97 protein-coding genes, 1 tRNA gene and 8 pseudogenes (1 of these 106 only partly in view) are annotated in these 105050 nt (G+C 68.8%); 38 read left to right on the top strand and 68 right to left on the bottom strand.

The window, feature by feature from the left end; genetic code table 11:
• Positions 1–53: 53 nt before the first annotated feature.
• From ASD47_RS27860 to rpsL, 7 genes and pseudogenes are all read right to left on the bottom strand, one after another.
• Positions 54–461 (bottom strand): annotated as a pseudogene (locus ASD47_RS27860) (EF-Tu/IF-2/RF-3 family GTPase); the annotation flags it as partial.
• Between the two features lies 1 nt (position 462).
• Positions 463–1026 (bottom strand): annotated as a pseudogene (locus ASD47_RS27855) (EF-Tu/IF-2/RF-3 family GTPase); the annotation flags it as partial.
• A 1-nt stretch (position 1027) separates the two neighbouring features.
• A pseudogene (locus ASD47_RS25235) lies at positions 1028–1338 on the bottom strand (GTP-binding protein); the annotation flags it as partial.
• 1 nt (position 1339) lies between these two features.
• Positions 1340–1564: GTP-binding protein (locus tag ASD47_RS26410; protein ID WP_235526218.1), on the bottom strand; the 225-nt coding region annotated here is incomplete at its 3' end.
• A 60-nt stretch (positions 1565–1624) separates the two neighbouring features.
• Complete coding sequence (fusA, locus tag ASD47_RS25230; RefSeq protein WP_056762625.1) at positions 1625–3703, bottom strand: elongation factor G; 2079 nt, start codon at positions 3701–3703, stop codon at positions 1625–1627.
• Between the two features lie 113 nt (positions 3704–3816).
• Positions 3817–4290, bottom strand: coding sequence for a 30S ribosomal protein S7 (gene rpsG / locus ASD47_RS25225; RefSeq protein ID WP_007661568.1), 474 nt, complete (start codon positions 4288–4290; stop codon positions 3817–3819).
• A 12-nt stretch (positions 4291–4302) separates the two neighbouring features.
• The gene (gene rpsL, locus ASD47_RS25220; RefSeq protein WP_007661566.1) at positions 4303–4674 is read right to left on the bottom strand and encodes a 30S ribosomal protein S12; all 372 of its coding nucleotides are present in this window, start codon (positions 4672–4674) and stop codon (positions 4303–4305) included.
• Between the two features lie 415 nt (positions 4675–5089).
• Between rpsL and ASD47_RS25215 the strand changes: the two genes are divergently transcribed.
• Positions 5090–5872 (top strand): hypothetical protein, encoded by a 783-nt coding sequence (locus ASD47_RS25215; protein WP_056762645.1) that lies wholly within the window; start codon positions 5090–5092, stop codon positions 5870–5872.
• Here ASD47_RS25215 and ASD47_RS25210 read toward each other — a convergent pair.
• The gene (locus ASD47_RS25210; protein ID WP_056762623.1) at positions 5799–7640 is read right to left on the bottom strand and encodes a methyl-accepting chemotaxis protein; all 1842 of its coding nucleotides are present in this window, start codon (positions 7638–7640) and stop codon (positions 5799–5801) included. The two genes, ASD47_RS25215 and ASD47_RS25210, sit on opposite strands and share 74 nt — an antisense overlap.
• Positions 7641–7784: 144 nt before the next feature.
• Positions 7785–8399, bottom strand: coding sequence for a glutathione S-transferase family protein (locus tag ASD47_RS25205; protein ID WP_056762622.1), 615 nt, complete (start codon positions 8397–8399; stop codon positions 7785–7787).
• A gap of 91 nt (positions 8400–8490) precedes the next feature.
• Between ASD47_RS25205 and ASD47_RS25200 the strand changes: the two genes are divergently transcribed.
• The gene (locus ASD47_RS25200; RefSeq protein WP_056762613.1) at positions 8491–9390 is read left to right on the top strand and encodes a LysR family transcriptional regulator; all 900 of its coding nucleotides are present in this window, start codon (positions 8491–8493) and stop codon (positions 9388–9390) included.
• Between the two features lie 117 nt (positions 9391–9507).
• Here the strand turns inward: ASD47_RS25200 and rpoC are convergent, their stop codons facing one another.
• The 8 genes and pseudogenes from rpoC to rplJ form a co-directional block, all read right to left on the bottom strand.
• Positions 9508–13692, bottom strand: a complete 4185-nt coding sequence (gene rpoC, locus ASD47_RS25195) for a DNA-directed RNA polymerase subunit beta' (RefSeq protein WP_056762612.1) — start codon at positions 13690–13692, stop codon at positions 9508–9510.
• A 33-nt stretch (positions 13693–13725) separates the two neighbouring features.
• Positions 13726–13820: pseudogene (locus tag ASD47_RS27850) on the bottom strand (hypothetical protein); the annotation flags it as partial.
• Between the two features lie 15 nt (positions 13821–13835).
• Positions 13836–17918: a DNA-directed RNA polymerase subunit beta gene (rpoB, locus tag ASD47_RS25190; protein WP_056762610.1), complete on the bottom strand. Its 4083-nt coding sequence runs from the start codon at positions 17916–17918 to the stop codon at positions 13836–13838.
• A gap of 368 nt (positions 17919–18286) precedes the next feature.
• Complete coding sequence (locus ASD47_RS25185; protein ID WP_056762608.1) at positions 18287–20659, bottom strand: glycoside hydrolase family 31 protein; 2373 nt, start codon at positions 20657–20659, stop codon at positions 18287–18289.
• A gap of 93 nt (positions 20660–20752) precedes the next feature.
• On the bottom strand, positions 20753–20911 hold the full coding sequence (locus tag ASD47_RS27180; RefSeq protein ID WP_164468877.1) for a hypothetical protein: 159 nt from the start codon (positions 20909–20911) through the stop codon (positions 20753–20755).
• 43 nt (positions 20912–20954) lie between these two features.
• Complete coding sequence (locus ASD47_RS25180; protein ID WP_056762607.1) at positions 20955–21332, bottom strand: hypothetical protein; 378 nt, start codon at positions 21330–21332, stop codon at positions 20955–20957.
• 173 nt (positions 21333–21505) lie between these two features.
• Positions 21506–21889, bottom strand: coding sequence for a 50S ribosomal protein L7/L12 (gene rplL, locus ASD47_RS25175; RefSeq protein ID WP_056762605.1), 384 nt, complete (start codon positions 21887–21889; stop codon positions 21506–21508).
• Positions 21890–21933: 44 nt separating this feature from the next.
• Positions 21934–22452, bottom strand: coding sequence for a 50S ribosomal protein L10 (rplJ, locus tag ASD47_RS25170; protein WP_056762603.1), 519 nt, complete (start codon positions 22450–22452; stop codon positions 21934–21936).
• A 476-nt stretch (positions 22453–22928) separates the two neighbouring features.
• On the opposite strand from rplJ, the gene ASD47_RS25165 reads away from it, so the two are divergent.
• Positions 22929–24290: an HIT family protein gene (locus tag ASD47_RS25165; RefSeq protein ID WP_056762601.1), complete on the top strand. Its 1362-nt coding sequence runs from the start codon at positions 22929–22931 to the stop codon at positions 24288–24290.
• Positions 24291–24383: 93 nt separating this feature from the next.
• On the opposite strand, the gene ASD47_RS25160 is transcribed toward ASD47_RS25165, so the two are convergent.
• From ASD47_RS25160 to ASD47_RS25120, 9 genes and pseudogenes are all read right to left on the bottom strand, one after another.
• Positions 24384–25595: a TIGR03862 family flavoprotein gene (locus ASD47_RS25160; RefSeq protein ID WP_056762599.1), complete on the bottom strand. Its 1212-nt coding sequence runs from the start codon at positions 25593–25595 to the stop codon at positions 24384–24386.
• On the bottom strand, positions 25595–25990 hold the full coding sequence (locus tag ASD47_RS25155) for a type II toxin-antitoxin system VapC family toxin (protein WP_056762597.1): 396 nt from the start codon (positions 25988–25990) through the stop codon (positions 25595–25597). The genes ASD47_RS25160 and ASD47_RS25155 overlap by 1 nt, the downstream gene beginning before the upstream one ends.
• Positions 25990–26229: a type II toxin-antitoxin system VapB family antitoxin gene (locus tag ASD47_RS25150; protein WP_056762596.1), complete on the bottom strand. Its 240-nt coding sequence runs from the start codon at positions 26227–26229 to the stop codon at positions 25990–25992. Before ASD47_RS25150 ends, ASD47_RS25155 begins: the two co-directional genes overlap by 1 nt.
• 121 nt (positions 26230–26350) lie before the next feature.
• On the bottom strand, positions 26351–27040 hold the full coding sequence (gene rplA, locus ASD47_RS25145) for a 50S ribosomal protein L1 (RefSeq protein ID WP_028038093.1): 690 nt from the start codon (positions 27038–27040) through the stop codon (positions 26351–26353).
• A gap of 4 nt (positions 27041–27044) precedes the next feature.
• Positions 27045–27476, bottom strand: a complete 432-nt coding sequence (rplK, locus tag ASD47_RS25140) for a 50S ribosomal protein L11 (RefSeq protein WP_007661528.1) — start codon at positions 27474–27476, stop codon at positions 27045–27047.
• 174 nt (positions 27477–27650) lie between these two features.
• Positions 27651–28671: pseudogene (locus tag ASD47_RS28400) on the bottom strand (calcium-binding protein); the annotation flags it as partial.
• A gap of 1 nt (position 28672) precedes the next feature.
• Positions 28673–28910, bottom strand: a pseudogene (locus tag ASD47_RS28395) (calcium-binding protein); the annotation flags it as partial.
• Between the two features lies 1 nt (position 28911).
• On the bottom strand, positions 28912–31354 hold a 2443-nt coding region (locus ASD47_RS28390), incomplete at its 3' end, for a calcium-binding protein (RefSeq protein ID WP_369800352.1).
• A gap of 352 nt (positions 31355–31706) precedes the next feature.
• Complete coding sequence (locus ASD47_RS25120) at positions 31707–32462, bottom strand: MauE/DoxX family redox-associated membrane protein (RefSeq protein ID WP_056762589.1); 756 nt, start codon at positions 32460–32462, stop codon at positions 31707–31709.
• Positions 32463–32546: 84 nt separating this feature from the next.
• Between ASD47_RS25120 and ASD47_RS25115 the strand changes: the two genes are divergently transcribed.
• Positions 32547–32954 carry a MerR family DNA-binding protein gene (locus ASD47_RS25115; RefSeq protein ID WP_056762588.1) on the top strand — a complete coding sequence of 136 codons (408 nt, stop codon included), beginning with the start codon at positions 32547–32549 and terminating at the stop codon, positions 32952–32954.
• Here ASD47_RS25115 and ASD47_RS26945 read toward each other — a convergent pair.
• The 5 genes from ASD47_RS26945 to ASD47_RS25095 form a co-directional block, all read right to left on the bottom strand.
• Positions 32951–33103, bottom strand: coding sequence for a hypothetical protein (locus tag ASD47_RS26945; protein ID WP_156402429.1), 153 nt, complete (start codon positions 33101–33103; stop codon positions 32951–32953). The genes ASD47_RS25115 and ASD47_RS26945 overlap by 4 nt on opposite strands.
• 75 nt (positions 33104–33178) lie before the next feature.
• On the bottom strand, positions 33179–36286 hold the full coding sequence (locus ASD47_RS25110) for a calcium-binding protein (protein WP_056762586.1): 3108 nt from the start codon (positions 36284–36286) through the stop codon (positions 33179–33181).
• A 170-nt stretch (positions 36287–36456) separates the two neighbouring features.
• Positions 36457–37014 (bottom strand): transcription termination/antitermination protein NusG, encoded by a 558-nt coding sequence (gene nusG / locus ASD47_RS25105; protein ID WP_028038086.1) that lies wholly within the window; start codon positions 37012–37014, stop codon positions 36457–36459.
• Between the two features lie 8 nt (positions 37015–37022).
• Positions 37023–37349, bottom strand: a complete 327-nt coding sequence (gene secE, locus ASD47_RS25100) for a preprotein translocase subunit SecE (RefSeq protein ID WP_056762585.1) — start codon at positions 37347–37349, stop codon at positions 37023–37025.
• Positions 37350–37412: 63 nt separating this feature from the next.
• Positions 37413–37488: transfer RNA gene (locus tag ASD47_RS25095), tRNA-Trp, on the bottom strand.
• Positions 37489–37757: 269 nt separating this feature from the next.
• On the opposite strand from ASD47_RS25095, the gene ASD47_RS25090 reads away from it, so the two are divergent.
• A complete protein-coding gene (locus ASD47_RS25090; protein ID WP_056762584.1) occupies positions 37758–37952 on the top strand; it encodes a hypothetical protein in 195 nt (64 codons plus the stop codon).
• 4 nt (positions 37953–37956) lie between these two features.
• On the opposite strand, the gene ASD47_RS25085 is transcribed toward ASD47_RS25090, so the two are convergent.
• A complete protein-coding gene (locus ASD47_RS25085; protein ID WP_235526217.1) occupies positions 37957–38451 on the bottom strand; it encodes a hypothetical protein in 495 nt (164 codons plus the stop codon).
• Between the two features lie 178 nt (positions 38452–38629).
• On the opposite strand from ASD47_RS25085, the gene ASD47_RS25080 reads away from it, so the two are divergent.
• From ASD47_RS25080 to ASD47_RS25060, 5 genes are all read left to right on the top strand, one after another.
• Complete coding sequence (locus tag ASD47_RS25080) at positions 38630–39460, top strand: ferredoxin--NADP reductase (RefSeq protein WP_056762578.1); 831 nt, start codon at positions 38630–38632, stop codon at positions 39458–39460.
• An 85-nt stretch (positions 39461–39545) separates the two neighbouring features.
• Positions 39546–40793 carry a gephyrin-like molybdotransferase Glp gene (gene glp, locus ASD47_RS25075; protein ID WP_255355550.1) on the top strand — a complete coding sequence of 416 codons (1248 nt, stop codon included), beginning with the start codon at positions 39546–39548 and terminating at the stop codon, positions 40791–40793.
• 86 nt (positions 40794–40879) lie between these two features.
• Entirely contained in the window at positions 40880–42817 is a 1938-nt protein-coding gene (locus ASD47_RS25070; RefSeq protein ID WP_235526216.1) for an SDR family NAD(P)-dependent oxidoreductase, read from the top strand.
• A 132-nt stretch (positions 42818–42949) separates the two neighbouring features.
• Entirely contained in the window at positions 42950–44761 is a 1812-nt protein-coding gene (locus ASD47_RS25065) for a response regulator (RefSeq protein ID WP_056762576.1), read from the top strand.
• Between the two features lie 223 nt (positions 44762–44984).
• A complete protein-coding gene (locus ASD47_RS25060) occupies positions 44985–46529 on the top strand; it encodes a dienelactone hydrolase family protein (protein ID WP_056762574.1) in 1545 nt (514 codons plus the stop codon).
• 74 nt (positions 46530–46603) lie between these two features.
• On the opposite strand, the gene ASD47_RS25055 is transcribed toward ASD47_RS25060, so the two are convergent.
• From ASD47_RS25055 to ASD47_RS25040, 4 genes are all read right to left on the bottom strand, one after another.
• On the bottom strand, positions 46604–49876 hold the full coding sequence (locus tag ASD47_RS25055) for an error-prone DNA polymerase (RefSeq protein WP_056762572.1): 3273 nt from the start codon (positions 49874–49876) through the stop codon (positions 46604–46606).
• Between the two features lie 120 nt (positions 49877–49996).
• Entirely contained in the window at positions 49997–51676 is a 1680-nt protein-coding gene (locus tag ASD47_RS25050; protein WP_369800350.1) for a DNA polymerase Y family protein, read from the bottom strand.
• Positions 51597–52370, bottom strand: a complete 774-nt coding sequence (locus tag ASD47_RS25045) for an ImuA family protein (protein WP_056762569.1) — start codon at positions 52368–52370, stop codon at positions 51597–51599. Before ASD47_RS25045 ends, ASD47_RS25050 begins: the two co-directional genes overlap by 80 nt.
• 122 nt (positions 52371–52492) lie before the next feature.
• Entirely contained in the window at positions 52493–52858 is a 366-nt protein-coding gene (locus ASD47_RS25040) for a VanZ family protein (protein WP_056762568.1), read from the bottom strand.
• A gap of 101 nt (positions 52859–52959) precedes the next feature.
• Here ASD47_RS25040 and ASD47_RS26940 point away from each other — a divergent pair, with 101 nt between their 5' ends.
• A complete protein-coding gene (locus tag ASD47_RS26940; protein WP_156402432.1) occupies positions 52960–53175 on the top strand; it encodes a hypothetical protein in 216 nt (71 codons plus the stop codon).
• On the opposite strand, the gene serA is transcribed toward ASD47_RS26940, so the two are convergent.
• From serA to ASD47_RS25020, 5 genes and pseudogenes are all read right to left on the bottom strand, one after another.
• Entirely contained in the window at positions 53147–54727 is a 1581-nt protein-coding gene (gene serA, locus ASD47_RS25035) for a phosphoglycerate dehydrogenase (protein ID WP_056762566.1), read from the bottom strand. The genes ASD47_RS26940 and serA overlap by 29 nt on opposite strands.
• Before the next feature lie 30 nt (positions 54728–54757).
• Positions 54758–54847, bottom strand: a pseudogene (locus tag ASD47_RS27845) (hypothetical protein); the annotation flags it as partial.
• A gap of 23 nt (positions 54848–54870) precedes the next feature.
• Entirely contained in the window at positions 54871–56043 is a 1173-nt protein-coding gene (locus tag ASD47_RS25030; RefSeq protein WP_056762559.1) for a phosphoserine transaminase, read from the bottom strand.
• Between the two features lie 149 nt (positions 56044–56192).
• Complete coding sequence (locus ASD47_RS25025; RefSeq protein WP_235526215.1) at positions 56193–56528, bottom strand: hypothetical protein; 336 nt, start codon at positions 56526–56528, stop codon at positions 56193–56195.
• 151 nt (positions 56529–56679) lie between these two features.
• Positions 56680–57009, bottom strand: coding sequence for a hypothetical protein (locus ASD47_RS25020; protein ID WP_056762555.1), 330 nt, complete (start codon positions 57007–57009; stop codon positions 56680–56682).
• Positions 57010–57176: 167 nt separating this feature from the next.
• Here ASD47_RS25020 and ASD47_RS25015 point away from each other — a divergent pair, with 167 nt between their 5' ends.
• The gene (locus ASD47_RS25015; RefSeq protein ID WP_056762554.1) at positions 57177–59063 is read left to right on the top strand and encodes an ATP-binding protein; all 1887 of its coding nucleotides are present in this window, start codon (positions 57177–57179) and stop codon (positions 59061–59063) included.
• Between the two features lie 263 nt (positions 59064–59326).
• A complete protein-coding gene (locus ASD47_RS25010) occupies positions 59327–59710 on the top strand; it encodes a hypothetical protein (protein ID WP_056762552.1) in 384 nt (127 codons plus the stop codon).
• A 2-nt stretch (positions 59711–59712) separates the two neighbouring features.
• Here ASD47_RS25010 and ASD47_RS25005 read toward each other — a convergent pair whose 3' ends face one another.
• From ASD47_RS25005 to thiD, 3 genes are all read right to left on the bottom strand, one after another.
• Entirely contained in the window at positions 59713–60558 is an 846-nt protein-coding gene (locus tag ASD47_RS25005) for a PhzF family phenazine biosynthesis protein (RefSeq protein ID WP_056762550.1), read from the bottom strand.
• 255 nt (positions 60559–60813) lie between these two features.
• A complete protein-coding gene (locus tag ASD47_RS25000; RefSeq protein WP_056762548.1) occupies positions 60814–61398 on the bottom strand; it encodes a nucleotidyltransferase family protein in 585 nt (194 codons plus the stop codon).
• A complete protein-coding gene (thiD, locus tag ASD47_RS24995; protein WP_056762547.1) occupies positions 61395–62231 on the bottom strand; it encodes a bifunctional hydroxymethylpyrimidine kinase/phosphomethylpyrimidine kinase in 837 nt (278 codons plus the stop codon). The genes ASD47_RS25000 and thiD overlap by 4 nt, the downstream gene beginning before the upstream one ends.
• Positions 62232–62391: 160 nt before the next feature.
• Here thiD and ASD47_RS24990 point away from each other — a divergent pair, with 160 nt between their 5' ends.
• The 3 genes from ASD47_RS24990 (at position 62392) to ASD47_RS24980 (ending at position 63921) form a co-directional block, all read left to right on the top strand.
• Entirely contained in the window at positions 62392–62958 is a 567-nt protein-coding gene (locus tag ASD47_RS24990) for a hypothetical protein (RefSeq protein WP_056762638.1), read from the top strand.
• Positions 62948–63316 carry a hypothetical protein gene (locus ASD47_RS24985; protein WP_056762545.1) on the top strand — a complete coding sequence of 123 codons (369 nt, stop codon included), beginning with the start codon at positions 62948–62950 and terminating at the stop codon, positions 63314–63316. The genes ASD47_RS24990 and ASD47_RS24985 overlap by 11 nt, the downstream gene beginning before the upstream one ends.
• A 248-nt stretch (positions 63317–63564) precedes the next feature.
• On the top strand, positions 63565–63921 hold the full coding sequence (locus ASD47_RS24980) for a hypothetical protein (RefSeq protein WP_056762543.1): 357 nt from the start codon (positions 63565–63567) through the stop codon (positions 63919–63921).
• Positions 63922–63924: 3 nt separating this feature from the next.
• On the opposite strand, the gene ASD47_RS24975 is transcribed toward ASD47_RS24980, so the two are convergent.
• Positions 63925–64233 (bottom strand): metalloregulator ArsR/SmtB family transcription factor, encoded by a 309-nt coding sequence (locus ASD47_RS24975; protein WP_035071509.1) that lies wholly within the window; start codon positions 64231–64233, stop codon positions 63925–63927.
• Between the two features lie 83 nt (positions 64234–64316).
• Between ASD47_RS24975 and ASD47_RS24970 the strand changes: the two genes are divergently transcribed.
• The 5 genes from ASD47_RS24970 to ASD47_RS24955 all read left to right on the top strand — a co-directional run bounded on the left by ASD47_RS24970 (position 64317) and on the right by ASD47_RS24955 (position 68084).
• The gene (locus tag ASD47_RS24970; protein WP_156402428.1) at positions 64317–64814 is read left to right on the top strand and encodes a hypothetical protein; all 498 of its coding nucleotides are present in this window, start codon (positions 64317–64319) and stop codon (positions 64812–64814) included.
• Positions 64811–65398 carry a demethoxyubiquinone hydroxylase family protein gene (locus tag ASD47_RS24965; RefSeq protein WP_056762539.1) on the top strand — a complete coding sequence of 196 codons (588 nt, stop codon included), beginning with the start codon at positions 64811–64813 and terminating at the stop codon, positions 65396–65398. Before ASD47_RS24970 ends, ASD47_RS24965 begins: the two co-directional genes overlap by 4 nt.
• Positions 65395–66303, top strand: a complete 909-nt coding sequence (locus ASD47_RS24960) for an acyl-CoA desaturase (RefSeq protein ID WP_056762538.1) — start codon at positions 65395–65397, stop codon at positions 66301–66303. Before ASD47_RS24965 ends, ASD47_RS24960 begins: the two co-directional genes overlap by 4 nt.
• A gap of 278 nt (positions 66304–66581) precedes the next feature.
• Positions 66582–67028 carry an STM3941 family protein gene (locus ASD47_RS26935; protein ID WP_156402427.1) on the top strand — a complete coding sequence of 149 codons (447 nt, stop codon included), beginning with the start codon at positions 66582–66584 and terminating at the stop codon, positions 67026–67028.
• 513 nt (positions 67029–67541) lie between these two features.
• On the top strand, positions 67542–68084 hold the full coding sequence (locus tag ASD47_RS24955; RefSeq protein ID WP_156402426.1) for a hypothetical protein: 543 nt from the start codon (positions 67542–67544) through the stop codon (positions 68082–68084).
• Positions 68085–68125: 41 nt separating this feature from the next.
• Here the strand turns inward: ASD47_RS24955 and folP are convergent, their stop codons facing one another.
• From folP to tilS, 4 genes are all read right to left on the bottom strand, one after another.
• On the bottom strand, positions 68126–68941 hold the full coding sequence (gene folP, locus ASD47_RS24950) for a dihydropteroate synthase (RefSeq protein ID WP_056762534.1): 816 nt from the start codon (positions 68939–68941) through the stop codon (positions 68126–68128).
• A 179-nt stretch (positions 68942–69120) separates the two neighbouring features.
• A complete protein-coding gene (locus ASD47_RS24945; RefSeq protein WP_056762532.1) occupies positions 69121–69591 on the bottom strand; it encodes a YbjN domain-containing protein in 471 nt (156 codons plus the stop codon).
• A 284-nt stretch (positions 69592–69875) separates the two neighbouring features.
• Complete coding sequence (ftsH, locus tag ASD47_RS24940; RefSeq protein ID WP_056762530.1) at positions 69876–71750, bottom strand: ATP-dependent zinc metalloprotease FtsH; 1875 nt, start codon at positions 71748–71750, stop codon at positions 69876–69878.
• 76 nt (positions 71751–71826) lie between these two features.
• A complete protein-coding gene (gene tilS / locus ASD47_RS24935) occupies positions 71827–73200 on the bottom strand; it encodes a tRNA lysidine(34) synthetase TilS (protein WP_056762528.1) in 1374 nt (457 codons plus the stop codon).
• Between the two features lie 38 nt (positions 73201–73238).
• On the opposite strand from tilS, the pseudogene ASD47_RS27840 reads away from it, so the two are divergent.
• Positions 73239–73384: pseudogene (locus ASD47_RS27840) on the top strand (hypothetical protein); the annotation flags it as partial.
• A gap of 30 nt (positions 73385–73414) precedes the next feature.
• On the opposite strand, the gene ybgF reads toward ASD47_RS27840, so the two are convergent.
• The 7 genes from ybgF to ASD47_RS24900 all read right to left on the bottom strand — a co-directional run bounded on the left by ybgF (position 73415) and on the right by ASD47_RS24900 (position 79593).
• Positions 73415–74272: a tol-pal system protein YbgF gene (gene ybgF / locus ASD47_RS24930; RefSeq protein WP_056762526.1), complete on the bottom strand. Its 858-nt coding sequence runs from the start codon at positions 74270–74272 to the stop codon at positions 73415–73417.
• A 145-nt stretch (positions 74273–74417) separates the two neighbouring features.
• Positions 74418–74975 carry a peptidoglycan-associated lipoprotein Pal gene (gene pal / locus ASD47_RS24925; protein WP_056762525.1) on the bottom strand — a complete coding sequence of 186 codons (558 nt, stop codon included), beginning with the start codon at positions 74973–74975 and terminating at the stop codon, positions 74418–74420.
• Between the two features lie 387 nt (positions 74976–75362).
• Positions 75363–76688, bottom strand: coding sequence for a Tol-Pal system beta propeller repeat protein TolB (tolB, locus tag ASD47_RS24920; RefSeq protein ID WP_056762523.1), 1326 nt, complete (start codon positions 76686–76688; stop codon positions 75363–75365).
• A 14-nt stretch (positions 76689–76702) separates the two neighbouring features.
• Positions 76703–77524 carry a hypothetical protein gene (locus ASD47_RS24915; protein WP_056762522.1) on the bottom strand — a complete coding sequence of 274 codons (822 nt, stop codon included), beginning with the start codon at positions 77522–77524 and terminating at the stop codon, positions 76703–76705.
• A gap of 170 nt (positions 77525–77694) precedes the next feature.
• A complete protein-coding gene (locus tag ASD47_RS24910; protein ID WP_056762520.1) occupies positions 77695–78216 on the bottom strand; it encodes a biopolymer transporter ExbD in 522 nt (173 codons plus the stop codon).
• A 4-nt stretch (positions 78217–78220) separates the two neighbouring features.
• The gene (gene tolQ / locus ASD47_RS24905) at positions 78221–78919 is read right to left on the bottom strand and encodes a protein TolQ (RefSeq protein ID WP_056762518.1); all 699 of its coding nucleotides are present in this window, start codon (positions 78917–78919) and stop codon (positions 78221–78223) included.
• Positions 78920–79158: 239 nt separating this feature from the next.
• Complete coding sequence (locus tag ASD47_RS24900; protein ID WP_056762517.1) at positions 79159–79593, bottom strand: YbgC/FadM family acyl-CoA thioesterase; 435 nt, start codon at positions 79591–79593, stop codon at positions 79159–79161.
• Between the two features lie 61 nt (positions 79594–79654).
• Here ASD47_RS24900 and ASD47_RS24895 point away from each other — a divergent pair, with 61 nt between their 5' ends.
• A complete protein-coding gene (locus ASD47_RS24895; RefSeq protein WP_056762515.1) occupies positions 79655–79831 on the top strand; it encodes a hypothetical protein in 177 nt (58 codons plus the stop codon).
• A gap of 3 nt (positions 79832–79834) precedes the next feature.
• Positions 79835–80107, top strand: coding sequence for a type II toxin-antitoxin system RelE/ParE family toxin (locus ASD47_RS24890; RefSeq protein ID WP_056762514.1), 273 nt, complete (start codon positions 79835–79837; stop codon positions 80105–80107).
• Between the two features lies 1 nt (position 80108).
• On the opposite strand, the gene ruvB is transcribed toward ASD47_RS24890, so the two are convergent.
• The 3 genes from ruvB to ruvC form a co-directional block, all read right to left on the bottom strand.
• Entirely contained in the window at positions 80109–81155 is a 1047-nt protein-coding gene (gene ruvB / locus ASD47_RS24885) for a Holliday junction branch migration DNA helicase RuvB (protein WP_056762512.1), read from the bottom strand.
• Positions 81156–81276: 121 nt separating this feature from the next.
• The gene (gene ruvA, locus ASD47_RS24880; RefSeq protein WP_056762511.1) at positions 81277–81891 is read right to left on the bottom strand and encodes a Holliday junction branch migration protein RuvA; all 615 of its coding nucleotides are present in this window, start codon (positions 81889–81891) and stop codon (positions 81277–81279) included.
• 13 nt (positions 81892–81904) lie between these two features.
• A complete protein-coding gene (gene ruvC / locus ASD47_RS24875; RefSeq protein WP_200945305.1) occupies positions 81905–82426 on the bottom strand; it encodes a crossover junction endodeoxyribonuclease RuvC in 522 nt (173 codons plus the stop codon).
• Positions 82427–82576: 150 nt separating this feature from the next.
• Between ruvC and ASD47_RS24870 the strand changes: the two genes are divergently transcribed.
• A complete protein-coding gene (locus tag ASD47_RS24870; RefSeq protein ID WP_056762509.1) occupies positions 82577–83089 on the top strand; it encodes a hypothetical protein in 513 nt (170 codons plus the stop codon).
• Between the two features lie 4 nt (positions 83090–83093).
• On the opposite strand, the gene ASD47_RS24865 is transcribed toward ASD47_RS24870, so the two are convergent.
• The 5 genes from ASD47_RS24865 to ASD47_RS24845 form a co-directional block, all read right to left on the bottom strand.
• Positions 83094–84029 carry a nucleoside hydrolase gene (locus ASD47_RS24865; RefSeq protein WP_056762507.1) on the bottom strand — a complete coding sequence of 312 codons (936 nt, stop codon included), beginning with the start codon at positions 84027–84029 and terminating at the stop codon, positions 83094–83096.
• 71 nt (positions 84030–84100) lie between these two features.
• Complete coding sequence (locus tag ASD47_RS24860; protein WP_056762505.1) at positions 84101–84730, bottom strand: hypothetical protein; 630 nt, start codon at positions 84728–84730, stop codon at positions 84101–84103.
• Between the two features lie 114 nt (positions 84731–84844).
• Positions 84845–85534: an MgtC/SapB family protein gene (locus ASD47_RS24855; RefSeq protein WP_056762504.1), complete on the bottom strand. Its 690-nt coding sequence runs from the start codon at positions 85532–85534 to the stop codon at positions 84845–84847.
• Positions 85535–85595: 61 nt separating this feature from the next.
• Positions 85596–86351 carry a YebC/PmpR family DNA-binding transcriptional regulator gene (locus tag ASD47_RS24850; RefSeq protein ID WP_056762502.1) on the bottom strand — a complete coding sequence of 252 codons (756 nt, stop codon included), beginning with the start codon at positions 86349–86351 and terminating at the stop codon, positions 85596–85598.
• A gap of 420 nt (positions 86352–86771) precedes the next feature.
• Positions 86772–87185: an organic hydroperoxide resistance protein gene (locus tag ASD47_RS24845; RefSeq protein ID WP_056762500.1), complete on the bottom strand. Its 414-nt coding sequence runs from the start codon at positions 87183–87185 to the stop codon at positions 86772–86774.
• A 172-nt stretch (positions 87186–87357) separates the two neighbouring features.
• Between ASD47_RS24845 and ASD47_RS24840 the strand changes: the two genes are divergently transcribed.
• Entirely contained in the window at positions 87358–89046 is a 1689-nt protein-coding gene (locus ASD47_RS24840) for a hypothetical protein (protein WP_056762499.1), read from the top strand.
• 15 nt (positions 89047–89061) lie between these two features.
• Here ASD47_RS24840 and ASD47_RS24835 read toward each other — a convergent pair whose 3' ends face one another.
• Genes ASD47_RS24835 through ASD47_RS24825 form a run of 3 tightly spaced genes read right to left on the bottom strand, consistent with a single transcriptional unit; the run spans position 89062 to position 91071 of the window.
• Positions 89062–89883, bottom strand: a complete 822-nt coding sequence (locus ASD47_RS24835) for a TIGR00282 family metallophosphoesterase (protein WP_056762497.1) — start codon at positions 89881–89883, stop codon at positions 89062–89064.
• Between the two features lie 5 nt (positions 89884–89888).
• Positions 89889–90503, bottom strand: a complete 615-nt coding sequence (locus ASD47_RS24830) for a 5-formyltetrahydrofolate cyclo-ligase (protein ID WP_056762495.1) — start codon at positions 90501–90503, stop codon at positions 89889–89891.
• 7 nt (positions 90504–90510) lie between these two features.
• On the bottom strand, positions 90511–91071 hold the full coding sequence (locus ASD47_RS24825) for a hypothetical protein (RefSeq protein ID WP_056762493.1): 561 nt from the start codon (positions 91069–91071) through the stop codon (positions 90511–90513).
• On the opposite strand from ASD47_RS24825, the gene ASD47_RS26930 reads away from it, so the two are divergent.
• Positions 91061–91372 carry a hypothetical protein gene (locus ASD47_RS26930; protein ID WP_156402425.1) on the top strand — a complete coding sequence of 104 codons (312 nt, stop codon included), beginning with the start codon at positions 91061–91063 and terminating at the stop codon, positions 91370–91372. The genes ASD47_RS24825 and ASD47_RS26930 overlap by 11 nt on opposite strands.
• Positions 91373–91692: 320 nt before the next feature.
• The gene (locus tag ASD47_RS24820; RefSeq protein ID WP_056762492.1) at positions 91693–93033 is read left to right on the top strand and encodes a chloride channel protein; all 1341 of its coding nucleotides are present in this window, start codon (positions 91693–91695) and stop codon (positions 93031–93033) included.
• Here ASD47_RS24820 and ASD47_RS24815 read toward each other — a convergent pair.
• Positions 93030–93470 carry a MarR family winged helix-turn-helix transcriptional regulator gene (locus ASD47_RS24815; protein ID WP_056762490.1) on the bottom strand — a complete coding sequence of 147 codons (441 nt, stop codon included), beginning with the start codon at positions 93468–93470 and terminating at the stop codon, positions 93030–93032. The genes ASD47_RS24820 and ASD47_RS24815 overlap by 4 nt on opposite strands.
• A 72-nt stretch (positions 93471–93542) precedes the next feature.
• Between ASD47_RS24815 and ASD47_RS24810 the strand changes: the two genes are divergently transcribed.
• The 10 genes from ASD47_RS24810 to greA form a co-directional block, all read left to right on the top strand.
• Positions 93543–94667 (top strand): PLP-dependent aminotransferase family protein, encoded by a 1125-nt coding sequence (locus ASD47_RS24810; protein WP_056762489.1) that lies wholly within the window; start codon positions 93543–93545, stop codon positions 94665–94667.
• A gap of 163 nt (positions 94668–94830) precedes the next feature.
• Positions 94831–98124, top strand: coding sequence for a carbamoyl-phosphate synthase large subunit (carB, locus tag ASD47_RS24805; protein ID WP_056762487.1), 3294 nt, complete (start codon positions 94831–94833; stop codon positions 98122–98124).
• 427 nt (positions 98125–98551) lie between these two features.
• Positions 98552–99520 carry a transferrin-binding protein-like solute binding protein gene (locus tag ASD47_RS27105; protein WP_056762485.1) on the top strand — a complete coding sequence of 323 codons (969 nt, stop codon included), beginning with the start codon at positions 98552–98554 and terminating at the stop codon, positions 99518–99520.
• Positions 99520–100848 (top strand): surface lipoprotein assembly modifier, encoded by a 1329-nt coding sequence (locus ASD47_RS24795; protein WP_056762484.1) that lies wholly within the window; start codon positions 99520–99522, stop codon positions 100846–100848. Before ASD47_RS27105 ends, ASD47_RS24795 begins: the two co-directional genes overlap by 1 nt.
• Positions 100849–100929: 81 nt before the next feature.
• Positions 100930–101394: a hypothetical protein gene (locus ASD47_RS24790; RefSeq protein ID WP_056762482.1), complete on the top strand. Its 465-nt coding sequence runs from the start codon at positions 100930–100932 to the stop codon at positions 101392–101394.
• Complete coding sequence (locus ASD47_RS24785; protein ID WP_056762480.1) at positions 101391–101681, top strand: DUF1294 domain-containing protein; 291 nt, start codon at positions 101391–101393, stop codon at positions 101679–101681. Before ASD47_RS24790 ends, ASD47_RS24785 begins: the two co-directional genes overlap by 4 nt.
• Before the next feature lie 72 nt (positions 101682–101753).
• Positions 101754–103475 (top strand): ubiquinone-dependent pyruvate dehydrogenase, encoded by a 1722-nt coding sequence (gene poxB / locus ASD47_RS24780; protein WP_056762478.1) that lies wholly within the window; start codon positions 101754–101756, stop codon positions 103473–103475.
• Positions 103476–103536: 61 nt separating this feature from the next.
• A complete protein-coding gene (locus ASD47_RS24775; RefSeq protein WP_056762477.1) occupies positions 103537–104199 on the top strand; it encodes a glutathione S-transferase family protein in 663 nt (220 codons plus the stop codon).
• Positions 104200–104284: 85 nt separating this feature from the next.
• Positions 104285–104833: a hypothetical protein gene (locus tag ASD47_RS24770; protein ID WP_156402423.1), complete on the top strand. Its 549-nt coding sequence runs from the start codon at positions 104285–104287 to the stop codon at positions 104831–104833.
• A gap of 193 nt (positions 104834–105026) precedes the next feature.
• On the top strand, positions 105027–105050 hold the 5' portion of the coding sequence (gene greA / locus ASD47_RS24765; protein ID WP_056762473.1) for a transcription elongation factor GreA. The gene runs 450 nt beyond the window's last position; 24 of the gene's 474 nt are visible here — the first part of the coding sequence; its start codon is at positions 105027–105029; its stop codon lies off the right edge, out of view.

Below are 105050 nucleotides of genomic sequence, written 5' to 3'. Positions count from 1 at the left end.
GGCGCGCCAGAAACGCATGCGTTTCTGGCCACTAAGCATGGTCGAGAAAATCGTTATTCAACGATTTTCGCGACGACGCCGGCGCCGACGGTGCGGCCGCCTTCACGGATGGCGAAGCGCAGCTTCTCTTCCATGGCGATCGGGGTGATCAGCTCGACGTCCAGCTCGGCGTTGTCGCCCGGCATGATCATTTCCACGCCTTCGCGCAGCTTGATGATCCCGGTGACGTCCGTGGTGCGGAAGTAGAAYTGCGGACGGTAGTTGGTGAARAACGGGGTGTGACGRCCGCCTTCTTCCTTGGTCAGGATGTAGGCTTCGGCCACGAACTTGGTGTGCGGGGTGATCGAACCCGGCTTGCACAGCACCTGGCCGCGCTCGACGTCTTCGCGCTTGGTGCCGCGCAGCAGCACGCCGACGTTGTCGCCCGCCTGACCTTGGTCCAGCAGCTTGCGGAACATTTCNGCACCTGGCCGCGCTCGACGTCTTCGCGCTTGGTGCCGCGCAGCAGCACGCCGACGTTGTCGCCCGCCTGACCTTGGTCCAGCAGCTTGCGGAACATTTCSACGCCCGTGCAGGTSGTCTTCTGGACCGGACGGATGCCGACGATCTCGACTTCCTCGCCGACCTTGACGATGCCGCGCTCGACGCGACCGGTGACCACGGTGCCGCGRCCCGAGATCGAGAACACGTCTTCGACCGGCATCAGGAAGGGCAGGTCGACCGGACGGTCAGGCTGCGGGATGTAGGTGTCGACCGTGGTCATCAGTTCCAGGATCGACTGCTCGCCGATGACCGGGTCGCCGCCGTCGATGGCGACCTTGGCCGAGCCCTTGGTGATCGGGATGTCGTCGCCCGGGAAGTCGTACGACGAAAGCAGCTCGCGCACTTCCATCTCGACCAGCTCGAGCAGTTCGGCGTCGTCGACCAGGTCGACCTTGTTCATGTAGACCACCAGGGCCGGCACGCCGACCTGACGGGCCAGCAGGATGTGCTCGCGGGTCTGGGGCATCGGGCCGTCGGCGGCCGNTCGGCGTCGTCGACCAGGTCGACCTTGTTCATGTAGACCACCAGGGCCGGCACGCCGACCTGACGGGCCAGCAGGATGTGCTCGCGGGTCTGGGGCATCGGGCCGTCGGCGGCCGACACGACCAGGATCGCGCCGTCCATCTGGGCCGCGCCGGTGATCATGTTCTTCACATAGTCGGCGTGGCCGGGGCAGTCGACGTGGGCGTAGTGACGGTTGGCCGTCTCATATTCCACGTGCGCGGTGTTGATGGTGATGCCGCGGGCCTTTTCTTCCGGCGCGGCGTCGATGTCGGCGTAGTTCTTCGCCGTCGCNACGGTTGGCCGTCTCATATTCCACGTGCGCGGTGTTGATGGTGATGCCGCGGGCCTTTTCTTCCGGCGCGGCGTCGATGTCGGCGTAGTTCTTCGCCGTCGCACCACCGGTCTTGGCCAGAATGATGGTGATCGCAGCCGTCAACGTCGTCTTGCCGTGGTCAACGTGACCAATGGTGCCGATGTTGCAGTGCGGCTTATTACGTTCGAACTTTTCCTTGGCCATTTTTCTCTAGCTCCGGACCCCAGAGGGGCCTGCAATTAAAAGGGGATTTCTGGGGTTAGCTTAGGCGTACTTCTTGATCACTTCGTCGGCGACGTGTTGCGGCACCGGCTCGTAGTGGTCGTATTGCATGGTGAACTGGGCGCGGCCCTGGGACATGCCGCGCAGGGTGTTCACATAGCCGAACATGTTGGCCAGCGGCACGAAGGCGTTCACCACCGTGGCGTTGCCGCGCATGTCCTGGCCCTGGATCATCCCGCGACGGGCGTTCAGGTCGCCGATGACCGAACCCAGGTACTCTTCCGGGGTCACGACCTCGACGGCCATGATCGGCTCGAGCAGCTTGGGAGCGCCCTTTTCACGCAGTTCCTTGAAGGCGGCGCGCGACGCGATTTCGAACGCCAGCACGCTGGAGTCGACGTCGTGGTACTTGCCGTCCGTCAGGGTGGCCTTGAAGTCGATCAGCGGGAAGCCGGCCAGCAGGCCGTTGTCCTTGACGGACTCCAGACCCTTCTGGACGCCGGGGATGTATTCCTTCGGCACCGCGCCGCCGACGATCGAGTTCTCGAACACGAAGCCCGAACCGGGTTCACCGGGTTCGAAAGTGATCATGACGCGAGCGAACTGGCCCGTACCGCCGGTCTGCTTCTTGTGGGTGTAGTCGATCTCGGCCTTGCGACCCAGGCTTTCACGATAGGCGACCTGCGGCGCGCCGATGTTGGCTTCGACCTTGTAGGTGCGCTTGAGGATGTCGATCTTGATGTCCAGGTGCAGTTCGCCCATGCCCTTCAGGATCGTCTGGCCGCTTTCGAAGTCGGTCGAGACGGTGAAGGACGGATCCTCGGCGGCCAGCTTGGCCAGGGCGACGCCCAGCTTTTCCTGGTCGGCCTTGGACTTGGGCTCGACGGCGATCTCGATGACCGGGGCCGGGAATTCCATGCGCTCCAGGATGACCGGCGACTTCAGGGGATCGCACAGGGTGTCGCCGGTGCGGGTTTCCTTGAGGCCGGCCAAGGCGACGATGTCGCCGGCGAAGGCTTCCTTGATGTCTTCGCGGTTGTTGGAGTGCATGAGCAGCATGCGGCCGACGCGCTCGCGCTTGTCGCGCGTGGCGTTCAGCAGGCTCATGCCGGTTTCCAGCTTGCCCGAATAGATCCGGCAGAAGGTCAGCGAACCAACGAAGGGGTCGTCCATGATCTTGAACGCCAGGACCGACAGCGGCTCGTCGTCCGAGGCGCGACGCACGACTTCTTCTTCGGTCTTGAAGTCGATGCCCTTGGTCGGCGGGATGTCCACCGGCGAGGGCAGGTAGTCGACGACGGCGTCCAGGAGCGTCTGCACGCCCTTGTTCTTGAAGGCCGAGCCGCAGAGGATCGGATAGAAGGCGCCGGTCAGCACGGCCTTGCGGATGCACTTCTTCAGCACGGCTTCCGAGGGCTCTTCGCCGCCCAGATAGGCTTCCATGGCTTCGTCGTCGAGCTCGACGGCGGCCTCAACCAGGTAAGCGTGAGCTTCCTTGGCCTTGTCCAGCAGGTCGGCGGGAATCTCTTCGTCACGGAAGTTGGCGCCCAGGGCGTCGTTGTCCCAGATCACGGCCTTCATGCGGACCAGGTCGACCAGGCCGCTCAGCGAGGATTCCGAACCGATCGGGAACTGGATCGGAACGGCCTTGGCGCCCAGACGGTCGCGGATCGACTCGACCGACTTGTCGAAGTCGGCGCCGATCTTGTCCATCTTGTTGACGAAGACGATCCGCGGAACCTTGTACTTGTCGGCCTGACGCCAGACGGTTTCCGTCTGCGGCTCGACGCCGGCGTTGCCGTCCAGCACCGTCACGGCGCCGTCGAGGACGCGCAGCGAACGCTCGACTTCGATCGTGAAGTCGACGTGTCCGGGGGTGTCGATGATGTTGAGGCGCTTGTCTTTCCAGAAAGCGGTCGTCGCGGCCGACGTGATGGTGATGCCGCGCTCTTGTTCCTGGTCCATCCAGTCCATGGTCGCGGCGCCGTCGTGGACTTCGCCGATCTTGTGCGACTTACCCGTGTAATACAGGATCCGCTCGGTCGTCGTCGTCTTCCCGGCGTCGATGTGCGCCATGATGCCGAAGTTGCGGTAGTCTTCGATTTTATGCTGGCGGGCCATGGTCTAGCTCTGCGTGACTGCCCGACCCCAAGCTGGGGCGGGGACATTTAAACGTGCGGCGCGGGCGGTTTATCTCAAACCGCCCGCGCCTGAAAGAGTGCTGGTAAGAAAGGTTACCAGCGGTAGTGCGAGAACGCCCGGTTGGCTTCGGCCATCTTGTGGGTGTCTTCGCGCTTCTTCACCGCGGTGCCGCGGTTGTTCGAAGCGTCGAGCAGCTCACCGGCCAGCTTTTCGGTCATGGTGTTTTCGCCACGCTTGCGGGCGGCGGTCACCAGCCAGCGGATGGCCAGGGCGCGACGACGGTCCGGACGGACTTCCACCGGCACCTGATAGGTGGCGCCGCCGACGCGGCGCGACCGGACTTCGATCGCCGGGGCGACGTTGTCCAGGGCGGAGTGGAAGGTCTCAAGCGGACCTTGGTCCTTGCGCTTGTTTTCCAGGATGTCGAAAGCACCATAGATGATGTTTTCGGCGACGGCTTTTTTGCCCTCGTACATCACGTAGTTCATGAACTTCGTGACGATCAGATCTCCAAACTTGGGATCCGGCAGGACTTGGCGTTTCTCGGCGCGACGGCGGCGGGACATACTTCTTCTTCCTTACTTCGGACGCTTGGCGCCGTAGAGCGAACGACGCTGCTTACGATCCTTGACACCTTGGGTGTCGAGGACGCCGCGCAGGATGTGATAGCGGACGCCGGGCAAGTCCTTGACGCGGCCGCCGCGGATGAGCACCACCGAGTGCTCCTGCAGGTTGTGGCCTTCGCCCGGGATGTAGCAAACGGCTTCGATGCCGGTGGTCAGACGGACCTTGGCGACCTTACGCAGAGCCGAGTTCGGCTTCTTCGGGGTCGTCGTGTAGACGCGCGTGCAAACGCCGCGGCGTTGGGGGCAGCCCTTCAGGGCGGGCACCTTGTTCCGGACCGGCTTAGGCTGGCGCGGTTTGCGGATGAGCTGGTTGACGGTAGGCATTAAGTCTCTGCTCTGATGGAAGCGTGTGCCTTTCGGCCGAGGCGCTTCAGGGTCCTTGTCGTTTTTATTCCGGCTTGTCTCGGCCTCGGATGAGGACCTGATAAACACGAAACTCGCCGGGACGCGGGCAGCGTTCCGGCGGGCTGGTCCGTCGGGGTAAGGGACGGGCGCTCATCAGGACGGACAGGGTCCGCCTCGAAAAGAGCGCGGAAACTACTCGCGAACGCATCCGACGTCAATGCCGAGTCAATTCACGGGTTTGCGCCCGCTCATGACCCCTTCACGGCCACGCTTTCGCGCCTTCCAAACCCGACTAGCGAAGGCGATCGGTCACCCCATCTAACGTTCAGCCGCCATGCTTTCGCCACTCGAGGTGGCAAGCCTCGCCGCTCCCCTGTTCCTGTCGAGCTTGTTCTTGTCCCCGGCCACGGCGCGCAAAACCCGGTTGAGAAACGGCGCCGTCCTTGGCGGGTCGCTGGCCCTGCACGCCGTGATCCTGGCCGTCCTGGGCTGGCCGATGGCGGCGCGCTTCCAGGACCGGTCGGACGACGAGGACGCCATCCGCGTCACCCTGGAGCGCGAGCTCACCCCCCGTCGCCCCACGGCGGAGACCGTGGCCAGCGTCGAGCGGGCCGCCGCGGCCTCGCCGATCCAGCCGCGCGCGCCGCGCCGGGTCGCGCCGTCCTGGATCCAGCCGCTGGGCGTCGCGCCCGTTCCCGGTCCGCCCGCCCCGAGCAACCGCGCGACCGGCGTCCATCCCGCCCCCCTGCCCGAAGGCCCGCGCGGCGACCTGCGCACCGCCCTGCGCGGAAGCAGCCCCGGTTGCGCCAACGCCCAGGCGGTCGGCCTCAACCGGCGTGAGCAGGAACATTGCGACGAGGCGTTTGGCGCCAAGGCCCGCAACGCGCCAGTCTATGACGCGCCGATGGACGCGGCCAAGCGGCGGGGCTTCGACGCCCAGGCCCTCAAGCAGCAGGCCGACCGCGCCTATCGCGACGCGCCGATGGGCGTCGGGGTGGATCACCGCAATCGCGACGATCCGGGCAAGGGCAAGGACATCCCCTGGGTGCTGGGCGCCGAGCAGGACGGCCTGGGCCGCTCGCGCTCGGCCGAGCAGCAGGCCCTCAAGCGGCTGGACGATGCGCGGAAGGCCGACGAGCGTCGGAAGACGGCCGCGCGCCAGAACGAGCAGCGCTAGCCGCGCCGACCTTGAAGTGGTCGACCAGGGCGGCCAGGCCCTCGACCTCGCGCACCAGGGTCAGGCTGTCGGCGGCCGAGCGGTTGACCATGGCGGCGTTCTTCTGGGTGGCCTGGTCCATGTGGCTGACGGCGGTGTTGACCTCCGACAGGCCCGAGGCCTGCTCGGCGGCCGAGGCGGCGATCTGGCCGATGACGCCGTCGATGGCCCCGACCTGGCCGGCGATCTTCTGTAGAGCCTCGCCGGTGCGGCCCACCAGCACGACTCCGGCCTCGACCTGGCGGGCCGAGTCGGCGATGTGGACCTTGATCTCCTTGGCCGCGTCGGCCGAGCGCTGGGCCAGGGCCCGGACTTCCTGCGCCACGACCGCGAAGCCGCGGCCGGCGTCGCCGGCCCGGGCCGCCTCGACCCCGGCGTTCAGGGCCAGCAGGTTGGTCTGGAAGGCGATCTCGTCGATCACGCCGACGATCTGGGCCACCTGGTGCGAGGAGGCCTCGATGCCGCCGATCGCCTGGATGGTCTCGTCGACGACGGCGCGCGAGCGGCCGGCCTCGGCCTGGGCCTGGCTGACGGCTTCGCGGGCTCCGCGCGCGCCGTCGGCGGCCACACGGACGGCGTTGGTGATCTCGGTAAGCGCGGCGGCGGCCTCTTCCAGGCTGGCGGCCTGCTGCTCGCTGCGGGTCGACAGGTCGCCCGCCGCGCCAGCGATGCCGTTGGCCCCGGCGGTTAACCCGCCCACGGCCGAGATCACCGCGCCCATGGCCTGCTCCAGGCGCTCGACCGCCTGGTTGAAGTCGGCGCGCAGGCGCTCGTAGTCGGGAGCGAAGGCCTCGGTCAGGCGAACGGTCAGGTCGCCGGCCGACAGCCGGTCCAGACCGTGGGCCAGGCGCGAGACGACCAGGGCCTGCTGCTCGGCCTGGTGGCTGTCGCGATCGGCCGACAGGCGGCGCTCGGCCTCGGCGGCTTGGCGATGGGTCTCGGCCTGGGCTTCGATCCGGCCCTTCTCGCGAGCCTCGTCGCGGAAGGCGTGGACCGCGTCGGCCATCAGGCCGATGTCGTCGCGGCGCCCTGCGAACGGCAGGGCGACGGTCAGGTCGCCGCCCATCACCCGCTTCATGGCCTCGCGCAGGTCGCGCAGTGGCGACAGTTGGCGGCGAACCACGGTCACCGAGGCTGCGACGCCCAGGGCCGCCAGCACCGCGCCGGCCACGGCCAGCCAGATCAGCTGGCGATAGACGGGCTGGAAGTAGTCGGCCTTGGCCACGCCGACATAGAGGATGCCGATCACCTGGCCCGAGGCGTCCTTGATCGGGTCGTAGGCCGCGAAATAGGGCTTGCCCAGCACCTTGGCCTCGCCGCGATAGGACTCGCCCCGGTCCAGCACCGCATCATGAACCGGCCCCTTGGCCAGGGTGGTGCCCAGGCCGCGGCTGCCGTCCGGCTTCTGGACGTTGGTGGCGATGCGGGTGTCGCCCAGGAAGATGGTCATGGTGCCGCCGACCAGGTCCTTGACGTGGTCGACCGTGGCGATGTCGCCGTTCAGGACCTTGCCGCCGACCGTCAGCTTGTCGCCGTCACGTGCGAAGACCGCGCCCTGGCCGCCGACCGCGTCCCAGGCCACACGCATGCTGGCCTCCTGCTGGCTGACCGCCTGCGACTTGGCGAAGTCCAGCGAGTTCTTGCCGACGATGGCCAGCAGGGCCAGCAGCAGGGTCATGAAGGCCGCGACGACGGTCAGGCTGACCTTGGTGGAGATGTCGGAACGCATGGGGGCGCCAATGTCTGGAGAATCCTGCCTCCGGTTTGCACCGCAACATCTCAAGCAAGGCTTAACCTTCCGGTCGATTGATCCGCCGAATGAAATCGCGACGTTGCGCCGCACCGGGTAAACGACCCAAGGCCGGCGCTCCCCTCACGCCGCCGCGAAGTCGGGCATGGGCTTGAACCAGGGCTGGGCCTCGACCCGGGCCAGCCACGCGCGCACGGCCGGATAGGGCTCCAGCGCCACCCCGCCTTCGGGGGCGTGGGCCACATACGAGTAGCAGGCCAGGTCGGCGATCGTGACGTGGTCGGCGGCGAGATAGGCGCGGTCCGCCAGGTGGCTGTCCATGAAGGCCAGCACCCGGGCGGCGATGCGAGCGGCGCGGGCCGGATCGTCGGGGAGGTCGAACAGGGCGATCATCCGGGCGATGGCCGGGCCGTGCATGACCTCGCCGGCGGCGATCGACAGCCAGCGCTGGACCCGGGCGGCGGCGACCGGCTCCAGCGGCAGCCAGTCGGCGTCAGGCGCATAGCGACGCGCCAGATAGACCAGGATGGCGTTGCTGTCGGCCAGGACCAGGCCGCCGTCCTGCAGCACCGGGATCTGACCGAGCGGGTTGAGGGCCAGGAAGGCCGGCGAGGCGCGAACGTCCTTGGGCGCGGAGACGAAGCGGTAGGCCAGGCCCAGGGCGTTCAGCATCAGGCCTACCCGGTGGGTATGGCCCGAGAGCGGCGTGCCGTGCAGGACGATGGCGGTGTCGGACATCGATGCTTTCCCTTGATGCGGAGGCATCTTCGCCATTGCGCCGTTCGAAATGAATTGAGCAAATAGGCAAGACATAATTGCGGATTATGGAATGGATCGCCTGGACGAACTGGCCCTGCTGCTGGCGGTGATCGACAGCGGGTCCCTGGCCGCCGCCGGCCGCAGGCTGCGGCGCTCGCCCGCCGCCATGACCCGGACCCTGGCGGCGCTGGAAGAGCGGATGGGCGTGCGGCTGATCGAGCGCACCACCCGCCGCCTGGCGCCGACCGAGGCCGGCCGCGACCTGGCCGAGCGGGCCCGGCGGCTGCTGGTCGACTACGAGACCGCCCTCCAGGCCCCCGCCTCTGACGCGGTGCGCGGCACGCTGCGGATCACCGGCCCGACCGTGTTCGGCGGCCGCTGCCTGACGCCGGTCGTGGCCGACTTCCTGGCCGAGCACCCCGGCGTCCAGGCCGACCTGACCCTGCACGACCGAAACCTGGACCTGATCGAGGGCGAGTTGCACGTGGCCCTGCGGATCGGGCCGCTGGCCGATTCCAGCCTGATAGTCCGCAAGCTAGGCCAAGTGCGCCGGCTGCTGGTGGCCGCGCCCGATTACCTGGCGCGACGCGGGACGCCGTTGGAGCCGGGCGACCTGGCCGGGCACGAGGTCATCCTGACCACCGTGGTCTCGGCCTCGCCGGAATGGCGGTTCGAGCATCGCGGCAAGCCGCGGGCGGTGCGGCTGGAGCCCCGGCTGCGGGTCAACAATGTCGAGGCGGCCCTGGCGGCCATGGTCGCCGGACGCGGCGTCGGCCGGGCGCTGTCCTATCAGGTCGCCGAGGACCTGGCGGCCGGGCGGCTGGTGCGCCTGCTGCCCGACTTCGAGCCCCCGCCCCTGCCCGTGCAACTGGTCACGGTGGGCGGCCGGTTCATGCCGCCGCTGGTGCGGGCGTTCCTGGATTTCGCGGCGCCGAGGCTGGAGCGGCTGGCGGTGTTGCGGGGATCGTAGAACGGAGGACGCCCCCTCCGTCCGCTTCACCGACACCTCCTCCTGAGGGAGAAGAGCCAAAAAAGAAACGGCCCGGGATTGCTCCCGGGCCGTTCCGTTTCAGTCCTCGAAGGAGGCTTAGGCTTCTTCGGCGATGACCGCGGGCAGCGGCTCCATCGACTCTTCGCGCTGCTGGGCCAGCTGCTCGTCGCGCTTGGCGGCGATGCGTTGCAGGCTGCGCAGGTAGGAACCCGTGCCAGCGGGGATCAGGCGACCCACGATGACGTTTTCCTTCAGGCCTTCCAGGGTGTCGGTCTTGCCGTGCACCGAGGCTTCGGTCAGGACGCGGGTCGTTTCTTGGAACGACGCGGCCGAGATGAAGCTCTTGGTCTGCAGCGAGGCCTTGGTGATGCCCAGCAGCACAGGCTGCGTCGTGGCCGGACGGCCGCCGCGGGCGACAGCCTTGTCCTGCTCGACGTAGAACTCGGGCTTGTCGAGGTGATCGCCCTTGATCAGGCCCGTGTCGCCCGGCTCGACGATCTCGACCTTCTGCAGCATCTGACGAACGATCGTCTCGATGTGCTTGTCGTTGATCGGCACGCCCTGCAGTCGGTAGACCTCCTGGATCTCGTCGACCAGGAAGTTGGCCAGGGCCTCGACGCCCAGAATGCGCAGGATGTCGTGCGGATCCGGGTTGCCGTCGATGATGTACTCGCCGCGCGTGATGTAGTCGCCATCATGCACCGCGATGTGCTTGCCCTTCGGGATCAGGAACTCGACCGCTTCAGGCTGGTTGCCGTCGGCGTCGATGTCCGGAGTGATCTTGATCCGGCGCTTGTTCTTGTAATCCTTGCCGAATTCGACACGGCCGTCCATTTCCGCGATGACCGCGCAGTCCTTGGGACGGCGGGCTTCGAAGAGTTCGGCGACGCGCGGCAGACCACCGGTGATGTCCCGGGTCTTGGCGCCTTCGGTCGGGATCCGCGCGATGACCTCGCCCGGCTTGACCATGTCCCCGTCAGCGACGGAGAGAATGGCGCCGACCGACATCAGGTAGCGAGCCTCGCCGCCGTTGGCCAGACGGACATAGGCGCCGTCTTCACCCAGCACGCCCATGGCCGGACGCAGGTCCGACGCGCGGGCCGAGGTCCGCCAGTCGGCGATCACGCGCTGCGCGATGCCGGTGGCTTCGTCGGTTTCCTCGCGAACGGAGAAGCCGTCCACCAGGTCTTCGGCGCGGATGCGACCGGCCACTTCGGTGATGATCGGGGTGGTGTAGGGGTCCCAATCGGCCAGGCGCTGGCCGCGCTTGACCTTGTCGCCGTCCTTGACCTTCAGGCGCGCGCCGTACGGCGGCTTGTAGTTCTCGCGCTCCTTGCCGTCGACCAGGACGCTCACGGCCGTGTTGCGGCTCATGACCACCAGGGCGCCGTCCGAACCCACCACGGTGGCGCCGGTCACGCGGACCACGCCGTCGTTGCTGCTTTCGAAGAACGACTGCTCGGCCACCTGGGCGGTGCCGCCGATGTGGAAGGTCCGCATCGTCAGCTGGGTGCCGGGCTCGCCGATCGACTGGGCGGCGATGACGCCCACCGCTTCACCGATGTTCACCGGCGTGCCGCGGGCCAGGTCGCGGCCGTAGCAGGCGCCGCAGACGCCGATCTTGGCCTCGCAGGTCAGGACCGAGCGCACCTTCACCGACTGCACCGCAGCGGCTTCGATGGCGTCTGCCATGTTCTCGTCGAGATAGGTGTCGGCCGGAACCACGATCTCGCCGGTCGCCGGGTCCTTGATGTCCTCGGCCGAGAAACGGCCCAGGACACGGGTGCCCAGCGAGACCAGCACGTCGCCGCCTTCGACCACGGCCCGCAGGGTGATGCCCTTGGTGGTGCCGCAGTCTTCCTCGACGATGATGCAGTCCTGCGCGACGTCGACCAGACGACGGGTCAGGTAGCCGGAGTTGGCGGTCTTCAGCGCGGTGTCCGCCAGGCCCTTACGGGCGCCGTGGGTCGAGTTGAAGTACTCCTGAACGGTCAGGCCTTCCTTGAAGTTCGAGACGATCGGGGTCTCGATGATCTCGCCGGAGGGCTTGGCCATCAGGCCGCGCATGCCGCCCAGCTGCTTCATCTGGGCTTGCGAACCACGGGCGCCGGAGTGGGCCATCATGTAGATGGCGTTGATTTCCTTCTCGCGGCCGTTCTCGTCCTTATGCTTCATCTGAAGCTCGGCCATCATCTCGTCAGCGACCCGGTCGGTGGCCTTGGCCCAGGCGTCGACGACCTTGTTGTACTTCTCGCCCTTGGTGATCAGGCCGTCGGCGTACTGTTGCTCGTACTCCTCGGCCAGGGTGCGGGTTTCGGCGACGATCGCCTCCTTCCGCTTGGGGATGATGATGTCGTCCTTGCCGAAGGAGATGCCGGCCTTGGCCGCTTCCTTGAAGCCCAGGCCCATGACCTGGTCGGCGAAGATCACCGTCGCCTTCTGGCCGCAGTGGCGATAGACCACGTCGATCAGGTTGCCGATTTCCTTCTTGGTCAGGGCCTTCTCGATCAGTCGGTGACCGATCGCCGGGTGACGCGGAAGCAGGGCGGCGATCTTCATGCGGCCGGGGGTGGTGTCGATCACGCGGCGACGCGCCACGCCGTCGGCGTCCACTTCGGTGAAGCGCGACTTGATCTTGGCGTGCAGCGACACGACGCCGGCGTCCATGGCGGCTTCGATCTCGCCCAGGTCGGCGAAGATCTTGCCTTCACCCGGCTCGCCGTCGCGGGCGACCGACAGGTAGTACAGGCCCAGGACGATGTCCTGCGACGGCACGATGATCGGGCGACCGTTGGCGGGCGACAGGATGTTGTTGGTCGACATCATCAGGACGCGCGCTTCCAGCTGGGCCTCGAGGCTCAGCGGGACGTGCACGGCCATCTGGTCGCCGTCGAAGTCGGCGTTGAACGCGGCGCAGACCAGCGGGTGCAGCTGGATGGCCTTGCCCTCGATCAGCTTGGGCTCGAACGCCTGGATGCCCAGGCGGTGAAGCGTCGGCGCGCGATTCAGCAGCACGGGGTGTTCGCGGATCACCTCTTCGAGGATGTCCCACACCTGCGGCTGTTCGCGCTCGACCATGCGCTTGGACTGCTTGACGGTGCCCGACAGGCCCTTGGCGTCCAGGCGCGCATAGATGAACGGCTTGAACAGCTCCAGCGCCATCTTCTTGGGCAGGCCGCACTCGTGCAGCTTCAGGTCCGGACCCACGACGATGACCGAACGGCCCGAATAGTCGACGCGCTTGCCCAGCAGGTTCTGGCGGAAGCGGCCCTGCTTGCCCTTCAGCATGTCGGCCAGCGACTTCAGCGGACGCTTGTTGGCGCCCGTGATCACGCGACCGCGGCGGCCGTTGTCGAACAGGGCGTCCACCGACTCCTGCAGCATCCGCTTTTCGTTGCGGATGATGATGTCGGGGGCGCGCAGTTCGATCAGGCGCTTGAGGCGGTTGTTACGGTTGATGACCCGGCGGTACAGGTCGTTCAGGTCCGAGGTCGCGAAGCGGCCGCCGTCCAGCGGCACCAGCGGGCGCAGTTCCGGCGGGATCACCGGCACGACCGTCAGCACCATCCACTCCGGACGGTTGCCCGACTCCTGGAAGGCTTCCAGGATCTTCAGGCGCTTGGAGAATTTCTTCTGCTTCATGTCCGACGGGTTGCCCGCCAGCTCTTCGCGCAGCTTCTCGGCTTCCTTCTCCAGGTCGATCGCCTTGAGCAGGTTCTGGACGGCCTCGGCGCCAATTTCGGCGGTGAAGCTGTCGTCGCCGTATTCGTCCTGGGCGCGCATGAAGTCGTCCTCGCTGAGCAGCTGGTGCTGCTTCAGCGGGGTCAGGCCCGGCTCGGTGACGATGTAGTATTCGAAGTACAGGACCCGCTCGATGTCCTTCAGCGGCATGTCCAGCATCATGGCGATGCGCGAGGGCAGCGACTTCAGGAACCAGATGTGGGCGACCGGCGAGGCCAGCTCGATGTGGCCCATGCGCTCGCGACGGACGCGGGCCAGGGTGACCTCGACGCCGCACTTCTCGCAGATGATGCCCTTGTACTTCATGCGCTTGTACTTGCCGCACAGGCATTCGTAGTCCTTGGTTGGGCCAAAGATACGGGCGCAGAACAGGCCGTCACGCTCGGGCTTGAACGTGCGGTAGTTGATGGTCTCGGGCTTCTTGATCTCACCGAACGACCACGAGCGGATCTTTTCCGGCGAAGCCAGCGAGATGCGGATCTGGTCGAAGGTCGGAGCGGCCTGGACCGGATTAAAGATGTTCAGGACTTCCTGGTTCATCTTGGTTCCTTCTGCGGGACTACCCGCGAAAATTCTGAGGTGCCGCCCTCGTCCTTCGACAAGCTCAGGATGAGGGCTACTGCGTCGCTGGTGAAACCCTCATCCTGAGCTTGTCGAAGGACGAGGATTTCACCGCACGGCGCTTAAGAGTTCTCGAGTTCCACGTTCAGGCCGAGCGAGCGCATTTCCTTGACCAGCACGTTGAAGCTTTCCGGGATACCGGCTTCGAACGTGTCGTCGCCACGGACGATCGACTCGTAGACCTTGGTCCGGCCGGCCACGTCGTCGGACTTCACCGTCAGCATTTCCTGCAGGGTGTAGGCCGCGCCGTAGGCTTCCAGAGCCCACACTTCCATTTCCCCGAAGCGCTGACCGCCGAACTGGGCCTTGCCGCCCAGCGGCTGCTGGGTGACCAGCGAGTACGGACCGATCGAACGGGCGTGGATCTTGTCGTCGACCAGGTGGTGCAGCTTCAGCATGTAGATGTAGCCGACCGTGACCGGACGCTTGAACTGGTCGCCCGTCTGGCCGTCGAACAGGATCGACTGGCCCGACGGATCGACGCCCGCCATGGTCAGGTGCTCTTCGATGTCGCCGATGCGCGCGCCGTCGAACACCGGGGTGGCGATCGGAACGCCCTTGCCGAGGTTGCGGGCCAGTTCGACCAGCTCTTCCTCGGTTTCCGGCAGTTCCTCGTCCGGGCCGTAGATGTCGCGCAGGCGCTGGACCAGGGCGTCCTTCTGGCCGCCGTGCTGCCAGTCTTCCAGCAGGTTGGTGATCTGCTTGCCGAGGTTGGCGCAGGCCCAGCCCAGGTGGGTTTCGAAGATCTGGCCGACGTTCATGCGCGAGGGCACGCCCAGCGGGTTCAGAACGACGTCCACGTGCGTCCCGTCGGCGAGGAACGGCATGTCCTCGATCGGCAGGATGCGCGAGATGACGCCCTTGTTGCCGTGACGGCCGGCCATCTTGTCGCCCGGCTGAAGCTTGCGCTTCACGGCCACGAAGACCTTGACCATCTTCATCACGCCCGGGGGCAGTTCGTCGCCGCGCTGCAGTTTGTCGACCTTGTCCTCGAAGCGGCGGTCCAGACGCTTGCGGTTCTCGTCGAACAGACGGCGCAGGCTTTCCAGTTCGCCCATCGCCTTCTCGTCCTCGAGGGCGATCTGCCACCACAGGCCGGGCTGGACTTCAGCCAGGCCTTCGGCGGTGATCTCGCCGCGCGACAGGCCCTTGGGACCCGACAGGGCGACGTTGCCGATCAGCAGTTCGCGCAGGCGGCCCGAGATGTTGCGGTTCAGGATCGCGAATTCGTCGTCGCGGTCCTTGCCCAGGCGGTCGATCTCGGCGCGCTCGATGGCCAGGGCGCGTTCGTCCTTGTCGACGCCGTGACGATTGAACACGCGCACGTCGACGATGGTGCCGGCGACGCCCGGGGGCAGGCGCAGGCTGGTGTCGCGGACGTCCGAGGCCTTTTCGCCGAAGATGGCGCGCAGCAGCTTTTCTTCCGGCGTCATCGGGCTTTCGCCCTTCGGCGTGACCTTGCCGACCAGGATGTCGCCCGGCTGGACCTCGGCGCCGATCGCCACGATGCCCGCTTCGTCGAGGTTGCGCAGGGCTTCCTCGCCGACGTTGGGGATGTCGCGGGTGATTTCTTCCGGACCCAGCTTGGTGTCGCGGGCCATGACTTCGAATTCCTCGATGTGGATCGAGGTGAAGACGTCGTCACGGACGATGCGCTCGGAGATCAGGATCGAGTCTTCGAAGTTGTAGCCGTTCCAGGGCATGAACGCGACGAGCGCGTTGCGGCCCAGGGCCAGTTCGCCCAGCTCGGTCGACGGGCCGTCGGCGATGATGTCGCCGGCGCTGATCCGGTCGCCCACCTTCACCAGCGGGCGCTGGTTGATGCAGGTCGACTGGTTCGAACGCTGGAACTTGCTCAGACGGTAGATGTCGACGCCCGAACGGGCGCTGTCGGTCTCTTCCGTGGCGCGGACGACGATACGCGTGCCGTCGATCTGCTCCACGACGCCGGTGCGCTTGGCGATGACCACGGCGCCGGAGTCACGGGCGACCACGGCCTCCATGCCGGTGCCGACCAGCGGGGCGTCGGACTGCACCAGCGGCACGGCCTGACGCTGCATGTTCGAGCCCATCAGGGCGCGGTTGGCGTCGTCGTTTTCCAGGAACGGGATCAGGGCCGCGGCCACCGAAACCACCTGGCGCGGCGACACGTCCATCAGGTCGACCTGTTCCTTCTGGAGCAGGGTCGGCTCGCCGTTGATCCGGCCGGGGACCAGGTCGTCCACGATCTCGCCGTCCAGCACCTTGATGTTGGACTGGGCGATGACGTGCTTCGACTCTTCCATGGCCGACATGTAGACGACCTCGTCGAGCGGCTTGCCGTCGGCGACGCGACGGTAGGGGCTCTCGATGAAGCCGTACTTGTTGACGCGCGCGTGGGTGGCCAGCGAGTTGATCAGGCCGATGTTCGGGCCTTCCGGCGTTTCGATCGGGCAGATCCGGCCGTAGTGGGTCGGGTGCACGTCGCGGACTTCGAAGCCGGCGCGCTCGCGGGTCAGACCGCCCGGGCCAAGCGCCGACAGGCGGCGCTTGTGGGTGATCTCCGACAGCGGGTTGGTCTGGTCCATGAACTGCGACAGCTGCGAGCTGCCGAAGAATTCACGCACCGAGGCCGCGGCCGGCTTGGCGTTGATCAGGTCGTGCGGCATCACGGTGTCGATGTCGACCGACGACATGCGTTCCTTGATGGCGCGCTCCATGCGCAGCAGGCCGACGCGGTACTGGTTTTCCAGCAGTTCGCCGACCGAGCGCACCCGGCGGTTGCCCAGGTTGTCGATGTCGTCGATTTCGCCGCGACCGTCGCGCAGGCCGACCAGCAGCTTGAGCACCGCCAGCACGTCTTCCTTGCGCAGCACGCGCATCTCGTCCGAAGCGTCCAGCTCCAGGCGCATGTTCATCTTCACGCGGCCCACGGCCGACAGGTCGTAGCGCTCGGCGTCGAAGAACAGCGACTTGAACATCGCCTCGGCGGCTTCGACGGTCGGCGGCTCGCCCGGACGCATCACGCGGTAGATGTCGAACAGCGCATCCTCGCGGACGGCGTTCTTGTCCACGCGCAGGGTGTTGCGCATGTAGGCGCCGACCGTGACGTGGTCGATGTCCAGCACGTCGATGGTGCTGAAGCCCTGTTCGGCCAGGGCCTGGATCGAGGTGACGTCCAGCTCGTCGCCAGCCTCGGCGTAGATCTCGCCGTTCTCGAAGTTGACCGCGTCGCGGGCCAGGTAGCGGCCCGTCAGGGCTTCCGGCGCCAGCAGCAGGGTCTTCAGGCCGGCGTCAGCCAGCTTCTTGGCCTGGCGGGCGGTGATCTTGGTGCCGGCCGGAGCCACTTCCTCGCCGGTGTCGGCGTCGATCAGGGCGAATTCCGGCTTCACGCCGCGCCAGCGCTCGGGCTTGTACGGGGTGGCCCAGCCTTCGGCGCCGGCCGCGGTGCGCTTCTCGAACGGGACGACGTCATAGAACGTCGTCAGGATCTCCTCGCCGTCCATGCCCAGGGCATAGAGGAAGGTGGTGGCCGGCAGCTTGCGGCGGCGGTCGATGCGGACATAGACCACGTCCTTGGCGTCGAACTCGAAGTCCAGCCACGAGCCGCGGTACGGGATCACCCGGGCGGCGAACAGCAGCTTGCCCGAGGCGTGGGTCTTGCCCTTGTCGTGGTCGAAGAACACGCCGGGCGAACGGTGCATCTGCGAGACGATGACCCGCTCGGTGCCGTTGACGATGAACGTGCCCTTGTCGGTCATGAGCGGGATGTCGCCCATGTAGACGTCCTGCTCCTTGATGTCCTTGACGGACCGGGCGCCGGTTTCTTCTTCGGTTTCGAACACGATCAGCCGCAGCTTGACCTTCAGCGGCGCCGCGAAGGTCATGTCGCGCTGGATGCACTCTTCAACGTCGTACTTGGGCTCTTCGAATTCGTACGAGACGTATTCGAGCACCGCGCGCTCGTTGAAGTCCTTGATCGGGAACACCGACTTGAACACCGCCTCGATGCCTTCGTCGCGGCGCTGGCCCGGACGGACCTCGCGCTGAAGGAACTGCTCGTAGGAGGAGCGCTGAACCTCGATCAGGTTCGGCATCTGCACAGCTTCGGGGATGCGGCCGAAAGACTTCCGGATCCGCTTCTTGCCGGTGAAGGATTGCGCCATGTTTTTTCCCTGGGCGCGGACGGACTCCGCGCGTGAATTCGAATGTACCTAGCGACCACCCTCGCCGCTCTCCCCTCGGGAGAGCGCTGGTCGCTGGAATTCCCCTGTCAGGGCAACCGGGACCGGATGCCTGACGGGCGCCCCTTCGCGCTGGTCGGAGGGCGGCTGACCGCGCCTCGGGGCGTATCATGCGGACACGCGCGTACGCGCTCCGCCGAATATCTTCGTGAGCCGGCGGATATAGGACACCCGACCGAGATTGGGAAGGGGGTTTATCCACAAAAGAATGCAGGCGCGTTCGGTGACGCTTGGAACCCCTAACAATCCGCTCATCCCGGCCAATGCCGGGATGAGCGAGTTTTAAGGCGTTACTTCACCACCTGCACCGCCGCCAGCGCCTGGGCGCTGAGGCCCTTGTCGCCCGTGGCGGTCAGCTTGCCGGCCTTGTCGTCCCAGTGCAGCTTCACCGTCTTGCCGACGCCCTTTTCGTAGGCGTTGGTCACGCCGTCGTCGTCGTACAGGGTGAAGTCGGCGTCGCGACCGGGATAGACCTTGACCGCGTTGATCGCCTGGGGCTGCGAAGTGTTCTGGATCGGCGCGCCCATCGGGATGATCGAGCCGGCCCGGACGAACAGCGGGATGGTGTCGATCGGCGCATGGACGCTGATCGTCTGGCCGCCGGTGAACTTCTTGCCCGTCCAGTAGTCGTACCAGTCGGCGCCCGCCGGCAGGTAGACGTCGCGGTCCTCGACGCCCTGGTCGGTGATCGGCGCCACCAGGAAGGCCGGGCCGAACATGTACTGGTCGCCAAGGTTCACGACCTTCGGGTCGTTCGGGAAGTCCATGAACAGGCCGCGCATGAACGGCGCGCCGGTCTCGTAGGTCGTGTGGCCCATCGAGTACAGGTACGGCATCAGGGCGTAGCGCAGCTTCAGGTACTTGGCGACCACGGCCTCGGCGCCCTTGCCGAACGACCATACCTCGGTGTCCTTGCGCATGCCGTGCACCCGCAGGGTCGGGGTGAAGGTCCCGTACTGGAACCAGCGGGCGAACAGCTCGGGATAGTCGTTGTTCTGGCCGACCACGGCGCGGGCGTCGGACGGGTCCAGCAGCGGCGGCTTGGTCGCCGTCGTGGTCTGGGGCAGCCACTGCCAGCCGCCGATGTCGTTGCCCCAATAGGCGAAGCCCGAGGCGGTGAAGTTCAGGCCCGTCGGCACCTGCCGCTTGAGCGCTTCCCAGGTCGGCTGGATGTCGGACGACCAGAACAGGGCGCCGTTGCGCTGGGCGCCGATATAGGCGGCGCGGGCCAGGATCAGGTTGCGCTTGTCGGGCCGATCGCGGCGCGAGCCCTCGGCCACGCCCTGGGTGTGGACCAGCGGGAAGACGTTGCGGTAGCGGTCGCCCGAACCGATGCTCCAGAAATAGCCCTCCGGCACCAGGTCCGGCTCGGTCTCGTCCAGCCAGAACCAGTCGAAGCCCTTGGAGGCGATGTTGTCGCGGATCTTGCCCCAGAACCATTCGCGGGCCTGGGGATTGGTGCTGTCGATCAGACCGCCGGTGCGGTCGCTGCGGAACGGCAGGCCGTCGACGACCTTGCCGTCCTTGTCCTTCAGCAGCCAGCCCTTGTCGGCCAGGTAGTTGAAGTAACGGCCTTCCTTCTCGAAGCGCGGCCAGACGCTGATGATGCTGTGCACGCCATTGTCGTGCAGCTCCTTGTTCATCGCGGCGGGATCGGGGAAGGCGGCCGGGTCGATGTCCATCTGGCCCATGCGGGTCCAGTAGAACCAGTCCAGCACCATCACGTCCAGCGGGTAGCCGCGGTCGCGATAGCCCTTGGCCACGTTGAGGATCTGGGCCTGGGTCTCATAGCGGGCCTTGGACTGGATGTAGCCGAACGCGGCCTTGGGCGGCAGCGGCGTCGCGCCGGTCAGCTGGCGATAGCCGGCGTAGATCTCGTCATAGCTGCCGGTGATCACGAAGAACGACACCCGCTCGCCGACCTTCGACTGCCACAGGGTGCGGCCGTTGACGGCCGGATAGACCTTGGTCTCCGACGGGTTGTCCCAGAGGATGCCGTAGCCCTTGCTGGAGACGAGGAACGGCACGCAGACGGTCTCGCCGTGCGGGGCGTCGTAGTCGTGCTTGCAGGTGATCGACCGGCCGCGCAGGTCCAGGACGCCTTCCTGGTTCTGGCCCAGGCCGTAGAAGTGCTCGTCGGCGCTGGTCGAGAAGCTGGCGCCGGCCTGATAGGTCCGCTCGCCGTTCACGACGTGCGGCGACATCTCCCAGCCGTTCATCGCCACCAGGTCCGAGCCGTCGGCCTTGCGGATCTTCACCGAGACCGGCGGCAGCGACGGGGCGAAGTAGCGATCCATCTGCGAGGGCGCGCCCGGCCAGGGCTGGGCGACGACCTCCAGCGACAGGGCGCCGGAGGTGAAGAGGTCGGCTCCGGCCTTCTGGTCGTGACGCCAGCCTTTGACATCGCTGTCAGCCAGGAAGCCGTAGCCCGGCGCCGCGGCGGCCAGGTCCTTGTCCTGGCTGATGGTCACCCGGACGATATTGGGGGCGTAGGTCTCGACCGAGACATAGGAGCCGTTGCGGTCCACCACCGCCATCGGCGCGGCGTGGGCGGCGGCGACCGGCGCGGCCAGGTTGCCCACGACCCCGATGGCGAGGGTCAGGGCCAGGCCCGAGACCAGTCCAGCCGACCAGCGGCGCGCGCCCTTGTTTAGCCGATCCATCGCTTCCTCCCCGGAATGTTACCGCTATCTCTTGGGCGCATGGCTAGAGATGCAGCCGGGCAGCGTCAACAGGATTGATACCAACAATGACGCTCAGCCGCGCCGAACGGCCTTGCCGACCAGTGAGAGCGCCAGGCCGATCAGGCAGAGGAAGAAGGCGATCTTGGCCAGGCCGCCGGCCACGTCGACGACGAAACCCAGCACGCCGAACACGATCATCAGCACCAGCAGGACAGCGGCCAACTTCAGCATGGGCAGATAACGCCCATCGCGCGGCAAGGGTTGCCGCCTTGGATCAGACGCTGAGGTCGACGAAGTTGGGCACGGCCAGGCCGTTCTTGGCCTGGGCCTTGGCGCCGTCCATGGCTTCCTTGATCCTGGCCTTCACGGCCTCGTCGACCTGCTGGAGCGCGGCGGTGCGCTGGTCGGGGGTCATGGCCGCCAGGCTCTCCTCGGTCAGGCCCATGGTCTTCATGGCCTCAGCCTTCCACTGCTTGAGCTTTTCCTCCCAGGCGTCCTTCTTGGCCTCCTTGGCGAAGGCCACCAGGCCCTTGTCGCGGACCTTGTCCAGGTCGCTGGCGGCCTCCAGCGCCGTGGTCGACGCCGGACGGGCCGATATCGCGCTGAGCGGGCTCCAGTTCGAATAGCCGCCCGAAATCCCCGAAATCGCCATGGTCGCCTCCACCGCCGCGTGTACGCACGGCCAGCTAGCAACGACCGTGCCAGAATGACGCAGGCGGGCGGAGGGCGAACGAAAACGGCCCCGGAGGTTTCCCTCCGGGGCCGTCAACGTGTGCGTCAGAGAACTGACGCCGGCTCGTCCCCACGCCGAGGCGTGGGCGTGAATTACTTCACTTGGACGGTGGCGCCGGCTTCGGTCAGCTTCTTGGCGACTTCTTCGGCGACTTGCTTCGAAACGTTTTCAACGACGTTCTGCGGAGCGCCTTCGACCAGGTCCTTGGCTTCCTTCAGGCCGAGGTCCGGACGGACGCCGCGGACTTCCTTGATCACGTTGATCTTCTTGTCGCCACCGTTCGTCAGGACGACGGTGAATTCGGTTTGCTCTTCGGCGGCTTCGGCCGGAGCAGCGGCGGCGCCGCCGACAGCGGCGACGGCGACCGGAGCGGCGGCCGAGACGCCCCACTTTTCTTCGAGCAGCTTGGAGAGCTCAGCAGCTTCCAGGACCGACAGGGTGGACAGTTCTTCAACCAGCTTTTCGAGCTTGGACATGGGTAAGTTCCTTAGAGGATGAGGGATTTATGCGGAGATGACCGTTACGCGGCGTCTTTGGTCGCATAGGCGTTGAAGACGCGCGCCAGTTGGCCAGCCGGAGCCTGCAGGACGCCCGCGATCTTGGTCGCCGGAGCCTGGATGAGGCCGATGAGCTTGCCACGGATCTGGTCGAGCGACGGCAGCGTGGCCAGGGCCCGCACCGCGTTTTCGTCCAGAACAGTCGTCTGGCCCAGGATGCCGCCGACCAGCTTCAGCTTGTCGTTTTCCTTGGCGTACTGGGTGACGATCTTGGCGGCCGAAACAGGATCCGAGCCATAGGCGATGGCGACCGGGCCGGTGAACAGGGCGTCGCCCTTTTCGCCGATCGAGCCGTTCAGCGCCTTCTGGACCAGGGTGTTCTTCACCACCTGGAACGTGCCCTCTTCCTTGCGGAGGCGGGCGCGCAGTTCAGTCATTTCCGCAACGGTCATGCCCGAATAGTGGGTCACGACGACAGCGCCGGCGTCGGCGAACACGCTTTTCAGCGCCTCGATCGACTCCTGCTTTTGAGCGCGGTCCATTGCGGTCTCCTACTCAATTACAGCGGCCGGACCATTCCGGCAGCCAAATGCTCGGCGCATGAGGGATCGCTCCCGCACGCGAGTTGCATCAGCCTGTTCCAAGGAAAGTCAGCCGCGCGTCCCATCCCGGAAGGAGGAATTGCGTGGTCTTGTCCATCCCTGTCTCCCGACGGCGAGGAAGGGCTCTTCCTCGATTATGGCGTTGGTGACCCCACGCCCCGCAGTTCTCAAACAGGATCGCCGCCGGGCGAGCCCAGCGGAGAAGGGGCGGCGTATAGACGGTTTGGGGAAGGATTTCAACAGGACCTGCCGAATTCCTTGGCCCTTGCCGCGAAATGGGATCACGACTTGGCTGGGGACAGGCGCATGCGCCTGTCCCCGTCCCCATTCCGCGCAGCCCTTCTCGTGGGAAGGAGAGCTCTGGCCTCGCCGCTCATTTCCTGGATAACAAGAAAGATCGCAATCGGGGACCCACCATGAAGCGCCTGTTCACCGCCGGCCTGGCCGCCGTGATGCTCGTCGGCCTCGCCGCGCCGCTCCATGCCGAGCCGCGCTTTCTGCCGATCCCCAAGGCCGTGGTCGCCGATCCGGTCCGCGATCCGGCCCATCCGGCCGACATGGCCGCGTTCACCGTCCCGACCGGCGGCGTGCGGGTGAACGCCATGATGTACCTGGCCTCGGGCGACCAGCCACATCCGACGATGCTGATGCTGCACGGCTTTCCCGGCAACGAGACCAATATCGACCTGATGCAGGCCGTGCGCCGGGCCGGCTGGAACGTGATGCGGATCAACTATCGCGGCTCGTGGGGCAGCCCGGGCAAGTTCTCGTTCGCGGGCAGCCGGGCCGACGGCGAGGCCGCCCTGGCCTTCCTGCGCGACCCGGCCAATGTCGCCAAGTACCGCATCGACCCGACCCGGATCGTTGTGGCCGGCCACAGCATGGGCGGCTTCATGGCCGCCGACGCCGTCGCCGCCGATCCCAAGGCGGCGGGGGCGATCCTGATCGACGCCTGGGACATCGGCAAGCAGAAGGCCGACCTCGTCGATCCGGCCAAGCGCAAGGCGGCGCTGGAGGGCCTGCGGGAAAACACCCCGCCCCTGGCCGGGACCAGCGCCGAGTTGCTGGCCAAGGAGATCGAGACCACCTCCGCCAAGCTGGACCTGGAGGCGCTCAGCGCCCGGATCGCCGACCGGCCCGTGCTGATGATCGGGGCCGAGCACGCCGGCGCGCCCACCACGCGCAAGCTGGCCGCCGCCGCCCGCCAGGCCCAGGCCAAGGCTTTGACCGAAACCTATATGGACACCGACCACAGCTTCTCCGACAGCCGCATCGCGCTGGAGGCCGAGGTCATCCGCTGGCTGGGCCAGTTCGATCCGGCCTCGGCCCAGGTCGGCACGCCGGGGATCCCGCTGAAGGCCGCCTATGACGAGACCAACCCGTTCGCCCGGATCATTCGCGGCGAGATCCCCGTGCCCAAGGTCTATGAGGACGACCAGGTGCTGGCCTTCATGGACCACGCTCCGGCCGAGCCGGGCCACGTGCTGGTGATCTCCAAGACCTCCAAGGCGCGGAACCTGCTGGAGATCTCGCCCCAGGATCTGTCGCGGCTCATGGCCGTGGCCGCCCGCGTCGGCCAGGCCCAGGTCGACGGCCTGGGCTTCGAGGGCTTCACGATCGTCCAGAACAACGGCGTGGGCCAGAGCGTGCCGCATCTGCACATCCACGTCATCCCGCGCGTGGCCGGCAAGCCGCTGATGTTCGTCGAGAACGCCAGGGGCGATCCGAAGGACATCGAGGCGGTGGCGGCCAAAATCCGGGCGGCGATGAAGCCCTGAATACCCCGCAGATCCCAGCGAACACCGGGATCTGGATCGGGGACAGGCACATGTGCCTGTCCCCGTCAGTTGTTGTCAGCGTCCGTTGTTCGGCTAGCCCAGCCGCTCCATTACTGCCCGCGCGGCCGCCACGCCGGTCGCGAAGCAGGCCTGCAGCAGGTAGCCGCCGGTCGGGGCCTCCCAGTCCAGCATCTCGCCGGCCACGAACACGCCGGGCGCGGCCTTCAGTTCCAGTCCGTCCAGCGCCTCGAGCGACAGGCCGCCGGCGCAGGAGATCGCCCGCTCCAGGCCCTGCGTCCCGGTCAGCACGATCGGCGCGGCCTTGATCGCCGACGCCAGAGCGTCGGGCGCCACCGGCAGGGCCAAGCCGTGCGCTTCGCGCAGCAGGCCGATCTCGACCGGCGACAGATGGGCCGCCTTGCGCAGCCAGCTCGACAGTGATTGGCCGCCACGGGGCCGCGACAACCGCGCGGCCAACTGGGCCAGCGAGAGGTCGGGGCGCAGGTCTATCTCCAGCGTCGCCTGGCCATCGGCGTCGATCGCATCGCGCAGGGCCGCCGACAGCGCATAGACCGCCCCGCCTTCCAGGCCGTAGCCCGCGACCAGGGCGTCGCCGCGCGAAACCTGGCCTTCGAAGCTGAGCGCCACGTTCTTCAGCGCCGTCCCGGCGAACCGCTCTCGGAACATCGGCGTCCAGGCGAGGCCGAACCCGACATTGGCCGACCGGAACGGCGCCACGGCCGCGCCCCGCGCCGCCAGCAGCGGCGCCCAGGCGCCATCCGAGCCGAGCCGGGCCCAACTGGCGCCGCCCAGGGCCAGGATCGTGGCGCGCGGCCGCACGGCGCGCGGCCCGTCGGGCGTCTCGAAGGCCAGGTCTCCGGCCGCAGTCCAGCCGGTCCAGGTCGAGCGGAGGTTCAACGCCACGCCCTGCCCCTCCAGCCGCGCGATCCAGGCCCGCAGCAGGGGCGAGGCCTTCAGCGCCTTGGGAAACACCCGACCGCTGGTGCCCACGAAGGTCGCCTGCCCCAGCCCCTCGGCCCAGGCCGTGAGGTCGGCCGGCGTGAAGGCCTCCAGCATCGGCCGCAGCCGCTCGCCCGCCGCGCCGTAGCGTCCGACGAAGCGCTCGAAGTCTTCCGAATGGGTCAGGTTCAGCCCGCCGCGCCCGGCCATCAGGAACTTCCGGCCCAGGGTCGGCATGCGCTCGAACACCGCCACCGACAGCCCCGCCGCGCTCAGCACCTCGGCCGCCATCAGCCCGGCCGGCCCGCCGCCGACCACGGCGACGTCGGGCTTTTCTACCGGCATCAAGCGCGCTCGATATCGGTCAGTGGAAAATCGTCACCCTTGAACAACAACGGAACACCTCGCGTTTTCGCGCAGGCGTAAGCAAAACAATCGCCCATGTTGAGCTTGGCGGGATGTTGCCCCTTGCCAAAGCGCGCGAAGGCATCGATCGCAGCTCCAGCCTCCGAATGTCCAATGGATACGACGCGTATTTCGGCGGAAATCAGGTAGAGTTCCACCTCAGAACGAGCATCGTTTACCTCGATAGCTTTGGCCCGGACCAAGCTACGCACTGTCTCCCAAACCGCGACAGCCGATGTGATCGTCCCGTCGACAGTGGCCAAGCGCTGTTCGAGGAGTTCCTTTTCAGGCTCGCCTAGCAAGATTGCACAGAGTGCGGACGCGTCGACAAACATCAGTCGCCCGAGAGTTCGTCGAAGAAGGCCTTGTCCGCCTTTAGGCCAGTATTCGGTAGGCGGGCGATGCGGTCGCTGATGGCCCGCATGCGGGCCAACTTCTCATCGCTCGCCTTCCTGTCTGCTTCGCGCGCCTTTCGAACTGCCAACTTGATGGCGTCGGTAATACCCACACGATTGTCTTCAGCATACTGCCGCAGCATGGCGTCGGCTTCAGCATCGCGAACATGGAAGGGCATCGGAAACCTCCGTCTAGCCGAAAGATAACATCGGCTAGACGCATCAACAACTCAGCCCCAAAACGCAAAGCGGGCGCTGGATCGCTCCAGCGCCCGCTCGCTTCAGCCTGGCCGGAGAGGCTTAGGCGGTGATCGACGCGACGTCGACCTTGAAGCCTGGCCCCATCGTCGAGGACAGGCCGATACGCTTCACATAGACGCCCTTGGCGCCCGACGGCTTGGCCTTGTTCAGCGCGTCGACCAGGGCCTTGACGTTGATCAGCAGGGCTTCGTCCGAGAACGAGATCTTGCCGATGCCGGCGTGGACGATGCCCGCCTTCTCGACGCGGAACTCGACGGCGCCGCCCTTGGCGTCCTTCACGGCCTGGCCGACGTTCGGGGTCACGGTGCCGACCTTCGGGTTCGGCATCAGGCCGCGCGGGCCCAGCACCTTACCGAGGCGACCGACCAGGGCCATCATGTCCGGGGTCGCGATGACGCGATCGAAGTCCATGAAGCCGCCGGCGATCTTTTCGTACAGGTCTTCGGCGCCGACGTGTTCGGCGCCCGCCGCGGTGGCCTCGGCCGCCTTGGCGTCCTTGGCGAAGACGGCGACGCGGACGTCGCGGCCGGTGCCCGACGGCAGGTTCACCACGCCGCGGACCTGCTGGTCGGCGTGGCGCGGGTCGACGCCGAGGTTGACCGAGATCTCGACGGATTCGTCGAACTTGGCCTTGGCGTTGGCCTTCACGAGAGCGATGGCGTCGGCGACGGCGTGGGCGGCTTCACGATCGCCGGTCCAGGCCTGGATGCGCTTGGGTTGCTTGGCCATGGTCTTAGGCCTCCACGATCTTCAGGCCCATGGCCTTGGCGGAGCCTTCGATGATCTTGGCCGCAGCCTCGAGATCGTTGGCGTTCAGGTCCTTCATCTTCTTTTCGGCGATCTCGCGCAGCTGGGTGCGGGTCACTTCGCCGACGGTCTCGCGACCGGTCAGCTTGGCGCCGGACTTCAGGCCGGTGATCTGCTTCAGATAGTGCGTCGCCGGGGGGGTCTTGGTGACGAAGGTGAACGACTTGTCTTGGTACACGGTGATCACGGTCGGCAGGGGGGTGCCCTTTTCGACGTTCTCGGTGCGCGCGTTGAACTCCTTGCAGAAGCCCATGATGTTGACGCCGCGCTGGCCCAGTGCGGGGCCGATGGGCGGTGAAGGCGTGGCGGAGCCGGCCTTCACCTGGAGCTTGATATAGCCCAGGATCTTCTTAGCCATTGTATCCTCTCAAGAAAGCCGAGCTAACGGCCTTCGCTGGTTGGCCGTGGTGCGGGCTGGCGGCCCTCCCACGGATTTGATCTCGCCCATAACGACGAGCACGCCCCGGGACGGGGTCCTGGGGCGAAGGCGCGGCATGTAGCAGGCCCGCTTCGGAAGGGCAAGCTTCGACCGCTAGAAGAGATAGTCTCCGGCGTGGAGCGGGGTCGACACGCCGCTCAGCCCCACCACGAAATCCGTCCCGCTGACCGAGACATAGGTATCGCCGCCCGAAACCGTAAAAATGAGGCTGGCGGCTGGATCGGTATGCAGCGCACGAAGATCCAGGACGTCGACGCCGGACTGGAAATCCTGGACCCTGTCGAGCTGCTGGCGCGTGGACTGCGCCGCCGCGGTCCATACGAAGGTGTCGCGTCCCAGGTCGCCATAAAGCATGTCGGCGCCGAGCCCGCCGTTCAGGCGGTCGTCGCCGGCGCCGCCGAGCAGCAGATCCTGGCCGGCTCCCCCGGAAAGGCTGTCGGCCCCGTCTTCGCCGTTCAGCGAGTCGTTTCCGTCGCCGCCGTCCACCAAGTCGTCGCCGGCCTGGCCGAACAGGTTGTCATCGCCGGCGTCACCGAAGAGCCGGTCGGCGTCCAGCCCGCCGATCAACAGATCGACGCCCGCGCCGCCGAGCAACAGATCGGAGCCGTCGCCGCCCGCACCGATGCCGCCCTCCAGGATGTCGTCGCCGTCCTGGCCGAACAGGCTGTCGTCGCCGGCGTCACCGAAGAGCCGATCGGTGTCCGCGCCGCCGATCAGCAGATCGACGCCCGCGCCGCCGAGCAACAGATCGGAGCCGTCGCCGCCGTTGAGGCTGTCGTTCCCCGCTTCGCCGTTCAAAGAGTCCGCACCGCTGCCGCCCTCCAGGATGTCGTCGCCGTCCTGGCCGAACAGCCGGTCGTCGCCGGCGTCACCGAAGAGCCGATCGGTGTCCGCGCCGCCGAGCAGCAGATCGGAGTCGTCGCCGCCGTTGAGGCTGTCGTTCCCCGCTTCGCCGTTCAAGGAGTCCGCACCGATGCCGCCCTCCAGGGTGTCGTCGCCGCCCTGGCCGAACAGATTGTCATCGCCGGCGTCACCGAAGAGCCGGTCGGCGTCCAGCCCGCCGATCAACAGATCGACGCCCGCGCCGCCGAGCAACAGATCGGAGCCGTCGCCGNTTGTCATCGCCGGCGTCACCGAAGAGCCGGTCGGCGTCCAGCCCGCCGATCAACAGATCGACGCCCGCGCCGCCGAGCAACAGATCGGAGCCGTCGCCGCCGTTGAGGCTGTCGTTCCCCGCTTCGCCATTCAAGGAGTCCGCACCGATGCCGCCCTCCAGGATGTCGTCGCCGTCCTGGCCGAACAGGCTGTCGTCGCCGGCGTCACCGAAGAGCCGATCGGTGTCCGCGCCGCCGANCCGCACCGATGCCGCCCTCCAGGATGTCGTCGCCGTCCTGGCCGAACAGGCTGTCGTCGCCGGCGTCACCGAAGAGCCGATCGGTGTCCGCGCCGCCGAGCAGCAGATCGGAGCCGTCGCCGCCGTTGAGGCTGTCGCTTCCCGCTTCGCCGTTCAGGGAATCTGCGCCCGCCCCGCCGTCCAGCCAGTCGTCGCCATCCTGGCCCAACAGCCAGTCGTCGCCGGCGTCTCCGCGGAGCCGATCGGCATTGATCCCACCGGTTAGCAGGTCGTTGCCGGCGCCGCCGAGAAGCAGATCCTGGCCGGCCCCGCCTGAAAGGCTGTCGGCGCCGTCTTCGCCGCTCAGGGAGTCGTTCCCGTCACCGCCTTCGAGCAGGTCGTTATCGCCTTGGCCGAACAGCCGGTCGTCGCCGGCGTCCCCATATAGCCGGTCGTCGTTGACTCCGCCCACTAGCAGGTCGGCGCCGTCGCCGCCGAGCAGGAGGTCGAAGCCGTCCTCGCCATACAGGGTGTCGTTTCCGACTTCCCCGGCCAGGGAGTCATGACCCGCGCCGCCAGAGAGGTAATCGTCTCCGTCCTGGCCGAAGACCCGGTCGTCGCCCCCCTCGGCATAGACCGTATCTCCACCGCCGCCGGCGATGATCAGGTCGCTGCCGACGGCCGGGCCATAGATGGAGAAGGCGTCGCCGTGAATGACGTTGACCTGGCCGTCGCCGATCAGCGTGTCGCCGAACCATGAGCCGATCAGATTTCGAATGCCGCTCAACGTGTCGACGCCAGCGCCGCCCGTGTTCTGCGCCCCGGTGAGCTGGAGGTTCACCGTGACGGCGAAACCGTCGGTGTAGCTGACGGTGTCGTTTCCGCCTCGTCCGACAAGCTGATCGTCGCCGTCCCCGCCAACGAGGATGTCGTCGCCGCCGCCGCCCGTCAGCGCGTCGTTCCCCGCACCGCCATTCAGCGTGTAACCGGCCGTGTTCGACAGGCTGATCGCCAAGCTGTCGTCATAGGCCGTGCCCTCCAGGGCCTCGACGCCGAAGAGCGTGTCGACCCCACCGGCGCCTGACGCGATGGTCCCCGCGCCCACGACCACGGTCACCCCCGACGCGAGGTCGGCGTAGCTGAAGCTGTCGAAGCCCGCCCCGCCGTCGATCGTGTCGTTCCCGGCGCCGCCGTCCAGCAGGTCGTCGCCGTCGCCGCCGGTCAGGATGTCGTCGCCGTCGCCGCCGTGGAGATGGTCGACCGCTAATGATCCCTCTAGGCGATCATTGCCGCCGTCGCCGTAAAGCGCACTACCGGTCAGGCCAGCGGGGCCGATGTTCGATCCGCCGATCAGGTGGTCGTCGCCCAGGCCGCCGCTGAAGCCGACCGCGATTCCCTGCGCGGTCATCAGGTCGTTGCCCGCCCGTCCCTCGAATCCCACATAGCCGCCGTCGGGAACATCGGCGCTCGTCACCAGGATGATGTCGTCGCCGATCGTGCCCTGCATGTACTCGGAGTCGGGATAGGTCAGGGTTTCGCCCACTATGGCGCCGGACGGCGACATGCCCCTGAAGTTCTCGACAGTCAGGGCGCTCGACGTGACGTTCTGCAGCCGGAGAACGCTCCGCCAGCCCTCGCCGCCGCCCGCACCGTCGAGGTCGACATCCACCACCGTGTCCGCGCCGTCCTGGCGCAGTTGAGCGTAGCCGGAGGTGAAGGGATTGGTCGCGCCGTCCCAGGCGTCCGCGGCAAGGCCGTTGTTGCGGGCGAACATCAGCACCTGATAGAGGTCGATGCGATCTCCCGACGCGCCGGTCTCGAAATCGGTGATCACATAGGGCGATGATGTCGATACCTGGGGGTCCGGCCCCTGCTCCCGGAAGTCGAAGCGCACAAAGTCCCGCCCGGAGCCCAGCGTCAGGGTCGCGTTGGGCAAGGCGGTGTCGGAGACGTCGACCTCGATCAGGACAATGTCGTCGCCGTCGCCCAGGTCGGCGACCAGATGAGGGGACTGGGTCAGCCATATACCGCCATAGAGTTCCAGGCGGTCGTCGCCCTGCCCCAGGTTGATCGTGGCCTGGACGTCTCCGGTGAAGTTCAGATAGGCGCGATCATCGCCCAAGCCGCCCTCGACGAGGACGGTGCGGGGCAGACTCTCCGAGTTCCAGATCGTGAAGGCGTCGTCGCCGTCCCCGCCGTACATCCGGTCGTCGCCGTAATAGTCGGATAAGAAGCCGTCGTTGCCGACGCCGCCCTCCATGAGGTCGTCGCCCTGGCCCCCGCGCATGTAGTCGCTGCCGTCGCCGCCGACCAGATGGTCGTTCCCGCCCTCGCCGTAGAGGTCGTCGTTGCCGGTCCCGCCCTCGAGCAGGTCGTCACCGCCCGCCGCGTGGACGACGTCGTTTTCGGGACCACCGACGAAGTGATCCGCGCCTTCCGTCGGTCCGACACCTGAAGCCCACATAACGCCCCCCCCGAGCCGTGCTCTTCATCACCCGTCGCATCCGCAAATCGGATCGTCAAGGTTGCATCGAACGCGAATGGAGCTGGCGCTCGGCTCGCGCCCGACCGTGTCGATCAGGTCGAAGACCAGCTTCGACGCCCCGGCCGCCACCCGCCACAGAAGAGGCCAGAATGCACGGCAGCGGCGCGGCTCGCGGACACTGGGCGGCGAGCATCAGCCGCAGAACCAAGCCTCCGACCGCGGCGGAGCCAGCGGTCAGGGAAGAGAGCTTTCGGTGGAAGGCGGACATCGGCCAGTCCGGAGAAGACCCGTCTTTGTCGCGCCGAACGGCGTAGGCGGGGCGTGAAGGCCGCTACATCGCCAGCATCCAGACCGCCATGGCGCCCATCATCAGGTTCTCGGTCAGGGAGACGAAGCCCAGCGGCACGTTGCTGTCGCCGCCGACGCACGCACATTTCAGCTCGCGCTTGTCAATATAGACGGCCTTGAACACCGACACCGCCCCGACGGTCCCGATGAACAGCGCCACCGGGGCCGACAGCCAGGTCAGGGCTCCGGCGATCATCAGCACTCCCGCCCCGACCTCCGCGAACGGATAGATCCGGGCATAGGGCAACCAGCGCTGGGCCAGCAGGTCGTAGCCCAGGAACATGGTCGAGAAGGTCTCGACGTCGCGCAGCTTCAGGATCCCGAGCACGCACATCGAAAAGGCGATGAACCACTGGAGCGCGTGGACGGTCAGGACCTGGCCCGTCATGGCGTAGCTGGCGGCCAGGGCCATCAGGGCGGTGACGGCGAACACCGCGATCACCGGCGTGTAGGTCAGGGCCTTGGGGTCGCGCACCTTCAGGCCGAAGTGGCGGCGCAGGTCGTCGTAGCCGCCGATCCGACGCCCGTCGATGAAGGCCTGGGGCGTGGTCGCCACCCCGTGGGCGGCCTTGAAGACGTCGATCTCCTCGCGCGTCGTCAGCAGGTGGTCCTCGACGGCGTAGCCCTGGCGGCGCAGCAGGTCCTTGGCGCGCAGGCCCCAGGGGCAGGTGTGCTGGTCGGTGACCATCCGGTGCAGGACGGCGGTCCGGGGCGAGGTCTGGGCGGCGGGGGCGGTCATCGCGGGGTCTCCGGCTTGATCGAAAACAGATCCCCGCTCATATGGGTTCCGTACCATGGTACGGAGTCAAGGGGTCGCAAGGCGATGAAGACGACGACGATCGCGGGCCTGGCCCAGGCCGGCGGAGTGGGTGTGGAGACGGTGCGCTACTATCAGCGGCGCGGCTTGCTGGAGCAGCCGCCGCGGCCCGAGGGGGGCGGTTCGGGCGGCGGGGTGCGGCGCTATGGCGAAGCCGACCTGCGCCGCCTGCGCTTCATCCGCGCGGCCCAGGCCGCCGGCTTCACGCTGGAGCAGGTGGCCGAACTCCTGGCCCTGGACGCCGGCGACGACCACGCCCGGGCGCGCGGCCTGGCCCTAGAGCGCATCGCCGCGCTGGACGCCAAGATCGCCGAACTCCAGACGGCCCGCGACGCCCTCAAGCGCCTGGCCCGCGCCTGCGGCGAGACCACCGCGGGCCCCTGCCCGATCCTGTCGGCGTTCGAGGGGGCTTAGGGACTGTCGATGGCCGGCGCCGTGGTCTGGTCCTCGTCCTTCGACAAGCTCAGGATGAGGAGCATGGGCGCGCCCGAGTTCATGCCCGTCTCGAAGCCCATCTCGACATACTGGTCGCGCCCGGCCTCGGACTCGAAGGTGGTGACCATGGTCAGGGTTGGACCGAAGGCGCGGCGTGTAGCAGGTGAGCCTCGCCAAGGCAGGCTTGGCTCGCCGGCTGCTCCCTAGAAGAGGTAGTCTCCCACGTGCAGGGGCGCGGTCACGCCGCTGAGCACGAGTGCGAAATCTTCACCGCCGGGCGCCGTATCGCCGTTGGCGTCGACGTACAGAACGGTGCTGCCGTTGACGATCTCGAAGCGCAGGCTCGAGGCGGCGCTAACCCGCAGCGCCCGCAGATCCAACACGTCCTGACCGACTGTGAAATCCTGCACGACATCCTTCGCCCAGACCGGCGAGTCCGCTTGCGACGTCCATTGGAACACGTCGGCGCCCGCGCCGCCGTTCAATTGGTCCAGACCGGAACCGCCGATCAGCGTGTCGTCGCCAGCTTCGCCAGACAGGCTATCGTCGCCCCCACCGCCCAGCAGTGTGTCGTTGCCTGTTTGCCCGAACAGTTGGTCCCAATCCAGGCCGCCTTGGAGCAGATCGTCGCCGGCCCCACCGACCAGCAGGTCGTCGCCGGCCTCGCCCGACAGGGAGTCCGCGCCGTCATCACCCACCAGAATGTCGTCGCCGTTCTGGCCGAACAGGTGATCCGTGTCGTCGCCGCCATACATGCGGTCGCCGCCATCGCCCCCGATCAGCAGATCGACGCCGGAGCCGCCTTGCAGCAGGTCGTTTCCAAGGCCGCCGTTCAGTTGATCGTCGCCGGCTTCACCCAGCAGCGAATCCACGCCCGCATCGCCGGCGAGCACATCGGCCCCTTCCTGCCCAAACAGCAGATCGTCGCCTTCGCCACCGCTCAGCCGGTCCCCGTCGAGCCCGCCGATCAGCAGGTCGGCGTCGTCTCCGCCGAACAGCTGGTCTGCTCCCACGCCACCGAGAAGCGTGTCCGCTCCGCTGTCTCCCCACAACATGTCCGCACCGTCTTCGCCGACGAGAACGTCGACATTGTCCTGCCCGAACAGCCGATCATCGCCCGCGCCGCCGTACAGCTGGTCGTCGCCCTGCCCCCCCTGCAGCAAATCCGCGCCGAGCGCGCCGTAGAGGACATCGACGCCAGCTTCACCCGACAGAGAATCCGCGCCGTCATCTCCCGACAACACGTCATCGCCCTCTTGGCCAAACAAGGCGTCATCGCCGTCGCCACCGAACAGGCGATCGTTCTGCAGGCCGCCGACCAGAAGATCGACTTCCGCCCCCCCAAGCAGCAGGTCGGCGCCGCCGCCGCCATACAGGACGTCTGCCCCGGCTTCGCCGGACAGGGAATCGTCGTCGTCGTCGCCGTAGAGGAGATCCGCCCCGTCTTGCCCAAACAGGCGGTCCGCGCCGGGGCCGCCATGCAATTCGTCGCTGCCGCCGCCGCCCAGGAGCAGGTCGGCGCCGCCTTGCAGGAACAACCAGGCATTGGGCGAGGGGCCATCGCCGTAAATCAGGTTGGCCTGATCGTCGCCGATCAAGGTGTCCCCCGACAACGTGCCCTCCAGGCCCCGAATGCCGATCAAGGTGTCCCTGCCGACGAGATAGATATCCTGCGGCCCGGCGATGTTCAGATTGACCGTCACGCCGCCGCTGAAGTCGCGATAGCTGGCGATATCCATGCCGCCACGACCAATGAGCGTATCGTCGCCATAACCGCCGATCAGAATATCGGAGCCGCCGCCGCCGGTCAGGGTGTCGTCGCCGTACGCTCCCATCAGGATGAACCCTGTGGCGACCGCCAGGCTGATGGAGAGGCTGTCGTCGCCGTAAGCGCCGCTGAAACCCTCGATATTGGTCAGGGTGTCGGTTCCGTAAGCGCCGGTGGTCACCGTGCTGGCGCTGGTGACCAATAAGCTCAGCGTCACGCCTCCGTCGCTGAAGCCCACGATGTCGAGCCCGGCGCCGCCGTCGAGAGTATCGTTGCCGGTCCCTCCGTCCAGAAGATCATCGCCGGCGCCGCCGTTCAGGACGTCCGCGCCGTCGCCGCCGAACAACTGGTCTGGACGTCGCGAGCCGTCGAGGCGGTCATTGCCTTCCTCGCCGAGCAGAACGCTGGGATCGCTGAGATCGTACAGGCCTTGAGCGGTGTTGACCAAGTGATCGTCGCCCTCGCCGCCACGTAAACGCACGTACTGGGTCTGGCTCTCGATATAGTCATCGCCGGCGCGGCCGTAGAAATCGGAATACGGTTGGGCGTCGCTGTAGTCGTAGTGCGTCGTCAGGATGACCGTATCGTCGCCGAGACTGCCGTCGACATAGTTTTTCGGGTCGGTCAGGGTCAGGCCGGGCAGGGCCCCGCCATCGGGTGGAACGCCGTGGAAATTGGCGGCGGTGAAGCTGCTGACCAAGGTGTTCTCGAACACCATCAGGTCCCTGCCGTTGTCCGCCCCTCCGTCGCTGTCGAAGCTCAGGACCGATGCGGTCCCGTCCTGGCGCAGATGCAGATAGCCCTGGGCGAACGGGTTGCTCCGTCCATCCCAACCGCTGAAGCCAACTTCCAGATAGGAGAGATCCACCTCGTCTCCCCCGTCTCCGGCCTGGAAGTCGGCGAAACGATACTCAAGCCCGGACTCGGAACCCGAGTAGTGATAGAAAAAGAAGTAGTCGCGCCCAGCCCCCAGGGTGATCTCGACGTCCTGGTGAGCGGAATAGCCAAAGGCGCTGGCCTGAATGACGTCATCGCCATCGCCCATGTCGATATGGACGGTCATGCCGTGGCCACTTCCCTGCAAAAGCAGGAAATCCTCACCCAATCCGCCCTTGACGGTCGCGGTCTGGTCGACCTGGAAGGCCAGCTCTATGAGGTCGTCGCCAGCGCCGCCGTCCGCCAGGACGGCGCGAGGGGGTTCGCCGTCAGGACTGTGGATTGCAAGACGGTCGTTGCCGGCGCCGCCTAACAGCTGGTCGTCGCCGAAGAATGCAATAAGGGAGTCGTTGCCGTCGCCGCCTTCGAGCAGATCATCGCCCAACCCGCCGGACAGGGAATCGTCGCCCGCGCCGCCGATCAGATGATCATTGCCGGTGATGCCGCTGCTGGGATCGTCACCGTTGTCGGCGTCACCATAAAGATCGTCGTCGCCATCGCCGCCCTCGAGCAGATCGTCGCCCGACAGGCCGAACGCGTGGTCGTTACCGCCAGTGCCGACGAAATGGTCGTTACCGGCCGTCGGCCCGTTACTCGGACTCCACATAAAACCTGCCCCCGTGTCCCGACCTAGCTAGTTCGCACCCCCGACGAAACACGTCAAGATTGAACGCCTACTTCCGGGAACAACTCTCCTCCGGCTATCGAGCCGGGCAGCAAAAACCCCGCGCCGTCGCCGGCGCGGGGTTTTCGGAAGCCCGGCGAAGGAAGCCGCCCTTAGGCGATCTTCTCGACCTGGCTGTATTCCAGTTCCACCGGGGTGGCGCGGCCGAAGATCGAGACGGTGACGCGCAGGCGGGCCCGCTCCTCGTCGACCTGCTCGACCGAGCCGTTGAAGCTGGCGAACGGGCCGTCGGTGACGCGGACGTTCTCGCCGACCTCGAACAGCACCACGGTCTTGGGACGCTCGACGCCCTCCTCGATGGTGCCGATGATGCGCTGGACTTCCTTTTCGGAGACCGGCTGCGGCTTGGAGGCGCTGCCCAGGAAGCCCGTGACCTTCGGGGTGTTCTTGATCAGGTGGTAGGCTTCGTCCGAGAGGTTCATCTTCACCAGCACGTAGCCGGGGAAGAACTTGCGCTCGGCGTTGACCTTGCGGCCGCGACGGATCTCGACGACGTCCTCGGTCGGGACCAGGATCTCGGAGAAGCTGTCTTCCAGGCCGTGGCTCTTGGCCTGTTCGCGGATGCTCTCGGCCACCTTCTTCTCGAAGTTCGAGTAGGCGTGGACGATGTACCACTTGTGGTTCGGATTGGACGCGGTGTCGGTGCTCATGATGTTTCTTATCCCGCGGCGATCTTGAGAAGCAGGTTGGCGCCCCACCCCAGGATCCAGTCGGCGAAGGTGAAGAACAGCGAGGCCAGCACCACCATGATGAAGACCATCACCGAGGTGATCCAGGTCTCCTTGCGGGTGGTCCAGGTGATCTTGCGGGCTTCGGCGCGGACTTCCTGCGCGAAGCGGACCGGGTTGATCGGCTTCTTCGGCGCGGCCGGAGCCTTGGCGGCGGCGGTGGCGGCGCCCCCTTGAGCGGAAGGCGAGAGCGCCGCGGCCGTCTTGGCGGCGCGGTTCTTGATCGCAGACGGGCTAGAACCCGGTTTCCTGGCCATGACTTAAGAGGCTCGCGACTTTCGATAGGTCAGCCCGAAAACCGGGTGACCGATGACATATAGTGGCAGGAGTGGAGGGACTCGAACCCACGACCCTCGGTTTTGGAGACCGATGCTCTACCAGCTGAGCTACACTCCTGCGGAACCGCGATCCCCTTAGCGGAGATTCCGGCTTTCCGGCAATGAACATCGCGCCGGTAGGCTCTTTGAAGCCCGCCAGCGCGTTGGTCTCATCGCCAGAGCCGCGTCGTGTAGCAGGGTCGTTCGAGCCCGGCAAGCGGCCGGCGCACGTTCCGCGGATTCGGTCGCTACGGCCCCCCGGCGCTCCAAGGACGGCGCGTCTGCAAGGATCAGCCGCAGGCCCGGCGCGTTAGGCCTCTGCGCGCGTCGAAGTCCGGAGGAAACGCCATGCCGACAATCACCAGCCATGACCAGGGCCGGCCGTCCAATCGCGAGGTGGAGAACGAGAACCAGCGTCCCGCCCGAGACGCGGATCAGGGCGGCGGCGGCAAGGCTCCGCGTCCCGCGACGGAGCCCCGCGGCGCGGAAGGCAGTTCGGACTCGCCGAAGACCCGGACGGATCCGGGCTCCGGCGAAGCCTGAGTCGTCAGCCGGCCTTTTCCGCTTCCGGCGCGGCCGCCGGGGTCAGGGCGGCGCATTGGATGTTCAGATACGACCACTTCACGTCCGCGAGCTTGCGGCCGCATTGGGTGTTCTCACCCAGGTCGCGCCCTTGAAGGGAGATGGCCACACCCTTGGCCGGGTCCGGGGCCGGACTGGCGCCGCTGACGTCGTAGTAGCCGCCGCCGGGACCGCGAACCACCAGACAGGACGTCGATTCCACCGGCCGCACGCAGCCGGAGGCGGTGACCGCCTTGCCTTCGAGAGAGACCGTTTGAGCCTTTTGACCGGTGTTGCCGGTTTCCTGCCCGCAGGCAGCTACGCTTAACGCTAACAGACTGGCCGCCGCGGCGGCCTTTACGAACCTTACCCGCATACGTTCCTCCGTATCATTGGCCTCCCCGCCGTCTTCGGGCGAGAAAGCAGGAGGACAGTGCGCCCCGTTTTGAGAGGCGGCAATCACAATTTTGACACGGTTCAAAAAACAGGCGCCCGCCGTTTTGACGCTTTTGGGGAAGATTTTCTCAAAGCCCTTTCAGACCACCAAAGTTGACATCGGCCCGGGTCTGCTCACATGAGACGCAGTCGCTTCTGGGCCGTTGCGGCGCCACCTCTAGAATTCCGCGGTTCGCCGCGCGTCCAGGACTTGAAACGACACTATGACGGCCATCGAAACCACCGCTCCCGCCCCCGTCAAGGAAGCCGCCTGGCACACCGAGACCGTGCTGTGGGTCAAGCACTGGACGGACCGCCTGTTCAGCTTCGCCATCACCCGTCCGGCCAGCTTCCGCTTCCGCTCGGGCGAGTTCGTGATGATCGGCCTGCCGCCCCGCGAGGACCTGGGCGAGAAGAAGCCGATCCTGCGCGCCTATTCGATCGGCTCGCCGCACTTCGCCGAGGAGCTGGAGTTCTTCTCGATCAAGGTCCCCGACGGCCCTCTGACCTCGCGCCTGCAGCAGATCAAGGAAGGCGACCAGGTGCTGCTGGGCAAGAAGCCGACCGGCACCCTGGTGCTGGACGCCGTTCGCCCCGGCAAGCGGCTGTTCCTGTTCGGCACCGGCACGGGCCTGGCGCCCTGGCTGTCGGTCGCCCGCGACCCGGACGCCTACGCCCGCTTCGAGCAGGTGATCGTCGCCCACGGCGTGCGCGAGGTGCAGGAACTGGCCTATCGCGACCTGTTCACGGCCGAGATCCACGACGACCCGCTGGTCGGCGACGAGGCCAAGGCCCAGCTGGTCTACTATCCCACCGTCACCCGCGAGCCGTTCGAGCGCCAGGGCCGGTTCACCGACCTGATCGAGAGCGGCAAGCTGTTCGCCGACCTCGGCCTGGAGCAGGTGAAGTTCGACCCCGAGCACGACCGCGCCATGCTGTGCGGCTCGATGGCGATGATCAAGGACACCGCCGCCCTGCTGGAAGCCCACGGCCTGACCGAAGGCTCCAACGCCGAACCCGGCGACTTCGTGATCGAGCGAGCGTTCGTGGGGTAATCCACCCATGGGGACAGGCGCATGCGCCTGTCCCCAGCCCGTGCGGCGTGCGTTACACTGGGCTGAGGTGCGCGGGAGTACGGGCGTGGGCGACGACGACCTTTCACGGAAAACCTTGAAGAACCTGACCGTGGACGAGGCGCGGGGCCGCATGCTGGCCGGCGCCGCGCGGTTGGGCGTCGAGGAGGTCCCACTGGCCAAGGCCCTGGGCCGGGTGCTGGCCGCCCCCGTGGTCGCCGACCGCGACCAGCCGCCGTTCGCCGCCTCGGCCATGGACGGCTGGGCGATCCGCCGCGCCGACCTGGTCCCCGGGGCGCGCTTCCAGATCGCCGGCGAAAGCGCCGCGGGCCAGGCCTATGGCCGTCCCGTCGAGGCCGGCCAGGCGGTGCGGATCTTTACCGGCGCGCCCGTGCCGCGAGGCGCCGACCTGGTGGTGATCCAGGAGAACGCCACGCGCGACGGCGACACCGTGGCCCTCACGATCGACCGCGACCCGCCGCCTGGCAACATCCGGCCAGCCGGCGGCGACTTCCGCTCCGGCGACGTGCTGCTGACCGAGGGCGCGCGGCTGGACGCCTGGCGCCTGGCCCTGGCGGCCGCCGCGGGCTGGCCCAACCTCGATGTCGCCGTCCGGCCGCGCGTCGCCATCCTGGCCACCGGCGACGAGCTGGTCCCGCCCGGCTACGTTCCTGCCCCCGACCAGATCTTCGAGTCCGGCTCGTTCGCCCTGGCCGCGCTGGTCGAGGCCTGGGGCGGCCAGGCGACGCGGCTGAAGGCCCAGGCCGACGACCGGGACGCCATCGCCCGCGCCGTCGCCGAGGCTCAGTTCGACCTGCTGGTCACGGTCGGCGGGGCCTCGGTCGGCGACCACGACCTGGTCAAGCCCGCCCTGCAGACCCTGGGTCTGGATCTTCGCGTCCAGACCGTCGCCGTGCGCCCCGGCAAGCCGACCTGGTTCGGCGTCCTGGAGGCCGACGGCGTGGGCGGCCGCCCTGTCCTGGGCCTGCCCGGCAACCCGGCCTCGGCCCTGGTCTGCGCCGAGCTGTTCCTGCGGCCGCTGCTGGCGGCCCTGACCGGCGCCGATCCGGGCCTGGCGATCGAGACCGGCGTCCTGGCCGCTCCCCTGCCCGCCAACGGCCCGCGCGAACACTGGATGCGCGCGGCCCGGGCCGTCGACCCCGACGGCCGGGTCAGGGTCACCCCCTTCTCCGACCAGGATTCCTCGCTGATCGGCGTGTTCTCCCGCGCCGACTGCCTGGTGCTGCGGCCGGCGGGCGCGGCGGCGGCGGACGTGGGCGACGTCGTCCAGCTGCTGCCGCTGGCCCGGGGCTGATCGCCTCAACGGGCGACGCCGCACGCGGAGCGTGCTAAGTCCCCCCGCGAAGCGGTTCGCGGCGGCCGCCGGCGGGAGTTGCGTTGATGGGTCGTATGGGCAAGATCGCGGCGCACATGGTGCTGGCCTTCATGGCCATGCTGCTGGCCCAGACCCTCGCCTCCGGCGCCCTGCCGTTCACCGCGCCCGGCCTGATCCTCGCCGCCCTGTTCGCGGTCTCCGCCCTGGCCGTCGAGCTCCTGTTCCAGGTCGAGCGCTCGCCCTGGCGGTTCTTCGCGGCCAGCGACGGGCTGCGGCTTGCGCGCTCGGCCCTGCTGTCGGTCCTGACCTTCGCCCTGGTCGCCCGCCTGGCCGACGTGCGCCAGCCGGGCGGCCTGCGCACCCTGGCCGTGGCCTTCCTGCTGCAGACCGCCTTGCTGGCCGGACTGCGGATCGTGCGCCGCGCCGTGCACGAAAGGGCGCTGGTCGACGCCCTGACCCGCCTGCGTCCCGCCCCCGCCTCGCCGGCCCTGCCCCGCCTGCTGATCGTCGGCTCGGCCAACGAGGCCGAGGCCTTCCTGCGCGCCCCCGCCGCCCTGGGCGAGCGCTACGCCCCGGTCGGCGTCCTGACCCCCGAGGCCCGCGAGACCGGCGACGAGTTGGGCGGGGTCTGCATTTTGGGCGTCATCGACGACTTCGACCCCGTCATGGCCCAGCTGCGCGACGGCGGCCTGCAGCCGTCGGCCGTGCTGTTCCTGACCGACGGCCCGCTCAGCGCCTTCGGGGCCGAGCGCCTGGGCCGGCTGAAGACCGAGGGCGTGCGCCTGCTGCGTCGCCAGGGCCTGGTCGACATGGCCGGCGGCTCGGCCCTGCGCGAGATCAGCCTCGAGGAGCTGCTGAGCCGCGCCCCGGTGCGGCTGGACCCCCAACCCGTCCGCGCCCTGGTGGCCGGCAAGCGGGTGCTGGTCACCGGGGCCGGCGGCAGCATCGGCTCCGAACTGGCCCGCCAGATCGCCGCCAGCGGCCCCGCCCAGCTGACCCTGCTGGACGCCACCGAGGCCAACCTGTTCCACATCGACCGCGAGTTGGGCGAGGCCTGGCCCCGGCTGCCGCGCCACGCGGTGCTGTGCGATGTCCGCGACTCCGCCCGTCTCGACCAGGTGTTCGCCACCGAGAAGCCCGAACTGGTCTTCCATGCCGCCGCCCTCAAGCACGTGACCCTGGTCGAGAACCATCCCTGCGAAGGGGTGCGCACCAACGTGCTGGGCAGCCGCAACGTCGCCCTCGCCGCCAAGGCGTGCGGCGCGGCCCACCTGGCGCTGATCTCCACCGACAAGGCGGTGGCCCCGGCCAGCGTGATGGGCGCCACCAAGCGCGTCGCCGAGGCCGTGGTCCGCCAGTTCGCCAAGGGCTCCGATGGGAGCGGCGTCGGGACCCGCGTCAGCGTGGTGCGGTTCGGCAACGTGCTGGGTTCGGCCGGATCGGTGGTGCCGATCTTCCAGCACCAGATCGCCCGCGGCGGGCCGGTGACCCTGACCGACGCCGAGGTCGAGCGCTACTTCATGACCATCCCCGAGGCCGTGCAGCTGGTGCTGCGGGCCGTGGCCCTGTCGGCCGGCGACAGAGAGCCCCCGACCGGGGTCCTGACGCTCGAGATGGGCGAGCCGGTCAAGATCATCGACCTGGCCCGGCGGATGATCGAGCTGCAGGGCCTGGTCCCCGGCCGCGACATCGAGATCAAGATCACCGGCCTGCGCCCCGGCGAGAAGCTGACCGAGGCCCTGGTCGACATCAACGAGACCGCCCGCCCCAAGGCCGAGGGGATCACCGAGGCCGCGCCGGTCGTCCCCCTGCCGCCGATCCCGCCCGCGGCACTGGCCGCCCTGGAGGCCGCCGCCCTGGCCGGCGACGAGGCCGCGGTCCGAGAGCGGCTGTTCGCCCTGGTCGAGGGACTGCGGATCGTGTCGCCCGCCCCCGCGGCCGCCGGAAGGACGCCGGCGGGCGAAATCCGGGACAAGTTGGCCACTGCCCGGACTCAGGCTTAAATAGAACTCGCCCGTGATCGCCTATAGGGCGAGCTGGCAAGCCAGAATCAGCCTCTCATGCTTTGTCTCGCCGCGCTTGCGTGGCGGGCCGTCCTGGCCTTGGGACAACAGTAAGCGTTGGCGGGAACCTGGATGCTCGAACAGACGGTGGACGTCACCCGCCTGGAAGGGTTCGTTCGATATACGCGCGGGATCGTCCGCGCCCGCCTGGTCCTGGTCGCCCTGTTCGTCGGCCTGCTGGTGATCTACACGCCGATGCGGATGACCGTGTTCGGCCTGGTCGAGCTTTGCGTCTACGGCGCGCTGTTCCTGGCCACCGAGGTCGCCGAGCGCCATCCAGATCCAGTCACGGCCTTCCGGCGGCTGCGCTGGCAGTCGATCGGCCTGGTCTTCCTGCTGTCGATCAACGCCTGCGCCCTGGCCGTGAAGATCCGGCTGATCGGCCAGCCGATCATGCGGGTGGAGGCCGCCCTGCTGGCCATCTGCGTGCTGCTGTTCGCCGCCCTGCGCGTGCACACCGGCAAGATCAGCTACCTCACCGCCGTGGCGCCGCCGGTGGCGACCCTGCTGTGGATCGGGTTCGACCGCCACACGCCGCTGGCGGCCAACCACTATGGCGCGGCCATGCTGCTGTTCGTGGTCGCCGTCCTGACCGCCACCTGGCGCCAGCAGACCACCGACCGCGCCCTGGCCCAGGCCCTGCGCGACCTGGCCCGCAAGAACGCCGACCTGACCGAGGCCGTGGCCGAGGCCAAGGCGGCCAGCCGCGCCAAGTCCGACCTGCTGGCCGTCGCCAGCCACGAGATCCGCACCCCGCTCAACGCCGTGCTCGGCTTCGCCCACGCCCTGCGCCGCGACACCTTCCTGACGCCGATCCAGGCCGACCTGGCCCAGGGCGTGATCGAGGGCGGCGCCCAGCTGACCCGGCTGCTCGACACCGTGCTGGACCTGACCAAGGTCCAGGCCGGCCAGGCGGCCCTGAACCCGACGGCGGTCGACCTGCGCCGGCTGATCCGCACGGTGGTGCGGGTGTGGAGCGCCCACGCCCAGGCGGTCGGCGTGCTGCTGAGCTTCGAGGACGCCGATCCCGGCCTGGCCTATGGCGTGCTGGCCGACGAGGCCAAGCTGGAGCAGACCCTGGTCAACCTCGTCTCCAACGGCCTGAAGGCCTCGCCGTCGGGCGGCGCGGTGACGGTGCGCCTGGCCGGCATGGTCAAGGACCAGACCCTGACCGCCCTGGTCGAGGTCCGCGACAGCGGCGCGCTGGTGCCCCTGGAGGACCGGCCGCGGATGTTCGAGGCCTTCGAGCAGACCGAGCGCGGCAGGAGCCTGGGCGGCAGCGGGCTGGGCCTGTCGATCTGCGCCGCCAACCTGGCCCTGATGGGCGGCGAGATCGGCGTGGAGGACGTCTCAGAGGACGAGGTCCAGTCCGGCAAGGCCGCGCGGCGCGGCGCGGTGTTCTGGTTCGCCTTCGAGGCGCCGGTCCTGGCGGCCCCGGCGGCGGAATCCGCCACGGAGGCGTCCGTCGCCGCCCCGGTGCGGGTTCTGGCGGCCGAGGACAACCCCGCCAACCGCCGGGTGCTGGCCGCCCTGCTGGCCGCCTCGCCGGTCGAGCTGGTGTTCGCCGAGGACGGCGCCCGGGCGGTCGACGCCTGGCGGGCCGAGGCCTTCGACCTGGTGCTGATGGACGTCAACATGCCGGTCATGGACGGGGTGGCGGCCGTGGCGCGGATCCGCCAGCTGGAAACCTCGGCCGCCGAGCCCCGCCCCCGCACGCCGATCTGGATGCTGACCGCCAACGTCTTCGACGACGACGTCGCCCGCTATCGCGCCGACGGCGCCGACGGCGTGCTGCGCAAGCCGATCGACACCGTGGCCCTGTTCGCGCTGCTGGCGCAGGTGGCGGAGGCGAAGGCGGGGGTCCAACGGCGCGTGACGGCCTAGGGCGGATCGGCGCTCGGCATTTCGCAAGTCCAACTTCTGCGTTAAATGATGTCTGGATCCCTGGGGTTACCTGCGGCCTGACCAAGGTCCGCAATGGATGGTTCGCGGTCTCCCCTAACCGCTGCTGTCGTGATCAAGCCGCCTCCAAGCTTAACATTACGAAACCTTCAGTTGTCACTGTGCGCGCTCGACGCCATGGCTGCCCCTTCAAAAGGGTGAAGCGATGCGTATTGTTTTTCTGCTTCTGGCGCTGCTCGGCGCGCCGTCCATGTCGACCGCCCAGTCGAATTTCTCCCGCCACAATCCGCCTGGGCCAAACGCCGTCGGCTTGCGGATCGTCGAGCAGTACGATTTCTCGCGCGGCTATCGCGGCGAGACGGACGTCGAGACAGGCAAACCGATCGCCGGCGAGCGGGCGCGGCCCGTCCAGACGCTGGTCTGGTACCCCGCGGCGAAGGGCTCTGGCCAGGGCCTGACCGTGGGCGACTACGTCAAGCTCGGGGTCACGGCCGACGACTTTGATCATCCGCCAGCCGAACGCGCCACGATGCAGGCCAAGTTCGTGGCCGCCCAGGTCGCCATGCTGTCGCCGGAACGGGCCAGGGCCGAGCTGGCCGCGCCGATGCTGGCCCGCCGCGACGCCACGCCGGCTTCGGGCAAGTTCCCGGTCGTGATCTACGCGCCCAGCTTCAACGCCGAGGCCTACGAGAACGCCGACCTGTGCGAATACCTGGCCAGCCAGGGCTATCTGGTCATCGCCAGCCCCAGCTTCGGCCAGGCCTCGCGCGGCATGACCACCGACCTGGAAGGCGTCGAGGCCCAGGTCGGCGACATTGAATTCCTGATCGGCTACGCGCATGGCCTGCCCCAGGCCGATATGAGCCGCCTGGCCGTGGCCGGCTACAGCTGGGGCGGCCTGGCCAACGCCATGGCCGCGGCGAAGGACAGCCGCATCCGCGCCCTTGTCACGCTGGACGGCTCGGTCCGCTATTGGCCCAACATCGTCAAGCAGTCCCAGTACCTGACCCCGGCCCGCGTCACCGCGCCGATGCTGTACATCGCCGCCGCGCCGAAGTTGGTCGAGGACACGGCCGCCGACGTCAACCGGGACCAGAGCTTCCTGGCCAAGATGAAATACGCCGACCTCTACAAGGTCACGATGTATCCCTACGTCCATGCCAACTTCTCGGCGATGTTTGGCCAGCGGCTGCTGCCCGACAGCCGCTATGGCGCCTATGACAAGGACGAGCTGTCGGTCGCTAACGGCTGGGTGGAGACCTATGTCCGCCGCTTCCTGGACGCCTATCTGAAAGGCGACGCCGCCAGCCGTACCTTCCTCGACACGCCCGTCGCCAAGACGGGCGCGCCGCGTCACCTGCTGGCCGCCGACGTGACCAAGTCCACGGGCGCGCCGCCCACCCGCGCGGCCTTCGCCGCCGAGCTCAACCGCGCCGGTTTCGACAAGGCGCTGGCGACCTACCAGGCGTTCAAGAGTCGCGACCCAGACTTCGCGATCGACGAGACGGAGCTGAACCGCTGGGGCTACCAACGACTGGCCGCCGGCGACACCTCCATGGCCGCGGGCGTCCTGAAGCTGGCCGCGGACCTGCACCCCGACAGCTGGAACGCTTTCGACAGCCTGGGCGAGGCCTATGCCGCCAATGGCGAAAAGGCGCTGGCGATCGCGGCCTATCGCCGGTCCCTGGTCCTGAACCCCGGGAACGGGAACGGCGCGGCGCAGCTGAAGGCGCTGGGCGCGGCGCCCTAGCCACACGCCGATCCCTCTCTCTGGGAGGGACGTCGCTCGGGGGCCGCGAGCCGTCCGGGGTGACATGCGACGCCCTAGTGAAAATCCCGGCTCCTCTGCAGCCGTCCGGATGTCCGCATCCGCACCGTGGGGGCCGGGGCTTCAGGGTCTTCCTTCATGCGCGCCAGCTGCGCCGACAGGTCGGTGAAGCTCTCAGCCACCACGTGGATGACGCCGTCGGCGGCCTGGACCTTGCCGTGGACGATCAGGAACGAGGCGCTCATCACCGTGCGGCGGTGGGCGTCGAAACAGTCCTTCCAGACCACCGCATTGGCCACGCCGGTCTCGTCCTCCAGGGTCAGGAACACCACGCCCTTGGCGGTGCCCGGCCGCTGGCGGATCAGCACCAGCCCGCCGACGCTGACCCTGCGGCCGTCGCGCACGCCCTTCAGCCGCTCGGCGGGCGTGACGTTCAGCCGGTCCAGCTGGGGCCGGAAAAACCGCAGCGGGTGGGCCTTCAGCGACAGGCTGGTGGTGCGGTAGTCCTCGGCCACCTGCTGGGGCAAGGCCATGGCCGGCAGGGCGACGGCGTCCTCGAACAACGGCAGGCCGGCCAGCAGCGGCGCCTGGCTGTCGACCTTGACCTCGCCCTTCAGCCCCTTGACCGCCCACAGGGCGTCGCGGCGGGAGAGGCCCGCCCCGGCGAAGGCGTCGGCCTCGGCCAGCAGCTCCAGGGCGCGCTGGGAAACGCCGGCCCGCGCGAAGTCGGCGGGGGCGCGGGCGCCGGCGGCGCGGGCGGCCATGATCAGGTCGGCGTCGAGATCGGCGTCCTCCGGCTTTTTCTTCTTCTTCAGTCCTTTGATCTGGCGCAGGCCCAGGCGAACGGCCTTCCAGAGCGGCCGGGTGTCGGGATTGAAGATCTTGTCATCGGCGATCCGCCGTTCCCGCCCGGTCGGCGGCGTGGCGTCCTCCAGCGTGCAGTCCCAGGCGCTGGTCAGCACGTCCGGGGCCCGCACCTCGACCCCGTGTTCGCGAGCGTCGCGCACCAGCTGGGCCGGCTGGTAGAAGCCCATCGGCTGGGAATTGATCAGGGCCGCGCAGAACACGTCCGGCCAGGCCCATTTGATCCAGGCCGAGACATAGACCAGCTTGGCGAAGCTGGCCGCGTGGCTTTCCGGGAAGCCGTACGAGCCGAAGCCCTCGATCTGCTTGAAGCACCGCGTGGCGAAGTCGCGTTCATAGCCGCGCGACACCATGCCCTCGACGAACTTGCCGCGATACTGGCCCGGGTCGCCGTCGTGCTTGAAGGTGGCCATGGCCTTGCGCAGGCCGTCGGCCTCGTCGGGCGTGAACCTGGCCGCCTCGATGGCCAGGCTCATGGCCTGTTCCTGAAACAGCGGCACGCCGTAGGTGTTGCCCAGAATGCCCTTCAGTTCGTCCTTGTCGCCGTGCTCCGGCGAGGGCGCCGGCCATTCCGCCTTCTCCAGGCCCTGTCGCCGCCGCAGATAGGGGTGGACCATGTCGCCCTGGATCGGGCCCGGCCGGACGATCGCCACCTCGATGACCAGGTCGTAGAACCTGTTGGGCTTCAGCCGGGGCAGCATCGACATCTGGGCTCGGCTCTCGACCTGGAACACCCCGACGCTGTCGGCGACCGACAGCATGTCGTAGACGCCCTTCACCTCGACCGGCACGTCGGCCAGGTCGACGATCGGCTGACCGTGGTCGGCGCGCAGCATGCCGAACGCCCGCTGGATGGCCGCCAGCATGCCCAGGGCCAGGATGTCGACCTTCATCAGGCCCAGGCTGTCGATGTCGTCCTTGTCCCACTCGATGAAGGTGCGGTCCTTCATCGCCGCATTGCCGATCGGCACGGTCTCGTCCAGCCGCCGCTTGGTCAGGACGAAGCCGCCCACGTGCTGCGACAGGTGGCGCGGGAACTGCAGCAGCTCGGTGGCCAGGGCGATGGCCCGGGCGATCTGCGGGTTCTTCGGGTCCAGGCCCGTCTGGCGGATATGCTCGTCGGGCAGGCCGTCGCCCCAGCTGCCCCAGACGGTGTTGGCCAGGATCGCGGTGATGTCCTCGGTCAGGCCCAGGGCCTTGCCGACGTCGCGGATGGCGCTGCGCGGGCGGTAGTGGATCACCGTGCCGCAGATGGCGGCGTAGTCGCGGCCATAGCGCTCGTAGACATACTGCATGACGTCCTCGCGCCGCTCGTGCTCGAAGTCGACGTCGATGTCCGGCGGCTCGCCGCGGTTCTCGGAAATGAAACGGGTGAACAGCAGCCGGTGCTCCATGGGGTCGATCGCCGTCACCCCCAGGCAGTAGCAGACCGAGGAATTGGCCGCCGAGCCCCGCCCCTGGCACAGGATTCCCATCTCCCGCGCCTTCTGGACGATGTCGTGCACGGTGATGAAGTAGTTGGGGTAGTCCATCTTAGCGATCAGGCCCAGCTCCGTGCGGAGGTTGTCCTGAACCTTGGGCGGAACGCCGCCGGGATAGCGCCAGGCCGCCCCTTTCCAGGCCAGATCCGTCAGGTGCTCCATCGCCGTCTTGCCCGGCGGCACGGGCTCGTCCGGGTACTGCTCCTTGAGGTGCGAAAGGTCGAAGCCGATGCGCTCGACGATCTCGACCGTGCGCTCCACCGCCTGGGGCCAACGCTCGAACAGCCGGGCCATCTCGGCGGGCGTCTTCAGGTGGCGCTCGGCGTTGGCCTCCAGGCGGAAGCCCGCCTCGGTGATCGTGCAGCCCTCGCGGATGCAGGTCATCACGTCCTGCAGCGGCCGCCGCTCGGGGCCGTGATAGAGCACGTCATTGGTGGCGACCATCGGCGCGCCGGCGTCGCGGGCCAGCTCGGCCAGCCGCGACAGGCGCTTGAGGTCCTGGGCGGCGTAGGCCCGGCTGGCGGCCAGCCAGACCCGGCCGCGCAGTTCGCCGGCCATGCGGTCGAGATCGGCCTGGAAGGTCTCGTCCAGTTTCGCCGGCGGCACGACCAGGGCCAGCTGGCCGTGGGCGTGCTCCAGGAAATCCTTCCAGGACAGGTGGCACTCGCCCTTTTCGGCCCGGCGCTGGCCCACGGTCAGCAGGCGGGTCAGGCGGGCGAACGCCTCGCGGTCGGAGGGATAGCAGAGCAGGCTGGGCGTGCCGTCCATGAAGTCCAGCCGGCAGCCGGTCAGGGCGCGGATTTGCAGGTCCTTGGCCGCCGTCCAGGCCCGCACCACCCCGGCCAGGCTGTTGCGGTCGGTGACCCCCACGGCGCTCAGGCCCAGGGCCTGGCCGGTCAGCATCAGCTCCTGGGCGTGGGAAGCGCCGCGCAGGAACGAGAAGTTGGTGGTGGCCTGGAGCTCGGCGTAGCGGTGGGTGGTCATGGCTAGACCCTCCCCCCATGGGGGAGGCGGCCCAAATGGGCCGGAGGGGGGAGTGGTCCCGCCTCGGCCGTATCCCCCCACCGATCGCTGCGCGATCGCCTCCCCCACAGGGGGAGGGTCTTAGCCAAACAGGCCATGCAACCACCACTTCGGGGCCTTGTCCCCGTCGCCGTACAGGCCGGCGCGGAAAATCCAGAACCGTTCGCCCGTCTCGTCCTCCACCCGGTAGTAGTCGCGCACCTTGCCCGGCCCGACCTCGTCGAAGGTCTTGCGCCACCATTCCTGGCCGATCCGCTCGGGCCCCTCGGCCAGGCGCACGCGGCGCGACCGGCCGCGCCAGGTGAAGCGGACCGGCGGGTCGTCGGGCAGCTTGGCCATCACCTCGATCGCCTCGGGACGGCGCAGCAGGCGGGTCGGCCGGGGACGGTCCGGGTCCCAGGCGTCTTCCGGTCGGGGATCCAGCGGCGCGCGGCGGACCACGGAACGTTCCGGCACGTGGCTCGGATACGGATCGGCCCGCCACACCCGGTCCTCGCCCAGGCGGTTGACCAGCCGGTCGACCAGCGGCGCCAGGCCCTCCTCCAGGCCGGCGTCAGCGTCGGCGTCGGCGTTCAGGTTCCGTTGCGCGGTCGACAGCGGCTCGACCTCGGCGGCCCACAGGGTGACGACCTCGATCCCGAAGCCCGGATCGACCGTGTCCAGCTTCGGCTTCAGCAGCTTGGCGATGCGGGCGGCGTCGCGGCCCGGGCGCGACAGGCCGGCCCGCACCGGCTGGTCCTTGCCGTCCAGCCGGTGGAAGACCAGCTCGAACCGCCGCGCGCCGCGCCCCTCGGCCTCCAGCCGGGCGCACAGCAGGGCGCAGATGTCGCCGGTGACCCGCTCCAGGTCGGACAGGGCGCTGATCGGCTCGAAGAAGGCCAGGCGGTCGAACCACGGGGTGGCGGGGCGGCGGAAGACCAGGGCCTCGCGGGCCGCGCCCAGGGCCTGGTCCAGGCGCATCACCGCGGAAAGCCCGAACCGCCGGGCCAGCTGGGCGCGCGGCAGGGCCAGCAGCTGGCCGACCTGGAACAGGCCCAGGCGCGGCAGTTGGGCCTGGGCCGCCTCGTCCAGCCGCAGGGCCGCCACCGGCAGCGGGGCCAGCAGCGGGCCCTGGCCGTCGGGCGGGACGATCGTGCGATCGGGGCCGTAGCGGGCCAGGGCCCAGGCCGCGCCGGGGGTGTCGGCGATCGCCCCGCGGGCCGGCGCGCCCCAGCGCTCCAGCCGCGCCAGCAGGTCGTCCAACATCAAAGCCTCGCCGCCCCACAGGTGCGACACCCCCTCGACATCGAGGAACAGGCCGTCCAGCCCGTCGATGGCCACGGCCGGCGAGAAGCGCACGCACCAGTCGCAGAGGATCTCCAGCGCCGCGCGGTCGCCATCGGGGTCGTGGTCGGCGGTGAGCAGGTCCGGAACCAGGGCCGCCGCGTCGGCGGCCTTCTGGCCGACGAACAGGCCCAGGGCCGCGGCCGCGTCGTCGACGGCGGCCAGGCGGCGCGTGCCGCCTTCTGTGGCGACCAGGGCGACGGGGGGAGGAGGCAAAACAGGCCCTCCCCCTGCGGGGGAGGCGGTCGCGAAGCGACCGGCGGGGGGCGTGATCGGAAGGTCGACCCGGCCACGGGCCGGCGGCCTATGATTCCCCCCTCCGTCGGCTTCGCCGACACCTCCCCCACGGGGGGAAGATCTAGGCGGTGCGACGGTATTCTTCCTCGCCCATGTCGTGATCGGCCAATTGCGACACCAGACGGAAAGGATGCGGGCCATCGGCGGCCTCCGCTTGTTCGAGGATCCAGGCGCCGGGACGGCCGCCCCGGCAGCGTTCGAGTTCGACCCGCCAGCGCGGCGGGCCCAGGCCCGGGTCGCCCGGCGGCGGCTGGCTGGGCGCGGCGGCGATGCGCCAGCGGGTCTGGGCGGCCGCGCCGGAGACCTCGCGAACCTTGCCGGCCGGGCCGCCATAGGGCCGTCGTCGCAGCAGCACCCCGGTCGCGCCGCGCCGTTCGCAAGCCAACTGCAGGCGGCGGCCGGCCTTGAGGTCGGGACTCTGCGCCTCGCCGATCGCCGCGGCGACGCCGACCGTGGCCAGGGCGTCCTCCAGCACCGACAGCACCTCGGCCTCGTCGCGAGCCTTGACCTGGATCAGCCGGCCGGTGGGAAAGCCCAGCCCGACCAGGCCCGGGGCGTGCAGGTCGGCGCGCCGCATCACCCAGACCACCGCGCCCCACGCGGCCAACGGCCGCAAGAGCAAGGCGGAAAAGCTCGCGGGCGCGGCGCCGGTCTCTTCCTCCAGTCCGGCCCCGCCCACCTCGTGCCAGCCGCCGCGCGGCAGGCCGCCGGCCGGAAAGCAGCCGTCGATGCGCGGATCCCCGAACGGCAGGACGGGAGGCGGAGTCCGAGTCCCCGCCTCCAGGGCGGCGATCTGGGCTCTCAAAGCCGAAAGGGCGGGCTTCGCCCCGGGCATCCCTGCATCTCCGATGTTCCACTTTTGTTCTGATCCTCCGGGCATGGAGAGTCAAGCGGAGCCGGGTCGCGATTCAGGGATGCGCTGGAATGACGCGCCGAAGGGGCGGAACGAGGACCGGCCTAGAACCGCGGCTTGGCCCGCCACCACTGGCTGACCAGCATCGGTCCGAACGCCGCGCTGATGCCGCAGGCGTCGGCGAACAGGTCGAACCACGAGGCGTCACGGCCGACGAAAGCCTGCAGGATCTCGATCGCCCCGCCGAACGCCAGGATCGCCAGGCCGATGCGGTGCAGCCGGCTCTGCGGCAGGGCCAGGCTGGCCAGGATGCTGAGCACGTAGAAGACCAGGAAGTGCTTGGCCTTGTCCCAGGGGATCAGGCCGATGCTGTCGTCGTCGGGCAGCAGGGCCTTGGCCAGGGCGAAGGCGGCGGCGGCCAGGAAGACGATGAAGACCAGGCGGTTGATCTTGCGGGCGCGGAGGGACATCGGGGCTCCTGGCTGGGACCGTCCGCACCTAGCCGGTCCGGTGAGGCTTGAAAATGGCCGGACGGCGTCTTGGCCGGATCGCCTCGTCGATTGCACCGGATCTGCACGCTCTCTTCCTTCTCCCCTTGCGGGAGAAGGTGTCGGCGAAGCCGACAGATGAGGGGTCGATGAACGCGAAAGCCGCGCCCAGCCTTTCGACCGGACGCGGCTTCGAACGCCTGAGAAACCCCTCATCCGACCTGCTACGCAGGCCACCTTCTCCCGTAAGGGGAGAAGGATCGGAGTCCCCTAGAACGTCAGGGCGCGGGCTTCCTTGACGTGTGGCAGGGCCTGAATCTTGGCCAGCAGGGCCTCGTCCGGGGCCTGGTCGACGCCGACCAGGGCGATGGCGTCCTCGTCGGCCGAGACACGGCCCAGGTTGAAGGTGGCGATGTTGACGCCCGCCTCGCCCAGCAGCATGCCCAGGGCGCCGATGAAGCCCGGCTTGTCCAGGTTGTTGATGTAGAGCATGGCCGGCGAGAAGCCCGCGTCCAGCTCCATGCCCTTGACCTCGACGATGCGCGGCGCGCCGGCGATCACCGTGCCGGCGAAGGCGCGCTTGCCCTTCTCGGTGGTGATGGTGATGCGCATCAGGCTGTCATAGGTGGGGCTGACCTCCTGGCGGCTCTCGGAGACGGTGATGCCGCGCTCCTTGGCCACGGCCGGGGCGGAGACCATGTTGATCTCGGCCAGCATCGGCTTGAGGATCCCGGCCAGGGCGGCCGAGGTCATCGGCTTGACGTTCAGCTTGGAGACCTCGCCCTCGAAGGCGATGTCGATGGCGGAGATGCCGAAGTCGACCATCTGGCCGGCCAGGGCGCCGATCTTCTCGGCCAGGGCCACGAACGGCTTCAGCTTGGGGGCTTCTTCCGCGGTGATCGAGGGGCTGTTCAGCGCGTTGGTGACCGCGCCGGTCAGCAGGTAGTCGCTGACCTGTTCGGCCACCTGCAGGGCCACGTTCTCCTGGGCCTCGCTGGTGCTGGCGCCCAGGTGCGGGGTGGCCACGACCTTGTCCGAACCGAACAGCGGGTTTTCCTTGGCCGGCTCGGTGACGAACACGTCGAAGGCCGCGCCGCCGACATGGCCGTCGTCCAGCAGCTTGCGCAGGGCCACCTCGTCGACCAGGCCGCCGCGGGCGCAGTTGACGATCAGCACGCCCTTCTTGGTCTTGGCCAGGTTCTCGGCCGACAGGATGTTGCGGGTCTTGTCGGTCAGCGGGGTGTGCAGGGTGATGACGTCGGCGCGGGCCAGCAGGTCTTCCAGCTCGACCTTCTCGACGCCCATCTCGATGGCGCGCTCGGGCGAGAGGAAGGGGTCGTAGGCCACGACCTTCATCTTCAGGCCCAGAGCCCGGTCGGCGACGATGCCGCCGATGTTGCCGGCCCCGATCAGGCCCAGGGTCTTGGCGTACAGCTCCACGCCCATGAAGCGGTTCTTTTCCCACTTGCCGGCCTGGGTGCTGGCGTCGGCGGCCGGCAGCTGGCGGGCCAGGGCGAACATCATGGCGATGGCGTGCTCGGCCGTGGTGATCGAGTTGCCGAACGGGGTGTTCATCACCACCACGCCCTTGGCCGTGGCGGCGGGGATGTCGACATTGTCGACGCCGATGCCGGCCCGGGCGATGACCTGCAGCTTGTGGGCGGCGGCGATCACGTCCTTGTCGAGCTTGGCGCCCGAGCGGATGGCGATGCCGTCATAGTCGCCGATCACGGCGATCAGTTCGTCTTTCGACAGGCCGACCTTGATGTCGAAGTCGACGCCGCGGTTCTTGAAGATGTCGACGGCGGCGGGGCTGAGCTTGTCGGCGATGAGGACGCGGGGAGCGGTCATGTGGGGGATTCCTTACGGAGAATTCGGTGCGCGCCCTCGTCCTTCGACAAGCTCAGGATGAGGGCTACTGAAATGCGGCAGTCCGGAATCCTCATCCTGAGCTTGTCGAAGGACGAGGATTTCAGCCGCGAAGTGGGAGACGCTTAAGCGGCGGCCAGTTCGGCCGAGACGGTGGCGAACGCCCAGTCAAGCCAGGGCGTCAGGGCCTCGAGGTCCGAAGCCTCCACCGTGGCGCCGCACCAGATGCGCAGGCCGGCCGGGGCGTCGCGATAGCCGCCGATGTCGAGGGCCGCGCCCTCCTTCTCGAGCAGGCTGGCCAGCTTCTTGGCGAAGTCGGCCTGGGCGTCGTCCGGCAGGGCGGCGATCGTGGGATCGACGACCTTCAGGCACACCGAGGTGTTGGAGCGGATCTCCGGCGTGGCGGCCAGGAACTCGACCCACGGGGTGCGGGCGACCCAGTCGGCCAGCACGGCCAGGTTCTGGTCGGCGCGAGCCTGCATGGCTTCCAGGCCGCCGATCGAGGCGGCCCACTTCAGGGCGTCCAGGGCATCTTCGACGCACAGCATCGACGGCGTGTTGATGGTCGCGCCCTCGAAGATGTCGGCGGCGATCTTGCCGCCCTTGGTCATGCGGAACAGCTTCGGCATCGGCCAGGCGGGGGTGTAGCTCTCGAGGCGGGCCACGGCGCGCGGCGACAGGATCAGGATCCCGTGCGCGCCCTCGCCGCCCAGGGCCTTCTGCCAGGAGAAGGTCACGACATCCAGCTTGGTCCAGTCCAGGTCCTGGGCGAAGGCGGCGCTGGTGGCGTCGCAGATGGTGATGCCTTCACGGTCGGCCGAGATGAAGTCGGCGTTCGGGACGCGGACGCCCGAGGTGGTGCCGTTCCAGGTGAAGACCAGGTCCTTGGCCGGATCGACCTTGGACGTGTCGGGCAGCTGGCCGTAGGGCGCGTCGAGCACCTCGACGTTCGGCAGCTTCAGTTGCTTGGTGACGTCGGTGACCCAGTCCTTGCCGAAGGACTCGAAGGCCAGCAGTTGGACCGGGCGGGCGCCCAGCATCGACCACATCGCCATCTCGACGGCGCCGGTGTCCGAGCCGGCGACGATGCCGATCAGGAAGTCGGCGGGGACTTCCAGCACTTGCCGCGTCTGGTCGATGGCGGCCTTCAGGCGGCCCTTGCCCAGCTTGGAGCGGTGCGACCGGCCCAGCACGGCGTTTCTGAGATTTTCGGGGGTCCAGCCGGGCCTTTTGGCGCACGGGCCGGAAGAGAACTCGGGGCGAGCCGGGCGGATCGCCGGCTTGGCGAGGGTCGTCATATCGATGTCTCCCATCCTTACAGATGGACTGCATCCCGTTGGGGGGATGTGGCCCGCCGGCGACAAACTCTTTTTCGACGGCGATGGCAAGGAGAGATTTTGCGGCGGAACGAACGAATCGTCCGCGGCCGGCAATTATTTTGCGGCGGTCAGTTTTCGCCGGCGCGTCGCCGCTTGCGCCAGGCCAGCAGGCATCCGGCGGTCAGGCACACCAGCACGCCCAGGCTGACCAGGTTGTTCACCATGGCGTAGAAGGTGTCGTACATCTTGCCGCCCACCAGATAATAGGCGTGAAGACTGAATTGCGCGGCCTGCAGGAGAACGGCGACCCCCAGCCAGGCGGTGGTGTACCGCATCGCCATCACCATCAGCCCGGCGCCGAACAGGCCGTCGACCAGGAAATAGCTGGGCTTCTGGATCGCCTTGTCCGGTATCAGGCCGATCAAGGTAATGGCCAGAGACATGACCACCACCAGCAAGGCCACTTGCCGCTCGACTCGCCCGCCCAGGCGCCAAGCCAAAAGGCTGACGCCTAGAATCAATGTCCAACCAAAAATGAGCAGGAAATCGAGATGCATACCTTGGGCCTCTAACCTAGATTAGGGGCCCAAGGTATTAAACTATTTGCAATGTAACTTAGACGGCGACGCGCAGATCGGTCTGAGCCGAGCCCGCCGGCTTGCTGATCACGCCGATCAGCTTGGTGCGGATACCGATGCGCAGACGGACTTCGTCCAGTTCAGCGTGGGCTTCGACGACCGCGGTGCGGGCGGCGGCCAGGGCGGCGACCGCATCGGCCAGCTTGGCCGTGGCGCCGTTGGCGACGACCGACGACAGCTCCAGGTCCTTACGAGCCTGGATCAGCTCCGCCGTCATTTCCATGGTTTCCACCATCGCGGCGTCGATAGCCGACTCGGTGGCGAACAGCTTGTTGGCGACACGTTGAGCAACGAAAGCCTTTTCCACACCCATCTCCCTTAACAAAAACCTAAGGGAGAAGGTAAACCAGATGTTAAGAGAGCGGAAAGAAAAACAACCGCTAGCGTTAGTTTGTCGCGGCCGGGGGCCTGGGCGGAAGTGAACCGTTAGGAAGATCGCGCGACAATAACGGCCGAAATCCACCTGGACGGGTCATGACCGACCAAAGCCGCCGCCCTGAAGGCACGCCGCACGCGCCGTTGCAGGCGCGAATCGCCAGCGTCGCGCTGACCACCACGGTGGTCGCGCTGCTGGCCGCGTGCGTGTGCTTCATGCTTCAGCAGTGGAGCGTCGCCCGCCAGGAATCCCAGGCTAATCACGCGATCCTGGCCCAGATGGTGGCGGCCGGCGCCGCCGCGCCCCTGGCCGATCACAACACCGTCGGCGCCTATCGCGCCCTCGAGGCCGTGGCCAAGGCGCCCGGCGTGGCGTCCGTGCGCCTGACCGACATGCAGGGCCAGGTGGTCGCCCAGGTCGGCGCTTCGCAGGACGCCGAGGTCGACACCCTGGTCCGCCCGATCAAGCTGGGCTCGCGGCAGGTCGGCGCCCTGTCCCTGTCGGCCCGCCGCCCCAGCCTGACCGACATCATGGCCCGCGACCTGGCCCTGACCGGCACCCTGTTCTTCGGCTCGGCCGGCCTGGCGATCCTGCTGGCCAACGGCCTGGCCCGGCGCATGACCAAGCCGATGGAGCGCCTGTCCAGGGCCATGCGCGAGGTCGCCGCCGACGGTCGCTTCAAGCCGGTGGAGGAGTCCGCCGACGACGACGTCTTCCACAGCCTGACCTCCAGCTTCAACCATCTGGTCTCGCGGCTGGAGATCAACGACCACGACCTGCGCGGGGCCATGGCCGAACTGGTCAAGGCGCGCGACGACGCCAATGCCGCCAACGTCCTGAAGTCACACTTCCTGGCCAATATGAGCCACGAGATCCGCACGCCGCTGAACGGCGTGCTGGCCATGACCGAGGTGATGGCCATGGGCGAGCTCAGCGCCGCCCAGCGCGAGCGCCTGTCGGTGATCCGCGAATCGGGAAGCCTGCTGCTGTCGGTGCTCAACGACGTGCTGGACCTGTCGAAGATCGAGGCCGGCCGCCTGGACCTGGTCGAGCGCGACTTCGACCTGGCCAGCCTGGCCCTGTCGATCCGCGAATCCTACGCCACCCAGGCGCGGGCCAAGAACCTGGACTTCGGCGTGTTCGTGGCGCCCGAAGCCCTGGGTTCGTGGCGCGGCGACGTCGACCGCCTGCGCCAGATCTTGGGCAACCTGGTCTCCAACGCCCTGAAGTTCACGCTGGAGGGCAGCGTCTCGGTGCGATTCGCCTCGTCGGACGACGGCGCGGGCCTGCGCGTCGACGTGGTCGACACTGGCATCGGCATCGACGCCGAGACCCTGCCGCGCCTGTTCGACAAGTTCGTCCAGGCCGACAGCTCGACCACCCGCCGGTTCGGCGGCTCGGGCCTGGGCCTGTCGATCTGCAACGAACTGGCCACCCTGATGGGCGGCGGCGTGCATGTGCAGAGCCGCGAGGGCCAGGGTTCGACCTTCACCGTCGTGGTGACCATGCCGCGCGGCGAGGCCGCCGCCCCCGCGCCGACGGAAGCCGCCCCGCCGCCGCCGATCGAGTCCGAGCGTCGCCTGCGGGTGCTGGCCGCCGACGACAATCCGACCAACCAGAAGGTCATCGCCGCCGTCCTGGCCCCGCTGGGCGCCGAGGTCGAGCTGGTGGCCGACGGCGCGGCCTGCGTCGAGGCCTGGAAGCGCGGCGCCTACGACATCGTGCTGATGGACATCCACATGCCGGTGATGGACGGCGTCGAGGCGGCCCGCACCATCCGTGCGCTGGAGGTCGGCGAAGGCCGCAAGCGCATCCCGATCGTCGCCGTGACCGCCAACGCCCTGGTCCACCAGGTCGAGGGCTACATGGCCGCAGGCATGGACGGCCACGTCGCCAAGCCGATCGAAGTGACCAAGCTCTATGACGCCATCGAGACCGCCGTGGCCGCGGCCCGGCGCGAAGGCTCCAAGGTCGCGGCGGCCTGATCCTCCCCCTCTGGGGGAGGTGGCCCGATCAGCGCGCCGGCCAGCGCCCAGGTCGGCTCGGTGGTCACCCTGAAGGCCGCCGCCGCCTTTCTGGTCTNCGCCCCCTCAGTCGGCTTCGCCGACAGCTCCCCCAGAGGGGGAGCAATGGTTCACCTACCTGAACGCAACATAACGAGCGGCTCAGGACCGCTTCAGCCGCCGTGTGGTCTCTTGTGTCCAACGTCGCCTCCTCGGCGCCGGACATCTTCAAGAGGAACCGTACGATGAAAAAGATTCTGCTTTCGATCGCCGCGGTCTCGGCCATCGCCGCCGCCGTCCCCGCCGTGGCCTCGGCCCAGGCCTACGGCTACGACCGCGGCCCCGATCGCGGTTATGACCGCGGCTACAACCAGGACGTCGGCGGCGACCGCGTCGCCCGCCTGGACGAGCGCATCGACCGCGGCATCCGCAGCGGCGGCCTGACCCGCAACGAGGCCTGGCGCCTGAAGGGCGAGCTGCGCGAAACCGCCCGCCTGGAGTCCCGCTATCGTCGCGGCGGCCTGAGCGGCTGGGAGCGCGAGGACCTGGATCGCCGTTACGACCGCATCAGCGCCCAGATCCGCTACGAGCGCCATGACCGCGACTATCGCGACGGCCGTCGCTACTAGGCCTAGACGAGGGCCGGCGCCACCCGCAGCCGGCTCTCCACCATCGTGAAGCCGCGGCCGCGCAGGAGAACGCGCGCGCCGCGGTTTTCGCAGTCCAGGTCGCCGCCTCGACCCGGATAGGCCTGGTGGAACCGCAAGGACGCCACGCCCAGCTTGTCGGCGTAGAGCGGCGTCAGGATGCAGTGGGCCGAACCCGTGGTCGGGTCCTCGGGAATCCCGGCCGCCGGGGCGAAGAAGCGGCTGACCACGGCGTAGTCGCGGGCCGGGTCGGCCAGGGCGGCGACGATCACCTGGCCCGGCCCGCCCTTGGCCAGACCCGCGCCGACAGCGCCCAGCAGGGCCAGGTCCGGGGACAACCCCCGCACCGTCGCCTCGTCGGCGACCACGGCCAGCAGGTATTGGCCGGCCCAGACCTCCAGCGGCGTCACGCCCAGCGCCTGGGCCAGTTCGGGCCCGGCCTCGACCCGGCGCGGCGGATCGGCCGGGAAGTCCATCTCCAGCCCCGCCCCGCCGAACACCCCATCGACCCTGCGCACGGTCAGTTCGCCCGCCAGGGTGTCGAAGGCCAGCAGCGGCGCGTCCACGCCCATCTCCTCGAACAGCGCATGGGCGCTGGCCAGGGTGGCGTGGCCGCAGATCGGCGCCTCGACCGTCGGGGTGAACCAGCGCAGGCCGAACCGCGCCGGGTCGGCTGTCTTCAGCAGGAAGGCGGTCTCGGCCTGGTTGTTCTCGGCGGCCAGGGCCTGCATCCAGGCGGTGTCGGGCCACTGCTCGAACGGCTCGACCACGCAGGCCGGATTGCCCTTGAAGGGGCCCGAGGCGAAGGCGTCGATGGTCCACTGGCGCATGGCGGGGCTCCCGGAAATGACGGCTTTCGCGGTCGTAGGAGCAAGGCGTCACGGGATCAAAGGCAACATTGTCATGGGTGACAATGTTTTGCCGCGCGCATTCAAGACGTTCGTCATCCCGGGCCTTGTGCCCGGGACCCCTGGTCCAGCCGACGGTGAGCGCCATGGCGCGCCAGCGCGCCACCCCCTCCACGCTTGCGGCGGATAGAGGGGTCCCGGGCACGAGGCCCGGGATGACGGTGGAAAAGGGAGCCCCTACTCTCCCTCCACCGTGATCTCTGGCCACCGCGCCTTGGCCGAGCCGGTGGTGCGCGCCCAGCCGCCGGCCCCCTTCAGCCGCAGGGGATTGGGCCGCAGGCGCAGGGCGAACAGGTCGTCCAGCCCGAACGGAGCGAACACCGAGAGGCTGTCGTCCGCCTCCATCCGCACGCCCACGCAGAAGGCCGTGGCCACGAAGCGCTCCAGGGCCGCGGCGCTGGACTCCAGAGGCGGATAGGGCTCGTCCGCCCCGAACTTCTTTTCGAACCAAAGGTGCACGCGGGCTTGGTTGCGCACCTCGACCAGATCGCGCAGCGGCGGCTCGAACGCCGCCGCCACCCGCCGGATCACCACATCCTCGGCCTCGTACGAGATGTCGGACGCGTCGTGATAGGCCACGTCGTAGTCCTTGATCCCGTAGTCGGGCGCCCGGCCGGTCAGGTGGTTCCAGACCGGCTGGTAGACGGCGCCGGAGAACACCATGCCGTCGGGCAGGTCCAGGTCGCGGACCGTGCGCAGCACCTGCAAGGTGGTGGGCGTGGCGCGGAGGATGTCGGCGAGGCGGGCTTCCAGCGAGCTCATCGGCGCCCCCCTTCCCCGCGGAGCAGCCAGCCGTGGTCCAGCGGCCCATGCCCCGCCCCGAACCCCGGCGCGCGCAGCATGGCCTCGTGGACATAGTTCCAGGCCCGGGCCACGGACTCGGTCAGGGACAGGCCCTGGGCCAGGCCGACGGCGCAGGCGCTGGCCAGGGTGCAGCCGGTGCCGTGGGTGTGGCGGGTGTCGATCCGCTCGCCCTCGAACGCCGTCTCGCCCTGGCGGGTGATCAGCAGGTCGATGACCCGCTCGCCCCCCCCTTCGCCATTGAGCACATGTCCGCCCTTCATCAGCACCGCATGGGCGCCCAGCGCCAGCAGGGCCTCGCCGGCCCGGCGCAGGTCGTCGGTGGTCTCGACCGCCAGGCCGGTCAGGGCCGCGGCCTCGGGGGCGTTGGGGGTCAGCAGGGCGGCGCGCGGGACCAGCAGGCTTTTCAGCGCCCCGACCGCTTGATCGGCCAGCAGCGAAGCCCCGCCCTTGGCGACCATCACCGGGTCGATGACGGCCGGTACGCCCCTGGCGCTGTCCAGCACCCGGGCCACCACCTCGACCGTGGCGGCGTCGCCCAGCATCCCGGTCTTGAAGGCGTCGGCCCCGATGTCGTCGAGCACGGCGCGGGCCTGGGCCTCGACGATCTCCAGCGGGATCGGATGCACGGCGCTGACGCCCAGGGTGTTCTGCACCGTGACGGCGGTGATCGCCGTGGCCGCGTAGCCGCCCAGGGCGGTGATGGTCTTAATGTCGGCCTGGATCCCGGCCCCGCCGCCGGAATCCGATCCGGCGAGGACGAGCACGCGGCCGCGGTGGGTAGCTTGGGTCATGGGAAGGTTCTAGCGGGGAGTCGGGGGGCGGGGGTAGGCGCCTTGAGGTCCATGCGCGCACTTGCCCCCGCCTGGCGCGCGCGACATTCCCGGCCTGACCCGGGAACCTTCACCTTACCGGGGCGTATTCACTGCCAAGTTGCATGGGTTGGGGTTCCTGATGAGAAGACTGTCCCGCGTCGCGCTGATCGGCGCGGCCTGTTTCGCGCCGGTCGCGGCCCTGGCCCAGGAGGCCGCAGACGGGGTCGATCCGGCCACGCTGGACCTGGCCAAGATGATCGAATGCCGAACCTACGACGTGCCGTCGTACAACGCCCTGGCCTTCTGGCTGGTCGGGGACGAGGCGGCGCAGGCCCGGGCCCATTTCGGGCTCACCGAGGAAAAGACCAGCAACTTCCTGCTCAAGGCCTATGCGCTGAAGACGCCGATCACGGTGTTCGGCCGCCAGACCCGCCACATCGTCTTCAACAGCTCCGGCCCGATCGCCGTGCTCGACGAGGCCGACCCTCATCCCCTGGCCAAGCAGTTGGAGATCCAGCCGGCGATCGACCTGCCGACCAAGTTCCTGGGCGAGCGCGAGATCTCGGCCACCACCGACAAGGGCCAGGCCGGCGGCTTCACCTACAAGACCCGCGTCACCCTCAACGTCTCCACCGTCACTTCGCATCCGGGCAAGGTGCTGGCCGGCTGCAGCTACACCTTCGAGATGATCGAAAATGGCCAGTAAGCCGGCCCTCGTCGCCCTGTGCGCCCTGGCGGTGGCCGCCGCCGCAGCGCCCGCCGCCGCCCAGGACCTCTATATCGGCACGGTCGACGTCCAGAAGGACCAGGTGATCCTGACCCGCTGCGACCTGGCCCAGAACCGCTACGTGCTGCGCGATCGCGAGGGCGAGGGCGAGGCGGACAAGCCGGTCGCCAAGCTGCGCGAGCGCCTGAAGACCCTGAAGGCCCCGGTCTATGCCGAGGTGATCGGCGAATATGTCGAGGTCCAAAGCGAGGACGGCAACGGGCTGGACGTCATCGGGCTGGAGAACGTCACGCCGGCCAAGTCCTGCCACCTGCTAGACGCCCTGCCGGCGGGATAGCGGCGAAAGTTATCCACAGGGGTGCGGGTTCCCACCGGGGACACGCCCTCGCGGCGTGTCCCCAAACGCCGCACGGAGACCCAGGGACGAGAGCCGCCTCGGCCTTCTTCGGGGGACACGCCGCAAGGGCGTGTCCCTGTCCCCTCTATCCCCGCGAAATCCGGACCCGCTCTCAACGAAATCAACGCCCTACACGAAAACGCAGGTTTCCTATCCCCACCCTTCGGGACGGCCGCACACTGTGAGGCATGACCCAGACCCACACCCCCGCCCCGTCGCTTGCCTGGTCCCAGGCCCTGCAAGCCAAGCTCATGGCCGCGCTCGACGCCGCCTGGGCGATCCTCGAGCACAGCCAGGATCTCGCCGAGATCCGGCGCGCCCGCGACAAGGCCAAGGCCATCGGCGACCTGGCTGCCATGGCCCGCAAGGTGGCGCAGATGATCCCGACCGCCCGCAAGCCGCCCGTGGACGTCCTCGCCGCCGGCCTGGCCGCCGTCCAGGGCGGGACGGACCTGGGGGTCATGGCCGCCCCCCTCGCCGCCCAGGCCGAACACGCCCGCCGCGCGCTCGACAAGCTCAAGGGCGGCCGACGCGGGCGGCTGTGAGGCCTAGTCCCGCTCGTCCTTGAGCCGCGCGCTCTCGGCCTTCAGCGGCTTGGACACCGGGCAGACCTCCTGGACGAAGTCGTTCAGCGTGTTGACCAGGCTGTCGCGCACCAGGCTGTAGTGCACGAACTGGCCGCGCTTCTCGCTGCGCACCAGGCCCGCCGCCTCCAGGATCGACAGGTGCTGCGACACCGCCGGCTTGGAGATCGAGAACCGCGAGGCGATGTCCCCCGCCGTCAGTTCGGCATGGGCCAGATAGGCCAGGATCTTCCGGCGGACCGTCGAGGAGAGGGCTTCGAACACGCGTTGCATGCCTTGGTATTTAAGCGCTTCGCTAACCGCTTGCAAATAGGCGATGAGATATTTAAGGAATCGCTTACATCAAGAGAGCCATCATGCCTGACGCAATGTCTCGCCCGCCCCTGACTTTCGACCGCGCCTTCATCAGCCTGTGCGTCGGCGCCATCTGGGGCGGCGTCCTGACCGACCTAGCCTTGACTGCATATTTCATCGCCGGGGCGACGAGGAGCAGTCCCTGGTCGCGGCCCATGGCGCTTGAGATCGCCAAGGCGCTTGGCTTTTCAGTATTGGCCGCCGTGCCCATCATCCTGTTCGCCTCTATCGTCTGGCTCCTGGGCCTTCTGGTCGTGGGCGCGCCGGTTTGGTGGTTGACGCACGGCCTGGGCGTGCGGTCAGCCTGGTTGGCGGCGGCGGTCGGCGCCATCGCACCGCCGGCGCTCTACCTCGCTTGCAGCCTCCATGGCCGCCCTACCTCGGTCATCTGGGCCCTGAAGGAAGAATGGACGCTCTATCCGATCCTGGCCGCCATCGGCGCGGTCGTCGGCTGGACCGTGGCCAGGAGCGCCTACCGCCGGCCGGAGAGCGGCGAATGAGGCCCGCCGTGGACTCCGACCCCGCCCGCATCATCCGCCGCATCCTGCGCGTCAACGACGCCGGCGAGCGCGGCGGGGTGGCGATGTACCAGACCCAATTGGCCGTGGCGCGCTGGCGATGCCCCGAGGTGGTCCCGTTCCTGGAACTGACCCGCGACCACGAGGCCGACCACGCCCGGCGCTTTCGGGCGCTGATGCCCTCGCGCGGGGCCAAGGCCTGCCGGCTGCCCTGGATCTGGACGATCGGGGCGGCGGCGATGGGCGCGGCCACGGCGGTGTTCGGGGCGCGGGCGATCTATCTGTGCACCGAAGTCGTCGAGCGCGGCGTCCACCAGCACCTGTCGGTCCAGCTGGCCTTCGTCCGCGACCATGATCCCGAGCTCGCCGCGCTGATCGAGTCGGTGGCGGCCGACGAGGCCGAGCACTACCAGCACGCGGTGCGGCTGCGTGGCGACCGCCGCGCGCCGCTGAGCGGGCTGTTCGACGCGGCGATCACCGCCAGCACGGAAGTCCTGATGTGGCTGTCGACGCGCGGCGACGTCGCCCGGCTGGCGCGGCGGCTGGAGACGGAAGGCGCGAGATGACCCACGCCCACGACGATCCCTACGCCGTCCACTCGATCCTTGAGGACGCCGGCGGCGACGCCGCGACGGGCCGCGTGGTCTGGGCGCCGGCGACCTCGCTGTGGCAGGGCGTCATGCTCGCCGGGGCCCTGGCCGCGCCGTTCTTCTTTAGCTGGAGCGGCCTGCTGGTGTTCGTCGCCCTGACCGGCGCCACCCTGCTGGTCGGGCACTCGGTCGGTTTCCATCGGCGGCTGATCCACGGCAGCTTCCAGAGCCCGCTATGGCTGGACCACCTGATGATGTACCTCGGCACGCTGGTGGGCATGAGCGGGCCGCTGGCGATGATCGAGGGCCACGACCTGCGCGACTGGGGCCAGCGCCAGCCCGCCTGCCATCCCTACCTGTCCAACCGGGCCGGTTTCTGGACCGACTATGCCTGGAACCTGCACGGCCGGCTGGTGCTGGCCTCGCCGCCGCGCAGGGAACTGCCGGCGCGGATCGCCGGCGACCGGTTCTACCGCTTCCTCGATCGGACCTGGATGCTGCAGCAGCTGCCGGTGGCGATCGTGCTGTTCTTGGCCGGCGGCTGGTCATGGCTGCTGTGGGGCGTCTGCGCGCGGGTGTGCGTTTCGGTGACCGGCCACTGGTACGTCGGCCGCCTGGCCCATCGGACCGGACCCCAGCGGTGGCTGGTCGAGACCTCGGGCGTCCAGGCGCACGACGTGCCCTGGGCGGCGATCCCAACCATGGGCGAGGCCTGGCACAACAACCACCACGCCTGGCCGGGCTCGGCGAAGCTGGGGCTGTATCCGGGCCAGGCGGACTGGGGCTTCGCGTTCATCCGCCTGCTGGAGCGGCTGGGCCTGGCCTGGGACGTGCGCACGCCGGAGACTCTGCCGGAAAGGGCGGGGCTGGCGCGGGCGTGAGGGATTTCCATCCCCCGCTCGCCCCCAATCCCGTCATCTTCGGACTTGTCCGAGGCCCCCTCGTCCAGCCGCGCTGTCGATCGACGGGAGGCCGCGACCTCACCGCCTCTCGGATCGTCCTTCTTCGCGGTGGAAGCAGGGGTCCTCAGAACAAGTCCGAGGAGCGGACGTTCGCAACATCCGAGAAGGGTGGTTTGCGGCCATTCTCAAGCCTAAGCTAGACTTCGGCATGGAGCGCGTCTCCTGCGGGTCAAGGGCGGCTTTGGTGGTGAAGAGTTATGGTCGACAGTGACACGCGCGTCGTCGCAACTTCGCGCGGGAAGACGGCCCTAATGTGCCTGGGCTCGGTTGCCTTCGTCGCGATTGGGGCGTGGCTAGTCAGAGAGCCACCCAGCGAAAAGGCAATGATCGCTGGCTGGGCTGCGTGCGGCTGTTTCTCTCTGACTGGCTTGCTGGGAACGTTCCAGTTAGTCTGGCCACCCAGACTGGTTTTGGACAGCGACGGCCTCACTTTTCACTGGTTGCTTGCGACCTTCCATCGAAAATGGACAGACATCCGTGAAATCGTTGTCTTCAAGATCAAGTCGACTAAGATGATCAATATTGTCGCAAATCCGGGCGGCAAGGATCTAGCATTAGGTGGCGGCTGGACGGTGTCGGCCGATGAATTGGCGTCACTTATTGAAGGCTATCTGGCCCGGTTCGGCCGGGCAAACAAGGCGTAGCCTCCTGAGCGCCAATGTCTAACTTTGGTCGGGTGCGGAAATGAGCCCCACGCCCGAAACCACACCTCGGGCGCCATTCCGGAAAGCGGACGGGGCGAAGGTCTGTTCGGGGTGGAAGTCGGACTTTTAGCGCCTCGCTTTCGCTCTTAGCTGCGCGAGTAACGCGACCTAGTCGCCAGCCAGTGAACCGTCGTTTTTATGACGGGTGGCCAACGCGGTCAGGTGCTTTTCCACGGCCTTCTTGTGAGCCTCGCCTGACTTCTTGCGAGCCTCATCCCACAACGCCTGTCTCGCGCTTGCAGGCGTCGTGGGGGCGCGCCTCCCCTCCACCCCCGCTGCTTTGCCGCGGGCGCTACTTGTCCGGGTTCGGCTCGCAGAAACTACACTAGACATGCCACCAAGGTACCGCCCGCCACCGCCTACGCAAGCGGGGTTCGTGATGACGATATCCAACGCGCGGGTGTCGCCATAGGTTTGGGCATGGTCAAGTTCAGCCGCGTTCGAGGGAAACCAATGCCGAGACCAACCCTGACCATGGGGCGGTTCGCGCCGGCCGTCGCGGCGCTGGGCCTCCTGCTCGGCGCCTGTTCGCCCAAGACGCCGGAGCAACAGGCCAAGGAGGCTGTGGCCGCCGTCAATGCGGCGGCGAACAGCGCCACACAGCCCTACGGCGACGCCCTGCTGTCGCCTGCAGACCTGACCCAGGCCCAGGCGGGTACGTTGAGAGGTTATCGCGAGGACGCCGCCCGGCTGTCGATCCACTACATGCTCAAAGGCCCCGGAGAGGCCAACGCGCCGGAAGCTCGCCGCTGGATCGCGCTCGCGGCCGCCACGGGATCCAGCCAGGCGATCCAGAACTATGTCGACCTGCTCCGGTTCAGCGACGCACCGGCCGACTGCGTCGACGCTCGCGCGCAGATCGCCAAGGCCAAGACGCTGTACGCGCGCGAGATCGCCGCCGCCAAGGCCAAGAACCTGCGCGACGCCAAGGTCGAGGCGCTGGAGAATATTCGTGACCGGGAGCGGCAGGTGGCCGCCTACGGTTGCGGGCGGTGACCCACCGGGCGGCGGCTCAGGTCGAAAACCGCTCCTGAGCCCTACGCGCCGCCGATCGCCCCCCATACCGCCAGCGCCTGGGCCGTCTCGCGCACGTCGTGGACCCGCACCGCCGCGACGCCGGACGCGGCGGCGTGCAGGTGAGCGGCCAGCGAGCCGCCGAGCCGGGCGGCGGGGTCGGCGGCCAGCGGGTCGATCGCGGCGATGAAGCGCTTGCGGCTGGCGCCCAGCAGGATCGGATAGCCCAGGGCCGCCAGGCGCGGCAGGGCGGCCAGCAGGGCCAGGTTGTGGGCCGGGGTCTTGCCAAAGCCGATCCCCGGATCCAGCCAGATCTTCTCGCGCGCCACCCCGGCGGCCATGGCGGTCAGGGCCCGGGCCAGCAGGAAGGCCTCGACCTCGGCGACGACGTCGTCGTAGCGCGGGTCGTCCTGCATGGTCCCCGGCTGGCCCAGCATGTGCATCAGCACGACCTCGCAGCCCAGTTCGGCGGCGACCTCCGGCGCATCGGGGGCGAAGCGCAGGGCGGCGACGTCGTTCCAGAGGCTGGCCCCGGCGGCGACGGCCGCGCGGGCCACGGCGGGCTTCATGGTGTCGATCGAGATCGTCACGTCGCTGACCGCGCGGATCGCGGCGATTAGCGGCGCGACGCGGGCGATCTCCTCGGCGGCGGAGACGGGTTTCGCGCCGGGCCGGGTGCTCTCGCCGCCGATGTCGAGGATGTCGGCCCCGTCGTCGACCAGCCGCAAGGCCTGGTCCAGGGCGGCGGCGGGCTCCAGGAACCGCCCGCCGTCCGAGAAGCTGTCAGGCGTGACGTTGACGATCCCCATGACGCGGGGGCGGGGGTGGTGGGTGGTCATAGGAGCGTTCTAAAGCAGGTTCGCTCTTGCTCCCACCAATCCGCTCATCCCGGCGAATGCCGGGACCCAGATCCCATGATCGAGTGGCTGATTGGATAGGCTCGGCGCTCTTGGCGTCATCCTCGAAGCCATTCCATCTGGGTCCCGGCATTCGCCGGGATGAGCGTGGTTTTTGGAGCCTACCAGTCGATGAACGTCGTGAAATTGCCGATCATCCCGGTCCAGACGCCGAAGTCGTCGTCCAGGCCCGCCATGGTGCGGCCGGCGTTCACATTGACGTCGTACTGGACGTAGGGGTCGCCGTCGTCGTCGAGATAGACCTTCAGGTAGCGGTTCTTGCGGTTCCACTCGTTGGCCTTCTCCAGCTTCAGCGGCTCCTTCAGGTCGAAGCCGGCCGAGAACTGCAGGGCCTTGCAGCGCTTGGCCTCGCTGCAGTCGTAGAAATAGATCTTGAAGTCGTGGCCTTCGGCGGCGCTGTTGATCATCGGATCGTCCGACGAATCCTTGGTCAGCTCGGCCTTGTAGCCCGCCTTCTGCAGCCAGGCCGCCACCTCGGGGCCGGTCATGCCGTCCTTGTGGATCTCCTCGGCCCGGGCCGCTCCGCTTAGGAGCGCCGTCGCGGCCGCCAGGGCGATGATCGCCGTCTTCATGTCATGCCTCCCCGCCGCAAGCTCGCGGCCAGGGTGCAGGCTAGCGGCGCCCGCCCCGGACGCAAAGCGAGCGGCAAAGAAAAAGCCGGATCGGCGAACCGGTCCGGCTTTTCCAGGCTTGTCGGCCGGAAGGGCCCAAGGCGTGTCGACCTTCAGCGCCGGGGCCGGAAACCTCGTCCTTCGACAAGCTCAGGATAAGGTTTTTCTATTTCGCCGGGCCGTAACTGGTCCTCATCCTGAGCTTGTCGAAGGACGAGGACCACGCGCGGCTTTGAAGATCGCCCCTAGGCGACGACGCCCGTCGAGACCGGCACCGAGGCCACCGGCCCGGTCGGCATCTTGTTGCTCTCGTCCTCGATGCGGACCGGCGGGATGCCCTTCATGACGTTGATGATCTCGTCGCCGCTCAGGGTCTCGAACTCCAGCAGGGCCTTGGCCACCGCGTGCAGTTCGGTCAGCTTCTCGGTCAGGATCTGCCGGGCCTCGTCCTCGCCGCCCTTGACCAGGCGGCGGACCTCGGTGTCGATCTTCATCATGGTCTCGGGCGAGACGTTCTGGGTGCGGGCCACCGAGTGGCCCAGGAACACCTCGTCCTGGTTGTCGCCATAGGCCACGGTGCCCAGCTCGTCGGAGAAGCCCCAGCGAGTGACCATGTTGCGGGCCAGGCTGGTGGCGGCGCTGATGTCGCTGGACGCGCCCGAGGTGATCTTGTGCTTGCCGAAGATCAGCTCCTCGGCCACCCGGCCGGCCATCATGATGGCCAGGCGCGAGGTCATCATGTCGAAGCTCATCGAGTAGCGGTCGCCCTCGGGCAGTTGCATGACCATGCCGAGAGCCCGGCCGCGCGGCACGATGGTGGCCTTGTGGACCGGATCGGCGACGGCGACGTTGAGGGCCACCAGGGCGTGGCCGCCCTCGTGATAGGCCGTCAGCTTCTTCTCGTCCTCGCTCATGGCCATCGAGCGGCGCTCGGCGCCCATCATCACCTTGTCCTTGGCGTGCTCGAAGTCGTGCATGGTGACCATGCGGCGGTTCTTGCGCGCGGCGGTCAGGGCCGCCTCGTTGACCAGGTTGGCCAGGTCCGCGCCCGAGAAGCCGGGGGTGCCGCGGGCCAAGGTCTTGACGTCGACGTCAGCGGCCAGCGGCACGTTCTTCATGTGCACGCGAATGATCTTCTCGCGACCCATGACGTCCGGGTTGGGCACCACGACCTGGCGGTCGAAGCGGCCCGGACGCAGCAGGGCCGGGTCCAGTACGTCGGGACGGTTGGTGGCGGCGATCAGGATGATGCCTTCGTTGGCCTCGAAGCCGTCCATCTCGACCAGCAGCTGGTTGAGGGTCTGCTCGCGCTCGTCGTTGCCGCCGCCCAGGCCGGCGCCGCGGTGGCGGCCGACGGCGTCGATCTCGTCGATGAAGATGATGCAGGGGGCGTTCTTCTTGGCCTGCTCGAACATGTCGCGCACGCGGCTGGCGCCGACGCCGACGAACATCTCCACGAAGTCCGAACCGGAGATGGTGAAGAACGGCACGCCGGCCTCACCCGCGACGGCGCGGGCGATCAGGGTCTTGCCGGTGCCGGGAGGACCGACCAGCAGGGCGCCCTTGGGGATCTTGCCGCCCAGGCGCTGGAACTTGGCCGGGTCCTTCAGGAACTCGACCACTTCCTGCAGCTCTTCCTTGGCTTCGTCGACGCCGGCGACGTCGTCGAACAGCACGCGGTTCTTGTTCTCGGTCAGCAGCCGGGCCTTGGACTTGCCAAAGCCCATGGCGCCCTTGGTGCCGCCCTGCATCTGGCGCATGAAGAAGATCCACACCCCGATCAGCAGCAGGATCGGCAGCATCTGGAACAGGACGCTGAGCAGGATGTTGCCGCCCCTCTGGTAGACGATCTCCGAGCCGCGGGCCTCGAGGCGCTTGACCAGGTCTTCGGAATTGGCCGGGATGTTGACATTGTAGGGCTTGCCGGCCTTCGGCTCGACCTTGACCATGTCGCCGTTGATGTTGGCCTTCTTGACCTCGCCGCTGTCGATGTTCTTGAGCAGCTGCGAATAGCTGGTCTCGCCGGCGGCGCCCGCGCGACCGCCCTGGCTGAAGACGCCATAGGCGGCCACCACCACCAGAACGATCACGGCCCAGATGCCCAGGGTCTTGAAATTCATACGCGTTGTCTTCCCAACGATAGTCTCTGACCTTCCAAGATAGGACGGTCCGGGCGATTTCGCCACGCGCGGGATATCATGTCGCGGGTTCTTGATCGACACGGCCCGTCGCCGCCTCGAAACGATCCATCACAAGACAACGCGCGCGCGTCGCTTTCGTCCCTGCAAGGATCGGGCAAGTCACCGTCCCATCGGGAGCCAGCAAGACCGGCAGGCTGGGCCGGGCGGCGGCCGGAAACCCCTTCAGCGCCCGGCGTTGCGCGAGCGGCAGGCGAGCAGCGAGGCCTTGCAGCGGGCGAACGACCAGGCCGGGCTCGGCGGCGGTGAGTTCGTAGCGGCCGTCCCAGACGACGGGTTGGTTCAGGGGCAGGGCGAGGGGCTCGGCCAAATCGCCCCTCCCCCTGTGGGGGAGGCGACCCGAAGGGTCGGTGGGGGGAGACGTCGGGGGCTCGACCAGTCCCCCCTCCGTCGGCTTCGCCGACACCTCCCCCATGGGGGGAGGGCCTGCACGGCGGGCCTCGCCGGGTTCGCGGAAGAACCAGACTCCTTCGCCGTCCGCCTCGATCCGCGCCCCGGCCAGGGTGGCGGTGAAGGTCTCGCCGGCCCGGATGCGGTCCACCAGCCGCCGAAGCCGCTCGCCGCGCGGCGGCTGGACGGTTCCAGCCGCGCACAGGCAGGCGGCGGCGACGTGGGCGGCCGGGGCGTCGCGCGGGAGGACGAGATAGCCCTCTCCTCTCCCGCGAAGCGGCGAAGGCGGCGCGGCGCCGATCGGCGACGTCACGGCGGGGGCGTCCGAGGCCGCGCCCTGCCTTGACGTCCCGTCTGTCTGCTGAAGATCGTGCCTGGCCCGGGCCCGCGCCGACCTCGGATCGACATTGGCCGGATCGTCGAGCCAGGTCTCGCCGCGCGCCCTCAGCCCGTCGCGGATCTCGCCGCGCCCGACCAACAGCAGCGGCCGCAGCACGAAGACGCCCCGTCCTTCCGGCCAGGCGGGCGACGGCGACCACGCGCGGGGGTCCGGCACCGTCGAGCCCTGGGCCCGCATCAGGGCGGCCTCGGCCAGGTCGTCGGCGGTGTGGCCCAGCAGCAGAACGCGCGCCCCGGCCTGGCGGGCGGCGTCGGCCAGCAGGGCGTGACGGGCGGCGCGGGCGGCGGCCGACAGGCCCGTGGCGGGCTTGGGACCGGTCCAGGCCAGGGCGCGGGCCTCGGCGCCCAGGGCGCGGGCCTTGGCGAGCGCCTCGGCGGTCCAGTCGGCGCTGGCGGGGTTCAGCTGGTGGTCGACGGTCAGGCTGAGCACGGAGCGGCCATGGGCGTGGGCCCAGTCCAGGGTCAGGATCAGAAGGGCCAAGCTGTCGCCGCCGCCGGAGAAGCCCACCGCCAGCGGCGCGGCGGCGTGGGCCTGCAGGCGGCGGTCGAGGGCGGCGGTGAAGGCGGGGAAGGATGTGATCATGACCTCCCCCTCCCTTCCGCTCACCGCCCGATCGTCAGATGAGCGGCTCGGTAAACTGGCGCCTTCGGCCGGGCGGACCTTGGAGGCCGTGCGTGGCCCTCGTCCTTCGACAAGCTCAGGATGAGGACCATTTACAGACCGAGCAGACAGAAAACCTCATCCTGAGCTTGTCGAAGGACGAGGTTTTCCACCTCTGAGCCGACCGTCGATCCGCCTAGGCCGCGCACTTGGCCTGGACCCGCGTGCTGGCGGCCTTGGAGGTGATCGTCGCGGGTGCCTTGGGATAGCGCTTGGCCAGTTCGTCCAGGGTCTTGCAGGCGTCGGCGGGCTTCTTCAGGGCCACCAGCGAGCGCGACAGCTTCAGCACCGCGTCGGGCGCCCAGCTGGTCTTCGGCCAGCCGCGCACCGCGCCCAGATAGCTGCCCGCCGCATCGGAATAGGCTTCGCGCACAAACTGGGTCTCGCCCAGCCAGTAGCGGGCCTCGGGCGCCTTGGCACTGTCGGGGAAGGCCTCGACATAGCCGGCGAAGGCCTGCTCGGCCCCGGCGTAGTCGCCGTCCAGCAGCATCTGCCGGGCCGAACTGAAGGCCGTGGCGGGGTCGGTGGACGCCGGAGTGGGCGCGGCGGCGACCGGCGGGGCGGCGGCGGCGGCCGCGGCGGCCTCCTGGTCGGCGATGCGCTTCTCCAGGGCGGCCAGGCGCTGGTCCAGGGCGTCGCCCCGGGCCTTCTCGGCCTCGTTGGCCCGGCGCGCCTCGTCCAGGTCGTGGGTCAACCCCTCGTTCTGGCCGTTCAGCTTGGTCAGGGTCTGCTCCAGGTCGCGCATCCGGTCGGACATCGCGGCGATCTGGGCGTCGGTCTCGGCCGCCTGGACGACCACCGGCTTGCCGGTGTCGCGGCCCTGGAAGACGATCGACCGCAGTTCGCGGACCACCTTCTCCATCTTGTCCAGCCGCTTGGCCGAGCGGTCGTCCAGCGGGTCGGGCATGGGGGTCTGGGCCATCGCTGCCGGCGCCAGGGCGGGCACGGCGGTCAGGGCCAGGACGGCGGCGAGCAGGGCGGCTTTCAGCTTCATGTCGGCGATTATGCCCCGGTTGCGGACAAAAGTGCGGCGCTGGACCGCAAAGCCCTCCCCCTTGATGGGGGAGGGTTGTGGGGGGTGACGTGGTTACGACACCCCCATCCTTGTCCCTTCCCCATCGAGGGGAAGGAAGCTTTCGTTACCGCGCGCCGTCGGTGATGGCGGTGCGGGCGTTGCGGTTCTTGGCCCAGGCGTCTTCGTTGGTGCCCGGGTCGATCGGGCGTTCCTTGCCGTACGACAGGGTCTCGATGCGCGAGGCCGCGACGCCCTGGCCGGTCAGGAACTCGCGGACGGCGTTGGCGCGGCGGGCGCCCAGGGCCAGGTTGTACTCGCGGGTGCCGCGTTCGTCGGCGTTGCCCTCGATGCGCACGCGCACGGCCGGATAGCGGTTCAGCCATTGGGCCTGGGCCGACAGGGTCGGCTGGGCGTCGCTGCGGATGTCGTAGCTGTCGGTGTCGAAATAGATCCGCTCGCCGATGTTGATCACGAAGTCCTGCACCGTGCCGGGCAGCGGGCCCTGGTTGACCGGCGACTCCGGCGTGGCCGGCGCCTGGTACGGGGGAGGCGTGGGTTGCGAGGCCGTCGGGGTCGGCGCCGCGGGGCCCGCCGGCTTCGGCCGCGAAGCACAGGCGGCGAGCGAGGCGGCCGCCAGACCGATCATCGCCAGTCTAGCGACGCGTTGGGTGTCGAAGCTCATCCAAGTTTCTCCTCAAGTCCACGGCCAAGGTCCGCAGTTCTAACGCGTGTGGCCTTCGCGGCGCCGCGCCAAATCGTACCTTGCACCTCACAATGGCGTCAGAATGTCGCACGACCACCTGGTTTCATCCGCCGCGTGAACACCGGATGAACGACGGTGAGGCAACGCGCCGCCATGGCAGAGGTTGCCTGAAAGAGGTGTGGATCAATCCAGCAGCCCTTGATTTTCGTCATCCCGGGCCTTGTGCCCGGGACCCCTTTGTCCGCCGCACGTGCGGGGGTGTGGCGCGCCGGCGCGCCATTCGGCTTCACCGTCAGCTGAACCAGGGGTCCCGGGCACGAGGCCCGGGATGACGGCGCTTGGGTGTTTGTGCAGAAAGTTCCGACCTCAATCCAGCAGCGGCGACCAGGCCGGGTCGGACGCCGCGCCCTGGTAGGCGGCCGGACGCAGGATCCGGCCGGTGATGTCCACCGTCCACAGCCGCGAATTGCCGTTGGCGCTCTCGCGCGAGAACATCAGCACCCGGCCGTTGGGCGCCCAGGTCGGGCCCTCGTCCAGGTAGCTGGTGGTCAGCAGCCGCTCGTCGCCGCCGTCGGCGCGCATGACGCCGATGTGGAACTCGCCGCCGGTCTGCTTGGTGAAGGCGATGAAGTCGCCGCGCGGGCTCCAGACCGGGGTGGTGTAGCGGCCGCCGCCGTACGAGATGCGGCGCACGCCGCTGCCGTCGACGTTCATGATGTAGAGCTGGGCCTGGCCGCCGCGGTCGGAGTTGAACACGATCTTGCTGCCGTCCGGCGAGAACGACGGCGAGGTGTCGATGGCCGGGTCGGTGGTGATCCGCGTCGACGAGCGGCTGCGCAGGTCCATCACATAGATGTCGGAATTGCCGCCCTTCTCGACCGAGAAGGCCACCTTGCTGCCGTCCGGCGAGAAGCGCGGGGCGAAGACCATGCCCGGGAACTTGCCGATGGTCTCGGTGCGGGCGGTCTCCAGGTTGGTCAGGTAGATGCTGGACCCCGTCGGCCGCAGCGCCATGTAGGTGATCTCCTGGCTGGTCGAGGAGAAGCGCGGGGTCATGACGATGTAGGAGCCGTCGGTCAGGTACTGCGGGTTGGCGCCGTCCTGGTCCATGATCGCCAGCTTCTTGACCCGGGCCATCTTGGAGCCGCTCTCGGCGACGAACACCACGCGGGTGTCGAAATAGCCTTTCTCGCCGGTCAGTCGCTCATAGACCGCGTCGCTGATCTTGTGGGCCACGCGCCGCCAGTTCTCGGCGGTCGAGGTGAACTGCAGGCCCAGCAGCTGCTGCTGGCTAAAGGTGTCCCACAGGCGGAAGTCGACGCGCAGCGTGCCGTCGGCGCCGACCGTGACCTGGCCGTTGATCAGGGCCTGGGCCCCGGTGGCCTGCCAGTCGGGGAAGCGCGGCTGGACGTTCACGTCGGTCAGCTTGTCGGCGACGTTGGCGACGTTCAGCGGCTGGAACAGGCCCGAGCGCTCCAGGTTGCCGCTGATGACCTGCGAGATGTCGGCCCCGCGCCCGCCGCCCGAGAAGGCGGGAATGGCCACCGGCAGCGGCTTGACCGCGCCCTTGTCGATGTCGACCTCGATCTGGGCGCGGGCGGCGGTCGGCGCGAAGACGGCCATGGACAGGGCCAGGACGGCGGCGCTGGCCAAAGCGGCGGGCAGACCCGTGAAGACGGACTTGAGGTTCATGCTGGGCATCCTCCCTATCGCGCCGCGCAAGCGTCGCGCGCCTTGAAGTTCAAATTGAGTTGCTGGCCGTAATAGTCGGGCGGCAGGCCCTCGAACGGCGCCGACTGGTAGACCGCTCGGATCGCCCGGTCGGCGGCGGCCTTGACCACCGGGTCGGGCGAGCGTTCGGCCTCGGCGGCCGTCACCTGGCCGACGATGCGGCCGCCGGTGGCCAGCTTGAAGCTGACCTTGACCTGCACGGCGGCCCCGCCCTCGACCTCGCAATTGGGGTTCCAGCGGCGCTGGATCTCGTCCTTCATGCCGTTGATCGCCGCGGCCTGCAGGCCGGTCATGGCCCCCGCGCCGGGACGGGCCTGGGTGGCGGTCTCCGGACGGGTCGGGCCCTTGGCGGCGTTGGCCACCGGCTTGCCGGTCGCCTTGGGCGTCTTGGCCAGGGTCTTTTCCAGCGAGGCGAAGAAGTCCGGCTCGGGCTTGGCCGGCTTGGGCGGCGGCGGCTTCGGGGTGGGCGGCTTGGGCGTCGGGGTCGGGGCGGGCGCGGTCTTCGGCGGGGCGGGGGCGGGCGTCGGCACGGGGGCCGGGACCGGGGCCGGCGGCTGCGGCGTGGCCTCGGGCGTCGGCTCCTCGGTCTGGGCCGTCTGGTCCTGGACGTCCTCGATCGCCGGCCGCACGTTGGTGGGCCCCTCGGTGACGATGGTCACCGGCACGCTCTCGCCGATGATCACCGGCTTGGACGGCTTCCACGGCCCGATCAGGATCGCGACCACCACCAGCACGTGGAGGCCGATCGACCCGACCAGGGCGGGGGAGAAGTTGGTGCGGTCTTCGCGATGGCTCATGCGAACCACCCCATGATCCGCTCACCCCGGCGAACGCCAGGACCCAGATGGAATGGCTTTGAGGCTGACGCCAAACAGCGCCGAGCGCCTCCAGTCATCCACACCGCTTTAGGATCTGGGTCCCGGCGTTCGCCGGGATGAGCGGAAGTAAGGATCATGGGCGCCAACCCTCACTGCGCCGGACGCAGGGCGCCCGCGTTGGAAGCGCCCGTGGTCTTGGCCGCGGCGCCCGAGGACGGGCCGCCGGTGTCGGTCAGCAGGTTGATCTTGGTGAAGCCGGCGTTGGACAGCGCGGCCATCACCTGGGCGACGGTCGCGTAATTGGCCTTGCCGTCGGCGCGGACGAAGATCGGCTTGTCGTAGCCGTCGCCGGCGATCGCGCTGATGCGCGGGGCCAGTTCGTTGAAGGGAACCTCGCCCTCGCCGATGAACACCGCGCCGTCGGCCTTGATCGAGACCGTGATCGGCTCCTGCTGGTTCTGCAGGGCGGCGGCCTCGGTCTTGGGCAGTTCCAGCGGCACGCCGGCGGTCAGCAGCGGGGCGCTGATCATGAAGATGATCAGCAGCACCAGCATCACGTCGACCAGCGGGGTGACGTTGATCTCGGACAGGGCGCCCTTGCCGCGGCGGCCGCGGCGGCGACGGCCGCGACGGCCGCCGGTGGCGAAGGCGTCGTTGGCGGACATGGCCATGCGACTAGACCCGCTCGCTCAGGCGGCGCTGGATGGCCGTCGACAGGTCGTCGGCGAAGTTCTCCAGCCGGCCGGCGTACTTGCCGGCGTCGGTCGAGAACTTGTTGTAGGCGATATAGGCCGGGATGGCGGCGATCAGGCCGATCGCCGTGGCGAACAGGGCCTCGGCGATCGACGGGGCGACCACGGCCAGCGAGGTGTTCTTCGACAGGGCGATGTTCTGGAAGGCGTGCATGATGCCCCAGACCGTGCCGAACAGGCCGATGAACGGGCTGGCGGTGGCGACGATGGCCAGGCTGCCCAGCCCCTCCTCGGCCTTGCCGGTCTCGCGGGCGATCAGGGTGTCCATCATCCGGTCGATGCGCTGGATCAGGAAGGCGGCCTGGGCCTCGCCGATCGGCCCCTTGGCCTTGGCCTCGCGCCATTCCTTCAGCGCCGCCTGCAGCATGCGCGGCAACGGCTGGCGCGGATTGGTCCCGGCCTGGGCGGCCACCTCCTCCAGCCCCTGGCCCGAGCCGACCTGGTCCTCGAATCGGTTGGCGGCGCCGTTCATCGCCGCGAAGCGGAACAGCTTGTCGATGATCACCGCCCACGAGCCCAGCGAGGCCAGGATCAGCCCGATCATCACCGCCTTGACCACCCAGTCGGCCTGGAGGAACAGCGAAATGAAGGAAAAGCTCTGAGGGCCTGCGGCGGCGTCCATGCGGGGGTCCTGCTCCGTTGGGGCGTCAAGGTTGGGCGTCGGTGTCGTGGAAGGTGAATAGCGCACCTCCCGGGGTTCCGTTGCGCCTTACTGACATGAAGCGGGGCAATGGTGAAACTATGACGATTGGTGAAGGCGGGGGTTTTTTGCGGTGGTGAAGCGTTGAGCTTCACCGTGCCTCCCCCGCAGCGCCCCCGACGCTCGTCACCCTCGGACTTGTTGTTGCGGGGATGACGGGATCAGGGCTCCAGCCACGGCGCCAGTTGGCCCAGCATCTCCGCCGTCGGCTTGCGCGGTCGGCCGTCCAGGGTGATGCAGACCGCCTCGCCGGCCGCCTGGACGATCACGTCGTCGCCGCGGGTGATCTTCTGGCTGACGTACAGGCGCGGGCCCTTGACCCGGTCATAGGTGGTGCGCACCAGCAGGGCGTCGTCGATCCGGGCCGAGCGCTTGAAGTCCAGCTCCATGCGGATGATCGCGAAGGCGGTGTCGGCCTTGGCCAGTTGGGTGTGCGAGATGCCGATCCTGCGAAAGAAATCGCTCCGCCCCCGCTCGAAATAGCGCAGGTAGTTGGCGTGGTAGACGATGCCGGAGAAGTCGGTGTCCTCGTAATAGATCCGCACCGGCAACTGGTGCTCGCGGCCGTCGAAGACGCCGGCGGTGGGTTCGATCATCCTGGGCTCCGGTCAGGCGCGGCGTATTGGGCTCTCGCCCTTGTAGTGCTATGTTCGGCTCATGAAAATCGAGCCTTCCCTGTTCGATGAGATCGACGACGACGCGGAAGCCGCCGCCGATGCGCGCGCCGAGGCCGATGTCGCGGCGGGCCGCGTGATCAGTCACGAGGCCGTCAGTCGCTGGCTGGCGTCCTGGGCGAACGGCGCGCCGACCCCACCGCCCAAGGTCGGCGACTAGGGATTGCGTCGGGTCGTCTGGACAGCCGAGGCTATCGCCAATCTCGACAGCATCTTCACCTATGTCGCCGGCTTCAACGCGCCGGCCGCCGCGCGCCTTGCCCAGCGTTTGCAGACGGCGGCCAACAGCCTCGTCGAGCATCCCGAACGCGGCCGAGCCGCCTCGCGCGGCCTGCGCGAACTGGCCACGATCCATCCGTACCTGATCCGCTACCGGTTCTCGGACGAGGCCGTGGTGATCCTGCGCATCCGCCACGGCGCGCAGCGGCCGGACTGAGCTAGTCTTCCCCGAACAGCCCGCCCTGCACGATCTTCGGCGCCGAGACTGGTTCGGCCAGGCCCAGGTGCAGATAGGCCTTGCCGCAGGCCATCCGTCCGCGCGGGGTGCGCTGGATGAAGCCCTGCTGCATCAGGTAGGGCTCGATCACGTCCTCGACCGCGTCGCGGGCCTCGGCGATGGCGTAGGCGATGGTCTCCACGCCCACCGGGCCGCCGCCGTAGTTGTCGATCATGGCGCGCAGGTAGCGACGGTCCAGGGAGTCCAGGCCGGATTCGTCGACCTCGAGTCGCGCCAGGGCCATGCCCGCCGCCTTGCGGTCGATCACGGACGCGCCGTCGGCGGCGGCGAAGTCACGGACCCGGCGCAGCAGGCGGCCGGCGACGCGCGGCGTGCCCCGGGCCCGCTTGGCGATTTCGTCGGCCCCATCGTCGGACAGCGGCGCGCCCATCTTGCGGGCGGCGTGCAGCAGCACGTGGCGCAGCTCGGCCGGTGTGTAGAACTCCAGACGGATCGGGATGCCGAAGCGGTCGCGCAGCGGCGTGGCCAGCATGCCGGCCCGGGTGGTGGCCGCCACCAGGGTGAACGGGGCCAGGTCAATGCGGATCGAGCGCGCCGAGGGCCCCTCACCGATCACCAGGTCCAGCACATGGTCCTCCATGGCCGGATAGAGGATCTCCTCCACGGTCGAGGGCAGGCGATGGATCTCGTCGATGAACAGGACGTCGTTGGCTTCCAGGTTGGTCAGGATCGCCGCCAGGTCGCCGGCCTTGTTCAGCACCGGGCCCGAGGTGGCGCGAAAGTTGACGCCCAGCTCGCGGGCGACGATCTGGGCCAGGGTGGTCTTGCCCAGGCCCGGCGGGCCGAACAGCAGCACATGGTCCAGGGCCTCGCCCCGCCCCTTGGCCGCCTCGATGAAGATGCGGAGATTGCCCTTCGCCTGCTCCTGGCCGACGAACTCGGCCAGGGTCTGCGGGCGCATGGCGCGGTCGGAGGCGGTGGGGATCGTCTCGCCGTGTTGAGGCTCGCCGGAGATGATGCGGGTCATGGGCGGAAGACCCCCTCAGTCGCTCCGCGACAGCTCCCCCAGAGGGGGAGCATCTGGCGGGACAAGATCCTCCCCCTCTGGGGGAGGTGGCCCGGAGGGCCGGAGGGGGCCGGCGCGGCGCTCACCGCCCCAGCTCCTGCAAACCGGCCTTGATCAGCGCCTGCACCGTCGCCTCGTCACCCAGCTTGGCGGCGGCCGCCTCCACCACCCGCCGCGCGTTGACCTCGGCAACGCCCAGGCCCATCAGCGCCGCCACCGCGTCGCCGGTCGGGGCCGGCTTGGCGGGCGCGGCCGGGGTCGTCGCCGGCGCGCCCAGGAACACCGGCCCGTCGGTGATCGGCTTGTCCTTCAGCTCGGTGACGATCCTCAGGGCCAGCTTGGGCCCGACGCCCGAGGCCCGCCCGACCGCCGCCTTGTCCTCGCGGGCCACCGCCGAGGCCAGCTCGGCCGGCGACAGTACGTCCAGCACCGCCATGGCCGCCTTGGGGCCCACGCCCTGGATGGCCTGCAGCAGCACGAAGGCCTTGCGGTCCTCGCGCGTGCCGAAACCATAGAGCCGCAGGCCGGCGCTCTCGCTCCACTGGCTCTCGATGTGCAGCAGGGCCTCCTCGCCCAGGGCCGGCAGGCGCTGCAGGGTGCGCGAGCCGCAGCGGACGACATAGCCCACGCCCATCACGTCGATCAGCGCCTCTTCCTCGCCCACCTCGGCGACGGCCCCGCGCAATCTTCCAATCATGACGGACGCCCGATCATGCCACTCTCCGGTTGGCGACGCGCAGGTTGGCGTGGGTGATGGCGACGGCCAGGGCGTCGGCGCAGTCGGCGGTGGTCTTGCCGGCCGTGGGCAACAGGCGGGCGATCATGAAGCCGATCTGGGCCTTGTCGGCCGCCCCGGTGCCGACCACCGCCTTCTTGACCAGGCGGGTCGAATATTCGGCCACCAGCAGGCCGGCGCGCGCGGGGGCGATCAGGGCGGCGGCGCGGGCGTGGCCAAGCTTCAGGGTCGACTGGGCGTTGGTGTTGAGGAACACCTCCTCGACCGCCGCCTCGTCGGGCCTGTGTTCCTCGATCACCGCGCAGATCCCCTCGAACAGGTGCAGCAGGCGGGCGGCGAAGTCGGCCTTCTCGTCGGGGGCGATCACCCCGTGGGCGACATGGCTCATGCGCGAGCCCTCGACGCTGAGCACGCCCCAGCCGGTGCGGCGCAGGCCGGGGTCGAGCCCCAGGATCCGGATCGGGATGCGATTCGCGTTCATCATGTGTTCTCGCACCATCGCCCGTTTCCTGACCAAGGAAAAGGCGTGACTTGCCTAACGAAACCTTAAGCTTGCCGGCAGGACGGAGACGGTCGACGTCGGCCGATTGCCAAATCGCCGGAGAGGCCTCACAGACCCACGGTCAAGCTTTCAGGAGACGCGTAGATGTCGGCGATCGTGTTCATGGCGGGCTTCGCCGCCGCGTGGTGGGTGATGGGCCTGGGGCTGCAGGCCCCCGTCGGCCAACTGGCGGTCGGTCCGGTCGTCTCCGTCGCCATGATCCTGTTCGCCCGCTGGCGGCTGAGGAACGTTCCGCCGGCCTCGAGCGCGCGGGCGGCCCGCAGCCGTCGCATCATCGGATGGGCCCTGGGCGGCGAGGGCGCGGCCATCGCCGTCGTCAGCCACCTGATGGTCAAGGCCGGCCTGATCGCCTTCATCGTCCCGGCGGTCGCCATCATCGTGGGCCTGCACTTCCTGCCGCTGGCCAAGCTGTTCCAGGTCAAGATCTACTACGTCGCCGGCGCGCTGATCACCCTGGCCGGCCTCGCGGGCCTGGCCGTCGACGCGCCGCATCGGGCGCTGGTCACCGGCCTGGCTTCGGCGATTCTGTTGTGGCTGACCTGCGCCTACCGGCTGACGTTCGAGCATCGCTCGCCGGCGCCCCTTCCGGCGGCCTGAGGGCCTAGGCCGGGCTGAGCGCCGGGGCGCGGAACAGGCGGGCCAGCAGCAGAGCCTCGACGGCCGGCGCGTCGACGAAGACGCAGATTTCGGCGTTGGGCTCGCCGTCGACCCGCTCCAGCCGGCCCAGGTGCTCGCCGTCGGTCAGCACCCGCAGGCGCGCGGGCTCGAAGACGAACAGTTCCGGCGCCACCAGGCTGGCGGCGACCACCGCGTCGTGCGGGTGGCAGCCGTCCTCCAGGCCCCAGGCCCGATGGTGGAAGGCCATGTAGGGGCCCATCGCCTTGTTCAGCCGGGCCGACAGGGGCGTGCCGCAGGCGGTCGAGCCCTGGGCCATGGCCTGGGCGGTCAGAGTGACTCGCGAGGTGACGTCCAGCGGCACGACGCGCGGCAGGACCTCGCGCTCCAGCACCCGGGCCAGGGCCTCGGCGTCGCTCCAGCTGTTGAAGTCGGCCCCGCCCGCCGCCTTGCCCTCGACCGCGAAGGCCCCGGCCATGATCGTCGGCCGCCAGCCCTTGAAGGCGCCGGCGTCCTCCAGCAGCCCCTGGGCCAGGTTGGTCAGCGGCCCCAGGAAGAGACCGGCCACCTTGGCGCGTGCGCGGAAGGCCAGCAGGCTGCCGCCCTGGCCGCGGTCCAGCTCCGGCAGCTTCCAGCGTTGGGAGAAGCCGGCGCCGTTCAGGCCGTCGACGCCGTGGGCCGGGCGCATCCGCTCGACCCGCCGCTTGGCGACGCCGGAGCCGGCGCCGATATAGACCTCGGCCGGGCAGCCGGCCAGGCGCAGCACGCCGCGGGCGTTGGCCGCCGCCTGGTCGACATAGGTGTTGCCGAACACCGCCGAGACCGAGACGATCTCCACCGCGTCGCGCGAACGCGCCAGCATGGCCAGGGCCAGGGCGTCGTCCACGCCGCAGTCGGTGTCGATATGCAGGCGCAGCGGCATGGCCGCAGCATAGCGCGAGACGGCCGCCTGCGAGAAGACGCCGCCGCCGTTACACGCAGGCTTTACCGGCCCTAACCGCCCAGGCCGAAGATCAGCGGCGTCGACAGCAGGCAGAAGAACAGGGCCACGCCGGTCAGCCACAGCGCCGTCCGCAAGGCTCGGATCCGCCCCACGCCGAGACGGGCGCGGATCCAGCGGGTCTGGACGCAAAGATGCCAGACCGCCGCGCCCAGGCCCAGCAGGAGGCCCGCCAGCCGAACCGGCGGCGTCCCCGCGCGAGCCAGGACGGCGGCGACCGAGATCGAGATGGCCAGCGGCGCGGCGTAGAAGCACTGCAGGTCGAACGGCGTCCGCAGGGTGGCGTGGTTGACCGGTCGCCCCTCGCGCCGCAGCACGCCGGCCGCCAGGACCAGCGGCAACAGGCTGAAGGCCAGGGCCCGGAACAGCAACGGCGCTGGGCCAAAGGTCCCCGCCGCCTCGCCCAGCGCGCTGCCCATGGCCAGGTCCAGCCCGTGGGCCGCCAGGATCGAGATCAGCAGGAACAGCGGCGCACTCACCCGATCGGCGGCCCGCTCGCCAACCGCGTCGCTGATCTGCGCCGGCTCCAGCAGCACCCGCCACAGCGTGAGCGGATAGAACAGCAGCCCGGTCATCAGCTCGTAGAGGATCTCCTCGAGCGTGCGAAAACGAAGACGTTCCATGGCGTACCCCACCTGGCGGTCCGGGAACCAAACACTCCAGCTTGCGGATTCGGCTCAGGTCGCGTCGAGCGCGCGTGAAAAAATTTAGCGGACAACCTGCAGCTTCAGGCCCGCTCAGTCCTTGCGCGGCAGGATGGCGAACTCCAGCACGCGGGGATCGGCGCGCAGGGCGGCCGACAGCTCGTCCAGGCGCAGTACGCCCCGGCCGGAGAACGGCCCCGACAAGGCGAACACCGTCCCGCCCTCGGCCAGTTCCTGGCAGACCCGCGCGCCTTTCAGGTCGAAGGCCTCCAGCATGCGCCGCAGCTCGGCCTCGTCGATCACGGCGTCGCGGCGCGAGCGCACGGTGATCTCGGCGAAGTTCTTCTGCGGCATGTGGCGGTCCAGCCAGCGGGCGGCGCTCAGCACCACCAGCGACAGCGCCGTGCCGCCGATCGCCAGCTCGTACAGGCCGACCCCGAACAGGGTGCCGATCGCCGAGGTGATCCACAGCGACGCGGCCGTGGTCAGGCCGTGCACCGAGGCGCCCTGCTGGAAGATCACCCCGCCGCACAGGAAGCCGACGCCGGTCAGGATGCCGTGGGCCATGCGGACGGGATCGATGCGCACGACTTCGTTCGGCGCGCCCTCCAGCCAGGTGATCTGGTGCACGGCCGCCAGCATCAGCAGGGCCGAGGCCAGGGCGACCAGCATGTGGGTGCGCAGGCCGGCGGGTCGGGCCCGGTACTCCCGCTCGAACCCGATCGCCCCGCCGGCCGCCAGGGCGCCGAGGATGGGCAGGGCCAGTTGCAGGGGCGCGTCCATGCGGGAGGAACGGATGAAGGGGAGCCGCGATCCCTCTCCCCTTGCGGGAGAGGGAAAAGGATCACCCCAGCTTGGCGGCGTCCTCGTCGCTGATCTCTTCGTTGGAATAGACGTCCTGGACGTCGTCGTCCTCGTTGAGCGCGTCGAGCAGCTTCATCAGGGTGGCCACGGCGTCGCCGGTGACCGGGACCTGGCTCTTGGGGCGCCAGGCGATCTTGGTGTTGCTGGCCACGCCGAACTTGGCCTCCAGGGCGGCGGCCACGTCATTGAGGTCCTCGAACGCGGTGTAGACCGTGTGGCCCTCGCCCTCCTCGTCCATGTCCGACACCACGTCGTCGGCGCCGGCCTCGATGGCGGCCTCCATCATGTCGTCTTCCGACGCGGCCTTGGCCGGATAGCTGATCTGGCCGACGCGGTCGTAGTTGAAGGTCACCGAGCCGGTGGCCCCCATGTTGCCGCCCATCTTGGTGAAGTAGGAGCGGACATTGGCGGCGGCGCGGTTCCTGTTGTCGGTCAGCACCTCGACGATGATCCCGACGCCGCCGGCGGCGACGCCTTCGTAGCGGATCTCGGTGTAGTCGGCCGCGTCGCCCATCTGCGACTTCTTGATCGCGCGGTCGATGACGTCCTTGGGCAGGCTCTCGGCCTTGGCGTTGTTCACCGCCAGGCGCAGGCGCGGGTTCATGTTGGGGTCGGGCAGGCCCGCCTTGGCCGCCACGGTGATCTCCCGCGACAGCTTGGAGAACAGCTTGGACCGCGCGGCGTCGGCGCGGCCCTTGCGGTGCATGATGTTCTTGAATTTCGAGTGGCCGGCCATTCGGGGGGCTCTTCTCTGGTCTGCGAATGAAAGGTAGGGCGCGCTTCTAGCCCTTGGCGCCCCATATTGTCATCCTCCAAGCTTAGACTGCCGCGCTGGAGGCGCTTGATGACCCCGTCCGATTTCCTGTCCGAACCGTTCGACCCGGCTCGCCTGGGGGCCCTGGAGGCGCAGGACCAGGACGCGATCCATGCGGCCGGCAGGTCCTCGGCCATGGCGACGCGCGTGGCGGCGGCCGGGGCCCTGTCGACGGGCGCCGCCGCGCTGGCCGGCCTGGCGGTCGGAGCCTTGGCGGTGGGAGCCCTGGCCATCGGCGCCCTGGCCATCGGTCGCCTGTCGATCGGCCGTGCGCGGATCCGCCGGCTGGAGATCGACGAACTGATCGTGGGGCGCATCGTGGAACGCCCCCGCCGCGAGGCCCTACGCCACCTTCAGCACGACATCCACATTGCCGCGCGTGGCCTTCGAGTAGGGGCAGACCTCGTGCGCCGCGTGCAGCAGCTTTTCGGCCGTCTCGCGGTCCAGGTCCGGCGCGTTCAGGGTCAGGCGCACGCCGACGTGGAAGCTGGTGTCGTCCTTGATCAGGTCGACCTCGCTGTCCAGGCTGTGCTCGCCCAGCTTGACCCCCTGGTTGCGGGCCACCAGGCCCAGGGCGCCCAGGAAGCAGGCGCTGTAGCCGGCCGCGAACAGTTGCTCGGGATTGGTCCCATTCCCGTCGCCGCCCATCGACTTGGGATAGGCCAGCTTGACGTCCAGATGGCCGTCGTCGGACTTGGCCGTGCCCTGCCGGCCGCCGACGGCGTGGGCATGGGCGGTGTAGATGGCGTCGGTCATGGGGAGGGCTCCTTGCTCCAGGTCCGCAAGACTTGGACCCCCTGTCCCGCGCGCGCAAGGCCGCCCGCTTCCGGATTTACAGATGTAATAGATAACTGCTACGCTTGCGCCACCGAGGTCGCCGGCGGGCGCCTTGGGCCGGACACGCGACGGAAGGGGAACAGTGGGTCAGATGCAGTCCATCCGAACGGTCGTCCTGGCGCTTGTGCTGATGCTGGCGCCCGTGGCGGCGCAGGCGTGCTCCCCCGTCCCAGGCTACATACGCCCCAGCAATTTCGAACTGGTCCAGATCGCCGACGCCATCGTTGTCGCCAGGCCGATCAGCGAAAGGGGCGGCGCAATCGAGAGCCGGGTGCGGTTTCGGGTCGAGCAGGTCCTCAAGGGCCAGGCGGCTCCCGAGATCGAAGTTCCCTGGTTCCGGCTGGGCCGCGCCTTTCCAAGCGACCCCGGCGTCCTGGCCTTCTCGCATCCCGAGGGCCACGCCGGCTCATGCAACCGGACGACGCTCAGCACCAAGGCGTCCTACATCCTGTTCCTGGCCAAGACGGCCGACGGATATGCCCAGCTGGGCTTCCCGTTCTCCCGCGTCAGCGAGGACTATGCCGGTGAGGGCGCCCTATGGACCCGCACGATCCGCACCTATCTGAAAATCCAGAGCGCCGCGGCGCCCATGGCCCAGTTGACCGAACTCGACGCCTTGCGCGCGGCGATCGCGGCCCAGCCGAGCCGGACGCGTGACGAGGCCGCGCTGGCCCAGGACATCGCCGACCACTTGGGCTCCATCTCGCCGTGGAAACCGACCGAGTTCCTGATGGAAGCCTATGCCGGCCACGCCGCCGGGCGGCCGCCGCGCTATCCGCCACGGCGGGCGGCGTTCGATGAGGAGCAGTCGGAAGCCCAGGCCATGACCGGCGCGATGATGAGCCTCCTGGGCGTCGAACCGCCCGCGCCTCGGCCCGATCCCTTCAAGGATCGCCTGATCGCCGTTCTCCTGGCCGGCGATCACCCTGGCGCCATGCCGCTGTTCGAGCCCTTCGCCCGGCCCGAGGCTTCCCCGGCCGACCTGGCGCTGGCCGTCCGGTTCTTCGCCAAGAACGGGCGTCTGCGGGAGGCCTACCAGCTCATCGAAACGCGCGTCGCGCCCCTGATGACGACGGCGTCGCGGGAAGACTTCTTCACCTTGGCCTGGGCTGTCAGTGAAGCCTTGCAGGATCCGCTCGACGGCGAGGGACGGCCGCGCTGGCGCGACGACGCCTATTCGGCGGCTCGCTGGCCGCGCCTGGCCCTCGAACTCACGAAGTTGTCGCAACGAAGATTCGACGAGGATCTGCGGTTCGAGGAGTCGCTGAAATCTCTGCTGACCGGAGACTATCGCGCCGATCCCGCCCTGACCCTGACGCTCTCGGGCCGAGACCAGGCCATCAGCGACTGGGCGGACCAGGAACTGGCGAAGCGCGAGAACCTCGCGGCGTCGGCCGGCCAAGGGCCGGAAGCCCCCCTCCTGTTGCCGCTGAGGATCCGGCTGCGATGGGAGGGCGTCGGCGGGGACGACATCGCCCCGCTGGCCGCCGTCTTCTGCCAGGGTCCCGTCCAGCGTCGCATGCTCTTCGAGGCCTGGAGCGAATTCGGCGGCTGGATGAGCGACAAGGCCCTGCTCCGCCTGGCCGCATCGCCGGCCATGGAGGCGGAAGACCGCCAGGCGCTGGCGGCGGCGCTACCGGCCTGGGACAAGCGCTACGCCGCCCAGATGGGCGAAAGTCGTGTCACCGGCGACCCGACGATGCAGAAGCTCGCCCAAGGCCTGCCGATCACCGCGAGGGACATCAAGCCGCGAAAGCCGGTGTCGTGTCCGCGGCCCTGACCTCTTGAGCCGATCTCAGACCTGCGGCACCGTCTCCTTCAGCCGTCCGCCCACGCGGATCGGCTCGACCCGAACCGCCAGGCCGGTGCGGTCGTCGGTCTCGACGAACACGCCGCAGACCGTGGCCGGGCCGCTAGCGGGCGTATAGCGGCCGCCGCTGATCTTGGTGGTGAAGCGCCGCAGGGGCTCTTCCTTCTGGTTGCCGATCACGCTGTCATAGTCGGCGCAGGCCCCGGCGTCGGTCTGGTAGGCGGTGCCGCCCGGCAGGATCTGGGCGTCGGCGGTCGGGACGTGGGTGTGGGTGCCCACCACCAGCGAGGCGCGACCGTCGCAATAGTGGCCCATGGCCATCTTCTCGGACGTGGCCTCGCAGTGCATGTCGACCACCACCGCGTCGGCCACCTGGCCCAGCGGGGCCTTGTCCAGCTCGCGGTCGGCGGCGGCGAACGGGTCGTCCATGGCGTCCATGTGCACCCGGCCCAGCAGGTTGATCACCATGATCGTCCGGCCGCCCTCGGTCTGGAACAGGTGGCTGCCCTTGCCCGGGGCGTCCGACAGGATCGGATAGTTGGCCGGCCGGATCAGGCGCGGCTCGCGCACGATGTAGGTCAGGGCCTCACGCTGGTCCCAGCTGTGGTTGCCCAGGGTCAGGCAGTCGGCCCCGGCCTCGAACAGCTCGCGCGCGGTGTTCTCGGTGATGCCGAAGCCGGCGGCGGCGTTCTCGGCGTTGATGATCACGAACTCGAGCCCGAGTTGGCGACGCAGGGCGGGCAGGTGGTCGGCCAGGCCGTCGCGGCCCGACTTGCCCACGACGTCGCCGAAGAAAGCAAAGCGCATGAATCTCAGTCCTCTTGGACGGCGATATACTCGCTTTCCGTCAGGATGGCGTCCAATCGTTGGTCGTGCGGTTCATCGGGCAGGCCGTGTGTCTCCTGGCCCACATAGGCCAGGCCCAGCACGAAGATGCTCTTGCGGGCGCGCAGGGCCGCCAGCACCCGGTCGTAATAGCCGCCGCCCTGGCCCAGCCGCCGTCCCTGGCGGTCGAAGGCCAGCAGCGGCGTGACCACCAGGTCGGGCTCGACGATCGGCTGCCCGGGGGGCGGGGCGACCAGGCCGATGGCGTCGCGCGCCAGAACCTCGCCGGGAGTCCAGCGCCGATAGACCATATGGCCGCCGGGCTGTTCGGGGCCGACGCCCTCCACGCTGGGCAGGGCCAGGGTCCAGCCGGCGCTCGCCAGCCAGTCGGCCAGGGGCAGGGCCGAAAGCTCCGAGCCCAGGCCGTGATAGACGGCCGCGACCCGGCCGCGCGGATCGGGGAAGCGCTGCGTCAGCGGCCCCCGGGCCACCTCGACGACCGCGCGGTCGGCCTCGGGATGCTCGCGGGCCAGGTCCTTGCGGCGGTTGCGGACGAACAATCGCAGGGCGGTCTTGGCGGCGGCGGGATCGGCGATCGTCATGAAGCCCTCATCCAATCAGTTCGCGATCAGCGCGAAACTGGACCCAGGCATGGATGGCGTACACAAAATCGCTGTGCGTCAGCGTCCCGGGATCGAGCCGGCGAGGAGACAGCAGGGTTGCGAGTTCGGCGTTGAAAAGTTGGTAGTCCTCGCGCATCGCGCCGGCGCCGGGCAAGGGCGGCGCATCGCGGGCGCGGTGGTCAGAAAGCCAGTCGCGAACACAGCGGATCGCCTCGTCCGGATCGTTGTCGTGCGACTCGATGTCCTGGCCGCTGATATCCGAAAGGGCGGCGTCGTAGCGATGGCGATCGGCGTCCAGGATCAACGCACGCTTGCGGCGATGACGCGGCTCGCCGAGCAATCGGGCGCCGAGGTGAAGCCCAAGCTTCATCGGCATGTTGAACCGAGGCAGAGCACCCCGTTCGACCTCCACCCGCGACAGGTCGTGTATGCCCCAGTCGCACTCGCCGATCATCCGGGCGATCTTGTCGATGCGGACCTCGGCGCCGTCGGTGGAATCCAGCGCGCAACGGGGATGATAGCCTGACAAGACGATCGTGAAGACCATCGCCCGGAAGATCGGCTGGAAGTCGCTATCGAACGGGCAGTTTATGAAGACGGATCGGGCCGCCGGAAACCTAACCCTTGGACGCGGCGTCACGCGTCGTATCGTTCATTGTCCGGAAGCCTTCCCGGATGGCCTCGGCGATCGCGGAACGTTTTCCGACCATGGGCTGGATCGTGATCCCCCGATACACGACAGCGCGATCCTGCCGGCTGACGTCAGCCTTCGCTGGGCGGGTGGTCGATGTCTTGCGCGCAGTCGCCATGGCCGGAATTATGGCATGAAACAGAGAGTGAACAAGTGAAGAAAGGTGGCGGCGCCGTGAAGAACCGTGAAGACGTTTCAATCCACTCGAACCTGTTAGTTACAGGTGGGCCCCGTGTTCCCGCAGCCACGGCCACGGGAGGGAACAGGTCCCGATAGAGAGATTAAGGTCCCTGGGAATAGAAATCTTCGACGAGGGCCACAGCTGACCCGCCGTTGAAGAAGATAGGCGTTCGGAGGGCCTGGCGCCAGCGCCGCATTGACGCGGCGGGTATAAAAACCTCCCGCTCTTTTGGGGGAGGCCTTTAATTCCACCGCTCAAGCTTTTCCCTGGCGCGCGACGGGCGTAGCAGACCCCGCATGCGAACGCCCCTCGTCGTCCTGGACCGCCAACGCAAGCTGGCCCGGCTGCGCGCCAAGCGGTCGATGCGCACCGCCGTGGTCGTCGGCTCGGCCGTGGCGGGGGGCGTGGCGGCGGTCGGCTTCGCCAAACTGTGCGACGCGGCCATGGAGGCCCATGCCTGGCTGGTGGGCCCTCGCCACTGGCTGGGACCGGTGCTGCTGCTGGTCGGCTTTCCGCTGGTCGTCTGGCTGACCCGCAAGCTCGCCCCGGCCGCCGCCGGCAGCGGCATTCCGCAGGTGATCGCCGCCAGCGAGATCGGCCGCCGCCGCGACGAGGCCGGCAAGCCCATCCCCGACGACCGGGTGTCGCTGAAGACCGCGGCGCTCAAGGTCGCCCTGGCGGCCCTGTTCCTGGTGTTCGGCGCCTCGATCGGCCGGGAGGGCCCGACCGTGCAGGTGGTCGCGGCGGTCATGGCGTTCCTGACCTCCCGTCTGCGCGGCGGCCCGCGCCGGCGCACGATCCTGATCGCCGGTGGGGCGGCGGGGGTGTCGGCCGCCTTCAACACTCCGATCGCCGGCATCGTCTTCGCGGTCGAGGAACTGGCCAAGGGCTTCGACAAGCGCGCCACCTCCGTGGTGATCCTGGCGGTCGTCTCGGCCGGGGTCGCGGCCTTCGCCCTGGGTGGGAACTACGCCTATTTCGGCGACCTGGCCGGGTCGGCGGGCTGGAGCACCTGGCTCAGCGCGCCGCTGATCGGCGTTGGGGCGGGCTTGGCCGGCGGGCTGTTCTCGCGCCTGCTGTCGGCCTGGATGACCGGCGACAATCCCGTGCGCCGCCTGCGCGAGGCGCGGCCGCTGGGCTTCGCGGCGCTGTGCGGGCTGGCGGCGGCGACCACCGCGGCCCTGACCAAGGGGGTGGCGTACGGCGCCGGCTACGCCGAGGCCAAGAATCTGCTGCTGGGCCACTTCGCGTCGGGCTGGCGGCTGGCGGCGGGCAAGTGGCTCTCGACCCTGGCGGCGGCGGTCAGCGGCGCGCCGGGCGGGATCTTCGCGCCGTCCCTGGCCACCGGCGCGGGCCTGGGCGCCCTGTTCGCCCACGTCGCGCCCTGGGCCGGCGGGCGCGAGGCGGTGACCCTGGGCATGGCCGCCTACCTGACGGGCGTCGTCCAGGCCCCGCTGACCAGCGCGGTGATCCTGATGGAGATGACCCGCGATCCCGGCCTGGTCGGACCGCTGCTGCTGGCGTGCCTGGTGGCCCGCAAGTGTTCGGAAATGCTGTGTCCCGTGCCGCTCTACCATACCCTGGCGCGGGCCTGGACCACGCCCCGCCGGCGCTCCGAGGCCGAGGCCGCGACCTAGCCCTTCACCAGCTCCCCCATCACCGCGCGCCAGCCCTGCTGAGCATCCGCGCCCGCCCGGTCGAAGGCGGCGCGCAGGTGGCGGGTCTGGGCTTCGGTGAGTTCGGCCTCCAGCTTGCGGCCGGCTTCCGTCAGGGCCAGGCGCTTGACGCGGCGGTCCTGGGCCGAGGCCTCGGCGCGGACCAGGTCCATCTCCATCAGCTGGCGCAGCGGCGCGTTCAGGGCCTGCTTGCTGACCGCCAGCAGGTCCAGCAGGCCGCGCACCGACACCTCTGGCCGGCGACCGATGAAATAGAGGATCCGGTGGTGCACCCGCCCCAGGCCCCGCCGCTCCAGGATGCGGTCTGGACGGTCCGTAAAGCCGCGATAGGCGAAATAGAATTGCTCGATCGCGGCGTGCAGATCGCCCGCTGGGGCAGGATCATCCAGGTCAACCATATTGACACAATAGGGCCGACGCGCTCATCGTGTCGATAGGTCAAGATCATTGACGCGGTTGAGAGGTGAGCCATGGCGCGGCTGTCGATGCGCAGTGCGGATATCAAGCCCTCGCCGGTCCGAGAGATGCTGAACGTGTCGCAGCGCCCAGGCATGATCTCGTTCGCCGGCGGCCTGCCCTCGCCCGAGACCTTCGCCGGCCTGGACCTGCCGCCGCCCCCGCGCGAGCTGCTGCAATACGGACCCACCGAGGGCGAGCCGGCCCTGCGGGAACGGATCGCCCTGGACCTGGCCGAGCTGGGCCTGGACACCTCGCCGGACCGGGTGATGGTGCTGTCGGGCTCGCAGCAGGGCGTCGACCTGGCCGCCAAGCTGGTGATCGACGCCGGCACGGCCCTGGCCGTGGAGTCGCCCGCCTACCTGGCCGCCCTGCAGGTGTTCCGCTTCTACGGCGCGCGGTTCCAGATCATCGACCGGTCCGCGCCCGGGGCCGGCTGGCGCGAGACGCCGCCGTCCATGGCCTATGTCATTCCCACCTTCCAGAACCCGTCGGGCCATTGCTGGACCGCCGAGGAGCGCCAGGCCATGGCCGCGGCCTGCCGGGCCCATGACGTGATCCTGTTCGAGGACGATCCCTATCGCGACCTGGTCTATGCGCCGTGCGACCGCCGTCCCGTCTGCGCCGACATGGTCGGCGGGTCGTGGATCTACCAGGGCTCGTTCTCCAAGACCGTCGCTCCGGGCCTACGCCTGGGCTACCTGACCGCCTCGCCGGACCTGTTCCCGCTGCTGGTCCAGCTGAAGCAGGCCGCCGACCTGCACACCAACCGGCTCAGCCAGTGGATGGTGCTGCAATATCTGAACGATCCCGGCCGCGCCGAGCGGATGGAGCAGGTCCGCGACCTCTATCGCCGCAAACGCGACGCCTTCGCCGACGCCCTGACCCGGCATCTGGACGATCGGGCCTCGTGGACCCTGCCGCCGGGCGGGCTGTTCTTCTGGCTGACCCTGGCCGACGGGGTCGACGTCGAGGTCCTGCTCCAACGCTGCGTCGAGCGCGGCGTGCTGTTCACCCCGGGGGCCCATTTCCTGGCCGAGGGCGGCGCCAGTTCGACGATGCGGCTGAACTTCAGCCTGGCCGAGCCCGAGGCGGCCGAGCGCGGCCTGGCGGTGATCGGGGCGCTGCTGCGGGGCTGAGGCCGCGCTTCCTCCGCCCCGCCTCGCCGGCAGGTGACCACGGCCGGCGAAAGCACGCTTGCGCCAACCCGACTCCCTCTCTAAACGGGCGGCTTAACCTGCAAGATGGTCGGCAGCGGGCGCGCGGATGTGCGCGACCGTGTCTCTGCGCGCGAGTTTTCCGATGCCCAAAAGAACAGACATCTCCTCGATCCTGATCATCGGCGCCGGCCCGATCGTCATCGGCCAGGCGTGCGAGTTCGACTATTCGGGCGTCCAGGCCTGCAAGGCGCTGCGGGCCGAGGGCTACCGGATCATCCTGGTCAATTCGAACCCGGCCACGATCATGACCGATCCGGACGTGGCCGACGCGACCTATATCGAGCCGATCACGCCCGACATGGTCGCCAAGATCATCGAGAAAGAGCGGCCCGACGCCCTGCTGCCGACCATGGGCGGCCAGACCGCGCTGAACACCGCCCTGGCCCTGGAATCGGCCGGCGTGCTGGCCAAGTTCGGGGTCGAGATGATCGGCGCCAAGGCCGAGGTCATCGACAAGGCCGAAGACCGCCAGAAGTTCCGCGACGCCATGGACAAGCTGGGCCTGGAAAGCCCCCGCTCCAAGGCCGCCCACACGATGGAAGAGGCCCGCGACGGCCTGGAGTTCGTCGGCCTGCCGGCGATCATCCGCCCCAGCTTCACCCTGGCCGGCACCGGCGGCGGCATCGCCTACAATGTCGAGGAATTCGAGGAGATCGTCGCGCGCGGTCTCGACCTCTCCCCCACGACCGAAGTCCTGATCGAGGAAAGCGTCCTGGGCTGGAAGGAATACGAGATGGAGGTGGTCCGTGACACGGCGGACAACTGCATCATCGTCTGCTCGATCGAGAACATCGACCCGATGGGCGTCCACACCGGCGACTCGATCACCGTCGCCCCGGCCCTGACCCTGACGGACAAGGAATACCAGTGGATGCGCGCGGCGAGCATCGCCGTGCTGCGCGAGATCGGCGTCGAGACCGGCGGCTCCAACGTCCAGTTCGCGGTCAACCCGGCCGACGGCCGGATGGTCGTGATCGAGATGAACCCGCGGGTGTCGCGCTCGTCGGCCCTGGCGTCCAAGGCCACCGGCTTCCCGATCGCCAAGGTCGCCGCCCGCCTGGCGGTCGGCTACACCCTGGACGAGCTGAAGAACGACATCACCGGCGGCGCGACCCCGGCCTCGTTCGAGCCCAGCATCGACTATGTGGTCACCAAGATCCCGCGCTTCGCCTTCGAGAAGTATCCGGGCAGCGAGCCCCTGCTGACCACCGCCATGAAGTCGGTCGGTGAGGTGATGGCCATCGGCCGCACGTTCAAGGAAAGCGTCCAGAAGGCCCTGCGCGGGCTTGAGACGGGCCTGGCCGGCTTCGACGAGGTCGAGATCGCCGGGGCCGACGATCCAGACACCGGCCGCGCGGCCGTGATCCGCGCCCTGGGCACGCCCACCCCCGACCGGCTGCGGGTCATCGCCCAGGCCTTCCGCCACGGCCTGACCGTGGACGAGGTCAACGCCGCCTGTTCCTACGAGCCGTGGTTCCTGCGCCAGATCGCCGAGCTGGTGCGCCAGGAGGGCTGGGTCCGGGCCGGCGGCCTGCCGACCGACGCGCAAGGCTTCCGCGCCCTCAAGGCCCAGGGCTTCTCCGACGCCCGCCTGGCCAAGCTGGTCGGCTCCACCGAGACCGCCGTGCGCAAGGCCCGCCAGGCCCTGGACGTGCGTCCGGTGTTCAAGCGCATCGACAGCTGCGCCGGCGAGTTCGCGGCCACCACGCCCTACATGTACTCCACCTACGAGACCGGCGCGCTGGGCCAGGTTCCCGAGTGCGAAAGCCTGCCGTCCGACCGCAAGAAGGCGGTGATCCTGGGCGGCGGTCCCAACCGGATCGGCCAGGGCATCGAGTTCGACTACTGCTGCTGCCACGCCGCCTTCGCCCTGGACCAGATCGGCGTCGAGTCGATCATGGTCAACTGCAACCCCGAGACCGTCTCGACCGACTACGACACCTCCGACCGCCTGTACTTCGAGCCCCTGACGGCCGAGGACGTGCTGGAGTTGCTGGCCGTCGAGCAGTCCAGGGGCCAGCTGGCCGGCGTCATCGTCCAGTTCGGCGGCCAGACGCCGCTGAAGCTGGCCCAGGCGCTGCAGGACGCGGGCGTCCCGATCCTGGGCACCAGCCCCGACGCCATCGACCTGGCCGAAGACCGCGAGCGCTTCCAGCAACTGCTGAACGGCCTGGACATCGCCCAGCCCGAGAACGCCATCGCCCGCACCTGGGACGAGGCCCGGGCCGAAGGCGACAAGATCGGCTTCCCGTTCGTGATGCGCCCGTCCTACGTGCTGGGCGGCCGGGGCATGGAGATCATCCGTGACCACGAGCACCTGGAACGCTACATCGCCAACACCGGCGAGATCTCGTTCGAGCACCCGATCCTGCTGGACCACTATCTGAGCCGCGCCACCGAGGTGGACGTCGACGCCCTGTGCGACGGGACCGACGTGTTCGTGGCCGGGGTGCTGGAGCACATCGAGGAAGCCGGCGTCCACTCGGGCGACAGCGCCTGCTCGATGCCGCCCTTCTCGCTCTCGGCCGCCACGGTCGAGGAGCTGAAGCGCCAGACCGTCAAAATGGCCCTGGCCCTGAATGTCCGTGGCCTGATGAACGTGCAGTTCGCCATCGAGGAGCCGCACTCGGAAAACCCGCGCATCTACGTGCTGGAGGTCAATCCGCGCGCCTCGCGCACCGTGCCGTTCGTGGCCAAGACCATCGGCCAGCCGGTGGCCGCCATCGCCGCCAAGATCATGGCCGGCGAGACCCTGGCCAGCTTCGGCCTGAAGGACGTCCCGTACGACCACATCGCGGTCAAGGAAGCGGTGTTCCCGTTCGCCCGCTTCGCCGGCGTGGACACGGTGCTGGGCCCGGAAATGCGCTCGACCGGCGAAGTCATGGGCCTGGACTGGATCCGCGAGGGCGAGAACGGCCTGGGCCCGGCCTTCGCCCGCGCCTTCGCCAAGAGCCAGCTGGGCGGCGGGGTCAACCTGCCGACCGCCGGGACCGCGTTCGTCTCGGTCAAGGAAAGCGACCGCCCGTGGATCGTCGAGCCGGTGAAGCTGCTGCAGGCCGCGGGCTTCAAGGTGCTGTCCACCGTCGGCACCCGCGGCTACCTGGCCGAGCAGGGCGTCGAGGTCGAGCTGGTCAAGAAGGTGCTGGAAGGCCGGCCGCACATCGTCGACGTGATGAAGAACGGCGGCGTGCAGCTGGTGTTCAACACCACCGAAGGCAAGCAGGCGCTGGAGGACAGCTTCGAGATCCGCCGCACGGCGCTGATGATGAAGGTGCCCTACTACACCACCTCGGCCGGCGCCCTGGCCGCCGCCCAGGCCATCTCCTCGGCCCCCGCCGAGGCGCTGGAAGTGCGGCCGCTGCAGAGCTACCAGTAACTCCTTTTCCTTCTCCCCTTGCGGGAGAAGGTGGCCGCGAAGCGGTCGGATGAGGGGTCGATAAACAGGACCGCCGCGACAAGCCGAAAGGCCGGTCGCGGCGGTTTTCGCTTGGGCGATGCGCGAAGTTATCCACAGGGGCGACTGAGGCCCTTCTCCCCTTGCGGGGGAAAGGTGGCGGCGTAACCGACGGATTAGGGGTCTCTCAGACCTGTCCGCCGCGCGCTGGACAAGCTCAAGGGCGGCCGACGCGGACGGTGGTGACGCGGCGCACCCTCGAAAAGGTCGCCCGTGACGAGCCGTGTCTTCGCCAAACCGATCGTCCAGGCCTGGTCGAGGCTCGGCGGGCGTCGCCGCCCCCTGCCACACCTAGAGATTGCACCAACGCTGACGCTTTGCTATCGCCTGAGCTTTGGGGGAGTTCGTCATGTTGCGTAAGCGTTCGTTTTTCGTCCTGGCCGCCATGATGGCCATCTCCGCCTGCGCGAGCGGCGGCGGTGGCGGCGTGACGCCTCCCGTGGTTCCGCCCGTGACGCCGCCCCCGCCGCCCTACGCCTCGAACTGCACAACGACGCCAGGCGCGATCTCCTGCGTCAAGACGGGCACGCTCCAGATGGACGGCCCCCAAATCGGGCTGCGCTTCGACTCGACGGTCAGCACCTACACGTTCGACAACTTCCAGATCTACCGGAAGGACGCGCTGCCGCAGATCGCCCAGGAGACCTGGGTGCTGGGCTTCCTCGGCGGCGCCAGCGTCATCTACAAGTACTACGCCGACTTCGAGAGCAAGAACGACGGCCTGGGTCCGGTGCGCGTCGGCAAGAGCTACATCAACGACATCGGCGGCCTCAAACCCGGCGGCACGGGCGCTCTGACGCTGTTCGACATCACGAACGTCCTGCAGGGCGGCCTGGACTACGTCCAGTTGGGCGAGGTCGCGCCAAACCCGGTCAATGGGGCCTACACCTTCTTCGCGGTCGGTCGCACGGCCGGCACGCCCGTCATGCCGAACACCGGATCCGCGCGCTACGACGGCGGCACGCGCGGGATCTATGTCGATGGCGCGAACACGACCTTCTCGACCGCCAGCGACGTGACCATGACCGCCAACTTCGGCACGGGCGCGGTGAACGGCTCGACCTCGAACTTCAAGATGGTCAACGCCGCGGGCTCAGCCGTGACGGCGCCGGCCGGCCTGGCCTTCACGTTCAACGGCAATATCGCCGGCGCCAAGTTCACCGGCACGGCCAGCAACGCCGGCATGACCGGCAATGTCAGCGGCGCCTTCTACGGCGAGCCAAACGGCGCGCCCGTCGAGGCGGGGCTGAGCTACAACCTCGGCTCGGCCACGGGCGGCGGCTCGATGATGGGCGTCGGCGGCCTCAAGAAGAACTAGTGACCATCTCCCTTTCGCGAGCGCCGATCGTGGCGCTCGCGCTGGCGGTCCTCGGCGCCTTCGCCTCGAACGGGGCGGCCCGCGCCCAGGAGCCTCCGGCCCTCAGCGACCAGGCCTTCGCCGAAGCCCTGACGCCGGCCTTGCGCGGCGGCGACTACGGCGCGGCCCTGGCGCTCCTGGAGGCGCGCCCGGATATCGCCGCCCTGCCGGCGGGCGTCCGCCTGCGCGCCGAACTCCTGGCCAAGCTGGGCCGGACCTCCGAGGCGATCGCTCTGCTGGAGGGCCATCTGGCCCGGGACACCACGGACGCGCTCGCCCGCTACCAGATCGGCGAACTGCACTTCGCCGCCCATCGCGATCGTTCCGCCGCCCTGGCCTATCGCCTGGCCCTGGCCGGGGCGCTGGATCCGGCGCGGCGCTCCATCGTCCAGGCCCGGCTCGACGCGATCGAGACCCGGCGCGACCTGCGGATCAGCCTGTCCGGATCGATCGCCCCGGACAGCAACCTCAACGGAGCGACCAGCGCCACGACGATCGACCTCTATGGCCTGCCGTTCACCCTGTCGGACGACGCGCGGCGGCGGGCCGGGGTGACGGCCTCGCTCAGCGGCTCGGTAGAACGCCGGATCACGCTTCCCGGGCCCTATTCGGTCAGCCTGGGCGCCTCGGCCGTCGTACTGGACGCCTCGGGCCGGACCTTCGACCAAAGCCAGATCGCCCTTTTCGCCGGTCCAGAGATCAGGCTGGCGAACCATTCACGGCTGAGCCTGCTGGCCACCTGGCGCGACATCGACTTCGGCGGCGCCGATCTGGAGACCTGGCGCGGGCTGCGGTTGGGCGGCGAGGCCTACGGCGATGCGCAGACCCGATGGGACGGATCGATCCATCTGGACCGCATCGACAATGCGCGTTCGGCGGCCTTCGACGGCTGGACGTACGGCCTCCAGGCCTCCCGCACCCGGTTTCTCGGCCCCAGCGCTCTCTGGCGCGCCAGTCTCGGTCTCGACGCCCACGACCTGGCCAGCCCCGAGATGAGCTATCGCGACGCTCGCCTGGCGGTGGGACGCCTGTTCGCCCTGCCCCTGTCCACGCTCGGCTACCTCGAACCCTACGGCGAGCGCCGCGAATTCGGGGCGCGATCGTCGGTGTTCGGCGTGCGCCGCGCCGATCGCGAGATCGGGATGTCCTTCCGGGTGTCCCGCCGCGACTGGCGGGTGATGGGGGCCTTTCCGTTCGCCCAAGCCGTCGTTGCGCGGGCGGCCTCGAACGTGGCCCTGGGCCGCTACACGCGCCAGCGCCTGGAATTCGGCTTCACCCGGGACTTTTAGCTGAACCCGGCGCCCCGGGGCGGGCGCTAGCCGTGAGCGGTCGGGCGTGCTAGCGCCGCACGGCCTTCATCAGGTTGCCCCATGACCGCCCCTCTCTACACCGATGCCGAAATCGTCGATTTGGCCGCCCGCCTCCTCGACCACTCCCTGCCCAAGGCCGAATGGACCCATGCCGCGCACATGGTCGCCACCCTGCGCCTGGTTCGCACACGGAACGAAGGCCTGGAGCGCGACATGCCGCGCATCATCCAGACCTACAACGTCGCGGTCGGCGGGGTGAACGACGACCACAATGGCTATCACGAGACCATCACCCAGGCTTACCTGGCCGCCATCCGCGCCTTCGTCGCCGCCCTGCCGGCCGGGACCTCTGACGGCGAGGCCGCCGCGCGGCTGCTGGCCACGCCGATGGGCGACAAGGCCTGGCCGCTGGGCTTCTGGTCGCGCGAGCGGCTGTTCAGCGTGGAGGCTCGCCGGGGCTGGGTCGAGCCGGACCTGCGGCCGCTGGACGCCCCGCCGCTCCACCGGGCGGACGCCTCGGCGTGATCGCCCTGGCGGCGCTGGTCCTGGGCGTCCTGAACCTGGCGACCTTCCTGATCTTCGGCTGGGACAAGCTGGCCGCCGCCGACTGCCGGTCGCGGGTTCCCGAGCGCCTCCTGCTGCTGCTCGCCGCCCTGGGCGGCGGTCCGGGCGCCCTGGTCGCCCGGCCGGTGTTCCGCCACAAGACCCGCAAGCAACCGTTCGGCGCCTGGCTGACGCTGATCGTCTTCGTGCAGGCCGCGGCGATCGTCGCCGGCCTGGCGGTCTGGTGGGCGCGCCACCACAGCCGATAAGCACAAGACCATCGAACCCAAGGCCGCCAAGGGTGTTCAAGGTTTCCCACCCCAAGCCCCCAAGGATCGGCGATGACGCGAACAGCCGCCCACCTCATCGCCGAAACCCTGGAGGCGGCCGGCGTCAAGCGCGTCTACGGCGTGGCCGGCGACTCCCTCAACGGCTTCACCGACGCCCTGAGGGCGCGCGGAAAGATCGACTGGGTCCATGTGCGCCACGAGGAGGCCGCGGCCTTCGCCGCCGGGGCCGAGGCCCAGCTGACGGGCCAGGTCGCGGTCTGCGCCGGCAGCTGCGGCCCCGGCAACCTGCACCTGATCAACGGCCTGTTCGACGCCCAGCGCAGCGGCGCCCCCGTGCTGGCCATCGCCGCCCATATCCCCAGCACCGAGATCGGCATCGACTACTTCCAGGCCACCCACCCCGAGAGCCTGTTCAAGGACTGCAGCCACTATGTCGAGCTGGTCTCCCAGCCCGAGAACCTGCCGCAGGTGCTGGAGCGGGCCCTGCGCGTGGCCATCGCCCGCAAGGGCGTGGCGGTGGTGGTGATCTCGGGCGACGTGGCGCTGCGGCCGCTGGACGCGGCGCCGCCGACCTGGATCGCCCCGTCCCCGCCCCGGCTGGTCCCGCCGGAGCGCGACGTCGCCGCCCTGGCCGCCATCCTCAACGACTCCCAACGCATCACCCTGCTGTGCGGCGTCGGCTGCGCCGGCGCCCGCCAGCAGGTGCTGGCCCTGGCCGAGGCCCTGAAGGCCCCGATCGTCCACGCCCTGCGCGGCAAGGAAAGCCTCGAGCACGACAACCCCTACGACGTGGGCATGACCGGCTTCATCGGCTTCTCGTCGGGCTACGCGGCCATGAAGGCGTGCGAGACGCTGGTGATCCTGGGCTCGGGCTTTCCCTACCGCCAGTTCTATCCGGACAAGGCCAGGGTGGTGCAGGTCGACGCCAGTCCCGAGGCCCTGGGCAACCGTTGCCGCATCGAACTGGGCGTACTGGGCGACGTCGGCGAGACGCTGGACGCCCTGCTGCCCCGGCTGGCCGTCAAGACCGACCGCCGCTTCCTGGACAAGGCCCTCGCGCACTACGCCAAGGCCCGCGAAGGGCTGGACGCCCTGGCCGCGATCCCCCAAGGCGCCACGCAGATCCATCCGCAGCAGGTGTCGCGGGTGGTCAGCGACCTGGCGGCGCAGGACGCGATCTTCACCTGCGACGTCGGCACCCCCACCGTCTGGGCCGCGCGCTACCTGAAACTGAACGGCCGCCGGCGGCTGCTGGGCTCGTTCAACCACGGCTCGATGGCCAACGCGATGCTGCAGGCGATCGGCGCCCAGGCGGCGTTTCCGGACCGGCAGGTGGTGTCGATGTCCGGCGACGGCGGCTTCTCGATGATGATGGGCGACTTCATCAGCCTGTCGCAGTTGGGCCTGCCGGTGAAGGTGATCGTGCTCAACAACGGCACGCTGGGCTTCGTGGAGATGGAGATGAAGGCCGGCGGCTTCCTCGACACCGCCGTCGACCTGGTCAATCCCGACTTCGCCGCCATGGCCCAGGCCATGGGCGTCAAGGCCTTCCGCGTGGAGAGCCCGCAAGCCCTGGAGGCCGCGATCGCCGCGGCCTTCGCCCATCCCGGACCGGCCCTGGTGGACGTGGTCAGCGCCCGCCAGGAACTGGTCATGCCGCCCCGGATCGCCGCCCGCGAGGCCCACAACTTCGGGGTCTTCGCGCTGAAGGCGGTGCTGGACGGCCGGGCGGGCGAGTTGATCGACCTGGCCAAGGTCAACCTGCTGCGGTGACGGCCTCTTGACGGCGAGGGCCTTCGCCGTGCCCCCTGCGCCCCTGCCTGGGGGAGCCGCCATGATCGTCGTCCATCACCTGAACAACTCGCGCAGCCAGCGGGTGCTGTGGCTGCTGGAGGAACTGGGCGTCCCCTACGAGGTCAAGCGCTACCAGCGCGACGCCCAGACCATGCTGGCCCCGCCGGAGCTTTTGGCCGTCCATCCGCTGGGCAAGTCGCCGGTGGTCACCGACGGCGACAAGACGCTGGCCGAGACCGGGGCGATCGTCGAATATCTGGTCGAGACCTACGGCCAGGGCCGGCTGGTCCCCGCCGCCGGGACGCCCGAACGGCTGCGCTGGACCTACTGGCTGCACTACGCCGAGGGCTCGGCCATGACGCCGCTGCTGCTGAAGCTGGTGTTCACCGCCCTGCCGGCCCGCGCGCCGGGCCTGCTGAAGGGCCTGGTCAAGGCCATCGCCGCCAAGGCCCAGAGCGGCTTCGTCGACCCGCAGCTGAAGAGCCATATCGACTATTGGGAGGCCGAGTTGGCCAAGGCCGAATGGTTCGCCGGGCCGGACTTCACCGCCGCCGACATCATGATGAGCTTCCCGCTCGAGGCCGGCGCCGCCCGGGCCGGGGCGGCTTCGCGCCCGCACGTGAAGGCGTTCCTGGACCGCATCCACGCCCGCCCGGCCTATCGCCAGGCCCTGGAGCGCGGCGGGCCGTACGACTACGCGTGAGGATGTCGACGACGGGCGAAAACGGACATTGCTTCACCCCGGGAGAGCCTACATCGTGACGGCCTGATCAGCGCGGGAGGCGGTGTTGCAATTGGCGGCGATGGCGGGCGTGGCGGCGATGGCGACGACGTCCGTGGCTTGGGCTCAGGCCGAAATTCCGGTCTGCTCGGCGCCGTTCGACACGCTGCTCGGAAAACAGATCTTCGACGCCCAACCTGTCCCCGCGCCGACGACGGCGGCCAGGCCGACCGCGCCCATCGTCACCCACGGCAGGGCCAAACTCTACCGTACACTGCTGCGAGAACGGGCCAAGCAGGCGCCGAACTTTGCGGGCCACTACACGATCATTGAGATCGGCTGCGGGGCCGGCGCCCGTTGTCCGGCGATCGTCGACGCCCAGACGGGCAAGGTGTTCTTCCCGCCGGAACTGAGGGTCGCCGAAGCCTTGCTGATGGACGTCGGCGAGGCCGATTTCGAGACGCTGAACTATCGGCTCGACAGTCGCGTTCTCGTGGTCGTTGGAACGCCCAACGAGAACTTCGGGCGTGAAGGGATCTACTACTACGTCTGGCGTGACGACCAGCTCGCTCTGTTTCGCTTTCTTCCCGCGGCCAAGATCTGCGGACCCGGCTAGTCGCCCTGCAAAGGACATTCGGAACAAGCCATGCGCAAGCGCGCTTGATCCTCGTCGACAACGCGATCAAGCTTCACTTTACGGGCGGGTACTTGCTTATCGCCAGCGCGGCGCCTATCCTCTCAGCCCCCGGTCGTCCGCGCCAACGTCCGGGAGTCTTCCTCCCTTTGGGCGAACCGAGCTAAAATCCGCAATGGAAAAAGTGCCGATGACCGCC

It is taken from the genome of Caulobacter sp. Root1472 (genome assembly GCF_001426985.1).
Classification (GTDB): domain Bacteria; phylum Pseudomonadota; class Alphaproteobacteria; order Caulobacterales; family Caulobacteraceae; genus Caulobacter; species Caulobacter rhizosphaerae.
This window is presented reverse-complemented; position numbering and strand designations above follow the sequence as displayed.

Excerpts from the sequence above, each read along its gene's own strand:
- fusA (WP_056762625.1), bottom strand. The coding sequence starts at position 3,703 with ATGGCCCGCCAGCATAAAATCGAAGACTACCGCAACTTCGGCATCATG.
- rpsG (WP_007661568.1), bottom strand. The coding sequence starts at position 4,290 with ATGTCCCGCCGCCGTCGCGCCGAGAAACGCCAAGTCCTGCCGGATCCC.
- rpsL (WP_007661566.1), bottom strand. The coding sequence starts at position 4,674 with ATGCCTACCGTCAACCAGCTCATCCGCAAACCGCGCCAGCCTAAGCCG.
- ASD47_RS25210 (WP_056762623.1), bottom strand. The coding sequence starts at position 7,640 with ATGCGTTCCGACATCTCCACCAAGGTCAGCCTGACCGTCGTCGCGGCC.
- ASD47_RS25205 (WP_056762622.1), bottom strand. The coding sequence starts at position 8,399 with ATGTCCGACACCGCCATCGTCCTGCACGGCACGCCGCTCTCGGGCCAT.
- ASD47_RS25200 (WP_056762613.1), top strand. The coding sequence starts at position 8,491 with ATGGATCGCCTGGACGAACTGGCCCTGCTGCTGGCGGTGATCGACAGC.
- rpoC (WP_056762612.1), bottom strand. The coding sequence starts at position 13,692 with ATGAACCAGGAAGTCCTGAACATCTTTAATCCGGTCCAGGCCGCTCCG.
- rpoB (WP_056762610.1), bottom strand. The coding sequence starts at position 17,918 with ATGGCGCAATCCTTCACCGGCAAGAAGCGGATCCGGAAGTCTTTCGGC.
- ASD47_RS25185 (WP_056762608.1), bottom strand. The coding sequence starts at position 20,659 with ATGGATCGGCTAAACAAGGGCGCGCGCCGCTGGTCGGCTGGACTGGTC.
- ASD47_RS27180 (WP_164468877.1), bottom strand. The coding sequence starts at position 20,911 with ATGCTGAAGTTGGCCGCTGTCCTGCTGGTGCTGATGATCGTGTTCGGC.
- ASD47_RS25180 (WP_056762607.1), bottom strand. The coding sequence starts at position 21,332 with ATGGCGATTTCGGGGATTTCGGGCGGCTATTCGAACTGGAGCCCGCTC.
- rplL (WP_056762605.1), bottom strand. The coding sequence starts at position 21,889 with ATGTCCAAGCTCGAAAAGCTGGTTGAAGAACTGTCCACCCTGTCGGTC.
- rplJ (WP_056762603.1), bottom strand. The coding sequence starts at position 22,452 with ATGGACCGCGCTCAAAAGCAGGAGTCGATCGAGGCGCTGAAAAGCGTG.
- ASD47_RS25165 (WP_056762601.1), top strand. The coding sequence starts at position 22,929 with ATGAAGCGCCTGTTCACCGCCGGCCTGGCCGCCGTGATGCTCGTCGGC.
- ASD47_RS25160 (WP_056762599.1), bottom strand. The coding sequence starts at position 25,595 with ATGCCGGTAGAAAAGCCCGACGTCGCCGTGGTCGGCGGCGGGCCGGCC.
- ASD47_RS25155 (WP_056762597.1), bottom strand. The coding sequence starts at position 25,990 with ATGTTTGTCGACGCGTCCGCACTCTGTGCAATCTTGCTAGGCGAGCCT.
- ASD47_RS25150 (WP_056762596.1), bottom strand. The coding sequence starts at position 26,229 with ATGCCCTTCCATGTTCGCGATGCTGAAGCCGACGCCATGCTGCGGCAG.
- rplA (WP_028038093.1), bottom strand. The coding sequence starts at position 27,040 with ATGGCCAAGCAACCCAAGCGCATCCAGGCCTGGACCGGCGATCGTGAA.
- rplK (WP_007661528.1), bottom strand. The coding sequence starts at position 27,476 with ATGGCTAAGAAGATCCTGGGCTATATCAAGCTCCAGGTGAAGGCCGGC.
- ASD47_RS25120 (WP_056762589.1), bottom strand. The coding sequence starts at position 32,462 with ATGACCGCCCCCGCCGCCCAGACCTCGCCCCGGACCGCCGTCCTGCAC.
- ASD47_RS25115 (WP_056762588.1), top strand. The coding sequence starts at position 32,547 with ATGAAGACGACGACGATCGCGGGCCTGGCCCAGGCCGGCGGAGTGGGT.
- ASD47_RS26945 (WP_156402429.1), bottom strand. The coding sequence starts at position 33,103 with ATGGTCACCACCTTCGAGTCCGAGGCCGGGCGCGACCAGTATGTCGAG.
- ASD47_RS25110 (WP_056762586.1), bottom strand. The coding sequence starts at position 36,286 with ATGTGGAGTCCGAGTAACGGGCCGACGGCCGGTAACGACCATTTCGTC.
- nusG (WP_028038086.1), bottom strand. The coding sequence starts at position 37,014 with ATGAGCACCGACACCGCGTCCAATCCGAACCACAAGTGGTACATCGTC.
- secE (WP_056762585.1), bottom strand. The coding sequence starts at position 37,349 with ATGGCCAGGAAACCGGGTTCTAGCCCGTCTGCGATCAAGAACCGCGCC.
- ASD47_RS25090 (WP_056762584.1), top strand. The coding sequence starts at position 37,758 with ATGCCGACAATCACCAGCCATGACCAGGGCCGGCCGTCCAATCGCGAG.
- ASD47_RS25080 (WP_056762578.1), top strand. The coding sequence starts at position 38,630 with ATGACGGCCATCGAAACCACCGCTCCCGCCCCCGTCAAGGAAGCCGCC.
- ASD47_RS25070 (WP_235526216.1), top strand. The coding sequence starts at position 40,880 with ATGGGTCGTATGGGCAAGATCGCGGCGCACATGGTGCTGGCCTTCATG.
- ASD47_RS25065 (WP_056762576.1), top strand. The coding sequence starts at position 42,950 with ATGCTCGAACAGACGGTGGACGTCACCCGCCTGGAAGGGTTCGTTCGA.
- ASD47_RS25060 (WP_056762574.1), top strand. The coding sequence starts at position 44,985 with ATGCGTATTGTTTTTCTGCTTCTGGCGCTGCTCGGCGCGCCGTCCATG.
- ASD47_RS25055 (WP_056762572.1), bottom strand. The coding sequence starts at position 49,876 with ATGACCACCCACCGCTACGCCGAGCTCCAGGCCACCACCAACTTCTCG.
- ASD47_RS25050 (WP_369800350.1), bottom strand. The coding sequence starts at position 51,676 with ATGGCCCGCATCCTTTCCGTCTGGTGTCGCAATTGGCCGATCACGACA.
- ASD47_RS25045 (WP_056762569.1), bottom strand. The coding sequence starts at position 52,370 with ATGCCCGGGGCGAAGCCCGCCCTTTCGGCTTTGAGAGCCCAGATCGCC.
- ASD47_RS25040 (WP_056762568.1), bottom strand. The coding sequence starts at position 52,858 with ATGTCCCTCCGCGCCCGCAAGATCAACCGCCTGGTCTTCATCGTCTTC.
- serA (WP_056762566.1), bottom strand. The coding sequence starts at position 54,727 with ATGACCGCTCCCCGCGTCCTCATCGCCGACAAGCTCAGCCCCGCCGCC.
- ASD47_RS25030 (WP_056762559.1), bottom strand. The coding sequence starts at position 56,043 with ATGACGACCCTCGCCAAGCCGGCGATCCGCCCGGCTCGCCCCGAGTTC.
- ASD47_RS25015 (WP_056762554.1), top strand. The coding sequence starts at position 57,177 with ATGACCGACCAAAGCCGCCGCCCTGAAGGCACGCCGCACGCGCCGTTG.
- ASD47_RS25010 (WP_056762552.1), top strand. The coding sequence starts at position 59,327 with ATGAAAAAGATTCTGCTTTCGATCGCCGCGGTCTCGGCCATCGCCGCC.
- ASD47_RS25005 (WP_056762550.1), bottom strand. The coding sequence starts at position 60,558 with ATGCGCCAGTGGACCATCGACGCCTTCGCCTCGGGCCCCTTCAAGGGC.
- ASD47_RS25000 (WP_056762548.1), bottom strand. The coding sequence starts at position 61,398 with ATGAGCTCGCTGGAAGCCCGCCTCGCCGACATCCTCCGCGCCACGCCC.
- thiD (WP_056762547.1), bottom strand. The coding sequence starts at position 62,231 with ATGACCCAAGCTACCCACCGCGGCCGCGTGCTCGTCCTCGCCGGATCG.
- ASD47_RS24990 (WP_056762638.1), top strand. The coding sequence starts at position 62,392 with ATGAGAAGACTGTCCCGCGTCGCGCTGATCGGCGCGGCCTGTTTCGCG.
- ASD47_RS24985 (WP_056762545.1), top strand. The coding sequence starts at position 62,948 with ATGGCCAGTAAGCCGGCCCTCGTCGCCCTGTGCGCCCTGGCGGTGGCC.
- ASD47_RS24980 (WP_056762543.1), top strand. The coding sequence starts at position 63,565 with ATGACCCAGACCCACACCCCCGCCCCGTCGCTTGCCTGGTCCCAGGCC.
- ASD47_RS24975 (WP_035071509.1), bottom strand. The coding sequence starts at position 64,233 with ATGCAACGCGTGTTCGAAGCCCTCTCCTCGACGGTCCGCCGGAAGATC.
- ASD47_RS24970 (WP_156402428.1), top strand. The coding sequence starts at position 64,317 with ATGCCTGACGCAATGTCTCGCCCGCCCCTGACTTTCGACCGCGCCTTC.
- ASD47_RS24965 (WP_056762539.1), top strand. The coding sequence starts at position 64,811 with ATGAGGCCCGCCGTGGACTCCGACCCCGCCCGCATCATCCGCCGCATC.
- ASD47_RS24960 (WP_056762538.1), top strand. The coding sequence starts at position 65,395 with ATGACCCACGCCCACGACGATCCCTACGCCGTCCACTCGATCCTTGAG.
- ASD47_RS26935 (WP_156402427.1), top strand. The coding sequence starts at position 66,582 with ATGGTCGACAGTGACACGCGCGTCGTCGCAACTTCGCGCGGGAAGACG.
- ASD47_RS24955 (WP_156402426.1), top strand. The coding sequence starts at position 67,542 with ATGCCGAGACCAACCCTGACCATGGGGCGGTTCGCGCCGGCCGTCGCG.
- folP (WP_056762534.1), bottom strand. The coding sequence starts at position 68,941 with ATGACCACCCACCACCCCCGCCCCCGCGTCATGGGGATCGTCAACGTC.
- ASD47_RS24945 (WP_056762532.1), bottom strand. The coding sequence starts at position 69,591 with ATGAAGACGGCGATCATCGCCCTGGCGGCCGCGACGGCGCTCCTAAGC.
- ftsH (WP_056762530.1), bottom strand. The coding sequence starts at position 71,750 with ATGAATTTCAAGACCCTGGGCATCTGGGCCGTGATCGTTCTGGTGGTG.
- tilS (WP_056762528.1), bottom strand. The coding sequence starts at position 73,200 with ATGATCACATCCTTCCCCGCCTTCACCGCCGCCCTCGACCGCCGCCTG.
- ybgF (WP_056762526.1), bottom strand. The coding sequence starts at position 74,272 with ATGAAGCTGAAAGCCGCCCTGCTCGCCGCCGTCCTGGCCCTGACCGCC.
- pal (WP_056762525.1), bottom strand. The coding sequence starts at position 74,975 with ATGAGCTTCGACACCCAACGCGTCGCTAGACTGGCGATGATCGGTCTG.
- tolB (WP_056762523.1), bottom strand. The coding sequence starts at position 76,688 with ATGAACCTCAAGTCCGTCTTCACGGGTCTGCCCGCCGCTTTGGCCAGC.
- ASD47_RS24915 (WP_056762522.1), bottom strand. The coding sequence starts at position 77,524 with ATGAGCCATCGCGAAGACCGCACCAACTTCTCCCCCGCCCTGGTCGGG.
- ASD47_RS24910 (WP_056762520.1), bottom strand. The coding sequence starts at position 78,216 with ATGGCCATGTCCGCCAACGACGCCTTCGCCACCGGCGGCCGTCGCGGC.
- tolQ (WP_056762518.1), bottom strand. The coding sequence starts at position 78,919 with ATGGACGCCGCCGCAGGCCCTCAGAGCTTTTCCTTCATTTCGCTGTTC.
- ASD47_RS24900 (WP_056762517.1), bottom strand. The coding sequence starts at position 79,593 with ATGATCGAACCCACCGCCGGCGTCTTCGACGGCCGCGAGCACCAGTTG.
- ASD47_RS24895 (WP_056762515.1), top strand. The coding sequence starts at position 79,655 with ATGAAAATCGAGCCTTCCCTGTTCGATGAGATCGACGACGACGCGGAA.
- ruvB (WP_056762512.1), bottom strand. The coding sequence starts at position 81,155 with ATGACCCGCATCATCTCCGGCGAGCCTCAACACGGCGAGACGATCCCC.
- ruvA (WP_056762511.1), bottom strand. The coding sequence starts at position 81,891 with ATGATTGGAAGATTGCGCGGGGCCGTCGCCGAGGTGGGCGAGGAAGAG.
- ASD47_RS24870 (WP_056762509.1), top strand. The coding sequence starts at position 82,577 with ATGTCGGCGATCGTGTTCATGGCGGGCTTCGCCGCCGCGTGGTGGGTG.
- ASD47_RS24865 (WP_056762507.1), bottom strand. The coding sequence starts at position 84,029 with ATGCCGCTGCGCCTGCATATCGACACCGACTGCGGCGTGGACGACGCC.
- ASD47_RS24860 (WP_056762505.1), bottom strand. The coding sequence starts at position 84,730 with ATGGAACGTCTTCGTTTTCGCACGCTCGAGGAGATCCTCTACGAGCTG.
- ASD47_RS24855 (WP_056762504.1), bottom strand. The coding sequence starts at position 85,534 with ATGGACGCGCCCCTGCAACTGGCCCTGCCCATCCTCGGCGCCCTGGCG.
- ASD47_RS24850 (WP_056762502.1), bottom strand. The coding sequence starts at position 86,351 with ATGGCCGGCCACTCGAAATTCAAGAACATCATGCACCGCAAGGGCCGC.
- ASD47_RS24845 (WP_056762500.1), bottom strand. The coding sequence starts at position 87,185 with ATGACCGACGCCATCTACACCGCCCATGCCCACGCCGTCGGCGGCCGG.
- ASD47_RS24840 (WP_056762499.1), top strand. The coding sequence starts at position 87,358 with ATGCAGTCCATCCGAACGGTCGTCCTGGCGCTTGTGCTGATGCTGGCG.
- ASD47_RS24835 (WP_056762497.1), bottom strand. The coding sequence starts at position 89,883 with ATGCGCTTTGCTTTCTTCGGCGACGTCGTGGGCAAGTCGGGCCGCGAC.
- ASD47_RS24830 (WP_056762495.1), bottom strand. The coding sequence starts at position 90,503 with ATGACGATCGCCGATCCCGCCGCCGCCAAGACCGCCCTGCGATTGTTC.
- ASD47_RS24825 (WP_056762493.1), bottom strand. The coding sequence starts at position 91,071 with ATGGTCTTCACGATCGTCTTGTCAGGCTATCATCCCCGTTGCGCGCTG.
- ASD47_RS24820 (WP_056762492.1), top strand. The coding sequence starts at position 91,693 with ATGCGAACGCCCCTCGTCGTCCTGGACCGCCAACGCAAGCTGGCCCGG.
- ASD47_RS24815 (WP_056762490.1), bottom strand. The coding sequence starts at position 93,470 with ATGGTTGACCTGGATGATCCTGCCCCAGCGGGCGATCTGCACGCCGCG.
- ASD47_RS24810 (WP_056762489.1), top strand. The coding sequence starts at position 93,543 with ATGGCGCGGCTGTCGATGCGCAGTGCGGATATCAAGCCCTCGCCGGTC.
- carB (WP_056762487.1), top strand. The coding sequence starts at position 94,831 with ATGCCCAAAAGAACAGACATCTCCTCGATCCTGATCATCGGCGCCGGC.
- ASD47_RS27105 (WP_056762485.1), top strand. The coding sequence starts at position 98,552 with ATGTTGCGTAAGCGTTCGTTTTTCGTCCTGGCCGCCATGATGGCCATC.
- ASD47_RS24790 (WP_056762482.1), top strand. The coding sequence starts at position 100,930 with ATGACCGCCCCTCTCTACACCGATGCCGAAATCGTCGATTTGGCCGCC.
- poxB (WP_056762478.1), top strand. The coding sequence starts at position 101,754 with ATGACGCGAACAGCCGCCCACCTCATCGCCGAAACCCTGGAGGCGGCC.
- ASD47_RS24775 (WP_056762477.1), top strand. The coding sequence starts at position 103,537 with ATGATCGTCGTCCATCACCTGAACAACTCGCGCAGCCAGCGGGTGCTG.